The following is a 97,388-nucleotide window of genomic DNA, read 5'->3' on the forward strand; positions in this document are numbered from 1 at the left end:
CTGAATCAACGTGTGTTACACTGCGTTCCAAGGTATAGCCCAGCTGGGCTTCCAGCTTGCTGTCATTGGAAATAACCTGTCCGTCATCCTCGTTAATGTAAATGTAACTCATGTTGGAGTGACCCTGGGAATAATTTTTCAGAATCTGCTCCTGCTGGATATAAAAGTCAGTTCTGGAAAGAAGGCTGTAAAGAGATTCGAAAGCCTCATCTATGCGGTCGTTCCATTTGGCATTGGAATTTAGAACATCCAGAATGCTGTCTGCGCCTTGGGGCGGATAAGCCTCTGTTGGTTCATAATATCCATCATAGAGGGAGATGGAATCATAGAGCACTTTGCCGTCCCCGGATGTGATCTGAATGCCGGAAAGATCATCCATTACACCATATTGCATGTCGTTTTTGATGTCTTCGATAAGCTGTTTGAGATTTTCATCGTAGGATGCTATTTCAGTTGCAGAGTCACTGAATCCGTAATACTCCATATCCACAGAAAAATCCAGCTCTCCACTGTCAATTTTTTCCAGAAAATCCTGAACATAATAATAATGCCGGGAAAGTGACTCGCCGGCAGAAGAAGCCTGGTGGCAGATCACAATGGGATTTCCACTGGAGGTATCAAAATCCTGCGCCCATTTTTCCAGGTCTGAAACTGAATAGGCCAGACCGGAGGTGTTTTGAAAAGAGATTTCTTCATCGTTGGCAATTTCATTAAGATCAACTACTTGGGATGCAGATGTCTGATTTAAAGAAGTGTGAGCCGCAGATGAGGCATTTTTGTCAGATGACTGGGAAGCTTCATTTTGGGCAAGGCCTTTCCAGGATACATTAGTATAGGGAAATGTAACAGAAATTCCGTACATCACGTCATAGGCTGCGTCGTAGAGGGTATTGGCAAATGCCGTGGAATCCAGATAATCTTTCCCGGAATCAGAAAGCCTCAGACCATGTGCCAAAGAGGTAATTAAAAATAAACCTAAGAAGATTACAGCTCCCAGAAAAATATATTGCAATAGGAGCAAAAGCCCTTTGATACCAGGGCTGCGGTGCCATTTTTTCTTTTCCATATGATTAACCCCTTTCTTGATAATGTGCTGCTTATCGTATTGGTAACGCCATTTGGCATATCCAATAGCGAATCTTTCAAATACTTTTAATCAAAGCTTTTCAATTTTATACCCAAGTCCCCAGACAACTTTTAAATACCTGGGCTCCTTGGGATTGATCTCAATCTTTTCCCGGATATGCCGGATATGCACGGCAATTGTGTTATCTGCCGCAATTGCTTCTTCATTCCAGATATTTTCATAAATTTGATTGATGGAAAATACCCGGCCCTGATTCTTTATGAGAAGAAGCAGAATATTATATTCAATTGGCGTAAGCTTCAGGGCTTCGCCATCCACCTGAACTTCTTTCTGATCGTCATTCACCGTCAGCCCGCCGGTTGTATAAATATGCTGACTTTCACAGGAAACCGCTGCACCCAGCTGGGTATATCTTCGAAGCTGGGAACGAACCCTGGCAATCAGCTCTAAAGGACTAAAGGGTTTGGTTACGTAATCGTCAGCTCCAACATTCAATCCAAGAATTTTATCTGCATCCTCGGACTTTGCTGAAAGAATAATAATAGGGAGAGAATGCTCCTCCCTGATTTTCAAAGTTGCCCTGATGCCATCCAGCTTCGGCATCATAACGTCGATGATCAACAGATCCACCTCATTTTTCTGTAAAACCAAAAGTGCCTGTTGTCCATCGTAAGCCTTTAGAATCTGGTGACCTTCCTGTTCCAGATAAATGCTGATGGCTTCTACAATATCTTTATCATCATCACATACAAGAATTGTTGCCATTTTCTTTTTCACCTCCCCTGTAATATATAAGGTATCAGACAAAATTTAAGATGAAAGGGGTAAAATCTTAAGATATTCTTATGAAAATATTGTACGTAAGCTTATGGATACACTGCACCGTGTAAAAACGTACTTGTCCGATAAATATGAGTGTAAAAGAAAGCCACGCTAAATGCAACAACATTGTCGGCTTTTGTCAGCTTTTAGCTGCTCCACTCTTTTTTGAAAGTGAGCAATAGGGTCATCATACTGTTTTTCCAATTCATCCAGTCAGCCAATAGATTCTATTGTTTTCTGGCAGGAGCATTTCTTAGCTTTATCGTAATATGTGTCATTTTGCCTAAAAAAAACAGAAAAACTTTCGCGAGTTGACCTGTTGCGTATTGAAAAGGAATAGCTTATAATATTTTTAATAGTTTTAATCGTTGGATTTACATTCAGAAATGGAAAAGGATGCGTATGAGACAGGAGAAGAGAACTGAGACAATTACATACATAGTAGATGAGTCATATCGAATTCAGTATATGAGTAAAGCACTGATGAAACAGTTTTCGGATTTTGAGCCCGGAGAGATCTGTTATGAGAAGTTTCGGGGAAGAGAGAAGCCCTGTCGTAATTGCCCGTTGGCACATCCGAACCGGAAAACAGATTTATTTTATAATGAAGATCAGGGGAAATGGCTGAAAATCAATGCTGGAGAGGTCGAGTGGCCGGGAGCAAGGAACTGTCATGTAATTTTGGCAAAGGATATTTACGAGGAGGATATGGATAATCTTTGCCGTTTTGTAAATATGAAGAAGGAGATTCTGGAACGGAGAAACCCGGGCAAGACTGAGAAGAATAAGCTTACAGGTTTATTTGCCCGAATTCCTTTTTTTACACAGACAGAAGCTTTCCTCAGAGTAAATGAAACTACGGCAGGGAAATACTGTCTGGTAGCCATTGATATTGAACATTTTAAGCTTTTTAATGAATGGTATGGTCAGGTGGCAGGAGACAAGCTCCTGCGGGAAATCGGGGCGCATCTTAATAAAATGCGTCAGGAATTTGGCGGGATTGCCGGCTATATGGGCGGAGACGATTTTGTAATTGTTCTTCCAAATGATGAAAAAGTTCTCGAAAATCTGAAATGCCGTATTACCGGATTTGTGCGTGCATACGGTGGACATACCGGATTCCTTCCTGCTTTTGGTTTTTATGTAATTGATGATATCAGTCTCAGTGCTTCACAGATGTATGACCGGGCAATTCTTGCGCAGGAGACAGTAAAGGGAAATTATGCTGTACGTTGTGCTTATTACAGCTCAGATATGAAGACACGACTGGAGAATAATCATGTGCTCCTTGCTGAAGTGCAGGCCGGTCTGGAAAGAGATGAGTTTATCTACTATCTTCAGCCGAAATGTAATCTGAACACAGGTAAGATCGTCGGGCTGGAATCACTGGTGCGCTGGAAGCATCCTGAGAAGGGAATTGTGGCACCTGGATATTTTATTCCGGTTATGGAGAGTAACGGACTGATCACAGAACTGGACATGAAGGTGTGGGAGCAGGTTTGCCAGACGCTGCAGGACTGGATAAAAAGCGGACACAAGGTAATTCCTATTTCTGTCAATGTATCCAGTGTGGATATTTATGCAATTGATGTAGTAGAGCATTTTAAAAATCTGGTTCGCAAATACGAGCTTCCGCCAGAATATGTAGAGCTGGAGATTACAGAAAGTGCTTATGTAGAAGAATATAAGGTGATCACAGGTGTGGCAGAGGCACTGCGAAATGCAGGCTTTACCGTTCTGATGGATGATTTTGGAAGCGGATATTCTTCTTTGAATATGCTGAAGGATGTGAATGTAGACGTTCTGAAGATTGACATGAAGTTCCTGAAAATGGATGAGAATACCATGGACAAGGGAATGGGAATTCTTGAGGCTGTTACCAGAATGGCAAATATTATGGGACTTCGTATGATCGCAGAGGGCGTTGAGACGGAAGACCAGATCAATTATCTGCTGAATATGGGCTGTATTTATGGCCAGGGCTATTTCTTCTACAAGCCTCTTCCAGTCGAAGAAATAAAAATACTTCTCAATGACGAGAATAATGTGGATTACCGTGGGATTCAGGCGCGAAAAATTGAGCATATACGTTTCAAGGATCTGTTTCAGTCAGAGCTGGCAAGCGACAGTATACTGAATAATATTCTTGGACCAATTGCCATTTATGATGTATATTGTGACAATGTGGAGCTGCTGCAGGTAAATGATAAGTACTGTCTGCTGGTTGGACAGGATCCTGTGGATCTGGCAGAGAATGTTCAGGTCATGGAGGCAATACACCCGGATGACAGGAAAAAAATGCAGAATATTTTCCAGCGGTCTTTCCAGAGACTGGCTGAAGGTGCAGAGGGAACTGTGCGTCGCAGAAGAGAAGACGGTCAGTATATCTGGATAAATATCAAAGCATTTTTCCTGAGAGAACAGGATGGACATAAAATGTTTTATGGAGCTGTCCGGGACGTATCCGAAGAAATGAATCAGTTCCAGAAATTGATGTTTTATCAGAACAGGGGAAATTAATGTAAATGCAAGGGCGCGTTGTCCTTGCATTTTAAATTGGTTTGTGGCATAATCTGTGATAATAACTTAACAAGCCAGAAACATAGCCGATTAGGCTTTTTTACGGCTTCATTTCAAGATGACAGGTGAGAAAATGTCTGGTTTTACGAAAGAAATTATTATCAGGACTTTGTTTGAACTGCTTAATGAGAAACCTCTTGCGAAAATTACAGTGAAGGATATTGTGGAGCGCTGCGGTGTGAACCGGAATACTTTCTATTATCATTTCCGCGATATTTCTGATGTTGTGGAATCAGCTCTTCTTCGGGAAGTGGACAATGCCTTTGAACATCCGGTGGAAGTGGATTCTATGCTGGAATGCCTTGAGGTACTGGTGAATCTGATCGGAGAGAACAAGAAGGCCATGCTCCATATTTACTGTTCCGTGCAGAGAGAAACGTTTACCAGTGTACTGGATAAAATGTGCCAGTATGTTATAAAGCAGTATATCGTACATAATTTTGAAGAAGAAATTATGGAAAAAGAAGATATGAAGGTGCTCATGCATTTTTATAAATGCGTAATGATCGGAGTGATTCTGGACTGGATGGATCACAGGATGTCTTACGATCTGACAGAATATGCAGAGAAACTGCGTGAACTCTATGAAAATACTTTTGAGAAAACATTGGAAAAGGTGGCAGGAACCAAACCTGCTTATCTGAAAATCGTATAGGGAATTTGTAAATCTGCTTTTTTCCCCGGAGAATGGAAATGCGGTAAGCTTTTAGGCAAATATGGGATTGTGTCTGAATTTCAGACACAGTCCTTTTTTTGTCCGTTCCTTTTTGAAATTTATCTTACTATAATAAATCCATGAAAAGCAGAAAGGAGAATCAGAATGAATTCGTCAGGAACTTTGAAAATAGCACGAAATGGATATATAGTGATGGCAGTTGTTTTCTGTGCTTTGGGAATTTTTTTGATGGCTGTTCCGGAAAAAGCCGTGAAAATAATTTGTGTTCTTGCAGGAATTCTGTTCATTGCAGATGGAATCATAAAAATTATCGGCTATTTTTCCAGAGATTTTTACTGTCTGGCTTTTCAATTTGACCTTGGCTTTGGAATTCTCATGATTGCAGTTGGAATTCTGATTCTGGTGAGAAGGGAAGCCATACTAAGACTGATTTTCGTGATTTTCGGTCTTGTGATTCTGACCGATGCATTGCTTCGGATCCAAATGTCAGTGGAAGCGAAAAAATTCGGTTTGAAGCTCTGGTGGGCAGTTTTGCTTATTGCAGTAGCAACCGGAATATTTGGAATGCTTCTTCTTGTTGATCCGGCAGGAGGTGCAAAGCTGACTGTGATTTTTACAGGCGTGGCATTTCTGCTGGAGGGAATACTGAAGCTTTGCGTGGTAGTATACACTGTGAAAATCCGTGAGAATGAAAATGTAGTCTGGGAAGATGAATTCAGAGAAATTTAAAGGAGGAGCATTATGAAACTGATTGATAAAGCAAAACAGGCCGCTATGGAAGGTGCTGTAACAAAAGCATTAGAATATCTGGAAAAGGATCCGGAGACAAACATTCCGAAGCTGATGGAGCTGGTAGATAAATTCACTCCGCAAGACTGGTATAAAGGTCAGAGGGATGCCATTCGTAATGCGATCCAGGACACAGACAGCAACTGGTATAAGCTGATCATGAATCTGTATCAGCTGGATCCAGGTGTCCGAAAAGTATTTTTCCAGAACTTTATTGTAAACGCCAGCTTAAAGGGAAGTGCACGACAGGAAGAAGTTGCAGCACAGAACAACTGTAATGTTCCGTGGGCAATTCTTCTGGATCCTACAAGTGCCTGTAATCTGCATTGTACAGGATGCTGGGCAGCAGAGTATGGTCACAAGCTGAACCTGGATCTGGAGACCATTGACTCCATTATCAGACAGGGTAAAGAGCTTGGTGTTTACATGTATATTTATACCGGTGGTGAGCCTACTGTACGTAAGAAAGATCTTATTAAACTTTGTGAGATGCATCCGGATTGTGAGTTCCTTTCCTTCTCAAACGGAACACTTTTCGATGAGGAATTCTGTGATGAAATCTTAAGAGTAAAGAACTTCGTTCCGGCATTCAGTCTGGAAGGTTCCGAGGAAGCCAACGACGGACGTCGTGGAGAGGGAATCTATCAGAAGGTTATGCATGCAATGAAGCTGTTGAAGGACAGAGGGCTTCCATTTGGAGTTTCCACCTGCTATACAGGTATGAACGTAGACAGTGTAAGCAGCGAGGAATATTTCGACAAGCTGATTGATTGTGGTGCATTATTTGCATGGTTCTTCCATTATATGCCAGTTGGAAATGACGCTTCACCGGAGCTTCTTCTTACACCGGACCAGCGAGAAGAAATGTATCGTGCAATCCGTAAATTCAGAAGCACAAAAGCAATCTTTACGCTGGATTTCCAGAATGATGCTGAATTTGTACATGGATGTATTGCAGGTGGAAGACATTATCTGCATATTAATGCAAATGGTGATGTGGAGCCTTGTGTATTCATCCATTATTCAAACTGCAACATCAAGGATACTTCTCTTCTGGACGCACTGAAGAGCCCGATTTTCCAGGCTTATCATGATAACCAGCCTTTCAACGAGAACATGCTTCGTCCATGTCCAATGCTGGAAAATCCGGAAATTTTGCGTAAATTAGTTACAGAGACTGGCGCAAAATCCACAGATCTTCAGTCTCCGGAGAGCGCAGAGCACCTTTGCGGCAAATGTGATAAATATGCAGCCTGCTGGAAAGAGAGAGCAGATCAGCTGTGGGATGAGAGACAGAAGGAAAAGGCAGAAAAAGCCGGATGCTGATAGTTTGCTGCAGAAATATGCAGGTAGAATGATTTCATAATAAAGTCTGAGTATAGGATGTCGCTTGCAACGGCATCTGTACTCAGACTTTTTGTGCATGAGGTGCAAAAAAACAGAGGACTAATAATTGTATGCACCCTCATAAGCGTTGCAGCGCTCCTTGCGCTTCGACTGATTTTCGCAGCTGCTGCACCTGTCACAGAATTCCTGTTCATAGCAGGTGGAACAGACGCAGCCTTTGCAGGCATTGCGGTCGTAGGCGGAGGTACAGGTGTAAGGAAGTTTATTATCGGTAGTCTTTTCTGACATTTGAATCACGCTCCTTTTTAATGTGATTATAGTGCGAAAAAATATGTGGTTCAATGGGAAAAATCCGAAAAAAGTGAGGCGGATTTTTGGGCACTTTTTCAGGGAAGAAGATTAACAAAATTGACGTGGGTACAGTTTTCTGCTATCATAAATTTGTTCTTTGATATTAGGCGAAATGAAAGTCAGTTACATTGCGTTTGTGGCGATTCCCAGGGGTTGTCCGCATTCGTGCTATAAATGATTCATGATTTTACTTATACAGATATGATTCATGGATGACATTTAGGACTTTTGTGCGAAATAATAGAAAATGAGGTAAAAATAAAATGTGGATAGCAAATGGCTGGAAAGAATACGAAGTAATTGATACTTCCTGCGGCGAGAAACTGGAGAGATGGGGGAAATATCTCCTTGTCCGTCCGGATCCGCAGGTAATCTGGGATACACCGAAGACAGAGCCAGGATGGCGCAAGATGAACGCACACTATCACCGCAGCTCCAAGGGAGGCGGTGAATGGGAGTTCTTTGATCTGCCCCAGCAGTGGGATCTTCATTACAAGAATCTTACGTTCCATCTGAAACCATTCAGCTTCAAGCACACCGGTCTTTTCCCGGAGCAGGCAGCAAACTGGGACTGGTTTGGAGACAAGATCCGCAAGGCTGGCAGACCGATCAAGGTTCTGAATCTGTTTGCTTATACAGGTGGTGCAACTCTTGCGGCGGCAGCCGCAGGTGCATCCGTTACACACGTAGATGCCTCTAAGGGAATGGTTACCTGGGCGAAAGAGAATGCGGCAGCAAGTGGTCTTGCTGATGCACCAATCCGCTGGCTGGTAGATGACTGCGTGAAGTTTGTAGAGCGTGAAATCCGCCGGGGGAATCACTATGACGCAATTATCATGGATCCTCCGTCCTATGGAAGAGGACCAAAAGGCGAGATCTGGAAAATTGAGGATGCCATTCATCCCCTGGTGAAGCTTTGCACAAAGATTCTCAGCGATGATCCCCTGTTTTTCCTGATCAATTCCTACACCACCGGACTTGCTCCGGCTGTACTTACTTATATGCTGGCAACAGAGATGAAGAAGTATAAGGGACATGTAGATTCCCAGGAAATTGGTCTTCCGGTGAAGTCAAATGGGCTGGTATTGCCATGCGGTGCTTCTGGAAGATGGGAAGCAGTTTAAGGGGGATTTTATATAAAATAGAGCCAAACACTTGACAACCGACAATTTAGCATACTAAAATGGAAAAGATATACGAGGAGGATACACCAAACAGGCAATTGCCGAAGGAGGAATTTATGAAAAAATATACCGAAATGAATCATGAAGAGCTTCTGGCACTGAAAAAAGAGCTGGACAAAGAATTTGAAGAGATCAAGGCACAGGGACTTGCCCTTGACATGTCAAGAGGAAAGCCAAGCAATGCACAGCTGGAACTTTCTATGGAAATGATGGACGTTCTGAAGGGCAATTCAGATCTGAAATGCGAGACTGGAGTAGATTGCCGTAACTACGGTGTGATCGACGGTATTCCGGAAGCCAAGCGTCTTCTTGGAGAAATGTCTGAGGTAGATCCGGAACACATTATCATATATGGAAACTCAAGCCTGAACGTTATGTTCGACAGTATCGCACGTTCCATGACTCAGGGTGTAATGGGAAATACTCCATGGTGCAAACTTGACAAGGTGAAATTCCTCTGTCCGGTACCAGGTTATGACCGTCACTTCAAGATCACCGAATTTTTCGGAATCGAGATGATCAATGTTCCGATGACTCCACAGGGACCGGATATGGACATGGTAGAGAAACTGGTAAGTGAAGATGCAGCGATCAAAGGAATCTGGTGTGTTCCGAAATACTCCAACCCACAGGGTTACACTTACTCCAAAGAAACCGTAGAGCGTTTTGCAAGACTGAAACCGGCAGCACCTGACTTCCGTATTTACTGGGATAATGCATACAGCATCCATCATCTCTATGATGATAATCAGGATTTCCTGGTTGAGATTCTTGGTGAGTGTGCAAAAGCTGGTAACCCTGATCTTGTTTATAAATTTACATCCACTTCAAAGGTAAGCTTCCCAGGCTCCGGAATTGCTGCCGTTGCAGCTTCCAAGGCAAACCTGGATGATTTCCGCAAATATATGCAGGTTCAGACCATCGGTCATGATAAACTGAACCAGCTCCGTCACGTAAGATTTTTCAAGGATCTTGACGGACTTCACGCCCACATGAGAAAACACGCAGATATCCTCCGCCCGAAATTCGAGCTGGTTCTGGATACGCTTGACAAAGAACTTTCCGGACTTGGAATCGGTGAGTGGACAAAGCCACACGGCGGATATTTCATCTCTTTTGATTCCCTGGATGGCTGTGCAAAGGCAATTGTAGCCAGAGCAAAAGAGGCTGGTGTTGTCCTTACTGGCGCAGGTGCTACTTATCCATACGGCAAGGATCCGAAAGACTCCAACATCCGTATTGCACCATCCTTCCCTACACTTGAGGATCTTGGCAAAGCAGCACAGGTATTCGTACTTTGTGTGAAACTTGTCAGTGTAGAAAAACTTCTCGGCTAAAAGCGTGTTGCTGTGAACGGTAACCTTTCCGTAAAAGGTGAGCCGCTATTTTCAAACAGGCTCTGAAATCGGAAATTTGCGCATAGAATGTAACCATGCCAGATCAGGAAAAGTACCTGATCTGGCATATAAAAAGAGGCAGAGTAATCTACTGTTATCTGTGAACAGTAATCATCTGCTTTTTATTGTCTTTACCCGTCTGCATTTGGAAGGCAGAAATAAATGCCGACTATGGAGTTTATTTCCTGCATAAGGATAAACAGAAGATGTGGTCGTGTAAAGGCAATAAGAATTCATCATAAGCAGGGAGGAATTTATGGCAAAAAATAAGGAAAAAGCAGGCGCAGGAAGAACGATTGTTATTTTACTTGTGGTTTTGCTGCTGCTTCTTACAGCAGGAGCCTATGGATATGGCGTGTACTACTTTTCCAGTCATTTTCTTCCAGGATCTATGGTAAATGGCTTTAATTGTTCCTATATGGCTTCAGAAGATACCGAGGACCTTCTGAACCAGCGTGTAGGCGCTTATGTTCTTGCTGTGGAGACCATGAAAAACGGTCAGGAAGCAATTTCTGCCCAGGATGTGGGGCTTTCCTATGTGTCTACCGGTATTGTGAAGCAGTTGATCAAAGACCAGGACCGCTTTATCTGGTTTCTTGCTTTTAACCAGGATAAGAATTATGATATTTCAGAATCCCTCAGCTATAACGTGGAGCTGATGGGGCAGGCTGTTGATAATCTGAAATGCATGCAGCCAGAGAATGTAGTCCAGCCTGTGGATGCCCAGATCCAGGATACCGGAGATACTTTTGAAATCATTCCGGAAGTAATAGGAAATGCTCTGGATCGCACTAAGATGGAGGAAGTGATTTCCGCAGCCATGCTCCGGGGAAAAACTTCTGTAAATCTGGAGAACGAGAGCTGCTACCGGAAGCCTTCGGTATACAGCACAGATGAACAGCTGAAAGCCAATTGTGAAAAAATGAACCAGCTTGTCAAGGTGATCATAACTTATGACTTTGCTGATCGTACTGAGACTGTGGACCGTACCTTGATCAAGAACTGGTTCGGTTATGATGAGGATGGCAATGTGATACTGGATGAAAATCTGGTGCGGCAGTATGTGGCAGACCTTGGGCTGAAATATGATACTATGGGACAGACCAGGACATTTCTGACTTACGATAATCGCCAGGTGGAAATTAAAGGCGGCGATTACGGCTGGGTGATCGATCAGGACGAAGAAGTAAAAGCGCTGATCGCTGCTATCGAAAGCGGTGTTACCCAGGTTCGTGAGCCTGTTTATCTGTATTCAGGCTATAGTCGCGGAACCAATGATATTGGTTCCACCTACGTGGAGATAGATCTGACAAACCAGCGTCTTGTTTTTTACCAGAAGGGAACTCCGATCGTGGACACACCTATTGTAAGCGGAAATCCGGATATTGAAGGCTGTGGCACTTCTACAGGCTGTTATGCACTGGATGCCAAGGAATCTCCGGCTGTGCTTACAGGAGAGGATTATGAGGCAAATGTGACCTATTGGATGCCTTTTGCAGGAAATGTGGGAATTCACGACGCTTCCTGGCGGTCTGAGTTTGGAGGAAATCTTTATCTGTGGGAAGGCTCCCATGGATGTGTAAATGTTCCATATGACAAGGCGGCCGAGATTTATGCAAATATTGAGGTTGGCATGCCGGTGGTTGTGTATGAGTAACTATTCAGTAGAGAATATTCTGCGAGGTGTTTTGGGAAAACTAGAGTCTGTTTGAAAAATCATTTCCGCAATCTGCACGCCCCACGGAAATTCAGCGCGAAATCATGCGAATGCATGATTCCTGTGCATGGCAAAGCGTGTAACTGTGAAGGAACTGAACAGTTACGTTTACGAACAAAAAAGGAGATATAAGATTATGAAGATAGTAGTTTTGGCTGGAGGAACCAGTACGGAGAGAGAGATTTCCATTGTATCCGGTACCGGAATCTGCGGTGCACTGCGCCAGAAAGGTCATGAGGCAATACTTGTAGATATTTTCTGTGGAGTTGAGAATGTAGACTGGGAGAATCCTTTCCCGGCTGAATATGATGTGGAAAAAGCAGCAGAGTATATGAGCAGCTTCAATCCGCAGATCAAGGAGATGGAGAAAAAACGTAGAAGCTTTTTCGGACCAAATGTTCTGGAACTTTGTGAAAAATGTGACATTGTGTTCCTTGGACTTCACGGCGCGAATGGTGAGGATGGAAAGGTGCAGGCTACCTTTGACCTGCTGGGAATCCGTTACACAGGAACCGGTTATCTCAGCAGTGCCATGGCTATGGATAAGCGTATCACCAAGGAAGTTTTCCTGATGAACCATGTTCCTACCCCAGGCGGATTTACCATGACAAGAGACAATCTGGAGAAAGACATTGCTAAGCATGGACTGGAATTCCCGGTAGTTGTAAAAACAAGCTGCGGTGGTTCCAGCGTAGGTGTTTATATTGTAAATGATCAGAAAGAATACGAAGAGGCTCTTACAGATGCATGCCAGTATGGCGCGGATATTGTTGTGGAGGAGTATATTAAAGGCCGTGAATTTTCTGTTGCAGTTGTGGATGACAAGGCGTATCCGATCATCGAGATTGCTCCGATCCAGGGATTCTATGACTACAAGAACAAATATCAGGCTGGCTCTACTGTAGAGACCTGCCCGGCTGAGATTTCTCCGGAGCTCACAGCAAAAATGCAGGAGAATGCAGTGAAGGCAGCAAAAGCACTGGGACTTACTGGCTACAGCCGTCTGGATTTCATGATGAAAGAGAACGGAGATATGTACTGTCTGGAAGCAAATACCCTTCCGGGAATGACTCCTACCAGTCTGATTCCTCAGGAGGCGAAGGTACTGGGAATGGATTATCCGACGCTTTGCGAGGAACTGATCCGGATTTCTTTAAAGAAGTACGAATAATATACCGAATGTTTATATTAAATATAAAAAGGATTAAATAAAATGAAAAATCTTACCCTGGAAAACCTGACCAAGGTCTGCGGCGGTGTTTATTCCGGACCGTCTGACAAGCTGGAGCAGGAGGTTTCCTCTATTACAACAGACAGCCGGAAAGCAGAAGCCGGAACCTTATTTGTTCCCATCGTAGGCGAACGTGTAGATGCCCATAAATTTATTCCCCAGGTGATGGAGGCAGGTGCGCTTGCTACCTTATCTGAGAGAATCCTGGAGAATGCTGATTTCCCATATATCAAGGTAGAATCTTCCCTTCAGGCTGTAAAGGACATTGCAGAATTTTACCTGCAGCAGCTTCAGATTCCGGTTGTTGGAATTACCGGAAGTGTGGGAAAAACAAGTACAAAAGAGGTAATTGCCTCTGTCCTGAAAGAGAAATACCGTACCCTGAAAACACAGGGAAACTTTAACAATGAGTTAGGTCTTCCACTCACCGTATTCCGCCTTCGTGACGAGGATGAGATCGCAGTTCTGGAAATGGGAATCAGCGATTTTGGTGAGATGACCCGACTTGCAAAGATTGCAAGACCCGATACCTGTGTGATCACGAATATTGGCACCTGCCATCTGGAGAACCTGGGTGACAGAGACGGTGTGTTGAAAGCGAAAACCGAAATTTTTAAATATCTGAAAAAAGATGGACATATTGTATTAAACGGTGACGATGATAAGCTTTGCACTGTGAAAGAATATGAAGGAATTAAGCCTGTATTCTTCGGTATGGAGTCAGATAAGGATATTTATGCGGATGAGATCGTGAGCAGAGGGTTGAAAGGCATGACCTGCCGCATTCACGTAGGTGAGGAGTCTTTCACAACGGACATCCCAATGCCTGGCCGTCATATGGTATACAATGCCCTGGCAGCAACTGCAGTTGGTCGTATTTACGGACTGACGCTGGAGCAGATCCGTCATGGAATTGAGACTCTGGAAGCCATCAGCGGCAGATTCCACATGATCGAGACAGACCGTTTCCTTATCGTAGACGATTGTTATAATGCCAACCCAATGTCCATGAAAGCATCACTGGATGTGCTGAAAGATGGTGCTGGCAGAAGAGTGGCAATCTTAGGCGACATGGGAGAGCTTGGAGAGAATGAAGTTCAGCTTCACGCAGAGGTAGGCGAGCATGCAGCCCAGTGTGGAATTGACGTTTGCATCTGCACCGGCCCTCTTTCCGCAAACATTGCGAAGATGGCGAGAAAGAACCCGGAGCTTATCGTTATAGAAGAACCGGACCGTGACAGCCTTTTGTCCCATCTGTCTGATTATGTGCAGACCGGTGATACCATTTTGGTAAAGGCGTCTCACTTTATGCAATTTGAGAAAGTGGTAGCTGCATTGCAGGAAATGTAGGGAAGATAATGTATTGCCCTTTAAGCAGACTCTGTAGATATAATCAGAATCTGTTTAAGGGGCATTTACATTTATTTCCGCGATATATTTGACTTATAGCGCGAAAAATCAATGCTATTCCGCAATATATCATACTTATTCCGCAATAAATCAAAAACTAATTGATATATTGCGGAAAGTCTTTATATAAGTGATCATAAAATAGGAAAATATGCAGAGAAACCACAGGATAAGCGGGATTCACCGAGAATTTGACGAACGATTTATGTTTCATACAGAACAGGACAGCGGTATAATGTTCGTAAAAGGTTACTGTTTATTGGCAATGTTCCGCCAGGTATTTTTTGAAATCAGGTTCATACAAAAAAAAGAGAACTGCGGTGCAAAGATATTGAACAGTTTCCCAATTTGAAAGAAAGCATGGGAGGACATTATGCTGGAGAAAATTATGGATCTGCAGATATTGCTCTACAGTATGGCGGCCCTTGGGACCCTTGGAGCAATTGGAATGCTGACGACAAACCTCACCTACAGAAGAATGCTGAAAAGTACCGGAAGCAAAAACACAGGCACGAAAAACACCCAAGGAGCAGGCAGCAGTCAGCGGATCAGCCTGAAGGAAAAATGGCTGAGACTTTGGAAAACACGGGACAGGCTTCTTCACAGAATGAATCGGCTGGTGTGGTATCCGGCACTTTTGTCCACTGTGATTCTTGGCTGTGCCATCTATTTTTCCAAGACGTTAAGGATAGAAGAGGGACTTCCTCTGACTTATCTGTATGTGGGCGCCACTGTACCGGTGGTGTTATTGCTCTTACGTCAGGCGTTGGATTTTTCTTACAAAGAAGAGCTGGTGATGGATACGTTGGCAGATTATGTGGAGCAGATGAGAAGCTGGACAGAAGAGATTCCAGCCGCGAAAAAAGCGGACCCTGTTTTACAGGAAGAAATCGTGGATAAGATTACCAGTAGCATCAAGCAGACAGCTGCTTCCGGAAGTCATTTCAGTAAGATGCTGACTCCTGAGGAAGAGAAGATTATGAGGGAAATTATCCGGGAATTTATGGCTTGACAATTACAGAATGGTAGATGAGGGCGCAAGCACTATCAGCCTTGCGCTCTTGTATTTTGGGGATTATTGTTTTCCCCATTTACAGCAACACGCTGCGCAAACTTAATTCTCAGGGGTTCTGTGAACTTTGTTCACAAAAAACACCTCGCAGAACATCACCAGTGAATAATAACAGGATAGTAACACTTATTGTACATTTTATAGTTTGGGATTGCATTTTCCCGGAGAAAACGGTATTTTATAAAACAGATGAGGAAACGCACGACTATATAAATGAGCACAGAAGAAAGCGAGGAGCACATTATGAAAATTGTAATTCTGGAAGCAGACAGCCTGGGACAGGATATGGTATTTACTCCATTTGAGGCACTGGGCGAAGTAGTAATATATCGAAGTACAACAGCAGATGAAATGGAAGAAAAGACAAAAGACGCAGATGTGATCGTGGCCAACAAGGTTCCAATCTGCGAGTCTACCATTGGAAAAGCACAGAACCTAAAGCTGGTCTGCCTGACCGCAACAGGCTTTAACAACCTGGATGGAGACTATCTGAAAAAGAGGGGAATTGCAGCTTACAATGTTGCCGGATACTCTACAAACGGAGTGGCACAGCATACCTTCGCTCTTCTTTTCTATATTCTGGAAAAACTGAATTATTACGACAATTACGTAAAATCCGGAGAATATGCAAGAGGAACCTGTTTCTCCCATTTCGGACAGAATTTCTTCGAGCTGGATGGAAAAACCTGGGGAATTATCGGTCTTGGCGCAATTGGAAACAGGGTGGCGCAGATTGCCAAGGCATTTGGCTGCCATATTATCTGCTATTCCGCTTCCGGGAAGAAATACAATACAGAATATGAACAGGTAAGCCTGGATGAGCTTCTTTCCCGCTCTGATATTCTTTCCGTCCATGCACCGCTGAACGGGTACACGGAGAATCTGATGACACTGGAAAAATTCCGCAAGATGAAGAAATCCGCTATTTTCCTGAATCTTGCGCGAGGCGCCATTGTAAATGAGCCAGATTTGTATACAGCTCTTACCGAAGGCTCCATTGCAGGTGCAGGCCTTGATGTTCTTTGCAAAGAGCCAATGAATCCGGAGAATCCGCTTCTTAAGATCCAGAACAGCAATAAACTGATCATTACTCCGCATATTGCATGGGCTGCGAAAGAGACCAGATTCCGCGTAGTGGATGAAGTGGTGAAAAACATTCAGCGGTTCCAACGTGACGACAGGACAAACAGGGTATATTAAAGTTTCGGGCCAGGGATAGATTAGAGTGTGTTGTGGACATGCTCTAATCTATTATTGAAGATAAGAAACAGTTTCGTTATAATTAAAGAAAAAGTGTTTGAGAATGTCTGATACAGAAGGGAGACTACATGGCAAAGAAATACTATGCAGTAAGAACAGGCAGAAAAACAGGTGTATTTATGACCTGGGCAGAGTGTCAGAAACAGGTCACGGGATTTTCGGGAGCAGAATTTAAGAGCTTTCCCACTATGGAAGAGGCACAGGCATTTGCCGGTGTGAATGCAGAGGGCATCCCGGATACACTTCCCAGGGCAGAAAAACCTGCGTCAGCCCAGGTGATTGCCTACGTAGATGGCAGTTACCGCTCTGACACCGGCGAATTTTCCTACGGAATGGTCATCCTGAAGGATGGAGAAGAGCACACATTCTGCGAAAAAATGACAGACAAAGAGCTGGCACTGATGCATAATGTAGCAGGAGAAATCAAAGGCTCCGAAGCGGCAATGCAGTATGCTGTGGATCATAATATTCCGGAAATCACCATTTACCATGATTATGAAGGCATTGCCAAATGGTGCACCGGTGCCTGGAAAGCTACCAAACCCGGAACAATTGCGTATCAGGCCTTTTACCGGGAAGCCGTGAAGAAAGTAAAAGTCCATTTTGTAAAAGTAAAAGGACACTCCAACGACAAATACAACGATATGGCTGACCAGCTTGCCAAAAAAGCTCTCGGAATCCTGTAGCGGATCCGGGAGCTTTTGTAATCTGTGCGCCGCATATATTTTGTCTGAACTTAGTTACTGCAGCCAGTACAGCGAATATTAACCATTTATGAAATCTTATATTTCAAAACCGGGTAAAGTCCATAAGAACCATAGGTTGCACCGTAATACTTGCTGTAACTCTTTGCTTCTGCGAAAAGCGGGTCATAAACATACCCGTTGATCTCGCACCATGCGTGGGCATTGTTGTTGCTCTGCACAGCGTCGGCACATACATAAACATTCTTGTATCCGATTGCCTTGGCGAGGTAAGCAAATGCGCCAGCGTCAGAAACGCAGTCTCCGTTGTGATGCAGAAAATGGTCATTTGCAAAAGTAGCCGGCCAGTCCTTGCCGCCCTGGTCAAAATCACGCCAGATATTATAATAGCCCTTGATCACCCAGTTGAAACATGTCTGAAGCTTCTGGGATTTGGACATGCTGGAATTGGTGATCTCTGCTGCAATCTGCTTGGAGCGGAGGTTGGCAATCTGAACCTGAGTCATTCTCTTTCCGCTGGCAGTATAGTAGGTAGAACCCTTTTTTCTGCCGATTACATGACTTTTATTGTCGATGTAGTAAGTAAATCCCCTGTAACCTTTATTAACAGTAGTATTTTTTAATAGGGTTCCCTTGGCACTGAAATAGAAATAATTCTTGCCAATCTTCTGGAAACCGGTGAGGCGTTTTCCTTTTCGATAGTATCTTCTGATTCCGGATTTGGTCTTCACCCAGCCTTTTTTCTGTGGCTTTTTGGGTGTCGGAGTAGGGGTGGCAATAACAGTTTCCGTTACCTGAGAAGGTGCAGCTTCAGCTGCGTTTGCAGTTACCGGAGTAAGGGCAAGTACTGCGCTGGTGAGAACCAGCATAAACATTTTTGTCTTTTTCATCATTCTTCTCCATCTTCCTCTATTACCTGTATTTCCAGGTAATCAAAGTCAATCTGTTCAATAAAATTATCCTGATAAAAACGTGTTTTACTGTGCTTCTTAAAATCCCGCACCGTAGTATCCAGCCAGATTGGATTACCAAGATCCAGCTCATAACAGATCTGCTCCAGACAGTGAAAAACCTTGTGCGTTCTGGTCTCCTGGCGGTCATCACAGATCACGGTATCCTTCAGCATATGGTTATCTTTCCAGATTCGTCCCCAAAGGCGAAACATCTTAGAACACCTCCCATTATTTCAGTGTTGGTAGATTCTACCTTATCACTGATTTGAAAAAGTTGCAACAGAAATGTGGAGCAAAATTACAGACCATTTTTTGCAAAAAAAGCTTTTTAGCACGCTAAAGTGTTTTTGCTTGACCCTTTCGGAGAAATCTACTATAATTAACGATAATGTTGCTGCTGTTCACAAAAAATACCTCTCAGAATGTTGCTGGTGAACAGCTGCATAATATTTGTTACTTATAAATCTCTCAAGATGAGGAGGAGCTTTATTATGAAATTATATGATACTGGCGTGTATCTGCAGAATGGAAAGGAAATCATTCCGGCAGCTGAAGCCCAGCTTCCTGTTTCCAGAGAAGATGCAGCAAGAAATACCATTGCCTATTCTATTTTAAAAGCCCATAATACTTCCGGTAATATGGACAAGCTTCAGATTAAATTTGATAAACTGACATCCCATGATATTACTTTTGTAGGAATTATCCAGACTGCACGTGCTTCCGGACTGGAGCGTTTTCCGGTACCGTATGTTCTGACCAACTGTCACAACTCCCTCTGTGCAGTTGGCGGTACTATTAATGAGGATGACCATATGTTTGGTCTTACCTGTGCGAAAAAATACGGCGGTGTCTATGTTCCGCCACATCAGGCAGTTATCCATCAGTTTGCCCGCGAAATGCTTGCTGAGTGCGGCAAGATGATTCTTGGCTCAGACAGCCATACCCGTTATGGCGCTCTTGGTACCATGGCTATGGGAGAGGGGGGACCGGAGCTTGTGAAGCAGCTTCTTTCCCAGACATATGATATCAATATGCCAGGAGTTGTTGCTATTTATCTGAAAGGAAGCCCACGTCCGGGCGTAGGACCGCAGGACGTTGCTCTTGCTATCATTGGTAAAGTATTTGCAAATGGTTATGTGAAGAATAAAGTAATGGAGTTCGTAGGTCCTGGCGTAGCTAATTTAAGTGCTGATTTCCGTATTGGAATCGATGTTATGACTACTGAGACTACCTGCCTTTCCTCCATCTGGCAGACAGATGAGAAGATTCAGGAGTTTTACGAGATCCATGGAAGAGCCCAGAGCTATAAAGAGCTGAAACCGGGAGATGTGGCTTACTATGACGGCTGTGTGGAGATTGACCTTGGCGAGATCAAGCCAATGATCGCTATGCCGTTCCATCCAAGCAATACTTATACAATTGATGAACTGAATGCAAATCTGGATGACATCCTTGCCGATGTTGAGAAAAAAGCTCTGGTAAGTCTGGACGGCAAGGTTCCTTATACTCTCCGTAATAAGGTTGTAGACGGAAAGCTTTATGTTGACCAGGGAATTATTGCAGGATGTGCAGGCGGTGGATTTGAGAATATCTGTGCTGCAGCGGATATTCTCCGCGGAACCAGCATCGGTGCAGATGCCTTTACTTTAAGCGTATATCCGGCAAGTACTCCGATTTATATGGAGCTGGCTAAGAATGGAGTTCTGGCAGATCTTCTTGAGACAGGTGCTGTTGTGAAAACTGCATTCTGCGGTCCATGCTTCGGTGCTGGAGATACTCCGGCAAACAATGCTTTCAGTATCCGCCATACCACCAGAAACTTCCCGAACCGTGAAGGCTCCAAGATCCAGAATGGTCAGATTTCTTCTGTTGCACTTATGGATGCCCGTTCTATCGCTGCTACAGCTGCAAACAAGGGATTCCTTACCTCTGCTGAGAATTTCACAGGAGAGTACAGAGGACAGAAATATTTCTTTGATAAAACGATTTACGATAACCGTGTATTTGACAGCAAAGGCGTGGCTGATCCGTCTGTTGAGATCCAGTTTGGACCGAACATCAAAGACTGGCCGAAGATGCCGGCACTTGCAGAGAATCTGGTTCTGAAGGTTGTTTCCGAAATTCACGATCCGGTAACTACTACCGACGAGCTGATCCCGTCCGGTGAGACTTCCTCCTACCGTTCCAATCCTCTTGGACTGGCTGAGTTTACTCTTTCCAGAAAGGATCCGGCTTATGTTGGACGGGCAAAAGAGGTTCAGAAAGCAGAGCATGCCATTGAGAACGGCGAATGTCCGCTGGATGCACTGCCAGAGCTGAAGCCGGTTATGGAAGCGGTGAACAAAGAGTATCCGGAAGCTGGCAAAGGCAATCTTGGCGTTGGAAGTACTATTTTCGCAGTGAAGCCCGGAGATGGTTCTGCCCGTGAGCAGGCTGCTTCCTGTCAGAAAGTACTTGGCGGGTGGGCAAACATTGCCAACGAATACGCTACCAAACGTTACCGTTCCAACCTGATTAACTGGGGAATGCTCCCGTTCCTGATCCCGGCCGGTGATCTTCCGTTTGTAAACGGTGATTACCTGTTCTTCCCGGAAATCCGCAAGGCAGTGGAAGAGAAAGCCGACAGCATTACCGGTTATGTGGTAAAAGAGAGCGGACTGGTTCCGTTTACCGTAACACTTGGAGAGCTGACAGATGATGAGCGGGAAATCATCCTGAAAGGCTGTCTGATCAATTACAATAGAAAATAAAATGTTATGAGGCAGGTCATTCTTTTTGAGAGCGACCTGCCTTTTTATCAGAATTCCCTGTTACATAAAAAGTTCTACATGGTATGATCACACTGCAATGAAAAGGCAAATATCGCTCAATGTGTTTCTACATAGGCTAGAACGTGTTTAAAAAAGCATTTCCGCAATCTGCACGTCCCACTTTGCGGTATATTTTTCCCGAATTCGGTTGTCGTAGCCCGCTATGATACCCTCAACCGGACAAAATCTCCCACAAATCATGACGTATATCTTGCAGAAAGCCTTTTTTAAACACCTATTTAGACTTTTGCAAAAAGGAGCCTTTCTTGTTATATAAACAAATATTCTGAATAATTACAATAATTAGTAAAAAACACAGAAATACAACGCGAAGCACCAAAATAAAACAGAAATAAAACAAAAAATACACGAAAAAGTATTGACAAATAAGACAGGAGATGGTAATATAAGCTCATCAAAAGAAAAGAAAAACAACTTCATAAAGAAAGGAGCTTAGTGATTCCAATGGGAACATAAAATCTTTCTAATCAATATAAGAGAGACAGGAATCGCATTTCCTGCAAGAAGACCTGATACGAGAACCGTGTAAATAGAAAATAAAGTATCACTTGATTCAGCTGATACTTATAAACGTATCCAAGGTAAATAGAAGCGATTACTTATATTGAATAACTGTCCACCACTAATACAAAGATCTGGAACTTGTGTAAAGAAACATTTCTCCAGAGGATATAACCCCTTATCACAGATAAGCAGGATATCTTGAGATTCTTATTGAACCTTTAGAATATGAATCGAAACTTTGCATTAGAAGAATATCATAATTGATATTCCAGTCAGAAATAGATCAGGAACTTCCGCTCAAACTTTTTTGTATAATACATATAAGAGAGCATATGAACCAGTAAGTGGTTTTGGATTTAACCGAATTAAGTTTGAAATTGTTTATGATAATGATTCAGAGCCTGAGAAGTATATCCGATATTTCTGCAGAAGAAATTATAAAACGTGAATTATAATTTCAATCTATCAAACTTCTAAATAAACCGAATGATAAACATCATATCGTTTATGAGCAGGAAATAAGATAAGATATTTTAAATAAAAACTTAAAACTGAATATAGAACAACTGAATAAAGACCACGTAAATATTAAATTGTAAATCAATTTGAAAAACGAGGAAAAGACCATTGAATACTGAAGAATTTTAGGACGGTCATCATTTGAAATATAAGTAAAATGATGACCGTCCTTTTCCATGCTGTGAGAGACAAAAAAGCGGGATGATGTATTGGATACGAAGTGAACAGGAACCGATATGCAGCATAAAGCATACCGGAATAGAAAGTGTGAGCTTGTAAATCAGGCTTTAATCCGCTATAATGAGCGGAGAAAATTGGAAACTATGAGGGAAGCAGACGATGTTTAGTGGGAAAATAGAGGACTACATTCTTTTCGAAGATAAAGAAATTATAGTTTGCCGTAAGCCAGCGGGAATTGCGGTACAGAATGCAAGAATCGGTGCCATGGATATGGAGAGCAGCCTGAAAAATTATCTGGCAATGCAAGACGGTGGTGGGAGAAGGATTCCATATCTGGCAGTAATCCACAGGCTGGATCAGCCGGTAGAAGGTATTCTTGTATTTGGGAAGACACCTGAGGCTGCGAAATCGTTAAGTGCACAGATTACAGCTGGAAAGATGGAAAAAATTTATCTGGCAGTAACATATGGAAAGCAGGCCGAGGCTGGGAAAAAAGAAAAAGTTCTGGAGGATTATCTGAAAAAAGATGGAAAATCCAATACTTCTTCCGTGGTAAATGCGCACACTCCTGGTGCGAAGAAAGCCAGACTTTCCTATGAGGTTCTCGGTGAAGCTGTGGATGCAATTTCCGGAAAGAAAAAATGGCTGCTTCGAATTCATCTGGATACAGGCCGTCATCACCAGATCCGGGTTCAGATGGCTCATGCAGGAATGCCTTTGGCTGGTGACCGGAAATATGGTGCCGGAACGAATGTGACCATCGGGGCAGGCAGCCTGGCTCTGTGCGCTGCAAGCCTCACCTTTTTCCATCCGATAACCGGAAAGGTGATGAAATTCGTGACAAATCCGGAAGGGGCGGAATTTAAGGGGATTTCTATCCCGCAAATGTGAAAAAAACATAAAAACTATAGACGTGGAACCGAAATTGTGTATAATGTAAAAGCAAGATTAAACAAAGATGAAGACTGCGAAAAATAGTTATAAAAAGTTTCTATGAAAAACTTTAAACATTCAGATGAGGAGTGAATAAAATGAAAAAAGTAGCAGTGATACCTGCTGTTGTTCTGGCTGCATTATGCACCTTCACAGGCTGTAAGAAAGAAGAAGTGGAGAAAGTGATCGCGCCACTGGTTTCTGACGGGCAGACTACGGAATCCACAGAAGAAGCCCAGGAAGAAAAGGATCCTCTTATTCCTGAAATTGATACATCTGTAGAACTCCAGGCAGGATCCCGGGTGGCAGTTGTAAGCAAGAGTACAAGCGGAGAGTTCTGGGGACTGGTTAAGAAAGGAATGGAGCAGGCAATTGCCGATGTAAACGAGGCATATGGCTTCAAGAAAGAAGATCAGGTGACCATGACCTTTGAAGGCGCCAGCGATGAGAAAGATGTGGAGAGCCAGGTAAATACCATAGATGCGGTAATTGCAGAGAATCCGGATGTACTTTGTGTTTCTGCCAGCGATATGGATTCCCTTCAGGCGCAGCTGGAAGCTGCCAAGGAGAATGGAATCCCGGTTGTGGCATTTGACTCTGGTGTTACAGACAGCAAGATGGTCCGTGCATTTCGTGGTACGGATAATACCAGGGTGGGCGAAATCGCTGCGTATAGATTAGCCACAGCCATCGGAAAAATGGGTAAGGTTGCAGTCTTTTCTGCGCAGGAAAAGACGCAGAGCATTCAGGAACGTGTAAGCGGTTTTACCAATTATATCACCAATTATCCGGATATTGAAGTTGTGGAGATTGTTTATCAGGATCAGGTAGATGATATGACAGCTGCCATGCAGGAGGTTCTTGACAAATATCCGCAGCTGGACGGTGTTTTCTGCGATAATGCAGATATTGCCGATCTGTATCTGGACATGAAAAAGGATGAGACAAAGGATTCCATTGTGATGGTTGGTGTGGATGCCACAGCGAAACAACAGGAGGCTATCCGGAATGGTAAAGAGGTCGGTGTGGTTTCCCAGCAGCCTTACGCGATGGGATATCAGACCATCTGGACAGCACTTTTGACTACAGCACCAAAGAAGAGTGTGGAAATCAAGCGGAATGTGCGTATCGACCCGGCATGGATTGATTCCTCAAACATTGATGATCCTACATACAGTTCTTATTTGTATGCAAATTGAAATAGCTTTCATAAGAGGCACGTCATAATTTTCAGGAATGATTTCACAAACACGCTCTACGAATTTGGGCAAAATATGTCGCAAAGCGGGGCGTGCAGATTGCGAGAATGATTTTATAAATACGCTCTAAAATAAGATAGTGCGGTTCATAAGAAACTATGAAAGAGAAACTGCTTTGTACAGCATGAATTTACCAGGAATGGGAATGCTGATACAAGGCAGTTTTTTGCATATCAAAGGATATTGCAGCCAGAGCCTGTTTCAAACACATTCTAGTACATCGAAAATTAAGTTTCTGCTATATTGACGCAGGATGATTTCTTCATATGCAAGGCGGAGGAAGGAGGCGTAGCGGTGGCTACGGCGACCGACGACAACGCAGCAGATGAAAAATCAGACAAGTCAATATGGCGGTTACTTAATATTCAATGTACTAGACAATACTACCTGCCGTGTCTGAATTTTAGTCAATGTTTAACGATTGTATAACGACAAAATAACAAGAATTTGTTAGCATGTAATTACTTTTTGAAGTGTGAAAAAATTGACGATATGCAATAAAATGGAAGTCGGTTTTTAAATAATGTGCACAATAAAAGTTGCTATCCACACTGAATTGTGTTAAAATCTGTCTATAAAATGAGACTTGAGACAGGAGGCTTTTATGAAAAAATGGGGAGATATTATCAAGAATATGACTTTGCTTAGTCAATTTAGCTTATCCTTTATCACTCCTCTGCTTCTGTGCCTGCTGATCTGCTGGTGGATGAGTACCAGCCTGGGAATAGGAGAATGGATTTTTATTCCTGGCTTTTTTTTCGGACTGGGAGGCTCCTTTACAGTAGCCTATAAGCTTTACCTGTCCGTAACCGGACATCAGAAGAAAGAGAAAGAGAAAAAGAAGAATAAAGTTTCATTTAACAGACATCATTAGAGTGTGTTTGAGGAATCATTCCTGCAAAGTGTGACGTACATTTTGCAGAAAACCTTTTTCAAACACGTTTCAGAAGGGAGATTTGTATGAGCAAAATGTTTGCAGATGTGCAGCCGGCAGTGAGGAAAGAGACGAAGAAGGTGGCGATTGGTACATTTGTATGCGTAGTCCTGATGTGGGCTGTATTTGGAATCGGACATCTGGCAGTGCCGGAGCAGATTCCGTTTGATTATACAGTGCTTCTCGCCGGATTTATTGGCGGGATGGTGGCAGTACTGAACTTTTTCCTTATGGGGCTGACCGTTCAGAAGATAGTTTCCATGGAGGACGATAAACAGGCTGCAGCGAAGATGAAGGCCAGCTATAGTCAGAGAATGATGCTTCAGCTTATCTGGGGCGTTCTGGCGATTGCGGTTCCCTGTTTTCAGTTTGTAGCCGGAATCTTACCATTGCTTTTTCCAAACATTGTGATCAAGACAGTTGGAATCATTGGGGGGAGGAAGGCCGCATAATGATATATACAATTTTATGTAACTATTCAGCAGGTACTGCTCCGCGAAGTGTGTGACAGATGTGGTACGGAACAGTTACAAATTTATAATGACAGGAGGTGAGAGTACATGGATATCGAAATAACCGGTGGCAGGATATTCTATACGTTTCCGTTCGAGATTCCCATCCTGGGGAAATTCCAGATCACGGAGACTCTGGTTGTAAGCTGGCTGGTTATGCTGTTGATCACAGGACTTTGTATCTGGCTGACACATGATCTGAAAGTGGAGAAAATATCCAGGAGACAGGCTGTGGCTGAGCTACTGGTGGAGACAGCAAATAAGTTCGTCATCGGAAATATGGGGGAGAAATTCAGCTATATGATTCCTTTTGTGGCGGCGCTTTTTGCTACCAGTGTGGTATCCAACCTGATCAGCCTTGTAGGACTGCGAAGCCCTACAGCAGATCTTTCCACAGAAGCTGCATGGGCAGTTGTTGTATTTACCATGATCACGGCACAGAAGATTAAGACAAATGGTTTCGGTGGATATATGAAGGGATTTACAACTCCGATCCCTATTATGACACCATTTAATATTCTTTCTGAGATCGCCACACCGATCAGTATGGCGTGCCGTCATTTTGGAAATATTCTTTCCGGTGTAGTTATCAATGGTTTGATCTATGCAGCGCTGGCGCTGGCAAGCTCCAAACTGTTTGGATTGATTCCGGGTATTGTGGGAGATGTTTTGTCGAAGATCCCATTCCTGGACGTTGGTATTCCGGCAATTATGTCAGTTTATTTTGACTGGTTTTCCGGAATCATGCAGGCATTTATTTTCTGTATGCTGACTGTAATGTATATCGCGAATGCAGCAGAAGAGTAGCGTAAAGAAGGCGGATGTTCACGAAGTGGGCAGAAAATCGGAAAATGCAGAAAATATTTTGCAGTTTCCGGATGAATTGAATTTCTAACAAGAGAAATCATAAATAACAGGAGGATTTGATTATGGATTTTACAGTATTGGCAAAAGGTATCGCACTGGCTGGTTGTGCAATTGGTGCTGGTCTTGCACTGATCGCAGGTATCGGACCTGGTATTGGAGAAGGTAACGCAGTTGCAAAAGCTCTGGAAGCAATCGGACGTCAGCCAGAGTGTAAAGGTGATGTAACCTCTACCATGCTTCTTGGTTGTGCGATCGCAGAGACTACAGGTATTTACGGTTTCGTAACCGGTCTGCTTCTGATCTTTGTTGCACCTGGTACCTTCATGAAGTTCCTTGGATAATTAAGGACAAGTATCACAGGCGTTACCATTCACAGACCGCTGTTATGGAAGCTCCATAGAGACGGCACCAAAGCAGCTGGTTTCTATACTGGTAAGATACTGGAACGGTATGAATGGTAGCAGTTACAACAGGAGGTTAGAACATGCAGGTACAGGAACTTGTAGGAATTGTGCCGTGGACGTTTATCGCACAGATCTGCAATCTTTTTCTTCAAATGTATCTGATAAAAAGATTTTTGTTTAAGCCTGTCAATGAAATGCTTCAGAAGAGAAGAGCAATGGCAGATGCCGAAATCCAGGATGCTACAAAGGCGAAGGAAGAAGCTCTTGCCATGAAGACAGAGTATGAACAGAATATGCAGCAGGCCAAAGCAAAGGCCAGCGATATTGTCACAGAGGCACAGAGGACAGCTTCCCTCCAGAGTGAGGAGATCCTGAAAAGTGCAGCCCAGGAAGCCCGTGCTATGAAAGAGAAGGCTGAGAGCGACATTGCACAGGAGAAACGAAAAGCTGTCAATGAGGTGAAGAATGAGATCGGCGGCATGGCAATGGAGATTGCCGGCAAGGTGATCGAGCGTGAGATCAAAGAAGAGGATCACGCGAAACTGATCGACGAGTTTATTTCGAATGTAGGTGAGGCATCATGACGCAGATTGCCAGATTATATGGCAGCAGCATGTATGATCTTGCTGCTGAAGAACAGCTTACCGACACTGTGCTGGAGCAGATGCAGACAATCCGGCAGCTTTTCCGGGAGAATCCCGATTATGTGAAATTGTTGTCAGAGCCTTCGATCCCGAAGGAAGAGAGGACAAAACTTCTTGATACTGCATTTGGAACAGAAGCAGAACGGTATCTGGTGAATTTTCTGAAACTGCTGTGTGAGCGCGGAATCCTGGGAGAGTATTCCGGATGCTGTGAGGAATTTACACGGCGGTACAATGTGGACCATAACATTGCCACTGCAGTGGTGACCAGCGCGGTTGCACTGACAGATGAGCAGATGGCAGCGCTTAAGGACAAGCTGGAGAAGATAAGCGGTAAGACCGTTACCCTGACCCAGAAGACAGATCCTACAGTGCTTGCAGGTCTTAAAGTGGAACTGGAGGGCAGACAGCTGGACGGTACAGTAAAGAGCCGTCTGGATGATCTTTCCAGGAAATTAAACGAGCTTATAGTATAAGGATGGATAGAGAAAATGCAGCTTAAACCTGAAGAAATTTCAAAAGTCATCCGCAGTCAGATCAAATACTACGATAACGCTATCAAACAGAATGAGACCGGTACGGTTCTTATGGTTGGTGATGGTATTGCAAGAGCCAGCGGTCTTATCAACTGTATGGCAGGAGAGCTTCTTGAGTTTGAGGACGGAAGCTTCGGAATGGCGCAGAACCTGGAAGAAAACAGTGTTTCTATCGTTTTATTTGGGGATGATTCCGGTATTGGCGAAGGTCAGACCGTAAAGCGCACCGGAAAGGTGGTATCCGTTCCGGTTGGTGAGGCTATGATCGGGCGAGTTGTAAATGCCCTTGGACAGCCTATTGACGGTGCAGGACCTGTAGTGACAAGTGAATACAGGGCGATTGAGAGCCCGGCACCAGGTATCTGCGAGAGACAGGGCGTTAACCAGCCTCTGCAGACCGGTATTAAGGCAATTGACTCCATGGTTCCCATTGGAAGAGGTCAGCGTGAGCTGATTATCGGTGACCGTCAGACTGGTAAGACCACTCTGGCAGCAGATACTATTATCAATCAGAAGGGGAAGGACGTGATCTGTATCTATGTTGCAATTGGTCAGAAGCGTTCCACCGTATCTTCCCTGGTTGAGACTCTTACAAGAAATGGCGCTATGGATTATACCATCGTTGTAGCGGCTACTGCTTCAGAAGCCAGCCCGCTGCAGTACATTGCACCGTATTCCGGATGTGCAATGGGTGAATATTTTATGTATAAGGGAAAAGATGTACTTATCATTTACGATGATTTAAGTAAGCATGCGGTTGCTTATCGTGCACTTTCCCTGCTGATCCGTCGTCCACCGGGACGTGAGGCATATCCTGGAGATGTTTTCTATCTCCATTCCAGACTTCTGGAGCGTGCCGCAAGACTGGATGAGGCACACGGCGGCGGTTCCCTGACTGCACTTCCGATCATCGAGACACAGGCAGGAGACGTTTCCGCATATATTCCCACTAACGTTATTTCCATCACAGACGGACAGATTTTCCTGGAGACAGAGCTGTTCCATTCCGGTGTTATGCCGGCTGTAAACCCTGGTATTTCCGTATCACGAGTTGGTGGAAATGCACAGATCAAGGCAATGAAGAAGGTTGCCGGTACTTTGAAGCTGATTTATTCCCAGTATCGAGAGCTGCAGAGCTTTGCTCAGTTTGGATCTGATCTGGATGCAGATACCAAGGCCAGACTGGAGCAGGGAGCCCGTATTGTGGAGGTTCTGAAGCAGAACCAGAATGCGCCGGTTCCAGTTGAGAAGCAGGTAGCTATCCTTTATGCAGTAACCAAGGGAATCCTTTCCCGGGTTGCTACAGAGGATGTAAGAACCTATGAAGCTGGTCTTTATACCTGGATTGACAGTGATGCACAGGGTGCTGCTGCAATGCAGGAAATCCGTTCCACAGGTGCATTATCTGCGGAGACAGAAGAGAAGCTGAAGGGCGCATTGGAACAGTATACTGAGAATTTTGTAAATACAAGACCTGAGAAATAAATTGTGACAAGGAGGACTTTTTATGGCTGCAAACATGAAAGCGGTAAAGCTGCGGATCAAAAGTGTGCAGAGCACTATGCAGATTACCAAGGCAATGGAGCTTGTAGCATCCTCCAAACTGCGTAAAGCAAAAGAAAGGGCGGAAGTCTGCCGGCCTTATTTTGAGACCATGCATCAGACCCTTGTGGATATTGCCCGGGGGAATACAGATTTTTCCTCTGTATATGCCAGAGAATCCGGGAATGAGAAGCGCTGCTATGTGCTGATCGCCGGAGACCGTGGTCTGGCTGGCGGATATAACACCAACTTGTTTAAATGTCTGGAAGCAGCCTCTGTGAATCAGGATTTCCTGGTTCTTCCCATTGGGAAAAAGGCTGTGGAGTATTCGAAGCGAAATGGATTTGCCTGTGTTACAGAAAGCTTTGGCGAAATTGCCGATGTTTCTGTTGCAGACTGCTTTGAGATGGCGAATCTGCTCTGCGGGGAATTTAAGAAGGGAGAATTTGGACACATTGATCTTTGTTACACAAAATTTGTTTCCATGCTTTCCCAGCAGCCATCAGCGATACCGGTGCTGCCTCTGAAGGACCTGACAGATGAACAGGATACAAAGAGCATCCGGAATCTGATTCTGTATGAGCCGGATGCGTCGGAAGTATTTGATGCCATCGTTCCAGAGTATCTGGCTGGTTTGATCTATGGTGCGGTTTGTGAGAGCGTAGCCAGTGAGCTGGCTGCAAGACGTACCGCCATGGAGGCTGCGACCAACAATGCCGAGGAAATGATCGAGAAGCTGAATCTGCATTACAACCGGGCACGTCAGGCAAGCATCACGCAGGAGATCACAGAGATTGTTGGAGGTGCGGAGGGTGTATGACCCATCGCATAGTATGTTATAAGGAGACTGCTAAATGAGCGAAAAACACATTGGCGAGGTGGTGCAGGTAATCGGACCGGTACTGGATATCCGGTTTGGTCATGACGAGCTGCCGGCACTTCTTAATGCCATCGAAATTGATCATGAAGGCACCAGGCTCACAGCGGAGGTTGCCCAGCAGATCGGGGATAATACAGTGCGCTGTATTGCAATGAATTCTACCGACGGTCTGGTGAGAGGAACTAAGGCTGTGGATACAGGTGAACCTATTAAGGTTCCGGTTGGAGAGGAGTGCCTGGGAAGAGTATTTAATCTTCTTGGTGATCCGGTAGACAATCTTCCGGCACCAGAGACGAAAGAGCACTGGGCAATCCACCGTCCGGCACCATCCTATGAGGAGCAGATGCCGGCAACCGAGATCCTGGAGACCGGTATCAAGGTCGTTGACCTGATCTGCCCCTATGCAAAGGGTGGTAAGATCGGTCTGTTCGGAGGTGCTGGTGTTGGCAAAACAGTTCTTATCATGGAGCTGATCCACAATGTTGCCACAGCACACGGCGGACTTTCTGTATTTACAGGTGTTGGAGAGCGTACCCGTGAGGGTAATGACCTTTACAATGAAATGAAGGAAAGCGGCGTTATCGACAAGACTGCACTGGTTTACGGCCAGATGAATGAGCCGCCGGGAGCGCGTATGCGAGTTGGCCTTTCCGGACTGACTATGGCAGAGTATTTCCGTGACGTAAAGAATCAGGACGTGCTTCTTTTCATTGATAATATTTTCCGTTTTACACAGGCTGGCTCAGAGGTTTCCGCACTTCTTGGACGTATGCCTTCCGCGGTAGGTTATCAGCCAACTCTGGCTACTGAGATGGGTGCCCTTCAGGAGCGTATCACTTCTACCAGAAAGGGTTCCATCACATCTGTACAGGCTGTTTATGTACCTGCCGATGACCTTACAGACCCGGCTCCGGCTACTACATTTACCCATCTGGATGCGACCACTGTACTTTCCCGTGAGATCGCCAGCCAGGGTATTTATCCGGCAGTGGATCCCCTTGATTCCACCAGTCGTATCCTTTCTCCGGAGGTAGTTGGACAGGAGCATTATGAGATTGCACGTGCAGTACAGAGAGTTCTGCAGCGTTATAAAGAACTGCAGGATATTATTGCCATCATGGGTATGGATGAGCTGTCTGAGGAAGACAAGCTGACAGTAAGCCGTGCACGTAAGGTGCAGCGTTTCCTGTCACAGAGCTTCTCTGTAGCAGAGCAGTTTACAGGTATGCCGGGACAGTACGTTCCGCTGAAAGAGACTCTCCGTGGATTTAAGATGATCCTGGATGGCGAGTGCGACAGTATTCCAGAGAGCTGCTTCCTGTTTGCCGGAACTATTGACGATGTATTTGAGAAAGCAAAAAATAACCAGAATCAGTAAAGGAGGCTGCCTATGAGGACATTTCCCCTTAGAATCGGTACCCCCGACGGCCTGCTTTTTGAGGGAGAGGTGCAGCGCATTGTGTGCCGCAGCATTACCGGTGATCTGGCAATCCTGGCAGGACATTGCAACTTCTGTACCGCTCTTGGAATGGGCGAGGCCCATGTGATACTGGAGGATGGCACCAGCCGCAGTGCAGCCTGCATCGGTGGCATGCTCACCGTAATGGATGGCAACTGCAGTCTTCTTGCAACCACCTGGGAATGGCAGGAGGACATCGACGTCGACCGCGCCGGAAAGGCCAAAGAGCGTGCCCAGGAAAAACTGGCCAAAGGTGGTCTCTCCGATAAAGAATACAAGATCGTAGAAGCCAAGCTGCAGAGGGCGCTGGTGAGACTTAGTGTGAAAGGTTAAGGAATGATGAAAGAGGACAGTTTTGCCTGGAAAATGGTGTCTAAGGTGAGACTGTTCTTTTTATGTATAAAAGTTTGCGGACACCAATACATTGGTCTTTGTTACTGCGAAAAAAATCGTAAATTATCACCAATGATTTATTTTCGACTTTAAAACGTCAAACTCCCATCACATAAAAGCGTTGACATAAATGGGTGGGGGCGTTACAATAAGGTATCGGGGAAAATATGAAAAAGGGCTGGATATAACCGGTCCTTTTTATTACTTTCCAACAAAAACAAAGCCTGGAAGGTACAGCTGCCAGGCACTATAAAATGAAAAAGAAAACAAGGGGGACGATTTGAAAGAACGAGAAACATTTGGATCACGGCTGGGATTTATCCTGGTCTCTGCAGGATGCGCCATTGGACTTGGAAACGTGTGGAAGTTTCCGTATATGGCGGGAAAATATGGTGGAGCGGCATTTATTCTGATTTACCTGATATTTCTGGTTTTGTTGGGATTGCCAGTACTGGTATGTGAATTCGCAGTAGGACGTGCAAGCCGCAAAAGTACGGCAAGGGCATTTCACGACCTGGAACCGGAGGGCGCCAACTTCCATAATTTCAGCTACATGAGCATGGTTTCCAACTATGTGCTGATGATGTTCTACACCATGGTTGCAGGATGGATGCTTTACTACTGTTACGCAATGGCAGCCGGCAAACTGGCCGGGAAAGATTCTGCACAGGTGGCAGACTATTTTACAGGACTTCAGGATTCAGCTGGTACAATGACTTTATGGATGATCATTGTAGTTGTTTTATCCTTCGGAGTGTGCTCTTTGGGAGTGCAGCGTGGCCTGGAGAAAATCACAAAAGTTATGATGATGTGTCTTCTGGCACTGATCGTAGTGCTTGCAGTTCATTCCCTTACGCTTGACGGAGCGATGGAGGGAGTGAAATTTTACCTAGTACCGGATTTTGCCGCTATGGCCGAGATCGGAATCGGAAATGTGATCTTTGGGGCACTGTCGCAGGCATTTTTTACATTAAGTATTGGTGCAGGCTCTATGACTATTTTCGGAAGCTATCTTGGAAAGGACAGATCCCTTCTGGGAGAATCTCTGCATATTACGATTCTGGATACTTTTGTCGCATTGATGGCAGGATTGATCATTATTCCGGCATGCTTCGCATTTGGTGTGGAGCCAGGAGCAGGCCCGGGACTTGTATTTATTACATTGCCTAATGTATTTAACCAGATGACAGGAGGGAAAATCTGGGGAGCTCTGTTTTTCCTGTTTATGTCCTTTGCCTCCCTGTCTACTGTAATTGCGGTTTTTGAGAATATTATATCCTATTCAATGGACAGAAAAGGCTGGAGTCGTGGAAAAGCTGTTATAGTCAATATGGTGGCAATGATCCTTCTTTCTCTTCCGGCAGTATTTGGTTTCAACATTTTGTCAGGAATACAGCCTCTTGGAGCAGGAACGAACATTATGGATCTGGAAGATTTCATTGTATCCAATAATATTCTTCCACTGGGTTCTGTAGTATTTGTAATGTTCTGCGTGTCCAAATATGGCTGGGGCTGGAAGAACTTTATTAAAGAGGCGGATACCGGAGAAGGGCTGAAATTCCCTGCAAACGTACAGAAATACATGCTATATGTGATTCCGGCGATTGTAGTTGTGATTTATCTGAAAGGATATTATGATATGTTCAGACCGAAGGGACCGGTTGTGTTGACCGTGTGGATGATTGTGAGTCTGCTGGTGCTGGGACTTGTAGGATGGATTATATTTGGAAAAAATAAGACGAAATAATAGAGAAATCTTAATAAGAAATAAGCAAAAGAGGAGTGACATAAAATGATAGCAGAAAAAATGAAACCATATGTAAAAAACAATTCTGCAATCCGTATGATGTTCGAGGAAGGCAATCGCCTTCGCGCGATTTACGGACCGGAAAATGTATTTGATTTCAGCCTTGGAAATCCAAGTGTACCCGCACCGGATTGTGTTCGTCAGGCCATCATTGATCTGGTAAATGAGGAAGAGCCGACAGTTCTCCATGGCTATATGAGCAATGCAGGATTCGAAGATGTTCGTCAGACAATTGCAGAGTCCCTGAACCGTCGATTTGGCACTTCTTTTGCAGCGAAAAATCTGATCATGACAGTTGGAGCAGCCAGTGGACTGAATGTGGCTTTTAAGACGATCCTGAATCCTGGGGAAGAAGTGATCGTTTTTGCACCTTATTTTCTGGAGTATGGTGCATATGTACGCAATTATGACGGCAACCTTGTGGAAATCTCACCGGATACTACCACATTCCAGCCGAATCTGAAGGAATTTGAGGAGAAAATCACACCAAAGACCCGTGCTGTCATTGTGAATACTCCTCACAATCCGACTGGAGTTGTTTATTCAGAAGAAATAATTAGGAAACTTGCGTCAATTCTGGAAGCGAAGCAGAAAGAATTTGGCACAGTGATTTACCTGATTTCTGATGAGCCATATAGAGAACTGGCCTATGACGGCGTACAGGTACCCTATCTGACAAAATATTATGCAAATACAATCGTAGGCTATTCCTACAGCAAATCCCTTTCTCTTCCAGGTGAGCGTATCGGTTATCTGGTTATTCCAGACGAGGCAGACGGAAGCGAGGAACTGATCGCAGCAGCAGCCATTGCTAACCGTACTATTGGCTGCGTAAATGCTCCATCCCTGATCCAGAAAGTAATCGCGAAATGCGTAGATGCAGAGGTAGATGTGGCAGCTTACGACAAGAACCGCCTTGCTCTTTACAATGGACTGAAAAAACTGGGATTTGAATGTATCAAGCCACAGGGAGCGTTCTATTTATTCGTAAAATCTCCAGTTGCAGATGAAAAAGCCTTCTGCGAAGCTGGCAAAAAATACAATATCCTTATGGTGCCGGGAAGCTCCTTTGCCTGCCCTGAATATGTAAGACTGGCTTATTGTGTATCGTATGACACGATTATGAACTCTTTGCCCCAGTTTGGAAAATTAGCAGAAGAATTTGGGCTGAAAGCATGATTTCTGTGTACCGCGAAGCGTGTAGCAGTGAAGGTACTGAACCGTTACAATATGATATATAAAGTAAGGTTAAAGATATGCTGTTAAAGCTTAAAGCCTGTTTGAAAAATCAGTAAATGGGAGGAAGTTATGTCCAGTTTATATATCGTAATTCCGGCATATAATGAATCGGAGAATATTGAGAAAACCATTGATCAGTGGTACCAGGTAGTGGAACGCCATAACGACGAGGGGAAATCCAGACTGGTAATTATTAACGACGGAAGTAAAGACAACACCTATGAACTTCTGCAGAAATGCGCTGCTACAAGACCACTTCTTATCCCTCTGGATAAGCCAAACGGCGGTCACGGCCCTACAGTACTTTATGGATATCGCTATGCCATCCGGCAGAAAGCCGATTATATTTTCCAGACTGATTCAGACGGTCAGACGAACCCTGACGAATTCGAGCCATTTTGGAACCAGAGGGGTCGGTATGATGCAATAATCGGTAGCCGCGCTGTACGTGGCGACGGAAAATCCAGAAAATTCGTAGAGAATGTTGTATGCTTTCTGCTGAGAATGATCTTCGGTGTAAAAGTTTCCGACGCCAATGCGCCGTACCGCCTGATGAAATCCAGCCTGGTAGCCAAATATATCGACAAACTCCCAGAAGATTTCAATATTCCAAACATTATGTTTACTACATACTTTGTCCACTACAAAGAAAAAGTACAATTCATAGACATCACCTTCAAACCCAGACAGGGCGGAACTAATTCCATCAATGTGAAGAAAATTGTGAAAATTGGCTGGAAGGCTGTGAAGGACTTCTATAAACTAAAGAAAGAGCTTTAGAGCTTGCTATATACAAAAAGAGCAGATAAATCTTACTCAACCTAAGATCTATCTGCTCTATTTTCTTATAATCCCTTACGCATTTTTCTTAATAGAAGCTCTCTTACGATCACGGGAATCCAGAATCTTCTTACGGATACGAAGGCTGCTTGGAGTAACCTCCAGAAGTTCATCCGTATCGATAAACTCAATAGCCTGCTCCAGACTGAGAACTCTTGGCGGAGTCAGTTTCAGTGCTTCATCAGCAGAAGAAGAACGAGTATTGGTCAGATGCTTGGTCTTGCAGACATTCAGCTCGATATCCTCTGCCTTGCCATTCTGTCCGATAACCATACCACTGTAAACCTTTGCACCAGGTCCGATAAATAAAGTACCACGCTCCTGAGCTGCAAACAGACCATAAGTAACAGCCTCGCCGCCCTCGAAAGCAATCAGGGAACCCTGTTTACGATACTGGAAATCTCCCTTATATGGAGAATAGCCATCAAAAATAGTATTGATAATACCAGTTCCCTTTGTGGAAGTAAGGAAATTTCCTCGGAAACCAATCAGTCCACGGGAAGGAATGTGGAACTCAAGACGAACGGAACCGTCGCTTGCAGTGCTCATTCCCTGCAGTTCACCCTTACGCTCGCTGAGCATCTGGATAACGGTACCGGAAAATTCCTCCGGAACATCAATGTAGGCAATTTCCATTGGCTCTAATTTCTTGCCGCGTTCATCAATTTTGTAAAGTACCTCTGGTTTGCTGACTGCAAATTCATATCCCTCACGTCTCATATTCTCAATAAGAACGGAAAGATGAAGCTCACCACGTCCGGAAACCTTAAAGCACTCAGTTGTCTCAGTGTCTTCTACGCGAAGACTGACATCTGTGTTCAACTCTCTGTAAAGTCTGTCACGAAGATGACGGGAGGTGATGTATTTACCCTCCTGTCCTGCAAGCGGGCTGTCATTTACCAGGAAGTTCATGGCGATAGTCGGCTCAGAAATCTTCTGGAATGGAATTGCCTCCGGGTTATCTCCGCCGCAAAGGGTATCTCCGATATGAATTTCAGCAATACCGGAAATTGCAACAATTGATCCGATAGTTGCCTCTTTTACCTCAACTTTATTCAGACCGTCAAACTCATAAAGCTTGCTGATCTTAACCTTCTGTTTTTTGTCCGGATCGTGGTGGTTCAGAAGAGTAAGCTCCTGGTTTACGGCAATAGTGCCGCTCTCAACCTTACCAACGCCGATACGTCCAACATATTCGTTATAATCAATGGTACTGATCAGTACCTGTGTGTCTGCATCCGGGTCTCCCTCCGGAGCCGGAATGTATTTCAGAATAGCCTCAAACAGCGGCTCCATGTTCTCTGGTGTATCCTTCAGATCCAGAACAGCGTGTCCTGTTTTTGCAGATGCATAGAGGAATGGGCAGTCGAGCTGCTCATCGGAAGCACCAAGATCCATAAGAAGTTCCAGAACCTCGTCAACAACCTCGTCTGGCCTTGCTTCTGGACGGTCTATCTTATTAATGCAGACGATTACGTGCAGATCCAGCTCAAGAGCTTTTTTCAGAACGAATTTGGTCTGAGGCATAGCGCCTTCGAAAGCGTCAACCAGAAGGATAACGCCGTCTACCATTTTCAGTACACGCTCAACCTCGCCGCCGAAGTCAGCATGTCCTGGGGTATCGATAATGTTGATCTTTGTGTCTTTGTAATGAACTGCTGTGTTCTTGGAGAGAATTGTGATACCACGCTCTCTCTCAATATCGTTGGAGTCCATGACACGTTCCTGAACCTCCTGATTGGCACGGAAAACACCGCTCTGTTTCAGAAGCTGGTCTACCAGAGTGGTTTTACCATGGTCAACGTGGGCAATGATGGCTACGTTACGTACATCTTCGCGTTTCGTCTTCATAAAAATCGAAATCCTTTCTTTATCGGGCAGAGGAATTCTGCCTCTTTCTTTCCATATTAATGTAGTTTCTTCTTTATATTGTCCAAAACCTCAGTTTACCACATTTTTCGCGAATTACAAGGTGTTGAAAAAAATTTTTTAAATTTCTATGAAAAAAATATTTTAAATTTCTGGTTCTAAACAGGGTGATTTTCTCATAGATATTATAGACCAACAAGTAAGACAAGTATTATATGTCTGCAGAAAAAAGTGAAAATAAGGAAGGAGAACTACAACATGGCAGATAAAATTATTGAAAACAATCAGGTTTCCATCACGGGAAAAATCGTTACAGGTTTCACATTCAGCCACCAGGTTTACGGAGAAGGATTTTATACCATGGATCTTCTGGTAAAGAGGCTTAGCGATTCTGAAGACAGGATTCCGGTGATGGTATCTGAAAGGCTGGTGGACGTTACCCAGGATTACGTGGGACAGTATGTGGAAATTCACGGACAGTTCCGTTCCTATAACCGTCATGAAGAAAAACACAACCGGCTGGTGCTTTCCGCATTTGCACGGGAATTAAAATTTCTGGAAGAAGAGGATTCTCTGGCACCGGTAAACCAGATTTTCCTGGACGGATATATCTGTAAGCCGCCTGTTTACCGGAAAACACCGCTGGGAAGAGAGATTGCCGATCTGCTTCTTGCAGTGAACCGACCTTATGGAAAATCAGATTACATACCGTGTATTTGCTGGGGACGAAATGCCCGCTATGCTTCAGCCTTTGAAGTGGGCGGTCATGTACTGATCTGGGGCAGGATCCAAAGCAGGGAATACATGAAGCGCATCGGGGAAAATGAGACACAGAAGAGAATCGCTTATGAGGTATCGGTGAGCAAGCTGGAGTATGTGTAAACCAACCGAAGTGGCGGGAAATACGCCATGGTCTGCCAGTTACTTTATGGAAGGCAACCAGCCCGATTTTTCTCCAAGTTTCTTCTGCTTGCATTTCTGCTGGTTTTGCGGTAATATAAGCATATTAAAAATGGCGCAGTTTGCGGTTCTTATTTGCAAAGCGCGATATCTGGAATATAATGAACGGTATCATTTGCGGAGACGGCATTGCGAGGAATGTTATTGATCTATGGCAGACGGTAACATTATTTTTAACAATAAGAGGAATCAGTATGGAAAAAGAAATAACAGAAGTATATTGCGGAAATGGCAGAGGTAAGACCACACTGGCAATTGGTCAGGCACTGCGGGCATCTTCTCAGGGCAAAAGTGTGATCATCATTCAGTTCCTGAAAGGAAATGAACGGCGTGAGCTGGACTTTCTGGAAGAACTGGATCAGCTGGATATCAAGATCTTCCGCTTCGAAAAGATGGAGAGCTGTTACGACCAGTTGAATGAGGAAGAGCAGGCTGAAGAGGAGCGCAATATTCTCAATGGTTTAAATTTTGCCCGTAAAGTGATTGCTACACAGGAATGTGATTTCCTGGTACTGGATGAAATTCTGGGACTTCTGGATAAGCATATTGCTACTGTTGATATGGTTGTCGGGCTTTTGAAACAGAAGGACGAGTCCATGCATTTGATACTTACGGGGAATCGGGTAGACCCTGGCATTTTGGATTATGTGGACAGTGTGACTACCATTACCACTCTTGGAAGAGAGCAGAACTCATGATAAGGATGAATAGGAGGAAATAATATGGCAATTTTCAAAGGTGCAGCCGTTGCAATTGTAACCCCGATGCATGAAGACGGAAAGGTAAATTATGAGAAACTGGAAGAGCTTCTGGACTATCAGATCGCGAACAGCACAGATGCAATCGTTATCTGTGGCACTACAGGCGAGTCTTCTACATTGACACATGGAGAACATCTTCAGACCATCAAATTTGCAATTGACAAAGTAGCTGGAAGGGTTCCTGTCATTGCAGGTACCGGTTCTAATTGCACAGAGACTGCAGTTATGATGTCTCAGGAAGCAGCTTCTTATGGCGCTGATGCACTTCTGATCGTGACTCCATATTACAACAAGGCAAGCCAGAAGGGTCTTATTCGTCATTATACAGAGATTGCCAATTCTGTACCGGAAACTCCGATCATCATGTATAATGTGCCAAGCCGTACAGGCTGCAATATCCAGCCTGCTACAGCAGTTGCACTTGCGAAGAATGTGAAGAATATTGTGGGAATCAAGGCTGCAAGCGGAGATCTTTCCCAGATCGCCAAGATGATGTCCATGGCTGACGGAGCTCTCGAGCTTTATTCCGGAAATGATGACCAGGTACTTCCGATCCTTTCCCTTGGCGGACTTGGAGTAATCTCTGTTTTATCCAATGTTGCTCCGAAGAATACACATGACATGGTTATGAAATTTATGGAGGGAGACCTTGCTGGTGCTGCCAGACTTCAGCTTGAGGCTGTTCCGCTTATCAATGCACTGTTCTGCGAGGTAAACCCGATTCCGGTTAAGACTGCCCTGAACCTGATGGGCTGGAAAGTGGGACCGACCCGTATGCCTCTTTGTGAGATGGAGCCGGAGAATGAGGAGAGACTGAAAAAAGCTCTTGCTGATTACGGAATTAAGCTTGCATAAATAATGTTGAAATCCCGGACAGAGCCTGTCAGCTCTGGTGTGCGGCAGCATATTGTCTGACAGCTGGCTGACGGGATTTCTTTATAATGTGTGAGCAGGGAAAAAAAGAGTGTGTAGATTGTTGAAATAATTTTTACAAGCTCGTTAATTTACAGTAAGAAAGGAAAAAATAAAAATGGTTAGAATTATCATGCACGGATGTAACGGTCATATGGGACAGGTTATTTCCAATATTGTTGAGAAGGATGCAAATGCCCAGATCGTAGCAGGAATCGACATTGCAGACCAGGGGAAAAACAGCTATCCGGTATTCACAAACATTGACGATTGCCAGGTGGAAGCAGATGCTGTTATCGATTTTTCCTCCCCGAAGGCTTTTAATAAGCTGATGGACTACTGCGAGAAGAAAAATATGCCGGTAGTTCTTTGCACCACAGGTTTAAGTGAAGAGCAGCTTGCAAGAGTAGAAGAGAGTGCAAAAAAGATCGCCGTTCTGAAATCTGCCAACATGTCCCTTGGAATCAATACTCTTTTGAAACTGGTTCAGGATGCAGCTAAGGTTTTGGCAGCAGCTGGTTTTGACATGGAGATTGTAGAGAAGCACCATAACCTGAAAGTGGATGCACCAAGCGGAACAGCTCTTGCCCTTGCAGATAGTCTGAACGAGGCAATGGACAACCAGTATCATTACGTATATGACCGCAGCCAGAGAAGAGAGAAACGTGACGCTAAGGAGATCGGTATTTCCGCAGTTCGCGGAGGCTCTATTGTTGGCGAGCATGAAGTGATTTTTGCCGGACCGGATGAAGTGATCGAATTTAAGCACACAGCATATTCTAAGGCTGTATTTGGCAAGGGTGCTGTAGAAGCAGCGAAATATCTTGCCGGAAAACCAGCTGGAAGATATGATATGAGCAACGTGATCGAAGGTTAACAGAAATATACAAAAATTGTAAAATGCATACAAAATAATTGTTGAATTTATGGATTTACAGATAGCAATGTGTTTGCTATAATTCCATCATAAGTTGCAACGGAGCAAACTACTTAGAGAGTTTGCTCCGTTTTTTGCGTTTATGGTATGGCAGGTCAGAGTATTTGCTGATAAAGCATTTTTGCACTTGTTTCCATAATGTACCGAAACTTCATAAGAGAGAAATGCAATATCGCATTTCTGCCATGCAGAAAGGGCTGCCACAGGGCGGTCCTTTTGGCGTTAGTAAAGCTGGAAATCGGGATAGCATAACTGCGCAGGCTGTTATTGTCCACTTTGGAAACGATAACAGAAGACTATCTGTACCGGCGAGAGTCAGAGAGGAGAAATTATTATGAGAAAAACAGCAAAAGCAATGGCACTTCTTACAGCAGCTTCTATGATTATGACAGCTTTTACCCCGGTTTACGCAGAGAGTACAGACACAGAGGACACGGCAGCAGTTGACTGGGAAAACGGTGAAAATATTAAAGCAATTAAGGAGAAAGGTGTGATCACCGTCGCAACCGGAACTTATGTACCATTTGAATACAGAGATGATGACGACAATATTGTAGGTTTTGATATTGACCTGGCGCAGTATATTGCAGACAAGCTTGGAGTTGACATGGAAGTGACAGATATGGAATTCCAGTCCATTGTTCCTTCTATCCAGAATGGGGAGTATGATTTTTCCATTGCAGCAATGTATAAGACAGACGAAAGATGCGAGGTTGTGGATATGTCCAAATCCTACTGCGACAGTGGTATGATCCTTGCCGTGAAAAAAGATTCAGAGTATGCAGATACCGTTAAGAGTCTGGCTGACTGCGATGGTCTGAAGGTTGCCGTAAAAGAGGGGGCAACTTCTTATAACGTAGCACAGAGCTTCCTGGATGAGAATCCGGATGTTTCCTATGAGATTGTTCAGTACAAGGATACAGTAGGATGCGTATCTGACCTTTTGGCAGGCCGTGTGGATGTTGTGGTAAACGATCTTCTGAACCAGAAGATTCTTTCCCAGGAATATGAAGGTGCCAAGATCGTGTGTGATCCATTTACCCATGCAGAGAACGCCATCGCCGTACAGAAGGGAAAAGATGATCTGCTTGCATTTATCAATGAATGTATTGACGAGTATTATGCAGACGGCACTTATGATACACTCTGGACAAAATGGATCGATGCTTCCGGCGAGGGAGAAGAAGCAGCTGCAGCAGAAGATACGGAAACCGCTGAATAAAGCATAATAGTGCAAGGACTGAACAGTTACAATAAAACACAGATATGTTTCTATGCAGAAAGCGCGTTACTGGTCACTCCGTGACCAGTAATACCGGAAGAGTAAGGAAGAAAGGATAAACCGGCTATAATTACTGGCCACAGGGGAAATAGTATGGTAACATTGAAATGGTCACTTGTATTTGACAAAATGACATCACTGCTCCAGGGATGCGCAGTGACGATGGAAATATCGGTTCTCACACTTATTTTTGGTACGATTCTGGGTGTTGTTCTTGCGTTGATGAGGGACAGCCACATAAAAGTGGTATCCAGACTGGCACAGATGTACATCTGGATCTGGAGAGGAACCCCGCTGATGGTGCAGGCATTTCTGATCTATTTCGGTTTGCCAAACCTGGGCATTACTTTCAGCGCTATGACAGCAGGTGTGCTTTCCATGTCCTTAAATACAGGCGCATACATTGCAGAAATTGTCCGTTCCGGTATCCATGCTATTGACCCGGGTCAGAGAGAAGCAGCCAAAGCACTTGGAATGCCCTGGCATCTGGAAATGCTTCGAATTGTGGCACCACAGGCAACCAAGATCTGCATTCTTCCTCTTGTAAACCAGTTTATTGCCACCATCAAAAATACTTCTATTTTGTCCGCCATCACTTTGACAGAGCTGACAAGAGAGGGAACCTTGATCGCTTATAATTCTTTCCATTATTTTGAGCCGTACATAGCTGTTGCGGTATTATATCTGATCCTGACAACTATATTTACCCAGATTGCAGGAGTTTTGGAAAGGAGGATGGCATAAATGGCAGAAGATGTTATTTTAAGTGTAAAAAATATCAGCAAAAGCTTTGGGGATCTTCAGGTGCTGAAGGAAATCGGTTTTGACATACATAAAGGGGAAAAGATTGCAATCCTTGGTCCCAGCGGTTCTGGTAAATCCACAATTCTCCGGTGTATCAACCAGCTGGAAACCTACGACAGCGGCGAAATCGATTATATGGGAAAACCTGTGAATTCCGGTCAGGCACTGCATGAGCTGCGGCAGCATATTGGAATGGTTTTCCAGAGATTTAACGTTTTTACCCATATGAGTGTGCTGCAGAATGTGATCGAGGCACCGGTTCATGTGAAAAAAGTCCCCAAACAGGAGGCAATTGTAAAGGCAAAAGATTTGCTGAAAATGGTTGGGCTGGAAGGCAGGGAAGAGGCAATGGCTAAGAATCTTTCCGGCGGCCAGCAGCAGAGGGTTGCGATCGCAAGAGCAATGGCCATGAATCCGGAAGTGATCCTTTTTGATGAGCCTACAAGCGCACTGGATCCAGAGCTGGTTGGAGAGGTTTTAAGTGTTATCCGTAAAGTAGCAGCAGAAGGAGTATCCATGGTTATCGTCACCCATGAGATGAATTTTGCCAGAGAAGTAGCGGATCGGATTTTGTTTATGGAAGATGGCGTGATCGTGGAGGATGCGCCTCCGGAAGAGTTTTTTGAGCATCCGAAGAATGATCGTATTCGTCAGTTTATCAGGAAAGTTGAGGAAAGGTAATTCGGGATGGACTACATAATCAAAGATGGCTGGATCGTAAATGGGAAAAAGGAAAAGCCATTTCATGGAGATCTTGTAATAGAAAATGGGAAAATTGCGGAAGTGGGAACTCATGTGGAGATTCCAGCCGATTTTCCAAAAGAGCGTGTTCTGAATGCGGCCGGTGGTTATATAACCCCCGGCTTCCTTGACATTCACAGACACGGAGACTGGCAGGCCTTTGGAAACGGGGATGATGAGCTTTTGAACCGGCAGGGACTGACGACGGTGGTGAATGGAAACTGTGGGCTTTCGGTGGCTCCGGCTGGGGAGAAATTTGGGAAAGAGATTGCCAGATTTCTCAGCAGTGTGACTGGGGATTTTCGTTGGGGAAAAGATGAAAATACAGATGATACCGAAGGTGTACTTTTCTCAAAAAAGAAAGAGGAGTCTTGCGGAATTTCGGAGAAAGAAATCGAGATAGATGCTCTTAGAATTATGTCAACCATGTCCGCCTACTTGTCGGCTCTTGGAAAAGAAAAGCGCAGCGTCAACACTGGAATGCTTGCAGGAAATGGAACCATCCGCGCCAGTGTAAAAGGCTATGCTTCCGGGAAGCTTTCCAAGGAAGAATTACATCAGGTGTGGAAGGCTGTGGAGGAAGCTCTGTCAGCAGGAGCGCTTGGAATCAGCCTTGGAATTGCCTATGCCCCGGAATTTGAATATGACAGAGATGGGCTTGTGGAAGCACTGCAGCCCTTGAAGGGGACGGACATTCCCATTACCACCCATATCCGAAATGAAGGAGATGGAATCCTGCTGGCTCTGCAGGAAGTGATTTCCGTGGCGGAAGAGCTGCAGATTCCCTTGCATGTAAGCCATATGAAGTGTATCGGGCGGAAAAACTGGGGCGGGACTCCGGTGAAAATCTTGAAGCTGTTTGACCAGGCGGCAGAGCGGGGCGTGAAGGTGGATTTTGACCTGTATCCCTATCTGACTGGTTCCACCCAGCTGGTACATCTTCTTCCCCCACAGTTTCAGGAGGGCGGTACCGATGCAATCTGCGCAAGGCTGGCAGATCCGTTTTGCAGGAAGGAGATTACGAAGGTGCTGAAGCAGCCTTCCGATATTTTTGAGAACATTGTGGAGCTGGCTGGCTTTGATATGATCTATGCCAGCACTTTACATACGGAGAAATTCGGCAGCTTTGCAGGACAGTCTATTGCGAAGATCGCAGAGCAGTTTGGACAGGATCCTTATGATACCCTGTATGACATTCTCCTGGAAGAGCGCTGCCAGGTTACCATGCTGGATACCATTGCCTCAGAGGAGGACATGCTGTATTTTTTGAAAGACAGCCGGGCAAATCTGATCTCAGATGCGATCTATCCCGCAGGGGGCAAATATCATCCCAGAGTTTACGGGGCTTTTCCGAAGCTTCTTACTGCTTACGTGCGTGATAAAAAGATTTTTTCCATAGAAGATGCTGTATATAAGATGACAGCAAAACCGGCGCAGGTGCTGGGTCTCCCTCTGGGTACCCTGGAAAAAGGAATGCCCGCAGATATCAATGTATTTCATCTGGACCAGTTAAGCGTTCATGCAGATTTCCAGAATCCAAACCAGTATTGTACAGGATTTGATTATGTGCTGGTGGGCGGAGAGATTGCGGTAGCCCATGACGTGTGGAGAAATTCCAAAAGCGGCAGGATCGTGCGGAAATAACAGTGATAAGTGAAGAATGGAAATGTCCGGATTGATGGATTTTTAAAATGTAAATTTCTTCCAGAATAGTTTCTTTCTCATCTGTACATATTAGGAGCATACAGCAATGTTTACTGTTCGCAGGCTGAGTTCCGCCAGGCGGAACGGTCATTTTCGCGAAAGTGGACAGTAACGTGTTTTCAGCTGAAAATAAGAAAAGGAGACAGATGAGATGAAAAAAATGAAACGAATGCTCATAGGTACTTTGCTGGTATTTACATTATGTATGCTTACAGCCTGTGGAAATGACAATAACAATGCAGCGGATGAGGTTCAAAATAATGCAAATGAGGACGCCATTGATAAGGATAACGTGGAGAATGGAACTGCAGAGGATGAAAACATGGTGGATGACGCGGGCGACAGCGTAAATAATGGTGCAGACGGAGCTGGAACTGCTGATACCGCAGTACCAGATGATGCAGGCACTGCCGGAGATGCAGATGTTCCCGGTGATAATGTGACAGACAATAACAATTCCGTTTCCGGTGCTCTCGGAGAAGGTGTGGAAGAATTAGGTGATGGAGTAGCTGATGGTGTCCGTGATGTTGGTGAAGGTGTGGGCAACGCTGTAGAAGATGTTGGAGATGCTGTGGATAATGCAGCGAATGGAAGATAATAAAAAAATAGAGGTAAAATGAAAAGGTGTTGAATGAAGAGAGGTGTTTCATTCAACGCCTTTTTGTGATATGATTTCAATAAATTTGTGAGCAAAATACAGGATAGCTACAACTTAATTGCAATGCAAGAAAAGGAGGATCATCATGAAATTTCGTCCATGCATAGATATACATAATGGAAAGGTAAAGCAGATCGTAGGAGGAAGCCTGAAGGATGCGGGAAACCAGGCACAGGAGAATTTTGTGTCAGAGCAGGATGCAGCTTTTTATGCTTCCTTGTATAAAGAAAAAGGCCTGAAAGGAGGACATATTATCCTTCTGAACAGTGCGGATTCTGAATACTTCCAGGCTACAAAAGCCCAGGCCATGCTGGCCCTGGGCGCGTATCCAGGCGGTCTTCAGATCGGAGGCGGTGTAAACCCGGACAATGCGGCAGATTATCTTGCTGCTGGAGCCAGTCATGTGATCGTCACCTCCTATGTGTTCCGTGATGGCCATATTTCCTGGAAAAATCTGGAGAAGATGGTAGATGCAGCCGGAAAAGAACACCTTGTCCTTGATCTCAGCTGTCGTAAAAAAGAGGATGCATACTATGTAGTCACAGACCGCTGGCAGAAATTTACAGAGGAGGAGGTAACTCTGAAACTGATGGAAAAGCTGGGTGCCTATTGCGATGAATTTCTCATCCATGCAGTGGATGTGGAGGGCAAGGCAAAAGGTATAGAAGTTTCCCTGGCAAAGTTGCTTGGTGAATACAATGGGCACCCAGTCACTTACGCTGGCGGCGTTGGCAGCATGGAGGATATCCAGAACCTCAAAATGGCAGCAGGCGGAAAAGTGGATGTGACGGTAGGAAGTGCCCTGGATCTGTTCGGTGGCACCATACCATTTGAAAAATTGATAGGTAATTTATAAATGTGAAAAAATTCGTAATTTTTTCAGAAAATGATGTTAATTTTTAGAGTAATGTGTTATAATATACCCATCAAACAGCAAAGGGGATGGAAGCATGAAATTCATTATCAGCGGAAAGAACATCACAGTGACAGACGGGCTTCGTACAGCAGTAGAGGATAAGCTCGGTAAACTGGAAAGGTATTTCACTCCTGACACTGAAGTTGTCGTAACTCTTAGTGTAGAAAAAGAAAGACAGAAAATCGAGGTGACGATCCCGGTTAAGGGCAACATCATCCGTTCCGAGCAGGTCAGCAACGATATGTATGTATCAATCGACCTTGTAGAGGAAGTAATTGAACGTCAGCTCAGGAAATACAAGAACAAGATCGTAGATAAGCAGCAGTCAGCTGCCAACTTCCAGAAAGCATATCTGGACAAGGATTATGAAGAGGACGAAGAGGTTAAGATCATTCGTACCAAGAAATTCGATATCAAGCCTATGTATCCAGAAGATGCATGTGTCCAGATGGAACTTCTTGGACATAATTTCTTCGTATTCTGCAATGCAGAGACTGATCAGGTGAATGTAGTTTACAAGCGTAAGGGGAATACCTACGGACTGATCGAGCCGGAGGATTAATAGAGATATATCTGTTTGAAAAATAAAACAGGTGAATAGGAAGGGCATGTGAAAAAACGAAAGTTTTTTCACATGCCCTTGTTTTTTTGCTTTGACGGAGCAGCTGGAATTGGTCTGGCACTGCTGTCGCTTCATCTGGCAGAAACGGATCAGTATCATGTGACCAGATTTCTGGATGATCCGTTCCCTGATGAAAAAGTGATAAAAATTTGAATTTTAAAGTAATTCTTCAGCAAGCTCCCTGGTGGATAGTACGCGGACAGGGAGCTTGCTTTCGTCATAAATACTGTAGGCCAGAAATCCGGTTCCATTTTCTAATGGGATGGTATGGGTGTGCATATTCGGATGCAGAGTGAGAATCTCCCGGAAATTTCCGGTGATCCCTTCTCCGGTAAGTTTGACGGCGCTTTCCTTCATAGCCCAGATCCGGCAGAAATCCTGGGGGGACTTTAGGGAAATAAGCTCCTCCTGAGTGCAGACTCTTCGGATAAGAGATTCCCGGGGCTCGGTGAGCTTCTGGATATCCAGACCAATTTCCCTGTCATGCAAGGCACAGCCTACGAAATTTCCGCTGTGGCTGAGATTAAAAAACGGCATATTTTCCCCACGGAAAAATGGTTTCCCAGAAGAGGTTTTCTGGAAATCCGGGATTTCCCGGAAACCATATTCCTGTTTAAGTCCATAACGCAAAAGCAGCCAGGCCAGGGCAGAACGCTTCTGGTCTTCCGGCAATTTAAAATGTTGAACATATTCCCTGCGTGCAACAGGCAATGAGAAAATCATCTGGTGAAGCAATTCGTTTGAAATTAAGTCCAGTTTCTGAAAAAGATAAATCATATAAAAATTCTCCTAAAACATAAAATAATTTGAGGCTGATTTGGGGTATAAATTCATTTTACTTTAATATATCATATGGGAGACATATTTTGTTCATCAAATATTTATTGTTTTCCATGACAAAAAGTGTTAAAATAGACTGGTATGTTAAACAAAATAAATAATTTTAAATGAAATGAAATCAGTTATATTACACAATATAGCATCTAAAAAGATAGACAGGAGTATAAAAGCTAAATGAACATGTTTTCAAAAGTTTTCGGAACCCGCAGCCAGCGAGAGGTTAAGCGTATCATGCCCCTCGTTAAGAAAATCGAGGATCTGCGTCCCGAAATGCAGAAATTAACCGACGAAGAACTTCGCAGTAAGACAAGAGAGTTTAAGAAACGCCTGGATGAGGGAGCTACCCTGGATGATCTTTTACCAGAGGCATTTGCTACCGTTCGTGAGGCAGCCAAGCGAGTACTTGGAATGGAGCATTTCGAAGTACAGCTTATCGGTGGAATCGTACTTCATCAGGGCCGTATCGCCGAGATGAAGACTGGTGAAGGTAAGACCCTTGTGGCTACATTGCCATCCTATCTGAATGCCCTGGAAGGCAAAGGTGTTCATGTTGTCACAGTCAATGATTACCTGGCGAAACGTGATGCTGATGAGATGGGACAGGTTCATAGATTCCTTGGGCTGACTGTTGGCGTAGTTCTGAACGACATGAAGCCGGAAGAACGCCGCGAGGCATATAACTGTGATATTACTTATGTTACTAATAACGAACTTGGATTTGACTATCTTCGTGATAACATGGTTATCTACAAGGAGCAGCTGGTACAGCGTGACCTTCACTACTGTATCATCGACGAGGTCGACTCCATTTTGATTGATGAGGCACGTACACCTCTGATCATTTCCGGTCAGAGCGGTAAATCCACCAAGCTGTATGAGGTTTGTGATATCCTTGCACAGCAGCTGGAGCGTGGAGAAGCCAGCCATGAGATGACTAAGATGGCAGCTATCATGGGTGAGGAAGTTATCGAGACCGGTGACTTTGTTGTAAATGAGAAGGATAAGATTGTCAACCTTACCGAGCAGGGTGTGAAGAAGGTTGAGAAATTCTTCAGTATTGAGAATCTTGCAGATCCGGAGAACCTTGAGATCCAGCACAATATCATCCTTGCACTTCGTGCTCATAATCTGATGCACCGTGACCAGGATTACGTTGTAAAAGATGACGAGGTTATGATTGTTGATGAGTTTACCGGACGTATCATGCCGGGCCGTCGTTATTCGGATGGTCTCCACCAGGCAATCGAGGCGAAAGAGCATGTTAAGGTAAAACGCGAGAGCAAAACCCTTGCAACCATCACCTTCCAGAACTTCTTTAACAAATACGATAAGAAAGGCGGTATGACCGGTACTGCCCTTACTGAGGAGAAAGAGTTCCGTGATATCTATGCTATGGACGTTGTTGAGATCCCGACCAATAAGCCGGTTCAGCGTAAGGATTTAGACGATGCCGTATATATGACAAAGAAAGAGAAATTCAATGCAGTTGTCCAGTCTGTAAAGGAAGCTCATGAGAAGCAGCAGCCTGTACTGGTTGGTACTATTACCATTGAGACTTCTGAGCTCATCAGCCGTATGCTGAAGAGAGAAGGGATTCCGCACAATGTATTGAATGCCAAGTTCCATGAGCTTGAGGCTGAGATCGTAGCACAGGCTGGTCAGGCCGGTGCCGTTACCATCGCAACCAATATGGCAGGTCGTGGTACGGATATTAAGCTTGACGATGTATCAAGAGCAGCCGGCGGTCTGAAGATTATCGGTACAGAGCGTCATGAGTCCAGACGTATTGATAACCAGCTGCGTGGACGTTCCGGACGTCAGGGAGATCCAGGAGAATCCCGTTTCTATATTTCTCTTGAGGACGATCTGATGCGTCTGTTCGGATCTGAGCGTCTGATGAAGGTGTTCACATCTCTTGGTGTAGCTGAGAATGAGCAGATTGAGCATAAGATGCTTTCCAACGCCATCGAGAAGGCACAGGAGAAAATCGAGTTTAACAACTTCGGTATTCGTAAGAATCTTCTTGATTACGACCAGGTTAACAATGAGCAGCGTGAGATCATCTACAAAGAGCGCCGCCAGGTGCTGGATGGCGAGAACATGCGCGATGCCATCTACAAGATGATTACAGATATTGTAGATAATGCAGTAGATATGTGTTTCTCTGAGGATGTAGATTCTGAAGAGTGGGATCTGAATGAGTTCAACAGTGTTCTCCGTCAGATCATCCCAATCGAGCCGCTTACAGCTGAGAAGGTTAAGGGTAAGAAAAAGAATGAGATGAAGCATCTGATCAAGGAGGAGGCTGTGAAGCTTTACGAGGCGAAGGAGTCCGAATTCCCGGAGCCAGAGCAGCTGCGTGAGCTTGAGCGCGTTATCCTTCTGAAGAGCATTGACAGCAAGTGGATGGATCACATTGATGACATGGAGATTCTCCGCCAGGGTATCGGTTTGACTGCTTATGGACAGAGAGATCCGGTTGTTGAGTACAAGATGGCCGCATTTGATATGTTTAACAGCATGATCACTTCCATTCAGGAGGACACCGTCAGAATGCTGTATCATGTTCATGTGGAGCAGAAAATCGAGCGTGAGCAGGTGGCTAAGGTTACTGGTACCAACAAGGATGATTCCAGTGTTCGTAAGCCGGTTCAGAGAAAAGAAATTAAGGTTTATCCGAATGATCCGTGTCCTTGCGGAAGCGGTAAGAAGTACAAACAGTGCTGCGGCAGAAAGACTGCTAATGTTTAAATCAGAGTGACTATAGAGAGCGAATTTCCAGAGGCGGGAGGTCTTGGAAATTCGCTCTTTTGCTATTTAATTGGTTGGTCGTTATCCCGTACGCAATTTCACAATGTATATTCACCGCCGCGCGTCGCAACGTTCCGGCAAGCTAATGACTAACTACGACTAAGACGCTCAGGAAAGCCTTCGCGCCTAAGTCTCCGTAAGTCATGGATCTCGCCTCCACTAAAACCGCTCCTGAAATGCGCGGCTTGCGAATATACATTGCAAAATCGCTGGTTACTGGAAAGGGAAGAAAGAAACAGTAACGACAACAACGGGGGTGGGGTGAAGTAGTTGGTATCCCGCAACTTTATTGTTTTTTCTAATCTATCGTTGTCAAGAAAGTATAGGGAAACCAGTCACTCACCCTCCCCCCTTCGTTAAAAGTTCTTACCAACCAGCAAGTCCCCAGTACACAGCATTTGGGCAATGTGTATTACTCCAGCGAGCCATTTCAGGCGCGTTCCTAGCGAAGGTGAAATCCAACGCTTACGAAGACTTATGCGTGAGGGCTCTCCCGAACGCATTAGTCGCAGTTAGCGATTAGTTCATCGGAGCGTTGCGCCGGCGAGTGAGTAATACACATTGTCCAAATGCGTCCCTCCTAAAGAACTTTTCAACCCACTAAATAGCAAGTTAAGGTATTTTCTTGTATGTGAAAATAGGCTATAATATAAATAATTCAAGCAAAGTAAACGAGGTGTACTATGGGAAAATATATAATGGCATTGGACCAGGGAACTACCAGTTCCAGATGTATTTTATTTGATAAAAAGGGAAATATGTGCAGCGTAGCACAGAAAGAGTACAAACAGTATTACCCGAAGCCAGGCTGGGTGGAACATGATCCGAAGGAAATCTGGTCCTCCCAGATTTCAGTGGCTACAGAAGCCATGAGTAAGATCAGTGTAGATGCAGAGGATATTCACGCTATCGGAATCACGAATCAGCGAGAGACTACGATTGTGTGGGATAAGAAGACAGGAGAGCCGGTTTATCCGGCAATTGTATGGCAGTGTCGCAGAACAGCTGATATGATTGAGAAGATGGAAAAAGACGGCATGTCAGAGTTGGTTCGAAAGAAAACCGGTCTGATTCCGGACGCCTATTTTTCCGGAACGAAACTGAAATGGATCCTGGATCATGTAGAAGGTGCCAGAGAGCGTGCGAAGAATGGGGAACTTCTCTTTGGAACAGTAGATACCTGGCTGATTTGGAAATTGACAAAAGGGAAAGTTCATGTGACGGATTACACCAACGCTTCCAGAACCATGCTTTTTGACATCCATGAGAGAAAATGGGATAAAGAGATTCTGGAATACCTGGATATCCCAGAGTGCATGCTGCCGGAAGTGAAGCCAAGCAGTTGTATTTATGGTTATACCAATGAGAACCTGATCGGGGGCAGAATCCCAATTGCCGGGGCGGCAGGAGACCAGCAGGCAGCTCTTTTTGGACAGTGCTGCTTTGAGTCAGGTGATGTAAAGAATACATATGGTACCGGCTGCTTTATGCTTATGCATACAGGAGATAAGGCGGTAGAATCCAAGAATGGACTTCTTACCACCATTGCAGTGAAAGCAGACGGAACACCGGGATATGCCCTGGAGGGAAGTGTTTTCGTGGCAGGTGCTGCTATTCAGTGGCTGAGAGACGAAGTGGGAATTCTGGAGAGTTCCCCGGATTCTGAGAAATATTGTCTGTCAGTGCCGGACACAAACGGTGTATACGTGGTTCCCGCGTTCACAGGTCTCGGTGCACCATACTGGGATCAGTATGCAAGAGGTGCTATCCTTGGTCTTACCAGAGGCGCAGGAAAAGCTCATCTGGTGCGTGCCACGGTAGAGTCCCTGGCCTATCAGGTACACGACGTTCTGGAAGCCATGGAGAAGGATTCTGGCATTGATCTCAGCGCCCTCCGCGTAGACGGCGGCGCCAGCGCTAATAACTTCCTCATGCAGTTCCAGGCTGACCTTCTCGACACTCAGGTAGTCCGCCCTAGCTGCATCGAAACCACCGCCCTTGGCGCCTCTTATCTTGCAGGGCTCGCCACCGGTTTCTGGAAAGACGCCTCCGAAGTAAAAAGCAATTGGCAGATCGGCCGTCAGTTCACCCCACAGATGACAGAAGAGGAGCGTAAGAAGAAGCTGAAAGGGTGGAAGAAGGCTGTGAAGTGTACGTTTGAGTGGGCGAAGGATGAAGAAGGATATAAGTAAAAAATGCCACATAATCAGGAATTTATTTTTACACTTTACAATAAACGTGTTATTTAAAGTCCACTTTAACATGTATAATAAAGAAAATAAATCTGACCATAGAGCAATTTCAGGTTTCCCAGAATCTCCTTTCTGCTCTATGGACAGTCTTTCAAGAAAGTAGCATTTACTTTGATCAAGACAGTTACTTTGAATAGGAATCAGCAGCTGACAGAAGAACAGAGTCGGCAAATTGAAAAAGCCACTAAAAGAGAAATTGTTAAGTTAAAAATATATTGTTTAAGAGGGGGAATTTTATTCTGCTTTCTTATACTTAATATAATTCACCACCATCATCGCTAACTTAAACGTTAACGCATCCTCAAAGGTTCGGATATCCAGCCCGAATTTTTTCTGCAGCTTTTCGAAGCGGTACACCAGTGTATTTCGGTGTACGTAAAGCTGTCTGGAGGTTTCGGAAAGATTTAGGTTGTTTTCGAAGAAGGTGCGGATGGTAGCGAGTGTTTCGTCATCAATAGAATCCAGAGTTTCTTCTTTGAAAAACTCATCGATAAACATCTCGCAGATCTCCACCGGCAGCTGATAGATCAGGCGACCGATTCCAAGACGGTTATATCCAAACACATTCTTGCCAGTATAGAAAATCTTGCCCACTTCTAAGGCAGTACGTGCTTCCTTGTAAGCATCCGGGAGCTGCTTCAGGTCATCTGCAATATTGCTGTAGGAAACCCAGGCAGAAGTCATGGCCTCTGTATTCAGCATGTCCACCAGCATATGGGCAATATCATCCAGATCGGAATAATCCTCAGAAGGCTGGAGTTCACGGAGAATAATAATTCCGGAATCGTCTATAGCAGTAATAAAATCTCTTGTCTTAGCTGCAAAAATATTACGGATGGTAGCCAGGGCATTTTCGTCCTTGCTCTGTTTGGTCTCCACCAGGAAAACAGCACGCCGTACAGTGGTTGTGATATGAAGCTTTTTCGCACGGTTAAAAGCGTCTACCTCAGAGTAGGAGCCAAGGAGAAGATTCTGCATAAATACGTTTTTGTCGCTCTTTTCCATGTAAGCGGTAAGCAGGCTCTCAATCTGGCAGACTGCCAGTTCCCCGATAGTGGAAGCGGCCTCCGCATTTCCCCATACGATCAGGACATATTGAAGCTGGTGACTCTCTGTCACTTTATACAGCCGGCAGTTCATATTGGAAATACACAGCACCTCATCTTCCTTAAATTCTTCCAGTTTCTCTTCGGAAGGAAGGGCTCTATCGCAGGTGCTGATATAAATGGTGTTATCTAAATTTACAAGGCAAAAATCCAGATGACTGATATTCTTCCAGTCTTCCAGACATTTCTGGAGAATCTGAAGTAATTTCATAGGTTTGCTCCTTTGTGGGAAAATAGTATAATGAAATGAGTGCCAAAAATTCGAAATCCGCTGATTTACTGCGTAAATCGCGGCTTTTTTATATTTGGCGTGTCCCAAGTTCAAACGCCTTATCGGGCTTGCACGATAAAGATTTTTGAACTTGGGACACTGGTATCATATAATACTAGTATAACAAAAAAAGCCTCAGGGGAAAACCCCTGAGGCCTAACTAAATTCATTCTTCTAAATATTAGTTGCAGATAGTAAGCTCTGTCTCTTTATCAAAGAAGTGAGATTTCTCCATATCGAATGCGAATTTGATTGTATCGCCTGTCTTGGAGTTTGTACGAGGATCAACTCGTGCTGTAACCTGAGTTCCGTTTACATCGAAGTACAGGAATACTTCAGCACCAAGAAGCTCATAAACTTTAACGGTAGATGTCATTGGAACGCTTGGAGAAGCTTCGATGAACATCTGGGAATCATGAATATCCTCTGGACGGATACCAAGAACAACTGTCTTGCCAACATAACCGCCGTCTTTCAGCACTTTCGCTTTCGCTGCCGGGATAACGATGTCATACTCACCAACTTTAGCAATAAGGTCGCCGCCTTTTTCAGCAATCTGAGCGTCAAGGAAGTTCATCTGCGGGGATCCCATGAATCCTGCAACGAACAGGTTGCCTGGCTGCTCATAAAGGTGCTGTGGTGTATCAACCTGCTGAACAACACCATCTTTCATAACAACGATTCTGGTACCAAGGGTCATAGCCTCTGTCTGGTCATGTGTTACATAGATGATTGTTGCGCCCAGTCTCTGATGGATCTTGGAAATCTCAATACGCATCTGAACACGAAGCTTAGCATCCAGGTTGGAAAGAGGCTCATCCATAAGGAATACCTTAGGATTACGAACGATAGCACGTCCCATAGCAACACGCTGTCTCTGTCCACCGGAAAGAGCCTTCGGTTTACGATCAAGAAGTTTCTCAAGGTCAAGGATTCTGGCTGCTTCTCTAACAGCTTTGTCAATCTGATCTTTCGGAACTTTACGAAGTTTCAGACCAAATGCCATGTTATCATATACTGTCATATGAGGATACAGAGCGTAGTTCTGGAAAACCATTGCGATATCACGGTCTTTCGGCTCTACATCGTTCATAACCTTGTCACCGATCTTTAATGTACCACCGCTGATCTCCTCAAGACCTGCGATCATACGAAGTGTTGTAGATTTTCCACATCCGGATGGTCCAACGAAGATGATGAACTCTTTGTCTTCGATTTCAAGGTTGAAATCTTTAACTGCCTGGAAACCATTCGGGTAAGTTTTGTTAATGTGCTGTAATGATAAGCTTGCCATGATTTTTCCTCCAAATTTCTCAATTAATTATTATAATCAAAATTGTTTCGATGCTTTTTTCATCTGATGTTAGTATAGCGAAAACCACCCAAAAGGGCTAGGGCAGAATCGTACAAACTTTTAAACAGTTTCTTGTCAATCTGACGAAAAAGCAGTAGCCTTTGGCGCCCGCTTCTCATTTATGAACATTCCTTGTAGTAATTTTGCATGAAAAAGCTGTTGAAACCAGTCGCATTTGCACAAAAACAGGTAGTAGATGTTCAGTCCGCAGCCATGCAGAGTCTCGTAATTTCCCTGACCTTTGGCAATGATCACGTCAGCATTATATAGAAGTTCTCTGGCGTGGGTACTGATCCCGTGAAGCCAGGTACCGCCTACGTCGTTTCCGTTTCCAAGTACAGGCACAACATCAGTAAGACCGCAAAATTCAGCGTCCTCCATGGTTGCGTCATTTCCAGCGGGCAGTCCGCGTACTAATGCTGTGATCCGTATATTTGGAAATATCTTTTTCAGAATCTGGATGGCAATTTTGTCCAGAACGATCTCACCGCAGTTATCGGTAATATATACAACATTCTCTGCCTTTTTCATATCCTGGCAGAATTGACGATATTCCTGTTCGTCAAGATCATCCTTGTTTTCACTTTTAATAAGAGAAAGTGCAGTTTCCTTGCTGACTTCCGGAAGCGCCGCAAAGTCGATATAGTTGCCGGTGCGGGCATAAATAAGTGCGGCTTTTAAGGGATCTTCTGAATAACGGATAGTGGAACGAAGCTCAGCTTCCAAATCCAGCATAAGCTGGTCATATTCTTTGTTGATCCGGGTGAAATCTTCCATAGGAACGCCCCAGAAGGAACAGTAGAATTTCTTCAGTTCTGTGGAGATGCTTGGAACGCAGTCGTCATCCTTTGGATGTTCAAAACGCTGGCGGATTGCTTCCATATATTGTTTTTTTCTGTCTTCGTCGTTAAAATGACGAATTTTTGCTTCCTGTTTGCGTATCTGACAGGCCATACATTTTGAATTTAATTTCATTCGTACCTCCTGAAAATAAGTTGCTGGCTAATTTTTCAATAACATTATTGAAAGATGCCAGGGCAAAAGATATTTTGACATTCACATCATTGAAAGAAACTATAATTAATGAAATGAGTGTCAAAAGGTCTTTTGGCACTCATTTGATACCCGGATTGCTACGCAGCTGCGCTGCTCCCGCAATCCTTCAAATATTCGAAATCCGCTGATTTACTGCGTAAATCGCTGCTTTCTCATCCAAGTTCAAAAGCCTTATTGTGCAAGCACGAACAGCTTTTTGACCTGTTGACACTGGTATCATAATTACTTACATTATAGCAGAAATTGTCTGACAGAACCAGAGAATGTTTGAAAAATAAAGTCACTGTTCACTGGTAACGTTCCGCGAGGCGTTTTTTGTGAACAAAGTTCACAGAAAACCCGAGAATTAAGTTTGCGCAGCAAACGCTACTTCTTGTGCTTGTCACAAGAAGGTTCGTCTTTCTGTGCTTCGCAAAGCGCGTTACTGCGAACGGAGCGAACAGTAACAAAATAAACTTGTACGTTATTTGAAAGGTTGTATGTCATAAAATGTATTATAGAGAGAAAATAATATAGAAAAACGTTTAATTAGACGAAAAATATAGTGATAATCCATAAAAATCAAGTATATAATCTATAAAAAAAGCTGAAAAAAATAAATAGTATTTACAAAATCCATTTGACGTGCTACTATCAGTTTAAAGATAAGTAAAACGATTAACGAGAAACCAGTAAACTAAAAGAAAAACATGGAATTAATCCGGTTTTTTATTTTTTACAAAGAAGATTAAACGATTAATTAAAATCGGCAAAGGCAGGTGCAAATATGAAAAAACACTTGAAACAGTTGGATCTGAAGAGAATCCGGATCACAGACAGTCTGTTTGGGGAATATGTGAATAAAGTAAGCGAGAAGATCATTCCCCATCAGTGGAAAATTCTCAATGACCAGCTGGAAGATTCAGAGCCTACCTATTGTATCCATAATTTCCGTATTGCCGCAGGTGAAGAAAAGGGAGAGAGAAAAGGAGTTGTTTTCCAGGACACAGATCTTTACAAATGGCTGGAAGCGGTTGCCTACACCATAGCAGGTGGCCGTGGGGAGCATCTGGAAGAGCTGGCAGATCAGGTTATTGATCTGATAGGGAAAGCACAGGAACCAGATGGATATCTGAATACTTATTTTTCCGTAAATGCCCCTGCGAAGAAGTGGACCAATCTGGTGGAGGGCCACGAATTGTACACAGCCGGACATATGATCGAAGCTGCTGTTGCTTATTACCAGGCTACAGGTAAGGAGAAAATCCTTAATATTGCAAAGAAAAATGCAGATCTCATATGCAGGGTGTTTGGTACAGGAAAAGGCCAGAAACGAGGTTATCCGGGACATCAGGAAATTGAACTGGCCCTGGTGAAGCTTTACCGGGAGACCGGAAAGAAGATTTATCTTCAGCAGGCCAGGTATTTTATCCAGGAGAGGGGCAGGAATCCTAATTATTTGCAGGCAGAAATTGCGGGAAGAGGACATCCGGAATTTTTTCCGGAGTTCGAGAGGTACGATCTGGAATATTCCCAGGCTCACAAGCCTCCTGTAGAGCAGGATGAGGCAGTTGGACATGCAGTAAGGGAAATGTATATGTGCTCCGCAATGGCTGATCTGGCCGGAGAAGATGCCGATTCAGGGCTTATGGAAGCTTGCAGCAGAATTTGGGAGAACATGACGACACGGCGGATGTACATTACAGGAGGAATCGGAAGCAGCGGCTTCCGCGAGCGGTTTACTACAGATTACGATCTTCCAAACAGTACCAACTATTCTGAAACCTGCGCATCTATCGGTGTGATGATGTTCGGGCAGAGAATGGCAGCCATCACAGGAGATGCTTCTTATTATGACTATGTAGAGAAAGCGTTGTATAACACTGTGATTGCAGGAATCAATATTGCAGGAGACCGGTACTTTTATGTAAACCCACTTGAGGTGGTTCCGGAATTTTGCACAGAGCACACTTACATGGAGCATGTGAAACCGGTAAGGCAGAAATGGTTTGGAGTTGCCTGTTGCCCGCCAAATGTGGGAAGAACCCTTGCTTCTTTGGGACAGTACATATACGCAGAAGATGAGGAAGGGGTTTATATTAACCAGTTTATCTCCTCTACAGCAGATACAGAAATCAAAGAGAGCCGTATGAAGATAAAAATGGATTCCACGCTTTTGCAGGATGGAAAGGTTCAGCTCCAGGTGCAGTCGTCCGGACCAGGAATCCTGAACATCCGCATTCCCTGGTACAGTGAGAAATGGGAATGTGTGCAGAATGGAATTTCCATAAAAACGCAGCCTGACAAAGGCTATCAGAGGCTTTGCATTTCACCGGGAGACACACGGATCAGTATTGATTTCCATGTGGTTCCCAGATGGATGGGAGCCAATGACCAGGTGAGGGCAGATGCAGGAAAAACAGCCCTGATGAAAGGTCCGCTGGTGTATTGCCTGGAGGAAAAAGAAAACGGCAGATTCCTTTCAGAGATTTTTGTAGAAGAGAACACTTCGATAGAAGAAAACGCTCCCGCAGAAGAACTGGTAGGAAATGTTCCAACTCTTTCCTATAAAGGAATACGTGTAAGAAACAAAGGTGCAGACGGCGAAAATCAGTTGTACGGAAGTGTAGAGCTGGAAAAAGAAGAAGTTTCTCTGCGGGCCGTTCCGTATTGTATGTGGAACAACCGGGGACAGGGGGAAATGCTTGTATGGCACAAGCTGCGGATATGACAGTATTACAGATTAACTTTAAAACAGTAAATGTTTACAGCGGCCAGGCAAAGCCGTTATAATAAGATTAAGAAAAGGAGAAGTAGTATGAAGAAAAAACAGTTATTGGGGATTTTACTTGCAGGTACAATGATGGTTGGAGCAGCAGTTCCGGTTTTTGCAGCAGATGGTGACAGAGTAAAGATCACATATGCACAGTGGGGAAATGAAACTGAGACAGCAGCTACACAGGCAGTTGCTGATAAGTTCAACAGCGAACAGGACAAGATCGAAGTAGAAGTAGTGAAGATCGATCACGATACCTACGTTACCAAGCTGAATGCCATGGCTACAGCTGGTGAGCTTCCGGATACCGGTATTATGAGTGAGGCCGGCGTGCTGAAATTTGCAGAGAACGGACTTCTTGCAGACATCAGCTCTATGTATGGTGAAGGCGATGCCAAACCTCTGGATTGTCTGACATTCCGTTACGACGGCACACCAGTTGCATATTCTGCAGCAAACGAAGTTCTGAACCTTTGGTACAACAACGATCTTCTGAAAGAGGTTTGTGAGAAGCAGGGAATTGATCCTTCAGAGGTGACTCCTCCGGCAGATGCTGAGGATGCATGGGATTGGGATACTTTTGTCCAGACAGCACAGAAGCTGACTCTGGATATCAATGGAAAGAATGCTTTGGATCCTGATTTTGATCCGGACAATGTAGATATTTACGGATGTACCATTAACACACTGCCATGGCAGCTGGAAGTATGGGCAAAATCCAATGGCGGCGGATATTACAGCGAAGATGGCTCTGAATGCACCATTGACTCTCCGGAAACGGTAGAAGCACTTCAGAGAATCGCAGATCTGTCAGACGTTTACCACTGCGCACCTCCTGTAACAAGTGCTGCTAATGCTCTGGAATCCTCCCTTGGAAGCAAAAAGGTGGTTATGGCAACAGACGGTGCATGGAACGTCGGCACCTTCCTTGGACCAAGCGCTGATTTTGATTACGGTGTAGGTGTTCTGCCTTACATGAAAGAAAAAGTTACTATCTGTACTGGTGGACCAAACGTGGTATTCTCCACAACAGAGCACCCGGAAGAAGCTATGGAATGGCTGAAATGGTATTATCAGGAAGAGAATTCCTGGTCCCTGATCGAGGCTGGAACATGGATGCCGATCCTGGATTCCTGGTACACAGATCCTGAGAAAACAGATAAATGGATCAGCAACCCGAACTATCCGGATAAAGACATGTACAAGAGCGCAGTTGTGGATTATGCTATGAACAACGCACAATCTACCTCCTGGTATTATGTAAACGGAACTGAAGAGTTCAACGCCACACTTGATTCTGTATTCTCCAGCGTATGGGCTGGTGAGGAGACCATGGAAGAAGCGATTAACGAGAACCTGGAAGAGCTTCAGGATATCTTTGCTGAGAACAATGGCTGATCGGAGCTGTTCATACAGGCTCTAGAGCTGGTTATTTTATAGCAAAATAGTGAACGAAACAGTTACTGATAATAGGTAACATGAAGCAGCAGTGAAAATCTGCTGAAAAATAGGAAAAGCAACTGGACTGACCGGTTACTGTCCAAGGATATTATTTCATATTACTGACAGATACCGGTCAGCTCCCTTTTAAGAGGTGCGGGCATGAAAGCAAATAAGAAAAACAAAATAAAAGTGACATCAAGGGCCGGTAGAAAAGAAGAAAGGACCGCTTATCTCTGTCTGATACCGGCATTCCTTGGAGTAAGTCTGATCAGTTATCTGCCGACACTGGCAGTATTTGTTTTAAGCGTATTTAAGTGGAATGGTCTTTCCTCACCGGAGTTTGTAGGTCTGGAGAACTTCCAGCGTATTTTTACAAAAGATATTTATTTCGCAGATTCTATAAAAGCGACAATTTTGTACGCTCTTCTGGCTGTGGTAGGCGCTATTATCTATTCTCTTCTGGTAGCCCTGCTTTTGAATATGAAAATATGGGGACGGACATTATTCCGTTCTGTTTTCTTCATTCCATACCTTTTGCCTGCAATCGGTGTTTACAAAGGATGGCAATGGTTATATGAAGGTAACTTCGGACTTTTTAACTTTGTCCTTCGAATGGTGGGACTGAAACCTCAGAGATTCCTGGACAGTCCGAGTCAGGTAGTACCTTCCCTGGTAGTAATTGCAATCTGGACAAGCGGCAACCTGATCGTGGTTTTCCTTGCAGGACTTCAGAATGTACCGCGGGTTTACATGGAAGCAGCGGAAATTGATGGTGCAAATGCATGGCAGCGCTTCTGGAACGTTACCATTCCAAGCATTTCCCCGATTATTTTTTACAACGTGCTGACTGCCCTGATCACACACCTGCAGGTTATCAACCCGGCGCTGGCTCTTACAGATGGCGGCCCAGGAAAAAAGTCCATGTTTATGTCCTATGTTATTTATCTTTATGCATTTAAGAAAAACAAACTGGGATATGCAGCTGCTTATTCTGTGATCTTCTTTATCCTGGTTGGAATTTTTACGGCAGTACTCTTTAAGACGCAGAAAGAACAGATTTTCGGAGAGGGGGAATGAGAAATGGCTGGAAAAATGGCAAGCAGAAAGAAAAAAGAAAAAGCCTTTAATGTTCTGGCGTTTTTCATTGTACTGATTCTGGCTGCATTGGTACTTCTTCCCATCTGGTGGATTTTCCGTTCTTCCCTGATGAGCACGGCAGCATTGAATGAATATCCGCCTTCCTTTATTCCTCATGAGTGGCTCTGGTCAAACTATTCCAAAGCGCTGGAGACTTTTGAGTACTGGACTTATTTTAAGAACACATTCACCATTATCATTCCGGCAGTTACCTTTGGTACCATCACTGCGATTTTTTGCGGATATGCCTTTGCAAGACTTCGTTTCCGCGGGAAAAAGCTGATCTTCAACATCTGTGTTGGCACGATTCTTCTTCCGGGAATGGTAACCTTGATTCCTCTGTATATTTTCTGGACAAAGGGAATGGGACTGGGTGATACATATTGGCCGTTGATCTTGCCGTTCTTAACAGGTGGTGGCTTTTTCAACATTTTCCTGATCCGGCAGTTTCTGATGACGATTCCAAAGGAACTTGATGAGGCGGCTTCCATTGACGGGGCTGGAAGAATGAGAATCCTATGGACAATTCTTGTTCCTTCAATTAAACCGGCGGTAGTTGTAGTTGGAATGATGCTGTTCATCCAGATATGGAACGACCTGCTTCAGCAGATCATTTACATTAACAGCATGAGCAAATTTACCTTTGCCATTGCGCTGACCAACTTTACCGGCTCATTCGGAACTAACTGGCCGGTGGCACTGGCAGCCACGTTTATGACAATCCTTCCTGGTATTGTGATTTATATCTTCGGGCAGAAGAGCTTTGTGGAAGGAATTGTGCTGACTGGTATGAAAAATTAAATTATAACAATATTAACATTTTCAGGCAGGGCGGTGGTCCTGCCTGTACGAAATTTAAAATGAGGATGTAAAAAGCCTCTTTTTCAAACACGCTCTAAGACAATGCTTTGTGGGGTGTATGAAGAGGCTGTAATCAGGCAGTAATTTTGAGGAAAAGCATATGAGACTGACAAAAAGATTCATGGACTGGTATCAGGGAAATAATGATAAGGAGAAAGAGACGCCAAAGGGCGGTGTGAAGAGAGTTGGTTATGTACTCTGGAATTACGCCGGCAGACTGGTTGGGGCAAATGTGCTGTTCCTTTTGTGCTGTATTCCAATCGTGACGATTCCGGCAGCTCTGTCAGCACTGAACCGTTATCTTTCGGCGATTTACCGGGTAGGATATGGTTTTTCCCTGGAGGATTACTGGAAAGAATTTAAGTCTGATATTCTGAAAAATCTTCCGGCGGGAGTGCTCACCGGCGCTCTGGGATTCTATTCCTGTTATCTGCTCAGTCTTGCTGGAAATTTTGGCAAGGGAACTACCCATGATGTGCTGATTGGGTGTGGGATTGGTGTAATGATCTTTGCCATACTTATTGGTGGATATTATTTTGTAATGTCCGCTATGTTAGACCTTGGCGTGGGGGTATTGCTGAAAAATACATTTCTCATTATGGTATTGGAATGGAAGCTGAGTATGGTGATCGTAATCACTGTGGTAATTGCCGGCGGAATTTTGCTGGCACTGGCACCATATTCTCTGTTTCTGCTGCTTACGATCGGCGTTTCTTTTCCGCAGATGGTGATATATGCCTGTGTGGACAGGGCCGTGGAGCGAAGGGTGCTGCAGCCCTTTGAAAAATTACAAAGTAGAAGAGCAGGGGAGTAGAGATGGCGATTGTGGCTGTGAATAAAATATGATAAGATTGTGATAGAAAGAATTAATAAAAAAACCGGAGGGAGAAGTTCCATGCCGACCATAAAAGAAATTGCAAAAGCCTGTAACGTATCAGTTGCGACTGTTTCCAATATTATAAATCATAAAGGCAGCGTTGGTGATGCCACCAGGGAGCGTGTAGAGAAGGTGATTCGCGAGATGAATTATACGCCTAATTATGTTGCCAAAAATCTGAAAACCAAAAACACCAGAAGTATCGGTGTTATTGCAGAAGATATGACAGTTTTTGCTCTTCCTGATATTATCGACGGCATTACGGAATACTGTGAGGAAGCTGATTACCAGATTCTTCTTGTAAATCTCCGTCTTTATAAGAAATTCCAGGATAATTATTACCGTGATAACCGTCACAAAGAAATTGTACGTCAGGAGTTCCAGAAGCTTCTGGCAAAGCAGGTCGAAGGAATTATTTATGTGGCTGCCCATGAGCGCCTGATCGATATTATCCCAGAGGATCTGCCCATTCCAACGGTAGTTGCTTATGGCTTTACTGGCAGTGGGAAAATCCCATCTGTAGTGGTGAAGGATATCAAAGGTGCCCATGATCTGGTCAGTTATATTGTTTCCAGAGGACACAGGAAAATTGGTGTTATCGCAGGTAAGAAGGAGAGTATTCATACCCAGTCCCGTCTGGAGGGCTACCAGAAGGCTTTGTTCGAAGGAGGGATTCTCTATGATCCGGATATGGTCACTTATGGTGACTGGGATCGGCAGAGTGGTTATGAGAACACAGATATCCTTTTGGAAAAGGGTGCAACAGCTATTTTCTGTATGAATGATTTCATGGCTGGTGGAACCTATGACCGTTTGGAAGAGCTTGGGCTTCATGCTGGGAAAGATGTGGCTGTGGCTGGCTATGATAACCGTGAAATGGCATGCTATGAAAAGCCGCCGCTTACTACCATGGCTCTTCCTCTTCATGATATTGGCTATAAAGCCTGTCAGATCATTATTGGGATTCTGACAAAAGAAGAAGTGGAGTTGGATAATGGAAATTGCTTTGTGGAGTGTATTCCTTGTATTCGGGAGTCGGTGAATGCGGTGGAGGCATAGAGAACGGTATTTGCTATTTAATGTGCTGAAAAGTTCTTCAGGAGGGACGCATTGTCCAAATGCGTCCGGAATAACGACCAGCACATTAAATAGCAACTTTTTTAAGAAATCGCAGCTTCAGCGAATGCAGTTGTAACCAGGTTTTCACAATCTGCCCTGTCAGATAATTCTCCTGCACTCTCCAGAATATCCTGCAAAAGTTCAAAACTATCTTTTTCGAATATCAGATTCTCTTTCCAGGTATCCTGCTCATAATAACGCTTGACAATTGTGGTAAGGGTATCCATATCTGTTTCCGGGAATTGAGGGGAAATCACCTGCGCAATTTCCTCAGGGGAATGGCTTTGTACATAGTCCATGCCTTTTTGAAGGGCGTTTGTGAAGCTCTGGATAATCTGTGGGTTTTCGTTAAGAAAGCTGGTCTTTGCACTGTAAGAGGTATAGGGGACATAGCCGGAATCCACGCCCAGAGAAGCCACTACATAGCCTTTTCCTTCTTTTTCCAGGGCGGTTGCAGAAGGCTCAAATTCAACAGTAAAATCTGCTGACATGTCGCCGGTAAATGCAGCTGCAGTGGAACCAAAATCAATACTCTGGTCGATTTCCAGATCCGACGCCGGATCAATATTATGATTCTTTAAAATGTACTCAAATACCATTTCCGGCATGCCACCCTTACGACCACCAAGAACTCTCTTATCTCTCAGCTCATCCCATGTGAAATCCGGCATTTCTTCTCTTGCCACAAGGAAGTTTCCAGCCCTCTGGGTGAGTTGTGCGAAATTCACAACCGGATCAGTGGCACCTTCCTGATAGGCATAGATAGATGCCTCGGCCCCCATAAATCCAATATCAGCTTCTCCGGAAATGACAGCAGTCATAGTCTTATCCGCACCAAATCCTGTGACAAGTGTCAGATCTAGCCCTTCCTCTGCGAAATACCCTTCTTCAATCGCCACATATTGCGGTGCATAGAAAATTGAATGCGCCACTTCGTTTAAGGTAACCTTTGTAAGCTCCTCTTTTGATTCTCCATTCTTTGCAGCAAAGACTGTGGCTGGCAGTGCAGTTACTGCAAAAATCACAGCTGCTGCCAGTGAGATCCATTTTTTATTCTTCATACAGAGACTCCTTTTTGACTTCTGCTGTTAGGATATGCAAAATATGGGAAAGATGTTCGTAATAAGTATATTGCAAAGCTTAAAAAGAGGGTCGAGAAAAGTTATTTACCTGCCTTTTCTGATAAAATTTGTAATTGGATTTTTAACTTTCCTAACAGTTAAAAAATATGAAATGTATTTAACAACAATTCAATTGTGCTCATCTGTCAATTCTGCTATGCTTTAATCACAAAAGCTTTTGGAATTTTAACCGAATAAGTTGCGAAGCAGCATTCGGTTATGAGCAAGTAGCGAAGCGGACCTGGAATATCCGCTTGACTCAGGAGAAAAATATGATGAATATTGGAAATGTGATTAAAAAATATAGAAAAGAATTAGGTTACACGCAGGAAGAAATGGCAAAACGTCTGGGAGTAACCACTCCGGCGGTGAATAAGTGGGAAAATGGGAACTCCAATCCTGATATTGAATTGTTAGCTCCTATTGCAAGATTACTGCATATTTCCCTTGATACCCTGTTGTCTTTTCGCGAAAATCTGACTGACCTTGAAATCGAAGAGATGATCCACAAAATGGACAAAATGTTTTCTGAGGAAGGCTTTGAGAAGACTTATCAGTGGGCTGTAAATACCATAAAAGAATATCCAAACTGCAATCTGCTGATCTGGCAGATTGCGGTAATGCTTGATTCGCGCCGGATCATTGGCATGTGCGAGAATCCGGACAGGTACGATGAGCAGATCAATTCCTGGTACGAAATGGCGCTGAGTGATAAAGATGAAAAAATTCAGCACTATGCAGCTGATTCCCTGTTTGGCTTTTATTTGCGAAAAAAGAATTATGAAATGGCAGAAAAATATTTAAACTATTTTTCCGATTATGATCCCATGAAAAAGGTGAAGCAGGGACAATTATATATGAAGCAGGGGAAAAAAGAAGAGGCATTTGAGATGCTGGAAAAGGCTGTTTTTTCAGAGTATACCACCTTGAATTTGGCTTTTGGAATCATGATTACTAAGGCTCTTGAGGAAAAAGACCATGGATACGCAAGGTTTCTGGCAGAGAAAATGTGTACATTAGCTTCTGGATTTGATATGGGAAAATACAATGAATGTGCAGCAATGTTGAATGTTGTGACCGCAGAGAACAATGTGGAGGGCACTTTCCAGGTTGCAAAGCAATTGCTGAACAATGTGGACACCATATGTGATTTTCAGAAATCCCAATTATACAAACATATGAAATTTCAGGAAGTCGAAAATCCATATACGGAAGAAATGAAAAAAGAATTGCTGGAAGGCTTCAGAAACGCAGAAGAGTTTGCTTATATGAAAGAATACGAACCCTGGAAAAAATTGTTATCAGGGAATTAAAATTATCACTTTCCTCAAAATGGTTGTATATAAATAAAGAACGATGTATAGTATTTGCAAGGTTTTTCTTTTATTCCAAATCATGAACATGCTTATGTGGTAAGCAGAGTATAGAAAGACATACGAGGAGTGACAACAATGGAAACAATCACAAGAGACGAGGCTTTTTCATTATTAAAAAAATACAACAAGGATCCATTTCATATCCAGCATGCACTGACTGTGGAAGCGGTCATGAAATGGTATGCAAACGAACTGGGATATGGAGAGGATGCTGAATACTGGGGAATCGTAGGGCTTCTTCACGACATTGATTTCGAGCTTTATCCGGAAGAGCATTGCCTGAAAGCACCGGAAATGCTTCGCGAGGCAGGGGTAGGCGAAGATGTGATACACAGTGTGGTATCTCACGGATATGGAATAACCGTAGGCTGCGGTGTAACAATCGATGTAGCACCGGAACAGGAGATGGAAAAAGTGCTTTTTGCAGCAGATGAACTTACCGGATTGATCTGGGCAGCAGCATTAATGCGTCCGTCCAAGAGCACTAAGGATATGGAACTGAAATCCCTAAAGAAAAAGTACAAGAGTAAAGGCTTCGCAGCAGGCTGCTCCCGCGAAGTAATTGAGCGCGGTGCGCAGCAGCTTGGCTGGGAACTGGAAAAATTGCTGACCATGACACTGCAGGCAATGGCAGCCAGTGAAGATACGATTAATGCGGAGCTGGAAAATGCCTGAATGTTGTTTTACAATCGAATGAATTACTATGCAGTATATCAGTCAACTATGGTATACTGCATCATTTCATAATGTAATCTGCATCCTTCTGTAATGTCAAATGGCAGAAGCGCTCTTGCTACCAGCTTCAGTTCTTCCTCGGGAAGATCTGTCCTGCGCAGATGGGCGTAGTCGCCGTCAATAGATTTTACAATATAATCACAAATTAACATAGAAATTATCCCTCCGGTTTGTATTATTTATATGCTTATAGAATACCACAGAGAAAAACGTTTTTCAAACACCAATTCAGGTGCTATAATAGAATTCACAGATGAAAAAATTATCAGTGAATAGTAACAGGAAATGAGGTATCAAAAATGTCAGCATTAACAATCAGCCCGGAGGATGAAAAAAGAGTAAAAGGAATGGGCTTTCTGAATAACAGAGGAACCAATCTGTTTTCTGCAAGAGTTCTCACGACAAATGGAAAAGTAACTGCAGCACAGCATCGCTGTATGGCAGATGCAGCAGAAAAATTCGGAAACGGTGAGCTTTTGTATACCACCAGACTCTCTGTGGAAATCCCAGGAATTCCTTATGACAAGATTGAAGAATTTCAGAAATTTATAGCGAAAGAAGGCCTGGTAACAGGTGGAACAGGGGCAAAGGTACGTCCTGTAGTGTCCTGCAAAGGAACCACCTGTCAGTATGGACTTCTGGATTCCTACGCAGTATCAGAAGAAATTTACAGACGTTTTTATGAAGGTTACAGGGAGGTTGCACTTCCACATAAATTTAAGATTGCTGTGGGGGGCTGTCCAAACAACTGTGTGAAACCAGACCTGAATGATGTAGGAATTATTGGACAGAGAATTCCAAACGTCAATGCAGATGTATGTAAAGGCTGCAAGAAATGTGCCATTGAGGCTGCCTGTCCAAACAAAGTGGCAAAGGTGGTTGATGGGAAGATTCAGATTGACAAAAACATATGTAAAAACTGCGGCCGCTGTGTTGGAAAATGTCCGTTCCATACCATTGAGGACGGCGCTTATGGCTATAAGATATACATAGGTGGACGCTGGGGTAAAAAAGTATCTCAGGGAAAAGCCCTTGGCCGGATTTTTACATCCAAAGAAGAAGCCCTGGATGTAATTGAAAAGGCCATTCTTTTCTTCCGTGACAATGGAATAAAGGGAGAACGTTTTGCGGAGACTATTGAGAGAATTGGCTTTGAAAATGTGGAGAAGCAGCTGTTGGAGCAGCTGTGAAAAGACGTTACCCGGGAGAGTCATTACAATTGGTGGAAATGCTCTGCACAGATAAAATAGAATTTGGAGGAAATATAACATCTATGAATACAAGAGAACAGATCCATGCATTATCTGAGGAAATGCTTGAAAATCTTGGAAAGCTTGTTGCCGTTGATTCCCAGCTTGGCACCCCGTCAGAGGGGAAACCTTTCGGAGAAGGACCGGCAGAGGCACTTGAGATCGGGCTTGAAATTGCCAGAGAGCTTGGTTTTAAAACCGTAAATCTTGATAATTACTGTGGTTACGCCGAAATGGGAGAAGGCGAAGAAATCGTAGGTATTGCAGGTCATCTTGATATTGTACCTGTAGGTGGTGACTGGACCTACGATCCATTTAAGCTGACACGAGATGGCGACCATGTATACGGACGTGGAACTACAGATGACAAAGGACCTGTAATTGAAGCTCTTTATGCGATGAAACTTCTAAAGGATTCCGGTGTGAAACTGAACAAAAGAGTCCGTCTGATCATGGGATGCAATGAGGAGACCGGTTCCAAATGTATGGCACATTATAATGAGGTAGAGGAAGAGTTATCCTGCGGCTTTACACCTGATGCAAATTTCCCATGTATTCATGGTGAAAAAGGCTATATGTCCATGATGGCATATTCCAAAAATACCAGAATTATCTCCATGAATGGTGGCTTTGTTTCCAACGCAGTATGCGATAACTGTACCACTGTGATTCCGGCAGAAGCTGGTCTTAAGGAGAAACTGGAGCAGATGCTTTCCGAAACAAAACTGCAGGAATATAAAGTTACGGAAACCGAAAACCAGATCACCATTTATGCAAAAGGCGTACCGGCTCATGCCAGCACCCCGACACTTGGTATCAACGCAGCAGGTGTTACCATGGAATGTCTTGCAAAGGCAGGCTTTGAAGACGATTTTGTTAAATTTTATAATCAGCACATTGGAACTGCCTGTGATGGCTCCGGTGTTGGCCTTAAAATTGCCGATGAATTTGGTGAGCTGACCTTCTGCAATGGAATCGTAAAAACAGAGAATGGTGTGATTTCCTGCACCATCGACATCCGTGTACCTGTAACCTTCAAAAAGGATGATATTCTGAATCGTATAGAGGGTAATCTGGAAGATGAAAATGGCCGTATTGAGGTGGGGGAAATCGGTAATCCGTTGTTCTTCCCAAGAGAATCTCCGCTGGTAAATGCCCTGTACAAGGCTTATGTGGATGTGACTGGCGACACGGAGAACAAACCAATGGTAATTGGCGGTGGTACCTATGCCAAATCTCTGAAAAATATTATTGCATTTGGTCCGGAAAAGCTGGGTGTGGATTATCGTATTCACGGTGCAGATGAGTTCATTCTTGTTTCCGAGATGGAAGAGGCTGTGGAAGTGTATATGGAAGCAATTAAGAATTTGTTAGCAATTTAACCAAACCCAACAAGTTTAAATATAAAAATAAAAGAAGAAGTCCTCGAATGTTTCTGGCATCCGAGGGCTTTTTTACGTGATCAGGAAATTACTTTGTAATACTTCTTAAAAAAATGTCAATATCTGTATCAGAAATGACAATACCCGAATCGTTTTTTTATTGAAGAATGGCTATACGGCTGTCTGTATTGCCAGTCCACTGGCTTAGTTCGGTGCGTGTGCATTTCTGATCCCTTGCTATTACAGGATGATGAAAGACAGCGCACAGACTGCTTAAATTGTGGACTCCATATTGACTTGAAAAAACAGATATTTCTCGGTATTATTATTGGGAATATCTGTTTTTTTGTAAGAAAAATCGAAGAAAGATAATTTTTATACGGTTATGTCATTCGATGATAGCTGTTTAGAGGAAAAGGGAGAAATTTAAAATGAATGAAATTATAAAAAGTTTATATAATAGAAAATCCATGCGCGTATACGAAGAAAAGTCCATTCCGCAGGAGATGAAGAAGGTCATCCTTGAAGCCGCAGCCCAGGCGCCTACAGCAGGTTGTCAGCAACTTTATACTATTTTGGACATTACAGATGAAGAATTGAAAAAGGCTTTATCTGAGACCTGCGACTACCAGCCATTTATTGCGAAAGCACCTATGGTACTGGTATTCTGTGCTGACTGCAAGAAGTGGTATGATGCATATCTGGAAGCTGGCTGTGAGCCAAGAAAACCAGGTATAGGAGACCTTATGCTTGCGGTGACAGACACGGCAATTGCCGCACAAAATGCAGTTGTGGCAGCGGAGAGCTTTGGTATCGGTTCCTGCTACATTGGTGATATTATGGAAAATTATGAGAAACAAAGAAGACTTCTGAACCTGCCTAATTATGTTTTTCCAGCTGTTATGCTGGTATTTGGTTGGCCCACCCAGCAGCAAAAGAATCGCTCTAAACCCCAGAGATGTGCACAGGAACATATTGTCCATGAGAATACCTACCGCAGTATGGACGACACTGAACTTCGCGAAATGTTGAGTCACCAATACAAAAATTCCACCTTCGAAGACTGGTGCAAAGCCTTCTGCAAAAGAAAATATAATTCCGATTTTTCAAAAGAAATGACACGGTCGGTGGGGGAATATCTGAAGCAGTTTGAGTGAATATTGCAGTTTTTAGAATTACTTATATCAGGGAAAAGGAGAACAATAGGATGTTCAGAATTGGAATAGCAGAGGATGATCCCTCATTCCAGAAGACAATTTCCGAATATATTGAGCGTTACAAAAAAGAAACAAATATAGATATCCAGGCGTCTTTTTTTCAAGATGGAAATGAATTGGTATTTAAATACGAACCCATATATGATGTTCTTTTACTGGACATTGAAATGCCAAAAATGAATGGTATGGATGCTGCCAGAGAAATCCGAAAAAGGGATCAAAGAGTGCTGATTATATTTATAACCAACATGGCGCAATATGCAATCAATGGTTACGAAGTGGGTGCCTTGGACTTTGTCCTGAAGCCTATAAAATATTTTTCTTTTTCTATGAAACTGGAAAAAGCCCTGAAGTCTGTGAAAGGCCAGGAGTCTGTTAATATTCTGTTGGAATACAAAGACGGGATGAAAAAAGTGTCCTCCGATGAGATTGTTTATGCGGAGATTCGTGATCACTGGCTGCATATTTTTACGGTAGATGAAGAATATCAGCTTCTTTCTACCATGAAAGAATTTGCGGCAAAATTGGCAGACTATCATTTTATTTGCTGTAGCAGTTCCTTTTGCATTAACATGAAATACGTCACAGATTTTCAAAAGGATATTATAACCTTGAATGATAAAACAGAATTAAAAGTCAGCCGATCGAAGAAAAAAGAGGTAAAAAAGGCATTACTTGATTATTACAAAGGAGGGCTGCGCTGATGGTATCAGAAATTTTATCCCAAATTCCCATATACATAGGACATGCATTTTTTTCAATCAACGTGTTCCCAATCATACTGTTATTTTCAATTGGCATTCAGAAAAGAAAACACTTTGCATGGCGAATTGTCCTTGGCTTTCTGATATCCGTATGTTGTTCTGCGCCCTTTTCTCATGGGCTTTTTACATACATCATGCAGTTTACCTTGTTTGTATTCAGCAGTTATTTTGCATACGAAATTTCCTGGAAAGAGGCTTTGTATAGCGTTACATGTGCCTATGCAGTACAGCATATCAGCTATTGTGTATATCTGATTTTGTTTCGACCAGTTCATGGAATACCGGTTTATGCACCGGCATATATTGTGTGTGCAGTGTGCATTGCACTTTTGCTGTACTGGTTTATCGGAAGAAAATTACCTGAAAATGGACATTATGATGTGGATATTCGTTTCTCTATGATGTCGTTTTTCCTTATTATCATGCTCGCTCTGGGGCTTAGTATTGCAGCAGATACCATGTTTAATGCAGAAGAAAATAATCTCTATTACCTATGTAAAGCATACGATCTGATTTGTTGTCTGTTTGTATTATGGGAACAGATGGATTACAAAAATAAATTGAATAAACAGAGAGAGCAGGATCTGGAAAAACAGGTTCGGCTGAAACAAAAGGAATTGTTCCGGCTGAGACAGGATGATGTGGAGCGGATCAATCTGATCTGCCATGATCTAAAAAAACAGCTGGAGCCACTGAAGCTTTTCTCAGATGAAGAACAGCAAAAAGCATACTATGAACAGGTGTGTAAAACTATCCAGTCTTATGATTCCCAAGTGGAAACCGGAAGTAAAGTTCTGGATACTTTGCTGTCCCAGAAAAGACTGGTATGCATGAAAAATAACATAGAATTAACCTGTGTGGCAGACGGGAAGAAAATGGATTTTATATCTGCTGTGGATTTATATACTATTCTTGGAAATGTAATTGACAACGCAATTGAGAGTGTACTTATGGTTTCTGACGAAGAGAAAAAAGTGATTTCCACATCTATTTGGACCAAGGGAAATCTGCTCCTTATTCAGATACAGAATTATATGGAAAACGAGAAAATAAACTTTTCAGAAGGGCTTCCTGTGACTACAAAAAATGCACATGATGGTCACGGATATGGGTTGAAAAGTGTGCGAAAATGTGTGGAAAAATATAATGGAAGTATGGATATTACAGCGGAAAATCACATGTTCAGCCTGACGATTATTATACCTGTCGCAAAATAAAGTGCAAATTACGAAATCTGGAATGCCTGTTACGAAATCTTAAAATATCCTTTTTGAGTATGTGTTAAGCTCCTGACCATGATGAACGCGCGGTCATGAAAAGCAAAAAACAATATTTATTGTTGATCAAATGGGAGGAAACATATGAAAATCAAGAAGGAAATCACCCGTGGTCTGGGTGCTGTTTCAGCTTGTCTGCTTACAGTTGTGTCCATAGGAACTCCTGTGGCAGAGGCCTATGAGGGCAGACTAAACACAGTGCTTGGCATTGAAACTACAAAGACAGTTTCGGATGAAGGCTTAGATGTTGATACAGATTATTATAAAAGCGATTATGGAACTGATATTTATGATGGAGATAAGCTGCAGCAGCTGGAGGATGATGCGGCAGCACAGGCAGTTGCAGAACAGGAAGAAGGTTCTGTTCTTTTGAAAAATGACAACAATGCACTTCCACTGGCGGCTGGAAGCAGCATTACACTTTTTGGACAAAATTCTATTGAGAGTACGGAAAGTGTAGCTGGAAGTACAGGTTTTGGCGGTCCGCAATCCTACTCAGGACCTTTTTACAGTTATCATTCTACGGCTAATTCTACCCAGGAACTGGTAACTTATCTTGGAGCAATGGAGTCCGTTTATGATGTTAATCAGACAATGGTAAAGGCTTATCAGGAGAGCGGTTATATGCGTGTAAAATCTGTTGACGATCCGCAGATTGGAGAAGCACCAGCAGATTTTTACACAGAAAATCTGAAAAATAGCTGGCAGGATCAGTATAATGATGCAGCTGTTGTTATGCTTACAAGACAGGCAAGTGAGGATTGTGACCTTCTTCTTGAAGATCCAGAGGGAATCAGTCAGCTGGCTCTTCATCAGGACGAAAAAGATCTTTTGAATATGCTGAAAGAACAGAAAGAGCAGGGCGTATTTAAGAAAATTATTCTTCTTGTAAATTCTAACTGGGCTATGGAGCTTGGAGACCTGGATGATTATGATGTGGATGCATGCCTGTGGATTGGTTCCCCTGGTATTGTTGGATTTACAGGTGTTGTAAATCTGCTTCAAGGAGAGGCGAACCCATCTGGAAAACTGGTTGATACCTATGCGAAAAATTCCCTGTCAGCTCCGGCTATCACCTATGCACAGATGAAAAATACGCCAGAGTGGGCGAATCTGGATGAGGTTCTGGAATATTGTTCAGACAGCGATCAGTATGTTTCCAACTATCTGATCTATGCAGAGGATATTTATGTAGGATATAAATATTATGAAACCCGTTATGAGGATACCGTACTTGGAAACGGAAATGCAGACAGTATAGTTGGTTCCTCAACTGGAAAAGCATGGAATTATAATGACGAAATCGCTTATCCATTTGGCTATGGACTTTCCTACACAACCTTTTCCCAGACCCTTGATGGTGTAGAGTATGACGAAACAACAGATACTTACAACGTAAAAGTTACCGTGACAAATACTGGTGATACAGCTGGAAAATCTGTTGCAGAAGTCTATGCACAGACCCCATATGGGGATTATGAAAAAGAGAACAATGTGGAGAAATCTGCAGTCCAGGTTGTGGGCTTTGATAAGACAGATATCCTGGCGCCAGGTGCTTCTGAGACACTGGAAATTCCAGTAGAAAGATATCTCCTTGCAAGCTACGATTACACCAATGCCAAAGGCTATATTTTAAGCGAAGGCGATTATTACTTTGCCATCGGCGATGATGCACACGATGCCCTGAACAATATTCTTGCTGCAAAAGGTGCCAAGGGAATGACAGATGCATTGGGCGAGAAGGCTAAAGGAGATGCAGAGAAAGCATACTCCTGGAACAATGCAAAACTGGATACAGAGTCCTATAAAATGTCCCGCTATTCTGATATGGAAGTAACAAACCAGTTCGACGATGCCAATTTAAATAACCTTGGAACAGACACTGTAACTTATCTTTCCAGAAGTGACTGGGAGGGAACATATCCAGCAGAGCAGGTTTCTGTAACTGCAACTGAGGATATGATGAAAACTTTAAATGGTGATCTTTATACAGAACCAGAAGATGCACCATCTGTAGATGATTTTACCCAGGGAGTAGATGCTGGCATTAACTTTGTTGCAATGAAAGATGTAGATTACGATGACGATGCCACATGGGATAAATTCCTTGACCAGCTCACGGTAGAAGAAATGGCTTCTATTCTCCCTGACCAGAACGGTTCTGTACTAGTTGAGAGTATTGCAATGCCGTCTACCTACCGTGGGGATGATATGGACTGTTTGGAGCAGGTAACTTTCAAACTTACTGGAAAATCCGGTATTGTATGGCCTTCCACCGTTGTTATGACCTGCACCTGGAATAAAGATGATGTTGCGAAACGAAGCAGCATGACTGCAAATGAAGCTTATTTTATGGGCGCAACAGAAATCTGGTCTGGCGGCCCGAACTGCCATCGTACACAGTTTAACGGACGAGCTTCTGCTTACTATTCTGAAGATGGAAACATGGGATATCTGGTAGGAACTGTTGTTGCTGAAAACGTTCAGAAATATGGAATTATCCTTGGCTATAAACACATGGTTGTAAACGACCAGGAAGCACATCGTGAGAGTGCGGCAACCTTTACCAATGAACAGGCTCTTCGTGAGCAGTATCTGCGAGCTTTTGAGGGAGCCTATACAAAAGGCGGCGCAATGGGTTGTATGACAGCATTTAACAGAATCGGCTGCACTTACTGCGGAAGTTCCTCAGCACTTCTTACAACTGTTATGAGAGGAGAATGGGCTTACAAAGGACATGTTACTTCTGATGCGGTTGTAAATATGGATTACAAGAAACATTATACTTCTAACATTACAGCAGGACTTGACTACTGGTGCTGGGATATGGCAGGATTCGGAGCTTCCGATGATTCTTCTGTAGTGCTCAGTAAAGACATGGTTACGGAAGCCATCGAAAATGGTGACGGTTACATGCTTCAGACTCTGCGTAATGCAACCAAGCACAATGTTTATGCACAGGTTCATTCTATCCTGATTAATGGACTGGATGAAACCTCTCATGTAGTACATATTACTCCATGGTGGAAAACAGCTTTGAAAGCGGCAACAATTGGATTTGGAACAATTACTATACTGTTTATTGTACTTTACTATCTGGAAATGCTGGTTTGGAGTAAAAAGAGAGGAGAAAATGCATAATGAATATCAAAGATAAGATATTAGGAAAAAGAATCAGCGGCATTTTTAATGCATTAAATATTCTGCTCGGCCTGTTCTGCATTATTTATTACAGTATCAACGCAAACCGTGTAAATGAGTTTAATAAAGCTGTTGATTTTTATCTTGTACTGGCCATTATGTGCTGTGGGATTTACGTATTTGCAGATTATGTGATTGCGGATATTTTCAATCTGATTGCAGTTGTGTTTATTACACTTTCCATTGGAAAAATGATCGTAAACAGTATCAACACTTTTGCAGATGCCTTGAACGGAATTTCCATGTTCGGTTCTTCTGGTGTGATCGGTTATATTATTGTGACAGCGGTGGTTATGGTTATCATGCTGGTGCTGGAAATCGTATCCTGTTTCCTGAGCAGAGAGAAAAAGAATGCAATGAAGGTGGTTGTTTCTGAAAAATAATTTCAGAAGTGTAAAACTTAATTATAAAAAAATCCGACAGAACAGGTATGAAAATACCATCTGTCGGATCTTTTTTATCTATTTGTAGTTCTTAACAAACTATGTTCGCAAATATACTGGAACACAAAATAAAAAATAATTCCCTTTGAAACGGTGGAAAGTGTCAGTGCCCACCAGATTCCATTCAGTCCCAGTGCAGTGTTTGACAGAACCAGTGCAAGGGGGATTCGTATAACAGTCAGGCCAACGCTGATCAGACTGCAAAGCTGTGTCCGTCCAAGACCAGACAGGGCACCCACAGTCATCATTTCCACGCTGAGAAAAATTTCGGAAAATCCGATGATTCGCAGGTAATCAACGGAAAGACGGATAACTTCCTCCTCGTGGAAAAAGAGCACAGAAATCTGCCGCGGGAAAAATACAAAGGCAATAGTGATCAGTGCAGCCCAGCATATCAGAAGCCGAATGGAAATATGGTATCCTGATTTGATTCGGTCTTTTTTTCCTGCTCCGTAGTTCTGCCCCATGAAAGCGTTCAGGGCGGAGCCAAAACCATCAGCTGTGTTCCAGGAAAGGGACTCAATCTGTCCGCCTACACGCTGTACGGCAATAGCACCGTCCCCGAATCCGGAAACCATTCGGGTGAGTATCATGGAGATGATACAGTAAAGGCTTCCTTGAAGCGCAGTGGGGGTTCCAATGCGAAAGACTCCTTTTAAACAGGCAATATCCGGTCGTGAAAGCAGACGGATTTTGTGTAGTACATTGGCTTCACCGTGGTCACGGAGAATTTCTGTAACAAGGATCAGCAGAACTATAATCTGTGCAGTAACAGTTGCAACTGCTGCTCCTACAACTTCTAATCTGGGAAATGGTCCTACACCAAGAACAAGAAGCGGATCAAGGATCATATTCAGTATCAGACCAAAGAAGTTTGCCTTCAATGGTGTTTTGGAATCGCCCTGGGCTGTGAAAAGACCTGTCAGCACCTGGGAAAGGAAGGAAAACAGGATTAGTCCGCAGGTAATCCGCATATAAATTCTGGCACTGTTGTAAGTTTCTGCATCATTTAATGCAAAGAACTGCAGCAGCGGATTCGTAAATAATATACTGATCAATGTAACAAAAAGAGAGAATAGTATGGTAAGCTGCAGAGCTGCCTGTGCAAAGCCTGCGGCAGCCTTCTGATCACCTCTTCCAAGGGAATGCGCCATGTTTACCTGTCCTCCCATTCTTGCCAGGGAAGAAAGTCCCTGGGAGAGCCAGACGTACATACCTCCCACGCCCACACCCGCCACTGCTTTAGAGCCCAGCATTCCTATCCATGCCATATCTGTAATGTTGTAGGCGGTAGACAGGAAGGAAGAAGCCATGATTGGCAGTGCCAGCTCAGACAAAGTCCGTAAAATAGGACCGGAGGTGAGATTTAATTGTTTCTTTTTCATTTTAGATCTCCTGAAAATAGTAAAGTATCATTATTATACCATAGAAAACGCATTTTAAGAAGATGAAATATGACTTGAAAATACTCTAAAGCCTGTTTGAAAAAGTCTAGAGCGTGTTTGAAAAAGGCTTTCTGCAAGATGTGCGTCACAATTTGTGGGAGATTTTGTCCGGATGAAGGCGCCGTAGCGGGCTACGGCAACTGAATTCAGGCAAAATATACCGCAAAGTGGGGCGTGCAGATTGCGGGAATGATTTTTCAAACACGCTCTAATGTGAAAAAAATATGAAATTATGTTCCATACCTTGACTTTTAAAAGAATGAATGTTATATTACAAATAGAACAAAAATAAAAGTTATTTCCCGTGGATGTTCGGGAGATGGACAACAGCATTCCCCGGAAGAGATTCCGGGGAATTTGTAGATACTGAATAGTTACAATAAATTGACATTACTGTATTCAGAAAATATATTACAAAGTATATGGATGAAAGCTGTGGGCAGTAATGAATTTATTTCGCAATATGAGGAGTCAGAGGTGACCAGTATGGGAGCAAAGAGAGATTATTATGAAGTGCTGGGAATCAGTCGCAGCGCGGATAAAGATGCTATAAAGAAAGCTTATCGTAAGATGGCAAAGAAATACCATCCGGATTCAAACGCGGGAAATCCGGATGCTGAAGAAAAGTTTAAGGAAGTCACAGAAGCATATAATGTGCTCAGTGACCCTGAGAAGAAAAAACTCTATGATCAGTTCGGTCATGCAGCATTTGAAGAAGGTGCTGGCGGTGCCGGATATGGTGAAGGTGGCTTTAATAGAAACGGCGGCTTTGACGGCTCTGGATTCAGTGGCTTTGGCGGTTTTGGAAATAGTCATAGCGGTGCTTATAGAAGTCCGGATGGCAGCTATCAGGAATTTCATTTCGAAGGTGGTGACATGGACGATATTCTGAAGAATCTGTTTGGAGGAGGCTTCGGAGGAGGAAGCAATTCTGAAAAGGCTGGTTCCGCACACGGATTTGGAGGAAGCGGTTTTGGTCACTCTGGTTTTGAAAACGGCTCTTTTAGAAGCGGATTTAATGGTAGTTTCGGCAGTGGAGGTTTTGATGGTACCGGTTATGGAGATGGCTTTGGAAACAGCTGCAATAGCGGCTTTAGTGGCAGTCACCAGCAGAAAGGCCAGGACCTGAACGCAGAAATTTCCATCAGCTTCAACGAGGCAGCATTTGGTTGCGACAAGCTGATTAATCTTTCTGGTGCAGACGGCAGTGGAAAACAGACTCTGAAAGTTCACATTCCTGCCGGAATTGACAACGGCAAGAGTATCCGTCTGAGAGGCAAAGGAAATCCAGGTTACGGAGGTGCTCCCGCAGGGGATCTTCTTCTGAAGGTTCATGTAGGCGAGCGCCCTGGCTTTGAGCGAAAAGGCACCGACGTTTACACCACCGTAAATGTGCCGTTCATCACAGCTGCTCTGGGCGGTGAGGCAAAAGTCCAGACCCTGAATGGCCAGGTAATGTGCCGTATCCCGGAAGGCACACAGTCTGGCAGCAAGATCCGTCTGAAAGGAAAAGGTATCCAGGCAATGGGAAAAGCTGGAGTCTACGGTGATCTGTACGTAACCGTCCAGGTTCAGGTACCGAGAAATTTAAGCGAGGAATCCAAACGGAGACTTCGTGAATTTGATACCAGTACCAGAATGGCTGGTACAAGAGGAAGTCGAACAGCGTAAAATTGCCTGCTATTAAATAACTATTTATTAAATAAGCGAAAGGTACAATATAGCTTACATGTATAAAATTTGGTTTGCTAAATCTAAGCTGAATGCATGTAAGCAGTTTGTTTCTATGTCTTGATCATAATCCGAAATCGGACTAAATCTATTAAAAAAGGTCCGATTTCGGATTTTTTGTGCTGCTTTACAGATCGGGAAAGCAAAAAGGAGAGAAAACGCATATGGCAGAAGCTCTGGGATTGACCGGTTCTGTGTCCTGTCTGGTGAAGAATAAAAAGAAATATCATTATTATTAGAAAAAACACTATATTTCTTGAAAAAATGATATTGATTTAAGTACATGAATTGTGGCATGATATAAACATGTATGTTAAACTGTAATAAGTGTAACAATATATGCTAAAGTATGATGCTTTTGAACAGGGAGGAAAAAATGGGAAATCAGAGAGAATGTGGCGTGCTGCTTCCAATCAGTAGTCTGCCTTCAAAATACGGAATTGGATGTTTTTCAAAAAGTGCCTATGAGTTTGTGGATCAGTTGAAGGCAGCCGGACAGGGCTGTTGGCAGATTCTGCCCCTTGGACCAACCAGCTACGGTGATTCACCTTATCAGTCTTTTTCCACCTTTGCAGGAAATCCTTATTTTATCAGTCTGGAAGACCTGATCGAAGAGGGAGTGCTTACGGAAAAAGAGTGTGATGCTGTGGATTTCGGTTCCAGGGAAGATGATGTGGATTATGAGAAAATTTACAAAGGACGATACAAACTTCTTCGTAAAGCCTATGAGAGAAGCGATATTTCCAAAAATCCTGACTTTGTAAGATTCCAGCAGGAGCAGGCGCATTGGCTTGGCGATTATGCACTTTTTATGGCGGTGAAGGATCGTTTTGAGGGAATTCCGTGGACAGAATGGGCGGAGGACATCCGTCTTCGCTGGAATAATGCACTGGATTATTACAGAAAAGAACTGTATTTTGAAATTGAATTCCAGGAGTATATGCAGTTCAAATTTTATGAACAGTGGGCGAAACTGAAAGCGTATGCAAACAGAAGAGGAATTCGTATTATCGGAGATATTCCGATCTATGTTGCCATGGACAGCGCAGATACCTGGGCAAATCCAGGACTTTTCAAACTGGATGAAAATAACGAGCCTACACAGGTAGCCGGATGTCCGCCAGATGGATTTTCTGCAACAGGACAGCTTTGGGGAAATCCGCTGTACAGATGGGATGTGCATAAAAATACCGGATTCGAGTGGTGGATCAAACGTCTGGCACATTGCTTTAATATGTATGATGTTGTCCGCATTGATCATTTCCGTGGATTTGATGAATATTATGCGATTCCATATGGTGATAAGGATGCAAAACGCGGCTGGTGGGAAAAAGGACCTGGAATGGATCTTTTCCGTACCGTTTCCTATCGGTTGGGACACAAGGACATTATTGCTGAGGACCTTGGTTTCATGACTGATTCTGTGAAGCGTCTTGTGGAGGAGAGTGGTTATCCAAACATGAAGGTAATCGAGTTTGCCTTTGATGAGCGGGATACTGGAAATGCCAGTGATTATCTGCCTCATAACTACACAAATAACTGTGTGGTTTATACCGGAACCCACGACAATGAGACACTGCTTGGCTGGTATGGGGATATTACTCCTGAGGAGCGTCATATGGTTCGGGAATATCTGTGGAACTTCCACGATGATGAGAAAGGCATCTGCCGGAATATGATCCGTCTGGTTATGGGAAGTGTAGCCGGAAGATGTATTATTCCGATTCAGGATTATCTGCAGCTTGATAATTCAGCCCGCATTAATCAGCCATCCACTCTGGGAACAAACTGGAAGTGGCGCCTGAAAGAAGGACAGTTCAGCAAAGAATTGCAGAAGGAAATGCTGACTCTGGCGACCAGATTCGGAAGGAAAAACTGGACCCCGGATCCGTTGGAAGAGAAAATGGAATAAATTTAATATTTAATCAGTTGTTGCATAAAAAAAGGTAGAAGAGTAAAATTGAGGGCAAGGGTGTTTGCCCTCAATTTTGTATATACGGAGAGCTGAAAAGTTCGTGCTTTTCATAAAAAACATGAGGAGGAAACTAAGTTGGAAATTGAGAGAAAGTTTCTCATTAAGAGAGAAAACCTTCCGGAAAACCTGGAGCAGTATCCAAGCAAGGTAATTGAGCAGGGCTATCTGTGCACAGAGCCGGTAGTGCGGATCCGCAAATCTAATGACAATTACTATCTGACTTATAAATCAAAGGGACTGCTGGCAAGAGAGGAATACAATCTGCCGCTGACAAAAGAAGCTTATGAGCACTTAAAACCCAAAGCAGACGGAATCGTGATCTCCAAGGTACGTTATGTGATTCCTGAGAAAGACGGTTTATCCATTGAACTGGACGTATTCAAAGCCCCCTACGAAGGTCTTCTCCTGGCAGAAGTGGAATTCCCCACCGAAGAAGCCGCCCACGCTTACCAGCCGCCAAAGTGGTTCGGGGAGGATGTGACGTATTCCACAGAGTATCACAACAGTACCTTAAGTAAAGGGAAAAAGAGATAAAATTTTTATTTTATAATGAACCTTAACTAGAGCCTGTTTGAAAAATCATTCCCGCAATCTGCACGCCCCACTTTGCGGTATATTTTGCCCGAATTCGGTTGCCGTAGCCCGCTACGGCGCCCTCATCCGGGCAAAATCTCCCACAAATCGTGACGCACATCTTGCAGAAAGCCTTTTTCAAACACGCTCTAAACAACGACCTACATGAAAGGAGCAGAAGATATGAAAATCGGATTTATCGGATGTGGAAATATGGGTTCTGCAATGATCGGCGGAATCCTGAAAAATGGTGTGTTTGAAAAAAATGAGATTATTGTTTCAAATCTCACAGAAGAAGGAAGTAGAAGAAGTCAGGAAAAACTTGGAGTTGTGACAACTCTGGATAATTGTGAAGTTGTGAAAAATGCAAATATTGTTATATTAGCAGTAAAGCCTCAATTCTATGAGGAGGTAATCGGTGAAATTAAAAATTTCCTGACACCACAGCATATGATCGTAGGAATTGCGCCCGGTAAAACTCTTGCATGGCTGGAAGAAAAATGTGAGCAGCCGTTAAAGGTGGTACGTCTTATGCCGAATACCCCGGCACAGGTAGGGGCAGGAATGACAGGTGCCTGTGTCAATGATCGGGTAACAGAAGAGGATCTGGATCAGATTCTTGCCATTACAAACAGCTTCGGTCGCACAGAGGTGGTACCAGAAAGGCTGATGGACGCAGTCAGCGCAGTCAGTGGGTGCTCTCCGGCTTATGTATTTATGTTTATTGAAGCAATGGCAGATGCCGCTGTGGCACAGGGAATGCCAAGAAAACAGGCCTATCAGTTTGCTGCCCAGGCTGTACTTGGAAGTGCGAAGCTGCTTCTGGAGACAGGCATGCATCCGGGAGAACTGAAGGATATGGTATGCTCCCCGGCAGGAACGACCATTGAGGGTGTGCGTATCCTGGAAAAAAATGGTTTCCGCAGTGCTGTGTTTGAAGCATTGCAGGGAGCTGCTGATAAAGGAAAGAAAATGTGAGCTTTGCCTACAAAAAACACCTCGCGGAATATTACCAGTGAGCAGTAACTATAAGTAAATAATTGTGAAAATGAATCAGGAGGTTCCACTATGAGCAAAAAAGTATACATCTTCCTCGCCGACGGTTTTGAAGACATTGAAGGCTTAACTGTAGTTGATCTTATGCGAAGAGCAGGAATCACTATTACAACCGTTTCTATTAAAAACACCAAACAGATCACCACAGCCCATGGAATTACCATGCTGACCGATACCACCTTCCGTGAGGCGGATTTCTCCGACGCAGACATGCTGGTTCTCCCGGGCGGACAACCTGGAACCACTTATCTTGGAGGATTCGAGCCACTTACCGATCTGGTTAAAAGCTTCTATAATAATGGAGGTAAGATCGCAGCCATCTGCGCGGCACCTACTGTTTTTGCAGAAATCGGACTTTTACATGGAAAGAAGGCCACTGCATACCCGGCCTGCATGGACGGTCTTGGAGATGCTGTGAAGTCTGAAGAAAAGGTTGTAATTGATGGAAACATTACTACAAGCCGTGGACTTGGAACTGCAATTGACTTTTCCCTTTCCCTGATTTCCCAGCTCCTTGGACAGGAAAAAGCAGACCAGATTGCAGAATCCGTAGTTTATAAGTAAAAAATATTATAAAAAACCCTAATTTTTTAGGAATAACAGGGAAAACCATAAAAAACACTGGCGTTTTTAATTTGGTTGTGCTATACTTCTACAATGACTGTAATAATAGGGGGAAACCCTGCGCATTTATAACCGCAGAAGGATCGCAGTGACAGGAACCTGTTTTGGACTTTCCGGTTATCATCTGCGGTATCATTATTAAGAAATGGACAATGTCAATGCATTGGACCTGACATTTTACCTGAGAATATTAAGGAGGAACACGAAAATGAGTTTACAGGTGGAGAAATTAGAGAAAAACATGGCGAAGCTTACCATCGAAGTTTCCGCTGAAGATTTAGACAAAGCAATGGAGAAAGCTTACCAGAAACAGAAAAGCAGAATCAGCCTTCCAGGATTCCGTAAAGGAAAAGCTCCGAGAAAGATGATCGAGAGCATGTATGGCAAGGGTGTATTCATGGAAGACGCTGTTAATTCTCTTGTACCACAGGAGTATACAAAAGCTCTTGGCGAGTGCGATCTTGAGATCGTTTCCCAGCCGGAGATCAATGTTACACAGATGGAGCCAGGTAAAGCTCTTATCTTCACAGCTGATGTAGCTGTGAAACCAGAGGTTACTCTTGGAGATTACAAGGGTGTAGAGGTTCCGAAGTCTGAGATCACTGTAACAGACGAGGAAGTTGACGCTGAGGTTAAGAAAGAGCAGGATAAGAATGCAAGAACAGTTGCAGTTGAGGATCGTGCAGCTGCAAACGGCGATATCACAACAATCGATTTCGAGGGATTTGTTGATGGTGTTGCATTTGAAGGCGGTAAAGGAACTGACTACGCACTTACACTTGGTTCCGGTACATTTATCCCGGGATTCGAGGATCAGCTTGTTGGAGCAAACACTGGTGACCATGTAGAAGTTAAGGTTACTTTCCCAGAGGAATATCAGGCAAAAGAGCTTGCTGGCAAGGAAGCTGTATTCCAGTGTGACGTTAAGAAGATCGAGACCAAAGAGGTTCCGGAGCTTGACGATGAGTTTGCGAAAGACGTATCTGAGTTTGATACTCTTGCTGAGTACAAAGAAGATGTTAAGAAGAAACTGACAGAGAAGAAAGAGAAAGAAGCAAGAACTGCAAAAGAGAACGCTGCAGTAGATAAAGCAATCGAGAATGCACAGATGGATATTCCGGAGCTTATGACAAAGACTGAGTGCCGTCAGATGATGGACGATTTCTCCAGAAGAATGCAGCAGCAGGGATTATCCATGGAGCAGTACTTCCAGTTCACAGGACAGAGCATGGACAAGATGATGGAAGACATGAAGCCACAGGCTCTTAAGAGAATCCAGACAAGACTGGTTCTTGAGAAAGTAGCTGAGGCTGAGAACATCCAGCCATCTGAAGAAGAGATCACAGAAGAGATCCAGAAGATGGCAGATGCTTACAAGATGGAAGCTGACAAGATCAGAGAAGCTATCGGTGAGAGCGGACTTGAGCAGATGAAGAAAGATATGGCTGTTCAGAAGGCTGTTACTGTTATCGCTGATGCAGCAGTTGAAGTTGAGAAAGCAGCAGACGCTGAATAATCAGCAGGCAGATAACTGCACATCCCAAGAGGGAAAATTTATTTTGTTATGAAAGCGCTCTCTGGCGCATTATAATGCAGATCTAGGGGAGCGCATCTGATAAGAAAAGAGGGAATATATGAGTTTAGTGCCTTATGTCATTGAGCAGACAAGCAGAGGGGAGAGAAGCTACGACATCTATTCAAGGCTTCTGAAGGACAGAATCATTTTCCTGGGAGAGGAAGTAAACGATGTAAGTGCCAGTCTGGTAGTTGCTGAGTTGCTTTTTCTGGAAGCAGAGGATCCTGGAAAGGATATCCAGCTTTATATCAACAGCCCGGGTGGTTCCGTGACAGCTGGTATGGCTATCTACGATACCATGCAGTATATCAAGTGCGACGTTTCCACTATTTGTCTGGGAATGGCTGCCAGCATGGGAGCATTCCTTCTTGCTGGTGGTACAAAGGGTAAGAGATTTGCACTGCCGAATTCTACGATCATGATCCATCAGCCATCTGGCGGAGCCCAGGGACAGGCTACTGAGATCCAGATCGTGGCAGATCACATTGCCAAGACAAAGAGAACATTAAATGAAATTCTGGCTGCAAACACCGGACAGCCTCTTGAGGTAGTAGAGAAAGATACAGACCGTGACAATTACATGTCCGCAGAGGAAGCATTGGCTTATGGTCTGATCGATGGTGTTGTAACCCACAAATAGGGAAAAACTGTAACTGGATAACCGAGTGTACACTGATGAAGATGTAGTATATTTGTGTATTTCCAGTATAAAGTTTCCTGCCTAAACTGAAAACAAAAGAAATCCCCCTGGAGCTTTTTGAACTCTAATAGCCGGAGTTTTCTTTTGCATGCTACTGTAAGAAAAGACTCCTGAACTAACAGGAGTCTTATCTTGTAAAATGGGATAATTTTGTAAAATGGGTATATTTTACAGAATAATTTCAAATTTTAAGAAATAAAGAAAACTTTTTTCAGAATAGCTCTGAATAAGGTTGCTTTATTTAAAAGAAAGGAAAAGTTAAAGATTCATGGCTGAAAAGATAAGAGAAGGAAAAGTAAGATGTTCCTTTTGCCAGAAAACCGAGGATCAGGTCCGCAAATTAATCGCCGGACCGGATGGTGCCTACATCTGCGATGAGTGTGTAGGTATCTGCTCGGAGATCATGGAGGAAGAATTTGGAGGATACGATCAGGAAGATATTCTTGGATCTGAGATCAATCTGATGAAACCAGAGGAAATCCATGCAATTCTGGACGACTATGTAATCGGACAGGATGAGGCAAAGAAAGCACTTTCTGTTGCTGTATACAATCATTACAAACGTGTTACTGCTTCCAGGAATCTGGATGTAGAGCTTCAGAAGAGCAATATCCTTATGCTTGGACCAACTGGTTCCGGTAAGACACTTCTTGCCCAGACACTGGCAAGACTTCTGAATGTACCGTTTGCCATTGCAGACGCCACTACCCTGACAGAGGCAGGATATGTAGGTGAAGATGTTGAGAATATTCTTCTGAAGATCATTCAGGCTGCTGATTATGATATTGACAGAGCACAGTACGGAATTATTTATATAGATGAGATCGACAAGATCACACGTAAATCAGAGAATGTTTCCATCACTCGTGATGTTTCCGGAGAGGGTGTACAGCAGGCACTTCTGAAAATTCTGGAAGGCACTGTTGCAAGTGTTCCTCCTCAGGGTGGAAGAAAGCATCCGCATCAGGAATTCATCCAGATTGATACTACAAATATTCTGTTTATCTGTGGCGGTGCCTTTGACGGTCTGGAGAAGATCATTGAGGGAAGACAGGATACCAAGGCAATTGGCTTTGGCGCAGAAGTCGCTTCCAAAGAGGAACAGAATGTTGGTGAACTGTTCAAGCAGGTAATGCCTGAGGATCTGATCCGTTATGGACTGATTCCGGAGTTTGTAGGACGTGTGCCTGTAGTGGTAACCTTAGACGGACTTGATGAAAACGCACTTCTTCGCATCCTTCAGGAGCCGAAGAACGCACTGACCAAGCAGTACCATAAACTGTTTGAACTTGATGGAGTAGAGCTTGATTTTGAGGATGAAGCACTTCGTGTTATGGCGAGAAAGTCCATGGAACGTAAAACCGGAGCCAGAGGACTTCGTGCGATCATGGAGAGCACTCTTATGGATCTGATGTATAAGACTCCGTCTGACGACACCATTCGTAAATGCATTATTACAAAAGAAGCTGTAGAGGGAACTGGTGAACCTCAGATTGTTCATGGGGAAGCTCCTGCACAGCCGGTGAATCCGGCAAATACAGGCAGAAGAAGCCAGCGTGCACACAAAAAGGGCACTCCGGAAACAGCCTGATGAAGGGATTTGACTACAAATGAGTGAGCCAATCAATGTACTTCCTGCCCTTGCCCTTCGCGGAACTACCATTCTTCCGGGAATGATCATCCATTTCGATGTAAGCAGGGAACGTTCCAAAAAGGCAATCGAAGCGGCAATGTTTCAGGATCAGAAGATCTTTCTGGTAACCCAGAAGGATCCCCAGATTGAAGATCCTGGATTTGTACAGCTGTTTCAGGTAGGAACTATTGCATATATTAAGCAGGTTGTGAAACTTCCTGACAACCTGCTGCGTGTTCTTGTTGAGGGAAAAAGAAGGGCAGAACTTCTTGGTCTGGAACAGGAGACACCATATTTAAGAGCAGAGACTGTTCTTGTTAATGAGGAAGAAGAGGAGCTGCCTCAGGCGATGCTGGAGGCAATGTACAGAAGTATCAGGGAGCTGTTCCAAACTTATTGCGCTAAGGGTGGAAAGATTGGAAAAGAACTGGCTGCCCAGATCATGAATATAGAGAAAGCACCGGAGCTGATCGACCAGATCGTAATTAATCTGCCTCTTTCCTGGCAGAGCAAACAGAAGCTTCTGGAGGCAGCCAGACTGACAGACAGATATGAGCTTCTTGGTGCCATTTTGAGCAATGAGATCAATGTGCTGGATATCAGCCACGACCTTCAGCAGAAACTGAAAAAGCGCGTGGATAAAAACCAGCGTGAATATATTTTGAGAGAACAGCTGAAACTGATACGGGAGGAGCTTGGCGAGGACAATACTGCTGATGAGGCTGAGGAGTTCCGCAGAAAAGCCAAAGAGCTTACTGCTTCCCAGGAAGTAAAGGATCGCATTTTCAAAGAAATCGGCCGCTTTAAAATCACCAGCACCAATGCCGCTGAGAGCAGCATTCTGCGGGGATATATTGAGACACTTCTTTCCCTTCCGTGGGATAAGTGCTCTGAAGATTCTGAAGACCTGAAGACAGCCTGGAAGATTCTTGAAGAAGGTCATTATGGTCTGAAGGATGTAAAAGAGCGTATTATGGAATTCCTGTCTGTACGTAAGCTGACACATAAAGGAAAATCTCCTATACTTTGCCTTGTGGGACCTCCTGGAACCGGTAAGACTTCTATTGCCAAATCTGTTGCAGAAGCCACTGGCAAACGTTATGTCCGTATCTGTCTTGGTGGTGTGAAGGATGAAGCTGAGATCCGCGGACATAGAAAGACTTATGTGGGTGCTATGCCGGGAAGGATTACCGTTGCCCTTCAGCAGGCAAAGGTTGCCAATCCGCTTATGCTTCTGGACGAAATTGACAAGACAAGCAGTGATTACAAGGGAGATACTTCTTCTGCACTTCTTGAGGTGTTGGATCCGGAGCAGAACAGTCATTTCAATGACCATTATGTGGAGCTTCCTCAGGATCTTTCAGAGGTGTTGTTTATTGCAACAGCCAACGATATTCAGGGAATCCCAAGACCGCTTCTTGACCGAATGGAGGTCATTGAGATCAGCGGTTATACGGAGAATGAGAAAGAGCACATTGCAAAGGAGCATCTGATTCCCAAGCAAATGGAAGCCAATGGAATTGAGAAAGGCAAACTTTCCATTCAGGGCGGCGCTCTTCGAAAAATCATCAATAATTATACGAAGGAAGCCGGTGTCCGCAATCTGGAACGTCTCATCGGTCAGATCTGTCGTAAGACAGCACGTCTGATCATGGAAGATGGCAAAGAGAAGGTAACGGTCACTGGCAAGAACCTTGAGAGCTTTCTGGGGCAGGAGAAATACAATTACCTGATGGCGAATAAAAAGGATGAGGTTGGTATCGCAAGAGGTCTTGCCTGGACACAGGTTGGCGGTGATACCCTTCAGATCGAAGTAAATATTATGCCGGGTAAAGGGGAATTTGTGCTTACCGGACAGCTTGGAGACGTGATGAAGGAGTCTGCAACAGCGGGCATCAGCTACATCCGCTCTGTAGCAGCCAGATATGGAATCAATCAGGAATTTTTCCAGGAAAATGACATTCACGTACATATTCCGGAAGGGGCAGTGCCAAAGGACGGTCCGTCAGCCGGAATTACCATGGCAACTGCAATGCTTTCTGCCATTATTGACAAGCCGGTAAGAGCGGATCTTGCCATGACTGGTGAGATCACCTTAAGAGGTCGTGTACTTCCAATCGGCGGACTGAAAGAGAAGCTTCTTGCAGCTAAGTACGCCAAGATTAAAGAAGTACTGGTTCCAAAGTCCAATAAACCGGATATCAAAGAACTGGATGAGGAGATCACAGACGGACTGAAGATCACGTTTGTGGAAAATATGAATGAAGTGCTGGAACGGGCACTTGCCTGAAATGAGAGGTAGGAAAAATGGTAATTAAAAACGTTTCACTGGATATCGTTTGTGGTATCACCAGCAAACTGCCAGACACAGGAAGACCTGAAATTGCTTTTGCAGGGAAATCCAATGTGGGAAAATCCTCCCTCATTAACGGTCTGCTGAACCGAAAAGCGCTGGCAAGAACAAGTTCCCAGCCGGGAAAAACACAGACTATCAATTTTTATAATGTAAATGATTTTATGTACCTTGTGGATCTTCCAGGTTATGGATATGCCAAGGTTCCGGAGACCGAGAAGGCGAAGTGGGGAAAGATGATCGAGCGTTATCTTCATACCTCACAGACCCTGAAGGCAGTATTTCTCCTGATCGACATCCGGCACGATCCATCTGCAAATGATAAGCTGATGTATGACTGGATCGTAAATAACGGATACAATCCGATCATTATTGCAACCAAGCTGGATAAGCTGAAAAGAAGTCAGGTACAGAAGAATATTAAGGCTATCAAGGACGGACTGAAGCTGCGCCCGGGCAGTAAGATCATTCCTTTTTCCGCTGAGACAAAGCAGGGAAAAGATGAAATCTGGGCGTTAATGGACGAGTTGACCGGTGCAGTTCCGGCAGCTACGGACGAGCTGAAGGCCTGACAGACGAGGAAAAAGAATATGGGAATTATCAAGGCATTCAAGCTGGGATTTGACTATCTCAAGTATGATGAGGACGGCAATGTGGAAGCAACGCAGCGTGCTGTCAATGATGTAAACCTGGACATTGAAGCCGGCGATTTTGTGGCCGTTCTGGGGCACAATGGTTCCGGAAAATCCACATTGGCGAAGCAGATAAATGCATTGCTTATCCCTTCAGAGGGAACCATGTGGGTGGATGATATGGACACAGCCAAGGAGCCGGAGCTGTGGAAAATCCGCCAGAAAGCGGGGATGGTTTTTCAGAATCCGGACAACCAGATCATTGGTACGGTTGTGGAAGAGGATGTAGGCTTTGGTCCTGAGAATATGGGAGTACCTACAGACGAAATCTGGAAGCGTGTGGATGACAGTCTGAAAAAGACAGGAATGACCGCTTACCGTTATCAGTCTCCGAACAAGCTTTCCGGAGGCCAGAAACAAAGAGTGGCCATCGCAGGTGTTGTGGCGATGCGTCCAAGCTGTATTGTACTGGACGAGCCAACTGCAATGCTTGACCCGAATGGCAGGAAAGAAGTATTGAAAGCCGTTTCCGAGCTCAATAAAAAAGAAAATGTAACCGTTGTCCTGATTACCCATTATATGGAAGAAGTGATCCATGCCAACAAGGTTTATGTGATGGATGGTGGAAATGTGGTAATGCAGGGAACTCCAAGAGAAATTTTTTCCCAGGTAGAGACACTGAAGAAATACCGGCTGGATGTACCCCAGGTGACATTGCTCGCCCATGAGCTTCACAAGGCTGGCGTGGACATTCCGGAAGGAATACTGACGAAAGAGGAATTGGTGGGTGCATTATGTCGATAGAGCTTAAGAACGTGACCTATACTTACAGTCAGGGTACTGCTTATGAAAGCCACGCCCTGAAAGATATAAATCTTGTAATTCCGGATGGACAGTTCATTGGTGTGATTGGTCATACTGGAAGTGGAAAATCAACCTTGATCCAGCATTTTAATGCTTTGATCCAGCCTACAAGCGGTCAGATCCTTTATAATGGAGAAGACGTGTGGGCGGAGAATTATAACCGCCGGGCTCTTCGAAGTGAGGTGGGGCTGGTATTTCAGTACCCGGAGCACCAGCTGTTTGAGAATACAGTTCTGGCAGATGTTTGCTTTGGCCCTATGAATCAGGGACTTTCCAGGGAGCAGGCTGAGGAAGAGGCAAAAAAGGCCCTTGCCCATGTAGGTGTGAAGGAAGAGAATTTTACCAAGTCTCCTTTCGAGCTTTCAGGAGGCCAGAAGAAACGGGTTGCCATTGCAGGTGTTCTGGCAATGAACCCGAAGATCCTGATCCTGGATGAGCCTACTGCAGGGCTCGACCCACAGGGAAGAGATGACATTCTGGATCAGATTGTGGCTCTTCATAAGATGAGAGGAATTACCATTATCCTGGTTTCTCATAGCATGGAGGACATTGCCAAATATGTGGAACGCCTGATCGTTATGAATCATGGGGAAATGGTATTTGACGATACACCGAAGAATGTATTTTCCCATTATAAGGAACTGGAAGGAATGGGACTTGCGGCACCGCAGATCACCTATATCATGCATGCGCTTTCCGAAAATGGCCTGAATGTGGATACCACAGCTACCACTGTGGAGGAAGCCAGGGATACGATTCTGGAAGCTTTAAAGAAGCAGAAGCCTTCACTTCTTAAGAAGGGAGGCAGAAACGAATGATCAGAGATATTACCATTGGACAGTATTATCCGGCAGATTCCGTGATTCATAAGCTGGATCCAAGAACCAAACTGGTAGGAACCATTGGATTTATTGTATCTGTATTTTTGTTCCACACCTTCGCAGGATATGCAGTGGCTACTATATTTCTTGCAGGAATAATCCTGTTGTCCAAGGTTCCTGTGAAGTTTATTTTTAAAGGTCTGAAGACTATTTTCATGCTGCTTCTGATCACCATATTTTTTAATATGATTCTTACCCCTGGTGAGGTGGTATGGAAGCTGGGATTTATTAAGGTAACAAAGGAAGGTCTGGTGCTGGCAGGTACTATGGCGATCCGACTGGTTTATCTGGTGATCGGTTCTTCCATTATGACATTGACGACGACGCCTAACCAGCTGACTGATGGTCTGGAGCGTCTGCTCCGCCCGCTGAATAAGCTTCATGTACCAGTACATGATATTGCTATGATGATGTCGATCGCCCTACGTTTTATCCCTATTCTTCTGGAAGAAACGGATAAGATTATGAAAGCGCAGATTGCCCGCGGAGCTGATTTCGAGAATGGGAATCTGATCCAGAAGGCGAAGAACATGGTTCCCCTTCTGGTGCCGCTGTTTATTTCCGCATTCCGACGGGCAAATGATCTGGCCATGGCCATGGAAGCAAGATGCTATCATGGCGGCGATAACCGTACCCAGATGAAACCGCTTTGTTATAAAAAAAGAGATCATATGGCATATGTGATTTTGGCAGCGTATCTGGCTGTTGCAATTGGATTTAGGGCAGCTGGAATTTAAATCGACTGAACATCCATTTAAAAAGTTATAGTTCCCTCATCTGTATTCAGAGTCTTAAAATAGACTACGGATGCAGATGAGGGAATTTTCACAAGGAGAAAGATGATGAAACGAATTGGACTTGTTGTAGCATATGATGGAACGAATTATTGTGGCTGGCAGACACAGCCCAATGGAATTACAGTACAGGGAGTGTTGAATGATACACTTTCTGAGCTTCTGGGAGAAAAGATTGAAACGATTGGTGCCAGTCGTACAGATGCAGGCGTACACGCCTTTGGAAACGTAGCGGTATTTGATACCAACACCCGCATCCCGGGAGAGAAGATTTCTTATGCGCTGAACCAGCGTCTGCCGGAGGATATCCGGATTCAGATGTCCGAAGAAGTGGAACCGGACTTCCATCCAAGATACTGTGACAGTGAGAAAACATATGAATATCGCATTCTGAACCGCAAATTTCCGGTACCAACTGAGCGGCTTTATTCCTATTTCTATCATTACAAATTAGATGTGGACAAAATGAGAGAGGCAACATCCTACCTGATCGGAAGGCATGATTTTGCCAGTTTCTGCGGCTCCGGAGCCCAGGTGAAAACAACTATCCGTACGGTTACCGGAATTGAAGTTTTCCGTGATGGTGACATAGTTACGATTCGCGTTTCGGGAACTGGTTTCCTCTATAATATGGTCCGCATTATTTCCGGCACCTTGATTGAAATCGGAAATGGACAGTATCCACCGGAGCGCATGCAGAAAATCCTGGATGCCAAAGACCGTTCTGCTGCTGGTCCTACCGCACCGGCGCAGGGACTCACCTTGATGGGGATACAGTTCTTTGATTAATGAGTAACGTTGCTATTTAATGTGTTGGGAGGGTGAAAAGTTTTTCAGGAGGGACGCATTTGGACAATGTGTATTACTCACTCGC

Annotated in this window: 86 protein-coding genes and 5 pseudogenes; 73 read left to right on the forward strand and 18 right to left on the reverse strand. The window is 43.9% G+C overall.

Features of this window, described 5'->3' with window-relative positions:
• Nucleotides 1-1,066 (reverse strand): hypothetical protein (locus AB5706_RS13250; protein WP_368366128.1); only part of this gene is annotated, 1,066 nt, incomplete at its 3' end.
• 90 nt (nucleotides 1,067-1,156) lie between these two features.
• A complete protein-coding gene (locus AB5706_RS13255) occupies nucleotides 1,157-1,852 on the reverse strand; it encodes a response regulator transcription factor (protein ID WP_173717828.1) in 696 nt (231 codons plus the stop codon).
• Nucleotides 1,853-2,311: 459 nt separating this feature from the next.
• On the opposite strand from AB5706_RS13255, the gene AB5706_RS13260 reads away from it, so the two are divergent.
• The 4 genes from AB5706_RS13260 to AB5706_RS13275 all read left to right on the forward strand — a co-directional run bounded on the left by AB5706_RS13260 (nucleotide 2,312) and on the right by AB5706_RS13275 (nucleotide 7,280).
• Nucleotides 2,312-4,429 (forward strand): EAL domain-containing protein, encoded by a 2,118-nt coding sequence (locus tag AB5706_RS13260; RefSeq protein ID WP_368366129.1) that lies wholly within the window; start codon nucleotides 2,312-2,314, stop codon nucleotides 4,427-4,429.
• Nucleotides 4,430-4,562: 133 nt separating this feature from the next.
• Nucleotides 4,563-5,144, forward strand: a complete 582-nt coding sequence (locus AB5706_RS13265; RefSeq protein ID WP_173717830.1) for a TetR/AcrR family transcriptional regulator — start codon at nucleotides 4,563-4,565, stop codon at nucleotides 5,142-5,144.
• Nucleotides 5,145-5,309: 165 nt separating this feature from the next.
• Nucleotides 5,310-5,894, forward strand: a complete 585-nt coding sequence (locus AB5706_RS13270; protein WP_173716842.1) for an HdeD family acid-resistance protein — start codon at nucleotides 5,310-5,312, stop codon at nucleotides 5,892-5,894.
• Nucleotides 5,895-5,906: 12 nt separating this feature from the next.
• Nucleotides 5,907-7,280, forward strand: a complete 1,374-nt coding sequence (locus AB5706_RS13275) for a radical SAM protein (protein WP_368366130.1) — start codon at nucleotides 5,907-5,909, stop codon at nucleotides 7,278-7,280.
• Between the two features lie 120 nt (nucleotides 7,281-7,400).
• Here AB5706_RS13275 and AB5706_RS13280 read toward each other — a convergent pair whose 3' ends face one another.
• Nucleotides 7,401-7,589: a hypothetical protein gene (locus AB5706_RS13280; RefSeq protein WP_118582078.1), complete on the reverse strand. Its 189-nt coding sequence runs from the start codon at nucleotides 7,587-7,589 to the stop codon at nucleotides 7,401-7,403.
• 326 nt (nucleotides 7,590-7,915) lie between these two features.
• Between AB5706_RS13280 and AB5706_RS13285 the strand changes: the two genes are divergently transcribed.
• The 3 genes from AB5706_RS13285 (at nucleotide 7,916) to AB5706_RS13295 (ending at nucleotide 11,890) form a co-directional block, all read left to right on the forward strand.
• Complete coding sequence (locus AB5706_RS13285) at nucleotides 7,916-8,776, forward strand: class I SAM-dependent methyltransferase (RefSeq protein WP_173773551.1); 861 nt, start codon at nucleotides 7,916-7,918, stop codon at nucleotides 8,774-8,776.
• Between the two features lie 116 nt (nucleotides 8,777-8,892).
• On the forward strand, nucleotides 8,893-10,173 hold the full coding sequence (locus AB5706_RS13290) for an aspartate aminotransferase type Ic (RefSeq protein ID WP_195590901.1): 1,281 nt from the start codon (nucleotides 8,893-8,895) through the stop codon (nucleotides 10,171-10,173).
• Nucleotides 10,174-10,489: 316 nt separating this feature from the next.
• Nucleotides 10,490-11,890 (forward strand): peptidoglycan binding domain-containing protein, encoded by a 1,401-nt coding sequence (locus AB5706_RS13295; RefSeq protein ID WP_368366131.1) that lies wholly within the window; start codon nucleotides 10,490-10,492, stop codon nucleotides 11,888-11,890.
• Here the strand turns inward: AB5706_RS13295 and AB5706_RS13300 are convergent.
• Nucleotides 11,891-11,974, reverse strand: a pseudogene (locus tag AB5706_RS13300) (DUF6783 domain-containing protein); the annotation flags it as partial.
• A gap of 112 nt (nucleotides 11,975-12,086) precedes the next feature.
• Here AB5706_RS13300 and AB5706_RS13305 point away from each other — a divergent pair.
• The 5 genes from AB5706_RS13305 to AB5706_RS13325 all read left to right on the forward strand — a co-directional run bounded on the left by AB5706_RS13305 (nucleotide 12,087) and on the right by AB5706_RS13325 (nucleotide 17,609).
• Nucleotides 12,087-13,121, forward strand: coding sequence for a D-alanine--D-alanine ligase family protein (locus AB5706_RS13305; RefSeq protein WP_173716847.1), 1,035 nt, complete (start codon nucleotides 12,087-12,089; stop codon nucleotides 13,119-13,121).
• A 42-nt stretch (nucleotides 13,122-13,163) separates the two neighbouring features.
• Nucleotides 13,164-14,531: a UDP-N-acetylmuramoyl-tripeptide--D-alanyl-D-alanine ligase gene (locus AB5706_RS13310; RefSeq protein ID WP_187565141.1), complete on the forward strand. Its 1,368-nt coding sequence runs from the start codon at nucleotides 13,164-13,166 to the stop codon at nucleotides 14,529-14,531.
• A 433-nt stretch (nucleotides 14,532-14,964) separates the two neighbouring features.
• Nucleotides 14,965-15,603, forward strand: a complete 639-nt coding sequence (locus AB5706_RS13315) for a hypothetical protein (protein WP_173716849.1) — start codon at nucleotides 14,965-14,967, stop codon at nucleotides 15,601-15,603.
• Nucleotides 15,604-15,906: 303 nt separating this feature from the next.
• A complete protein-coding gene (locus AB5706_RS13320; RefSeq protein ID WP_270431999.1) occupies nucleotides 15,907-16,863 on the forward strand; it encodes a D-2-hydroxyacid dehydrogenase in 957 nt (318 codons plus the stop codon).
• 128 nt (nucleotides 16,864-16,991) lie between these two features.
• Nucleotides 16,992-17,609: a ribonuclease H1 domain-containing protein gene (locus AB5706_RS13325; protein WP_173717838.1), complete on the forward strand. Its 618-nt coding sequence runs from the start codon at nucleotides 16,992-16,994 to the stop codon at nucleotides 17,607-17,609.
• Nucleotides 17,610-17,695: 86 nt separating this feature from the next.
• On the opposite strand, the gene AB5706_RS13330 is transcribed toward AB5706_RS13325, so the two are convergent.
• Nucleotides 17,696-18,520 (reverse strand): transglutaminase-like domain-containing protein, encoded by an 825-nt coding sequence (locus AB5706_RS13330; RefSeq protein ID WP_118582104.1) that lies wholly within the window; start codon nucleotides 18,518-18,520, stop codon nucleotides 17,696-17,698.
• Nucleotides 18,517-18,792, reverse strand: coding sequence for a hypothetical protein (locus tag AB5706_RS13335; protein ID WP_173717839.1), 276 nt, complete (start codon nucleotides 18,790-18,792; stop codon nucleotides 18,517-18,519). Before AB5706_RS13335 ends, AB5706_RS13330 begins: the two co-directional genes overlap by 4 nt.
• Nucleotides 18,793-19,071: 279 nt before the next feature.
• Between AB5706_RS13335 and AB5706_RS13340 the strand changes: the two genes are divergently transcribed.
• Nucleotides 19,072-21,330 (forward strand): hydratase, encoded by a 2,259-nt coding sequence (locus AB5706_RS13340; RefSeq protein ID WP_173717840.1) that lies wholly within the window; start codon nucleotides 19,072-19,074, stop codon nucleotides 21,328-21,330.
• A gap of 147 nt (nucleotides 21,331-21,477) precedes the next feature.
• On the opposite strand, the gene AB5706_RS23145 is transcribed toward AB5706_RS13340, so the two are convergent.
• Nucleotides 21,478-21,675, reverse strand: a complete 198-nt coding sequence (locus AB5706_RS23145) for a DUF6783 domain-containing protein (RefSeq protein WP_416385897.1) — start codon at nucleotides 21,673-21,675, stop codon at nucleotides 21,478-21,480.
• A 1,098-nt stretch (nucleotides 21,676-22,773) separates the two neighbouring features.
• Between AB5706_RS23145 and AB5706_RS13350 the strand changes: the two genes are divergently transcribed.
• Entirely contained in the window at nucleotides 22,774-23,505 is a 732-nt protein-coding gene (locus AB5706_RS13350; RefSeq protein ID WP_173772100.1) for an RluA family pseudouridine synthase, read from the forward strand.
• Between the two features lie 140 nt (nucleotides 23,506-23,645).
• Nucleotides 23,646-24,746 carry a substrate-binding domain-containing protein gene (locus tag AB5706_RS13355; RefSeq protein ID WP_118582113.1) on the forward strand — a complete coding sequence of 367 codons (1,101 nt, stop codon included), beginning with the start codon at nucleotides 23,646-23,648 and terminating at the stop codon, nucleotides 24,744-24,746.
• 56 nt (nucleotides 24,747-24,802) lie between these two features.
• Here AB5706_RS13355 and AB5706_RS13360 read toward each other — a convergent pair.
• Nucleotides 24,803-24,859, reverse strand: a pseudogene (locus AB5706_RS13360) (DUF6783 domain-containing protein); the annotation flags it as partial.
• A 551-nt stretch (nucleotides 24,860-25,410) separates the two neighbouring features.
• Between AB5706_RS13360 and AB5706_RS13365 the strand changes: the two are divergent.
• The 13 genes from AB5706_RS13365 to AB5706_RS13430 all read left to right on the forward strand — a co-directional run bounded on the left by AB5706_RS13365 (nucleotide 25,411) and on the right by AB5706_RS13430 (nucleotide 36,803).
• Nucleotides 25,411-25,680: an AtpZ/AtpI family protein gene (locus AB5706_RS13365; protein ID WP_173717843.1), complete on the forward strand. Its 270-nt coding sequence runs from the start codon at nucleotides 25,411-25,413 to the stop codon at nucleotides 25,678-25,680.
• An 86-nt stretch (nucleotides 25,681-25,766) separates the two neighbouring features.
• Entirely contained in the window at nucleotides 25,767-26,192 is a 426-nt protein-coding gene (locus AB5706_RS13375) for an ATP synthase subunit I (protein WP_118582119.1), read from the forward strand.
• A gap of 108 nt (nucleotides 26,193-26,300) precedes the next feature.
• Nucleotides 26,301-27,059: a F0F1 ATP synthase subunit A gene (locus tag AB5706_RS13380; protein ID WP_118582122.1), complete on the forward strand. Its 759-nt coding sequence runs from the start codon at nucleotides 26,301-26,303 to the stop codon at nucleotides 27,057-27,059.
• Nucleotides 27,060-27,181: 122 nt separating this feature from the next.
• Nucleotides 27,182-27,460, forward strand: coding sequence for an ATP synthase F0 subunit C (atpE, locus tag AB5706_RS13385; RefSeq protein ID WP_179962564.1), 279 nt, complete (start codon nucleotides 27,182-27,184; stop codon nucleotides 27,458-27,460).
• Nucleotides 27,461-27,603: 143 nt separating this feature from the next.
• On the forward strand, nucleotides 27,604-28,107 hold the full coding sequence (gene atpF, locus AB5706_RS13390; protein ID WP_118582125.1) for a F0F1 ATP synthase subunit B: 504 nt from the start codon (nucleotides 27,604-27,606) through the stop codon (nucleotides 28,105-28,107).
• Nucleotides 28,104-28,643 (forward strand): ATP synthase F1 subunit delta, encoded by a 540-nt coding sequence (gene atpH, locus AB5706_RS13395; RefSeq protein ID WP_118582128.1) that lies wholly within the window; start codon nucleotides 28,104-28,106, stop codon nucleotides 28,641-28,643. Before atpF ends, atpH begins: the two co-directional genes overlap by 4 nt.
• A gap of 15 nt (nucleotides 28,644-28,658) precedes the next feature.
• The gene (atpA, locus tag AB5706_RS13400; protein ID WP_118582131.1) at nucleotides 28,659-30,188 is read left to right on the forward strand and encodes a F0F1 ATP synthase subunit alpha; all 1,530 of its coding nucleotides are present in this window, start codon (nucleotides 28,659-28,661) and stop codon (nucleotides 30,186-30,188) included.
• A 22-nt stretch (nucleotides 30,189-30,210) separates the two neighbouring features.
• Nucleotides 30,211-31,065, forward strand: coding sequence for an ATP synthase F1 subunit gamma (atpG, locus tag AB5706_RS13405; RefSeq protein WP_173735285.1), 855 nt, complete (start codon nucleotides 30,211-30,213; stop codon nucleotides 31,063-31,065).
• Between the two features lie 34 nt (nucleotides 31,066-31,099).
• Entirely contained in the window at nucleotides 31,100-32,503 is a 1,404-nt protein-coding gene (gene atpD, locus AB5706_RS13410; protein WP_173716854.1) for a F0F1 ATP synthase subunit beta, read from the forward strand.
• 12 nt (nucleotides 32,504-32,515) lie between these two features.
• Nucleotides 32,516-32,917, forward strand: coding sequence for an ATP synthase F1 subunit epsilon (gene atpC, locus AB5706_RS13415; RefSeq protein WP_173772096.1), 402 nt, complete (start codon nucleotides 32,516-32,518; stop codon nucleotides 32,915-32,917).
• Nucleotides 32,918-33,257: 340 nt separating this feature from the next.
• Nucleotides 33,258-34,724, forward strand: a complete 1,467-nt coding sequence (locus AB5706_RS13420) for a sodium-dependent transporter (RefSeq protein WP_173772094.1) — start codon at nucleotides 33,258-33,260, stop codon at nucleotides 34,722-34,724.
• A gap of 45 nt (nucleotides 34,725-34,769) precedes the next feature.
• Nucleotides 34,770-35,963, forward strand: coding sequence for a pyridoxal phosphate-dependent aminotransferase (locus AB5706_RS13425; protein ID WP_173772092.1), 1,194 nt, complete (start codon nucleotides 34,770-34,772; stop codon nucleotides 35,961-35,963).
• A gap of 129 nt (nucleotides 35,964-36,092) precedes the next feature.
• A complete protein-coding gene (locus AB5706_RS13430) occupies nucleotides 36,093-36,803 on the forward strand; it encodes a glycosyltransferase family 2 protein (protein ID WP_173716857.1) in 711 nt (236 codons plus the stop codon).
• A 75-nt stretch (nucleotides 36,804-36,878) separates the two neighbouring features.
• On the opposite strand, the gene typA is transcribed toward AB5706_RS13430, so the two are convergent.
• Entirely contained in the window at nucleotides 36,879-38,714 is a 1,836-nt protein-coding gene (gene typA, locus AB5706_RS13435; RefSeq protein ID WP_118582152.1) for a translational GTPase TypA, read from the reverse strand.
• A 276-nt stretch (nucleotides 38,715-38,990) separates the two neighbouring features.
• Here typA and AB5706_RS13440 point away from each other — a divergent pair, with 276 nt between their 5' ends.
• The 12 genes from AB5706_RS13440 (at nucleotide 38,991) to AB5706_RS13495 (ending at nucleotide 49,182) form a co-directional block, all read left to right on the forward strand.
• On the forward strand, nucleotides 38,991-39,614 hold the full coding sequence (locus tag AB5706_RS13440) for a single-stranded DNA-binding protein (protein WP_118582155.1): 624 nt from the start codon (nucleotides 38,991-38,993) through the stop codon (nucleotides 39,612-39,614).
• A 272-nt stretch (nucleotides 39,615-39,886) separates the two neighbouring features.
• Nucleotides 39,887-40,390 (forward strand): cob(I)yrinic acid a,c-diamide adenosyltransferase, encoded by a 504-nt coding sequence (locus tag AB5706_RS13445; RefSeq protein ID WP_173716858.1) that lies wholly within the window; start codon nucleotides 39,887-39,889, stop codon nucleotides 40,388-40,390.
• A gap of 24 nt (nucleotides 40,391-40,414) precedes the next feature.
• Complete coding sequence (gene dapA, locus AB5706_RS13450; protein WP_173772090.1) at nucleotides 40,415-41,308, forward strand: 4-hydroxy-tetrahydrodipicolinate synthase; 894 nt, start codon at nucleotides 40,415-40,417, stop codon at nucleotides 41,306-41,308.
• Between the two features lie 175 nt (nucleotides 41,309-41,483).
• A complete protein-coding gene (gene dapB / locus AB5706_RS13455; RefSeq protein WP_173772088.1) occupies nucleotides 41,484-42,242 on the forward strand; it encodes a 4-hydroxy-tetrahydrodipicolinate reductase in 759 nt (252 codons plus the stop codon).
• Nucleotides 42,243-42,636: 394 nt separating this feature from the next.
• Nucleotides 42,637-43,524 (forward strand): ABC transporter substrate-binding protein, encoded by an 888-nt coding sequence (locus AB5706_RS13460; RefSeq protein WP_173772086.1) that lies wholly within the window; start codon nucleotides 42,637-42,639, stop codon nucleotides 43,522-43,524.
• A 153-nt stretch (nucleotides 43,525-43,677) separates the two neighbouring features.
• Nucleotides 43,678-44,328 carry an amino acid ABC transporter permease gene (locus AB5706_RS13465; protein WP_173735278.1) on the forward strand — a complete coding sequence of 217 codons (651 nt, stop codon included), beginning with the start codon at nucleotides 43,678-43,680 and terminating at the stop codon, nucleotides 44,326-44,328.
• Nucleotides 44,329-45,069: an amino acid ABC transporter ATP-binding protein gene (locus AB5706_RS13470; protein WP_179962565.1), complete on the forward strand. Its 741-nt coding sequence runs from the start codon at nucleotides 44,329-44,331 to the stop codon at nucleotides 45,067-45,069. It begins immediately after the preceding gene.
• Nucleotides 45,070-45,075: 6 nt separating this feature from the next.
• The gene (locus AB5706_RS13475; protein ID WP_173772084.1) at nucleotides 45,076-46,773 is read left to right on the forward strand and encodes an N-acyl-D-amino-acid deacylase family protein; all 1,698 of its coding nucleotides are present in this window, start codon (nucleotides 45,076-45,078) and stop codon (nucleotides 46,771-46,773) included.
• Between the two features lie 211 nt (nucleotides 46,774-46,984).
• Nucleotides 46,985-47,431, forward strand: coding sequence for an LptM family lipoprotein (locus tag AB5706_RS13480; protein WP_118582182.1), 447 nt, complete (start codon nucleotides 46,985-46,987; stop codon nucleotides 47,429-47,431).
• Between the two features lie 145 nt (nucleotides 47,432-47,576).
• On the forward strand, nucleotides 47,577-48,347 hold the full coding sequence (gene hisA / locus AB5706_RS13485) for a phosphoribosylformimino-5-aminoimidazole carboxamide ribotide isomerase (protein ID WP_173716860.1): 771 nt from the start codon (nucleotides 47,577-47,579) through the stop codon (nucleotides 48,345-48,347).
• A gap of 94 nt (nucleotides 48,348-48,441) precedes the next feature.
• Nucleotides 48,442-48,969: a ribosome hibernation-promoting factor, HPF/YfiA family gene (hpf, locus tag AB5706_RS13490; RefSeq protein WP_118582188.1), complete on the forward strand. Its 528-nt coding sequence runs from the start codon at nucleotides 48,442-48,444 to the stop codon at nucleotides 48,967-48,969.
• A 48-nt stretch (nucleotides 48,970-49,017) separates the two neighbouring features.
• Complete coding sequence (locus tag AB5706_RS13495) at nucleotides 49,018-49,182, forward strand: hypothetical protein (protein ID WP_173772082.1); 165 nt, start codon at nucleotides 49,018-49,020, stop codon at nucleotides 49,180-49,182.
• Between the two features lie 3 nt (nucleotides 49,183-49,185).
• Here the strand turns inward: AB5706_RS13495 and AB5706_RS13500 are convergent, their stop codons facing one another.
• Nucleotides 49,186-49,806: a 4'-phosphopantetheinyl transferase family protein gene (locus tag AB5706_RS13500; protein ID WP_173717594.1), complete on the reverse strand. Its 621-nt coding sequence runs from the start codon at nucleotides 49,804-49,806 to the stop codon at nucleotides 49,186-49,188.
• 237 nt (nucleotides 49,807-50,043) lie between these two features.
• Between AB5706_RS13500 and secA the strand changes: the two genes are divergently transcribed.
• Together secA and glpK are read left to right on the forward strand one after the other, a co-directional pair.
• Nucleotides 50,044-52,620 carry a preprotein translocase subunit SecA gene (gene secA, locus AB5706_RS13505; protein WP_173717579.1) on the forward strand — a complete coding sequence of 859 codons (2,577 nt, stop codon included), beginning with the start codon at nucleotides 50,044-50,046 and terminating at the stop codon, nucleotides 52,618-52,620.
• A gap of 743 nt (nucleotides 52,621-53,363) precedes the next feature.
• Entirely contained in the window at nucleotides 53,364-54,872 is a 1,509-nt protein-coding gene (glpK, locus tag AB5706_RS13510) for a glycerol kinase GlpK (protein ID WP_173735057.1), read from the forward strand.
• 294 nt (nucleotides 54,873-55,166) lie between these two features.
• Here glpK and AB5706_RS13515 read toward each other — a convergent pair whose 3' ends face one another.
• The 3 genes from AB5706_RS13515 to AB5706_RS13525 form a co-directional block, all read right to left on the reverse strand.
• Complete coding sequence (locus tag AB5706_RS13515; protein ID WP_173735058.1) at nucleotides 55,167-56,249, reverse strand: PucR family transcriptional regulator; 1,083 nt, start codon at nucleotides 56,247-56,249, stop codon at nucleotides 55,167-55,169.
• A 241-nt stretch (nucleotides 56,250-56,490) separates the two neighbouring features.
• Nucleotides 56,491-57,603, reverse strand: a complete 1,113-nt coding sequence (locus tag AB5706_RS13520) for an ABC transporter ATP-binding protein (protein WP_118582627.1) — start codon at nucleotides 57,601-57,603, stop codon at nucleotides 56,491-56,493.
• Nucleotides 57,604-57,738: 135 nt separating this feature from the next.
• Nucleotides 57,739-58,638, reverse strand: a complete 900-nt coding sequence (locus tag AB5706_RS13525) for a damage-control phosphatase ARMT1 family protein (RefSeq protein ID WP_173717465.1) — start codon at nucleotides 58,636-58,638, stop codon at nucleotides 57,739-57,741.
• A gap of 847 nt (nucleotides 58,639-59,485) precedes the next feature.
• On the opposite strand from AB5706_RS13525, the gene AB5706_RS13530 reads away from it, so the two are divergent.
• The 6 genes from AB5706_RS13530 to AB5706_RS13555 all read left to right on the forward strand — a co-directional run bounded on the left by AB5706_RS13530 (nucleotide 59,486) and on the right by AB5706_RS13555 (nucleotide 66,851).
• Nucleotides 59,486-61,429, forward strand: a complete 1,944-nt coding sequence (locus tag AB5706_RS13530) for a glycoside hydrolase family 127 protein (RefSeq protein WP_118582633.1) — start codon at nucleotides 59,486-59,488, stop codon at nucleotides 61,427-61,429.
• An 87-nt stretch (nucleotides 61,430-61,516) separates the two neighbouring features.
• Nucleotides 61,517-62,872 (forward strand): ABC transporter substrate-binding protein, encoded by a 1,356-nt coding sequence (locus tag AB5706_RS13535; RefSeq protein WP_173717466.1) that lies wholly within the window; start codon nucleotides 61,517-61,519, stop codon nucleotides 62,870-62,872.
• 204 nt (nucleotides 62,873-63,076) lie between these two features.
• Nucleotides 63,077-63,994: a carbohydrate ABC transporter permease gene (locus AB5706_RS13540; RefSeq protein WP_118582639.1), complete on the forward strand. Its 918-nt coding sequence runs from the start codon at nucleotides 63,077-63,079 to the stop codon at nucleotides 63,992-63,994.
• A 3-nt stretch (nucleotides 63,995-63,997) separates the two neighbouring features.
• On the forward strand, nucleotides 63,998-64,855 hold the full coding sequence (locus tag AB5706_RS13545; protein WP_226815327.1) for a carbohydrate ABC transporter permease: 858 nt from the start codon (nucleotides 63,998-64,000) through the stop codon (nucleotides 64,853-64,855).
• Nucleotides 64,856-65,015: 160 nt separating this feature from the next.
• Nucleotides 65,016-65,729: a YesL family protein gene (locus AB5706_RS13550; RefSeq protein ID WP_118582642.1), complete on the forward strand. Its 714-nt coding sequence runs from the start codon at nucleotides 65,016-65,018 to the stop codon at nucleotides 65,727-65,729.
• 81 nt (nucleotides 65,730-65,810) lie between these two features.
• Nucleotides 65,811-66,851, forward strand: a complete 1,041-nt coding sequence (locus tag AB5706_RS13555; protein ID WP_118582645.1) for a LacI family DNA-binding transcriptional regulator — start codon at nucleotides 65,811-65,813, stop codon at nucleotides 66,849-66,851.
• A 101-nt stretch (nucleotides 66,852-66,952) separates the two neighbouring features.
• On the opposite strand, the gene AB5706_RS13560 is transcribed toward AB5706_RS13555, so the two are convergent.
• The gene (locus tag AB5706_RS13560; protein ID WP_173735059.1) at nucleotides 66,953-67,972 is read right to left on the reverse strand and encodes an ABC transporter substrate-binding protein; all 1,020 of its coding nucleotides are present in this window, start codon (nucleotides 67,970-67,972) and stop codon (nucleotides 66,953-66,955) included.
• A 332-nt stretch (nucleotides 67,973-68,304) separates the two neighbouring features.
• On the opposite strand from AB5706_RS13560, the gene AB5706_RS13565 reads away from it, so the two are divergent.
• On the forward strand, nucleotides 68,305-69,345 hold the full coding sequence (locus AB5706_RS13565) for a helix-turn-helix domain-containing protein (RefSeq protein ID WP_233455991.1): 1,041 nt from the start codon (nucleotides 68,305-68,307) through the stop codon (nucleotides 69,343-69,345).
• Nucleotides 69,346-69,483: 138 nt separating this feature from the next.
• The gene (locus AB5706_RS13570) at nucleotides 69,484-70,083 is read left to right on the forward strand and encodes an HDIG domain-containing metalloprotein (RefSeq protein ID WP_118582654.1); all 600 of its coding nucleotides are present in this window, start codon (nucleotides 69,484-69,486) and stop codon (nucleotides 70,081-70,083) included.
• Nucleotides 70,084-70,121: 38 nt separating this feature from the next.
• Here AB5706_RS13570 and AB5706_RS13575 read toward each other — a convergent pair whose 3' ends face one another.
• A complete protein-coding gene (locus AB5706_RS13575) occupies nucleotides 70,122-70,295 on the reverse strand; it encodes a chorismate--pyruvate lyase (protein ID WP_173770256.1) in 174 nt (57 codons plus the stop codon).
• Between the two features lie 147 nt (nucleotides 70,296-70,442).
• Here AB5706_RS13575 and AB5706_RS13580 point away from each other — a divergent pair, with 147 nt between their 5' ends.
• The 7 genes from AB5706_RS13580 (at nucleotide 70,443) to AB5706_RS13610 (ending at nucleotide 79,617) form a co-directional block, all read left to right on the forward strand.
• Nucleotides 70,443-71,333: a 4Fe-4S binding protein gene (locus AB5706_RS13580; RefSeq protein WP_173770255.1), complete on the forward strand. Its 891-nt coding sequence runs from the start codon at nucleotides 70,443-70,445 to the stop codon at nucleotides 71,331-71,333.
• Nucleotides 71,330-72,775 (forward strand): M20 family metallopeptidase, encoded by a 1,446-nt coding sequence (locus AB5706_RS13585; protein ID WP_330602850.1) that lies wholly within the window; start codon nucleotides 71,330-71,332, stop codon nucleotides 72,773-72,775. Before AB5706_RS13580 ends, AB5706_RS13585 begins: the two co-directional genes overlap by 4 nt.
• Nucleotides 72,776-73,206: 431 nt before the next feature.
• A complete protein-coding gene (locus tag AB5706_RS13590; protein ID WP_195409777.1) occupies nucleotides 73,207-73,932 on the forward strand; it encodes a nitroreductase family protein in 726 nt (241 codons plus the stop codon).
• 50 nt (nucleotides 73,933-73,982) lie between these two features.
• Nucleotides 73,983-74,696: a LytR/AlgR family response regulator transcription factor gene (locus AB5706_RS13595; protein WP_173773115.1), complete on the forward strand. Its 714-nt coding sequence runs from the start codon at nucleotides 73,983-73,985 to the stop codon at nucleotides 74,694-74,696.
• 257 nt (nucleotides 74,697-74,953) lie between these two features.
• Complete coding sequence (locus AB5706_RS13600) at nucleotides 74,954-75,973, forward strand: ATP-binding protein (RefSeq protein ID WP_173773116.1); 1,020 nt, start codon at nucleotides 74,954-74,956, stop codon at nucleotides 75,971-75,973.
• 144 nt (nucleotides 75,974-76,117) lie between these two features.
• Complete coding sequence (locus tag AB5706_RS13605) at nucleotides 76,118-79,174, forward strand: glycoside hydrolase family 3 C-terminal domain-containing protein (protein ID WP_368366132.1); 3,057 nt, start codon at nucleotides 76,118-76,120, stop codon at nucleotides 79,172-79,174.
• The gene (locus tag AB5706_RS13610; RefSeq protein ID WP_173719362.1) at nucleotides 79,174-79,617 is read left to right on the forward strand and encodes a hypothetical protein; all 444 of its coding nucleotides are present in this window, start codon (nucleotides 79,174-79,176) and stop codon (nucleotides 79,615-79,617) included. The genes AB5706_RS13605 and AB5706_RS13610 overlap by 1 nt, the downstream gene beginning before the upstream one ends.
• Before the next feature lie 74 nt (nucleotides 79,618-79,691).
• Here AB5706_RS13610 and AB5706_RS13615 read toward each other — a convergent pair whose 3' ends face one another.
• Nucleotides 79,692-81,062, reverse strand: a complete 1,371-nt coding sequence (locus tag AB5706_RS13615; RefSeq protein WP_173770254.1) for an MATE family efflux transporter — start codon at nucleotides 81,060-81,062, stop codon at nucleotides 79,692-79,694.
• Nucleotides 81,063-81,116: 54 nt separating this feature from the next.
• A pseudogene (locus AB5706_RS13620) lies at nucleotides 81,117-81,263 on the reverse strand (DUF6783 domain-containing protein); the annotation flags it as partial.
• On the opposite strand from AB5706_RS13620, the pseudogene AB5706_RS13625 reads away from it, so the two are divergent.
• From AB5706_RS13625 to AB5706_RS13640, 4 genes and pseudogenes are all read left to right on the forward strand, one after another.
• Nucleotides 81,201-81,350 (forward strand): annotated as a pseudogene (locus tag AB5706_RS13625) (DUF6783 domain-containing protein). The pseudogenes AB5706_RS13620 and AB5706_RS13625 overlap by 63 nt on opposite strands.
• Nucleotides 81,351-81,608: 258 nt before the next feature.
• A complete protein-coding gene (locus AB5706_RS13630) occupies nucleotides 81,609-82,793 on the forward strand; it encodes a DnaJ C-terminal domain-containing protein (RefSeq protein ID WP_173719364.1) in 1,185 nt (394 codons plus the stop codon).
• 436 nt (nucleotides 82,794-83,229) lie between these two features.
• On the forward strand, nucleotides 83,230-84,765 hold the full coding sequence (malQ, locus tag AB5706_RS13635; RefSeq protein WP_173719365.1) for a 4-alpha-glucanotransferase: 1,536 nt from the start codon (nucleotides 83,230-83,232) through the stop codon (nucleotides 84,763-84,765).
• Nucleotides 84,766-84,903: 138 nt separating this feature from the next.
• On the forward strand, nucleotides 84,904-85,362 hold the full coding sequence (locus AB5706_RS13640) for a CYTH domain-containing protein (RefSeq protein WP_173719366.1): 459 nt from the start codon (nucleotides 84,904-84,906) through the stop codon (nucleotides 85,360-85,362).
• Nucleotides 85,363-85,384: 22 nt separating this feature from the next.
• On the opposite strand, the gene AB5706_RS13645 is transcribed toward AB5706_RS13640, so the two are convergent.
• The gene (locus tag AB5706_RS13645; RefSeq protein WP_308768445.1) at nucleotides 85,385-85,510 is read right to left on the reverse strand and encodes a DUF6783 domain-containing protein; all 126 of its coding nucleotides are present in this window, start codon (nucleotides 85,508-85,510) and stop codon (nucleotides 85,385-85,387) included.
• Between AB5706_RS13645 and AB5706_RS13650 the strand changes: the two are divergent.
• The 12 genes and pseudogenes from AB5706_RS13650 to truA all read left to right on the forward strand — a co-directional run.
• Nucleotides 85,460-85,570, forward strand: a pseudogene (locus AB5706_RS13650) (DUF6783 domain-containing protein); the annotation flags it as partial. The gene AB5706_RS13645 and the pseudogene AB5706_RS13650 overlap by 51 nt on opposite strands.
• A 14-nt stretch (nucleotides 85,571-85,584) precedes the next feature.
• Complete coding sequence (gene proC, locus AB5706_RS13655; RefSeq protein WP_173719367.1) at nucleotides 85,585-86,379, forward strand: pyrroline-5-carboxylate reductase; 795 nt, start codon at nucleotides 85,585-85,587, stop codon at nucleotides 86,377-86,379.
• Between the two features lie 90 nt (nucleotides 86,380-86,469).
• The gene (locus AB5706_RS13660; protein ID WP_173719368.1) at nucleotides 86,470-87,021 is read left to right on the forward strand and encodes a DJ-1 family glyoxalase III; all 552 of its coding nucleotides are present in this window, start codon (nucleotides 86,470-86,472) and stop codon (nucleotides 87,019-87,021) included.
• A gap of 268 nt (nucleotides 87,022-87,289) precedes the next feature.
• Nucleotides 87,290-88,597, forward strand: a complete 1,308-nt coding sequence (gene tig / locus AB5706_RS13665; RefSeq protein ID WP_118582705.1) for a trigger factor — start codon at nucleotides 87,290-87,292, stop codon at nucleotides 88,595-88,597.
• A 118-nt stretch (nucleotides 88,598-88,715) separates the two neighbouring features.
• Nucleotides 88,716-89,297 (forward strand): ATP-dependent Clp endopeptidase proteolytic subunit ClpP, encoded by a 582-nt coding sequence (clpP, locus tag AB5706_RS13670; protein ID WP_118582708.1) that lies wholly within the window; start codon nucleotides 88,716-88,718, stop codon nucleotides 89,295-89,297.
• Between the two features lie 328 nt (nucleotides 89,298-89,625).
• Nucleotides 89,626-90,948, forward strand: coding sequence for an ATP-dependent Clp protease ATP-binding subunit ClpX (gene clpX / locus AB5706_RS13675; protein ID WP_118582711.1), 1,323 nt, complete (start codon nucleotides 89,626-89,628; stop codon nucleotides 90,946-90,948).
• Between the two features lie 19 nt (nucleotides 90,949-90,967).
• Nucleotides 90,968-93,280: an endopeptidase La gene (lon, locus tag AB5706_RS13680; protein ID WP_173717245.1), complete on the forward strand. Its 2,313-nt coding sequence runs from the start codon at nucleotides 90,968-90,970 to the stop codon at nucleotides 93,278-93,280.
• Between the two features lie 17 nt (nucleotides 93,281-93,297).
• Entirely contained in the window at nucleotides 93,298-93,915 is a 618-nt protein-coding gene (gene yihA, locus AB5706_RS13685; RefSeq protein WP_118582717.1) for a ribosome biogenesis GTP-binding protein YihA/YsxC, read from the forward strand.
• 18 nt (nucleotides 93,916-93,933) lie between these two features.
• The gene (locus tag AB5706_RS13690) at nucleotides 93,934-94,779 is read left to right on the forward strand and encodes an energy-coupling factor transporter ATPase (RefSeq protein ID WP_118582720.1); all 846 of its coding nucleotides are present in this window, start codon (nucleotides 93,934-93,936) and stop codon (nucleotides 94,777-94,779) included.
• Nucleotides 94,770-95,657 (forward strand): energy-coupling factor transporter ATPase, encoded by an 888-nt coding sequence (locus AB5706_RS13695; protein ID WP_173717244.1) that lies wholly within the window; start codon nucleotides 94,770-94,772, stop codon nucleotides 95,655-95,657. The genes AB5706_RS13690 and AB5706_RS13695 overlap by 10 nt, the downstream gene beginning before the upstream one ends.
• The gene (locus tag AB5706_RS13700) at nucleotides 95,654-96,457 is read left to right on the forward strand and encodes an energy-coupling factor transporter transmembrane protein EcfT (RefSeq protein WP_368366133.1); all 804 of its coding nucleotides are present in this window, start codon (nucleotides 95,654-95,656) and stop codon (nucleotides 96,455-96,457) included. Before AB5706_RS13695 ends, AB5706_RS13700 begins: the two co-directional genes overlap by 4 nt.
• Before the next feature lie 102 nt (nucleotides 96,458-96,559).
• Nucleotides 96,560-97,303, forward strand: coding sequence for a tRNA pseudouridine(38-40) synthase TruA (gene truA / locus AB5706_RS13705; protein ID WP_330602731.1), 744 nt, complete (start codon nucleotides 96,560-96,562; stop codon nucleotides 97,301-97,303).
• Nucleotides 97,304-97,388 lie beyond the last annotated feature (85 nt).

This window comes from Ruminococcus sp. RTP21484sp1_RTP21277st1_D2_RTP21277_210401, assembly GCF_040924225.1.
GTDB classification, from domain to species: Bacteria; Bacillota; Clostridia; order Lachnospirales; family Lachnospiraceae; genus Blautia_A; species Blautia_A faecis.

What these genes read in the sequence shown, in the direction of transcription:
- AB5706_RS13255 (WP_173717828.1), bottom strand. Translation starts at nt 1,852, where the DNA reads ATGGCAACAATTCTTGTATGTGATGATGATAAAGATATTGTAGAAGCC.
- AB5706_RS13260 (WP_368366129.1), top strand. Translation starts at nt 2,312, where the DNA reads ATGAGACAGGAGAAGAGAACTGAGACAATTACATACATAGTAGATGAG.
- AB5706_RS13265 (WP_173717830.1), top strand. Translation starts at nt 4,563, where the DNA reads ATGTCTGGTTTTACGAAAGAAATTATTATCAGGACTTTGTTTGAACTG.
- AB5706_RS13270 (WP_173716842.1), top strand. Translation starts at nt 5,310, where the DNA reads ATGAATTCGTCAGGAACTTTGAAAATAGCACGAAATGGATATATAGTG.
- AB5706_RS13275 (WP_368366130.1), top strand. Translation starts at nt 5,907, where the DNA reads ATGAAACTGATTGATAAAGCAAAACAGGCCGCTATGGAAGGTGCTGTA.
- AB5706_RS13280 (WP_118582078.1), bottom strand. Translation starts at nt 7,589, where the DNA reads ATGTCAGAAAAGACTACCGATAATAAACTTCCTTACACCTGTACCTCC.
- AB5706_RS13285 (WP_173773551.1), top strand. Translation starts at nt 7,916, where the DNA reads ATGTGGATAGCAAATGGCTGGAAAGAATACGAAGTAATTGATACTTCC.
- AB5706_RS13290 (WP_195590901.1), top strand. Translation starts at nt 8,893, where the DNA reads ATGAAAAAATATACCGAAATGAATCATGAAGAGCTTCTGGCACTGAAA.
- AB5706_RS13295 (WP_368366131.1), top strand. Translation starts at nt 10,490, where the DNA reads ATGGCAAAAAATAAGGAAAAAGCAGGCGCAGGAAGAACGATTGTTATT.
- AB5706_RS13305 (WP_173716847.1), top strand. Translation starts at nt 12,087, where the DNA reads ATGAAGATAGTAGTTTTGGCTGGAGGAACCAGTACGGAGAGAGAGATT.
- AB5706_RS13310 (WP_187565141.1), top strand. Translation starts at nt 13,164, where the DNA reads ATGAAAAATCTTACCCTGGAAAACCTGACCAAGGTCTGCGGCGGTGTT.
- AB5706_RS13315 (WP_173716849.1), top strand. Translation starts at nt 14,965, where the DNA reads ATGCTGGAGAAAATTATGGATCTGCAGATATTGCTCTACAGTATGGCG.
- AB5706_RS13320 (WP_270431999.1), top strand. Translation starts at nt 15,907, where the DNA reads ATGAAAATTGTAATTCTGGAAGCAGACAGCCTGGGACAGGATATGGTA.
- AB5706_RS13325 (WP_173717838.1), top strand. Translation starts at nt 16,992, where the DNA reads ATGGCAAAGAAATACTATGCAGTAAGAACAGGCAGAAAAACAGGTGTA.
- AB5706_RS13330 (WP_118582104.1), bottom strand. Translation starts at nt 18,520, where the DNA reads ATGATGAAAAAGACAAAAATGTTTATGCTGGTTCTCACCAGCGCAGTA.
- AB5706_RS13335 (WP_173717839.1), bottom strand. Translation starts at nt 18,792, where the DNA reads ATGTTTCGCCTTTGGGGACGAATCTGGAAAGATAACCATATGCTGAAG.
- AB5706_RS13340 (WP_173717840.1), top strand. Translation starts at nt 19,072, where the DNA reads ATGAAATTATATGATACTGGCGTGTATCTGCAGAATGGAAAGGAAATC.
- AB5706_RS13350 (WP_173772100.1), top strand. Translation starts at nt 22,774, where the DNA reads ATGTTTAGTGGGAAAATAGAGGACTACATTCTTTTCGAAGATAAAGAA.
- AB5706_RS13355 (WP_118582113.1), top strand. Translation starts at nt 23,646, where the DNA reads ATGAAAAAAGTAGCAGTGATACCTGCTGTTGTTCTGGCTGCATTATGC.
- AB5706_RS13365 (WP_173717843.1), top strand. Translation starts at nt 25,411, where the DNA reads ATGAAAAAATGGGGAGATATTATCAAGAATATGACTTTGCTTAGTCAA.
- AB5706_RS13375 (WP_118582119.1), top strand. Translation starts at nt 25,767, where the DNA reads ATGAGCAAAATGTTTGCAGATGTGCAGCCGGCAGTGAGGAAAGAGACG.
- AB5706_RS13380 (WP_118582122.1), top strand. Translation starts at nt 26,301, where the DNA reads ATGGATATCGAAATAACCGGTGGCAGGATATTCTATACGTTTCCGTTC.
- atpE (WP_179962564.1), top strand. Translation starts at nt 27,182, where the DNA reads ATGGATTTTACAGTATTGGCAAAAGGTATCGCACTGGCTGGTTGTGCA.
- atpF (WP_118582125.1), top strand. Translation starts at nt 27,604, where the DNA reads ATGCAGGTACAGGAACTTGTAGGAATTGTGCCGTGGACGTTTATCGCA.
- atpH (WP_118582128.1), top strand. Translation starts at nt 28,104, where the DNA reads ATGACGCAGATTGCCAGATTATATGGCAGCAGCATGTATGATCTTGCT.
- atpA (WP_118582131.1), top strand. Translation starts at nt 28,659, where the DNA reads ATGCAGCTTAAACCTGAAGAAATTTCAAAAGTCATCCGCAGTCAGATC.
- atpG (WP_173735285.1), top strand. Translation starts at nt 30,211, where the DNA reads ATGGCTGCAAACATGAAAGCGGTAAAGCTGCGGATCAAAAGTGTGCAG.
- atpD (WP_173716854.1), top strand. Translation starts at nt 31,100, where the DNA reads ATGAGCGAAAAACACATTGGCGAGGTGGTGCAGGTAATCGGACCGGTA.
- atpC (WP_173772096.1), top strand. Translation starts at nt 32,516, where the DNA reads ATGAGGACATTTCCCCTTAGAATCGGTACCCCCGACGGCCTGCTTTTT.
- AB5706_RS13425 (WP_173772092.1), top strand. Translation starts at nt 34,770, where the DNA reads ATGATAGCAGAAAAAATGAAACCATATGTAAAAAACAATTCTGCAATC.
- AB5706_RS13430 (WP_173716857.1), top strand. Translation starts at nt 36,093, where the DNA reads ATGTCCAGTTTATATATCGTAATTCCGGCATATAATGAATCGGAGAAT.
- typA (WP_118582152.1), bottom strand. Translation starts at nt 38,714, where the DNA reads ATGAAGACGAAACGCGAAGATGTACGTAACGTAGCCATCATTGCCCAC.
- AB5706_RS13440 (WP_118582155.1), top strand. Translation starts at nt 38,991, where the DNA reads ATGGCAGATAAAATTATTGAAAACAATCAGGTTTCCATCACGGGAAAA.
- AB5706_RS13445 (WP_173716858.1), top strand. Translation starts at nt 39,887, where the DNA reads ATGGAAAAAGAAATAACAGAAGTATATTGCGGAAATGGCAGAGGTAAG.
- dapA (WP_173772090.1), top strand. Translation starts at nt 40,415, where the DNA reads ATGGCAATTTTCAAAGGTGCAGCCGTTGCAATTGTAACCCCGATGCAT.
- dapB (WP_173772088.1), top strand. Translation starts at nt 41,484, where the DNA reads ATGGTTAGAATTATCATGCACGGATGTAACGGTCATATGGGACAGGTT.
- AB5706_RS13460 (WP_173772086.1), top strand. Translation starts at nt 42,637, where the DNA reads ATGAGAAAAACAGCAAAAGCAATGGCACTTCTTACAGCAGCTTCTATG.
- AB5706_RS13465 (WP_173735278.1), top strand. Translation starts at nt 43,678, where the DNA reads ATGGTAACATTGAAATGGTCACTTGTATTTGACAAAATGACATCACTG.
- AB5706_RS13470 (WP_179962565.1), top strand. Translation starts at nt 44,329, where the DNA reads ATGGCAGAAGATGTTATTTTAAGTGTAAAAAATATCAGCAAAAGCTTT.
- AB5706_RS13475 (WP_173772084.1), top strand. Translation starts at nt 45,076, where the DNA reads ATGGACTACATAATCAAAGATGGCTGGATCGTAAATGGGAAAAAGGAA.
- AB5706_RS13480 (WP_118582182.1), top strand. Translation starts at nt 46,985, where the DNA reads ATGAAAAAAATGAAACGAATGCTCATAGGTACTTTGCTGGTATTTACA.
- hisA (WP_173716860.1), top strand. Translation starts at nt 47,577, where the DNA reads ATGAAATTTCGTCCATGCATAGATATACATAATGGAAAGGTAAAGCAG.
- hpf (WP_118582188.1), top strand. Translation starts at nt 48,442, where the DNA reads ATGAAATTCATTATCAGCGGAAAGAACATCACAGTGACAGACGGGCTT.
- AB5706_RS13500 (WP_173717594.1), bottom strand. Translation starts at nt 49,806, where the DNA reads ATGATTTATCTTTTTCAGAAACTGGACTTAATTTCAAACGAATTGCTT.
- secA (WP_173717579.1), top strand. Translation starts at nt 50,044, where the DNA reads ATGAACATGTTTTCAAAAGTTTTCGGAACCCGCAGCCAGCGAGAGGTT.
- glpK (WP_173735057.1), top strand. Translation starts at nt 53,364, where the DNA reads ATGGGAAAATATATAATGGCATTGGACCAGGGAACTACCAGTTCCAGA.
- AB5706_RS13515 (WP_173735058.1), bottom strand. Translation starts at nt 56,249, where the DNA reads ATGAAATTACTTCAGATTCTCCAGAAATGTCTGGAAGACTGGAAGAAT.
- AB5706_RS13520 (WP_118582627.1), bottom strand. Translation starts at nt 57,603, where the DNA reads ATGGCAAGCTTATCATTACAGCACATTAACAAAACTTACCCGAATGGT.
- AB5706_RS13525 (WP_173717465.1), bottom strand. Translation starts at nt 58,638, where the DNA reads ATGAAATTAAATTCAAAATGTATGGCCTGTCAGATACGCAAACAGGAA.
- AB5706_RS13530 (WP_118582633.1), top strand. Translation starts at nt 59,486, where the DNA reads ATGAAAAAACACTTGAAACAGTTGGATCTGAAGAGAATCCGGATCACA.
- AB5706_RS13535 (WP_173717466.1), top strand. Translation starts at nt 61,517, where the DNA reads ATGAAGAAAAAACAGTTATTGGGGATTTTACTTGCAGGTACAATGATG.
- AB5706_RS13540 (WP_118582639.1), top strand. Translation starts at nt 63,077, where the DNA reads ATGAAAGCAAATAAGAAAAACAAAATAAAAGTGACATCAAGGGCCGGT.
- AB5706_RS13545 (WP_226815327.1), top strand. Translation starts at nt 63,998, where the DNA reads ATGGCTGGAAAAATGGCAAGCAGAAAGAAAAAAGAAAAAGCCTTTAAT.
- AB5706_RS13550 (WP_118582642.1), top strand. Translation starts at nt 65,016, where the DNA reads ATGAGACTGACAAAAAGATTCATGGACTGGTATCAGGGAAATAATGAT.
- AB5706_RS13555 (WP_118582645.1), top strand. Translation starts at nt 65,811, where the DNA reads ATGCCGACCATAAAAGAAATTGCAAAAGCCTGTAACGTATCAGTTGCG.
- AB5706_RS13560 (WP_173735059.1), bottom strand. Translation starts at nt 67,972, where the DNA reads ATGAAGAATAAAAAATGGATCTCACTGGCAGCAGCTGTGATTTTTGCA.
- AB5706_RS13565 (WP_233455991.1), top strand. Translation starts at nt 68,305, where the DNA reads ATGATGAATATTGGAAATGTGATTAAAAAATATAGAAAAGAATTAGGT.
- AB5706_RS13570 (WP_118582654.1), top strand. Translation starts at nt 69,484, where the DNA reads ATGGAAACAATCACAAGAGACGAGGCTTTTTCATTATTAAAAAAATAC.
- AB5706_RS13575 (WP_173770256.1), bottom strand. Translation starts at nt 70,295, where the DNA reads ATGTTAATTTGTGATTATATTGTAAAATCTATTGACGGCGACTACGCC.
- AB5706_RS13580 (WP_173770255.1), top strand. Translation starts at nt 70,443, where the DNA reads ATGTCAGCATTAACAATCAGCCCGGAGGATGAAAAAAGAGTAAAAGGA.
- AB5706_RS13590 (WP_195409777.1), top strand. Translation starts at nt 73,207, where the DNA reads ATGAATGAAATTATAAAAAGTTTATATAATAGAAAATCCATGCGCGTA.
- AB5706_RS13595 (WP_173773115.1), top strand. Translation starts at nt 73,983, where the DNA reads ATGTTCAGAATTGGAATAGCAGAGGATGATCCCTCATTCCAGAAGACA.
- AB5706_RS13605 (WP_368366132.1), top strand. Translation starts at nt 76,118, where the DNA reads ATGAAAATCAAGAAGGAAATCACCCGTGGTCTGGGTGCTGTTTCAGCT.
- AB5706_RS13610 (WP_173719362.1), top strand. Translation starts at nt 79,174, where the DNA reads ATGAATATCAAAGATAAGATATTAGGAAAAAGAATCAGCGGCATTTTT.
- AB5706_RS13615 (WP_173770254.1), bottom strand. Translation starts at nt 81,062, where the DNA reads ATGAAAAAGAAACAATTAAATCTCACCTCCGGTCCTATTTTACGGACT.
- AB5706_RS13630 (WP_173719364.1), top strand. Translation starts at nt 81,609, where the DNA reads ATGGGAGCAAAGAGAGATTATTATGAAGTGCTGGGAATCAGTCGCAGC.
- malQ (WP_173719365.1), top strand. Translation starts at nt 83,230, where the DNA reads ATGGGAAATCAGAGAGAATGTGGCGTGCTGCTTCCAATCAGTAGTCTG.
- proC (WP_173719367.1), top strand. Translation starts at nt 85,585, where the DNA reads ATGAAAATCGGATTTATCGGATGTGGAAATATGGGTTCTGCAATGATC.
- AB5706_RS13660 (WP_173719368.1), top strand. Translation starts at nt 86,470, where the DNA reads ATGAGCAAAAAAGTATACATCTTCCTCGCCGACGGTTTTGAAGACATT.
- tig (WP_118582705.1), top strand. Translation starts at nt 87,290, where the DNA reads ATGAGTTTACAGGTGGAGAAATTAGAGAAAAACATGGCGAAGCTTACC.
- clpP (WP_118582708.1), top strand. Translation starts at nt 88,716, where the DNA reads ATGAGTTTAGTGCCTTATGTCATTGAGCAGACAAGCAGAGGGGAGAGA.
- clpX (WP_118582711.1), top strand. Translation starts at nt 89,626, where the DNA reads ATGGCTGAAAAGATAAGAGAAGGAAAAGTAAGATGTTCCTTTTGCCAG.
- lon (WP_173717245.1), top strand. Translation starts at nt 90,968, where the DNA reads ATGAGTGAGCCAATCAATGTACTTCCTGCCCTTGCCCTTCGCGGAACT.
- yihA (WP_118582717.1), top strand. Translation starts at nt 93,298, where the DNA reads ATGGTAATTAAAAACGTTTCACTGGATATCGTTTGTGGTATCACCAGC.
- AB5706_RS13690 (WP_118582720.1), top strand. Translation starts at nt 93,934, where the DNA reads ATGGGAATTATCAAGGCATTCAAGCTGGGATTTGACTATCTCAAGTAT.
- AB5706_RS13695 (WP_173717244.1), top strand. Translation starts at nt 94,770, where the DNA reads ATGTCGATAGAGCTTAAGAACGTGACCTATACTTACAGTCAGGGTACT.
- AB5706_RS13700 (WP_368366133.1), top strand. Translation starts at nt 95,654, where the DNA reads ATGATCAGAGATATTACCATTGGACAGTATTATCCGGCAGATTCCGTG.
- truA (WP_330602731.1), top strand. Translation starts at nt 96,560, where the DNA reads ATGATGAAACGAATTGGACTTGTTGTAGCATATGATGGAACGAATTAT.